The 111,379-nt window shown below is 68.4% G+C and carries 109 protein-coding genes and 2 tRNA genes (2 of these 111 running past the window's edge); 64 read left to right on the top strand and 47 right to left on the bottom strand.

Features of this window, described 5'->3' with window-relative positions; all coding sequences use genetic code 11:
- Positions 1 to 93, bottom strand: the start of a protein-coding gene (locus ACW178_RS01380) for a BA14K family protein (RefSeq protein ID WP_191559045.1). 450 nt of this gene lie to the left of the window's left edge; 93 of the gene's 543 nt are visible here — the first part of the coding sequence; the start codon lies at positions 91 to 93; its stop codon lies off the left edge, out of view.
- Positions 94 to 160: 67 nt separating this feature from the next.
- Positions 161 to 670, bottom strand: a complete 510-nt coding sequence (locus ACW178_RS01375) for a hypothetical protein (RefSeq protein ID WP_054764151.1) — start codon at positions 668 to 670, stop codon at positions 161 to 163.
- A gap of 188 nt (positions 671 to 858) precedes the next feature.
- Here ACW178_RS01375 and ACW178_RS01370 point away from each other — a divergent pair, with 188 nt between their 5' ends.
- Both ACW178_RS01370 and bamJ read left to right on the top strand, forming a co-directional pair.
- On the top strand, positions 859 to 2,061 hold the full coding sequence (locus ACW178_RS01370; RefSeq protein ID WP_287105809.1) for a threonine ammonia-lyase: 1,203 nt from the start codon (positions 859 to 861) through the stop codon (positions 2,059 to 2,061).
- Positions 2,042 to 2,557, top strand: a complete 516-nt coding sequence (gene bamJ, locus ACW178_RS01365; RefSeq protein WP_191554655.1) for a BamJ family beta-barrel-assembly machinery protein — start codon at positions 2,042 to 2,044, stop codon at positions 2,555 to 2,557. Before ACW178_RS01370 ends, bamJ begins: the two co-directional genes overlap by 20 nt.
- Positions 2,558 to 2,779: 222 nt before the next feature.
- Here the strand turns inward: bamJ and queG are convergent, their stop codons facing one another.
- Together queG and ACW178_RS01355 are read right to left on the bottom strand one after the other, a co-directional pair.
- Positions 2,780 to 3,907: a tRNA epoxyqueuosine(34) reductase QueG gene (gene queG / locus ACW178_RS01360; RefSeq protein WP_492024789.1), complete on the bottom strand. Its 1,128-nt coding sequence runs from the start codon at positions 3,905 to 3,907 to the stop codon at positions 2,780 to 2,782.
- Positions 3,908 to 4,100: 193 nt separating this feature from the next.
- The gene (locus ACW178_RS01355) at positions 4,101 to 4,640 is read right to left on the bottom strand and encodes a DUF2239 family protein (protein WP_191559050.1); all 540 of its coding nucleotides are present in this window, start codon (positions 4,638 to 4,640) and stop codon (positions 4,101 to 4,103) included.
- Between the two features lie 58 nt (positions 4,641 to 4,698).
- Here ACW178_RS01355 and ACW178_RS01350 point away from each other — a divergent pair, with 58 nt between their 5' ends.
- A complete protein-coding gene (locus ACW178_RS01350; RefSeq protein ID WP_152949115.1) occupies positions 4,699 to 5,034 on the top strand; it encodes a GIY-YIG nuclease family protein in 336 nt (111 codons plus the stop codon).
- On the opposite strand, the gene fzlA is transcribed toward ACW178_RS01350, so the two are convergent.
- Positions 5,031 to 5,717, bottom strand: a complete 687-nt coding sequence (gene fzlA / locus ACW178_RS01345; RefSeq protein WP_287105805.1) for an FtsZ-binding protein FzlA — start codon at positions 5,715 to 5,717, stop codon at positions 5,031 to 5,033. The genes ACW178_RS01350 and fzlA overlap by 4 nt on opposite strands.
- A 55-nt stretch (positions 5,718 to 5,772) precedes the next feature.
- Positions 5,773 to 6,783 (bottom strand): cation diffusion facilitator family transporter, encoded by a 1,011-nt coding sequence (locus ACW178_RS01340; protein WP_492024788.1) that lies wholly within the window; start codon positions 6,781 to 6,783, stop codon positions 5,773 to 5,775.
- Between the two features lie 157 nt (positions 6,784 to 6,940).
- Here ACW178_RS01340 and ACW178_RS01335 point away from each other — a divergent pair, with 157 nt between their 5' ends.
- The 12 genes from ACW178_RS01335 (at position 6,941) to ACW178_RS01280 (ending at position 16,731) form a co-directional block, all read left to right on the top strand.
- Positions 6,941 to 8,107, top strand: a complete 1,167-nt coding sequence (locus ACW178_RS01335; RefSeq protein WP_054764144.1) for a citrate/2-methylcitrate synthase — start codon at positions 6,941 to 6,943, stop codon at positions 8,105 to 8,107.
- A gap of 24 nt (positions 8,108 to 8,131) precedes the next feature.
- A complete protein-coding gene (locus ACW178_RS01330) occupies positions 8,132 to 8,932 on the top strand; it encodes an undecaprenyl-diphosphate phosphatase (protein WP_191558863.1) in 801 nt (266 codons plus the stop codon).
- 44 nt (positions 8,933 to 8,976) lie between these two features.
- A complete protein-coding gene (locus ACW178_RS01325; protein WP_287104346.1) occupies positions 8,977 to 9,888 on the top strand; it encodes a class I SAM-dependent methyltransferase in 912 nt (303 codons plus the stop codon).
- 34 nt (positions 9,889 to 9,922) lie between these two features.
- Positions 9,923 to 10,657: a pseudouridine synthase gene (locus ACW178_RS01320; RefSeq protein WP_287104344.1), complete on the top strand. Its 735-nt coding sequence runs from the start codon at positions 9,923 to 9,925 to the stop codon at positions 10,655 to 10,657.
- A gap of 19 nt (positions 10,658 to 10,676) precedes the next feature.
- Entirely contained in the window at positions 10,677 to 10,940 is a 264-nt protein-coding gene (locus ACW178_RS01315; RefSeq protein ID WP_182714770.1) for a type II toxin-antitoxin system Phd/YefM family antitoxin, read from the top strand.
- The gene (locus ACW178_RS01310) at positions 10,937 to 11,350 is read left to right on the top strand and encodes a type II toxin-antitoxin system VapC family toxin (protein ID WP_152949107.1); all 414 of its coding nucleotides are present in this window, start codon (positions 10,937 to 10,939) and stop codon (positions 11,348 to 11,350) included. Before ACW178_RS01315 ends, ACW178_RS01310 begins: the two co-directional genes overlap by 4 nt.
- On the top strand, positions 11,347 to 11,988 hold the full coding sequence (locus ACW178_RS01305; protein ID WP_444572975.1) for a phosphoribosylanthranilate isomerase: 642 nt from the start codon (positions 11,347 to 11,349) through the stop codon (positions 11,986 to 11,988). The genes ACW178_RS01310 and ACW178_RS01305 overlap by 4 nt, the downstream gene beginning before the upstream one ends.
- Positions 11,989 to 12,065: 77 nt before the next feature.
- Positions 12,066 to 13,268, top strand: coding sequence for a tryptophan synthase subunit beta (trpB, locus tag ACW178_RS01300; protein WP_492025038.1), 1,203 nt, complete (start codon positions 12,066 to 12,068; stop codon positions 13,266 to 13,268).
- The gene (locus ACW178_RS01295) at positions 13,265 to 13,714 is read left to right on the top strand and encodes a hypothetical protein (RefSeq protein ID WP_287104146.1); all 450 of its coding nucleotides are present in this window, start codon (positions 13,265 to 13,267) and stop codon (positions 13,712 to 13,714) included. Before trpB ends, ACW178_RS01295 begins: the two co-directional genes overlap by 4 nt.
- The gene (gene trpA, locus ACW178_RS01290) at positions 13,711 to 14,550 is read left to right on the top strand and encodes a tryptophan synthase subunit alpha (protein WP_287104144.1); all 840 of its coding nucleotides are present in this window, start codon (positions 13,711 to 13,713) and stop codon (positions 14,548 to 14,550) included. The genes ACW178_RS01295 and trpA overlap by 4 nt, the downstream gene beginning before the upstream one ends.
- A 10-nt stretch (positions 14,551 to 14,560) precedes the next feature.
- Positions 14,561 to 15,451, top strand: a complete 891-nt coding sequence (locus ACW178_RS01285; RefSeq protein WP_287104143.1) for an acetyl-CoA carboxylase carboxyltransferase subunit beta — start codon at positions 14,561 to 14,563, stop codon at positions 15,449 to 15,451.
- Positions 15,452 to 15,456: 5 nt separating this feature from the next.
- Positions 15,457 to 16,731, top strand: coding sequence for a bifunctional folylpolyglutamate synthase/dihydrofolate synthase (locus ACW178_RS01280; protein ID WP_191558859.1), 1,275 nt, complete (start codon positions 15,457 to 15,459; stop codon positions 16,729 to 16,731).
- Here ACW178_RS01280 and ACW178_RS01275 read toward each other — a convergent pair.
- The 10 genes from ACW178_RS01275 to ACW178_RS01230 form a co-directional block, all read right to left on the bottom strand.
- The gene (locus ACW178_RS01275; RefSeq protein ID WP_191558858.1) at positions 16,728 to 16,916 is read right to left on the bottom strand and encodes a hypothetical protein; all 189 of its coding nucleotides are present in this window, start codon (positions 16,914 to 16,916) and stop codon (positions 16,728 to 16,730) included. The two genes, ACW178_RS01280 and ACW178_RS01275, sit on opposite strands and share 4 nt — an antisense overlap.
- A gap of 71 nt (positions 16,917 to 16,987) precedes the next feature.
- Positions 16,988 to 17,326, bottom strand: a complete 339-nt coding sequence (gene trxA / locus ACW178_RS01270; RefSeq protein ID WP_191558857.1) for a thioredoxin — start codon at positions 17,324 to 17,326, stop codon at positions 16,988 to 16,990.
- A 263-nt stretch (positions 17,327 to 17,589) separates the two neighbouring features.
- Entirely contained in the window at positions 17,590 to 21,006 is a 3,417-nt protein-coding gene (addA, locus tag ACW178_RS01265; RefSeq protein WP_492024787.1) for a double-strand break repair helicase AddA, read from the bottom strand.
- A complete protein-coding gene (addB, locus tag ACW178_RS01260; RefSeq protein ID WP_492025037.1) occupies positions 21,003 to 24,053 on the bottom strand; it encodes a double-strand break repair protein AddB in 3,051 nt (1,016 codons plus the stop codon). The genes addA and addB overlap by 4 nt, the downstream gene beginning before the upstream one ends.
- 154 nt (positions 24,054 to 24,207) lie before the next feature.
- On the bottom strand, positions 24,208 to 24,903 hold the full coding sequence (gene murU, locus ACW178_RS01255) for an N-acetylmuramate alpha-1-phosphate uridylyltransferase MurU (protein WP_492025036.1): 696 nt from the start codon (positions 24,901 to 24,903) through the stop codon (positions 24,208 to 24,210).
- Between the two features lie 20 nt (positions 24,904 to 24,923).
- Positions 24,924 to 26,021 carry an N-acetylmuramate/N-acetylglucosamine kinase AmgK gene (gene amgK, locus ACW178_RS01250; RefSeq protein ID WP_287105010.1) on the bottom strand — a complete coding sequence of 366 codons (1,098 nt, stop codon included), beginning with the start codon at positions 26,019 to 26,021 and terminating at the stop codon, positions 24,924 to 24,926.
- Positions 26,008 to 26,466 (bottom strand): tRNA (adenosine(37)-N6)-threonylcarbamoyltransferase complex ATPase subunit type 1 TsaE, encoded by a 459-nt coding sequence (tsaE, locus tag ACW178_RS01245; RefSeq protein WP_054764128.1) that lies wholly within the window; start codon positions 26,464 to 26,466, stop codon positions 26,008 to 26,010. The genes amgK and tsaE overlap by 14 nt, the downstream gene beginning before the upstream one ends.
- Positions 26,463 to 27,320 (bottom strand): GNAT family N-acetyltransferase, encoded by an 858-nt coding sequence (locus tag ACW178_RS01240; protein ID WP_054764127.1) that lies wholly within the window; start codon positions 27,318 to 27,320, stop codon positions 26,463 to 26,465. The genes tsaE and ACW178_RS01240 overlap by 4 nt, the downstream gene beginning before the upstream one ends.
- A gap of 40 nt (positions 27,321 to 27,360) precedes the next feature.
- Positions 27,361 to 27,747 carry a type II toxin-antitoxin system VapC family toxin gene (locus ACW178_RS01235; protein WP_287105011.1) on the bottom strand — a complete coding sequence of 129 codons (387 nt, stop codon included), beginning with the start codon at positions 27,745 to 27,747 and terminating at the stop codon, positions 27,361 to 27,363.
- A complete protein-coding gene (locus ACW178_RS01230) occupies positions 27,744 to 27,995 on the bottom strand; it encodes a type II toxin-antitoxin system Phd/YefM family antitoxin (RefSeq protein WP_287105013.1) in 252 nt (83 codons plus the stop codon). The genes ACW178_RS01235 and ACW178_RS01230 overlap by 4 nt, the downstream gene beginning before the upstream one ends.
- 111 nt (positions 27,996 to 28,106) lie before the next feature.
- On the opposite strand from ACW178_RS01230, the gene ACW178_RS01225 reads away from it, so the two are divergent.
- Positions 28,107 to 30,230: a S9 family peptidase gene (locus ACW178_RS01225; RefSeq protein WP_492024786.1), complete on the top strand. Its 2,124-nt coding sequence runs from the start codon at positions 28,107 to 28,109 to the stop codon at positions 30,228 to 30,230.
- 81 nt (positions 30,231 to 30,311) lie between these two features.
- Here the strand turns inward: ACW178_RS01225 and ACW178_RS01220 are convergent, their stop codons facing one another.
- The gene (locus tag ACW178_RS01220; RefSeq protein WP_054764123.1) at positions 30,312 to 30,665 is read right to left on the bottom strand and encodes a hypothetical protein; all 354 of its coding nucleotides are present in this window, start codon (positions 30,663 to 30,665) and stop codon (positions 30,312 to 30,314) included.
- 200 nt (positions 30,666 to 30,865) lie between these two features.
- On the opposite strand from ACW178_RS01220, the gene ACW178_RS01215 reads away from it, so the two are divergent.
- From ACW178_RS01215 to ACW178_RS01200, 4 genes are all read left to right on the top strand, one after another.
- Positions 30,866 to 32,899, top strand: a complete 2,034-nt coding sequence (locus tag ACW178_RS01215) for an AsmA family protein (RefSeq protein WP_492025035.1) — start codon at positions 30,866 to 30,868, stop codon at positions 32,897 to 32,899.
- Positions 32,900 to 32,976: 77 nt separating this feature from the next.
- Positions 32,977 to 33,873, top strand: coding sequence for an alpha/beta hydrolase (locus ACW178_RS01210; RefSeq protein ID WP_191558853.1), 897 nt, complete (start codon positions 32,977 to 32,979; stop codon positions 33,871 to 33,873).
- 337 nt (positions 33,874 to 34,210) lie between these two features.
- Complete coding sequence (locus ACW178_RS01205) at positions 34,211 to 34,732, top strand: ferritin-like domain-containing protein (RefSeq protein WP_224762257.1); 522 nt, start codon at positions 34,211 to 34,213, stop codon at positions 34,730 to 34,732.
- A gap of 26 nt (positions 34,733 to 34,758) precedes the next feature.
- Entirely contained in the window at positions 34,759 to 35,658 is a 900-nt protein-coding gene (locus ACW178_RS01200; RefSeq protein WP_152949091.1) for a manganese catalase family protein, read from the top strand.
- Between the two features lie 58 nt (positions 35,659 to 35,716).
- On the opposite strand, the gene ACW178_RS01195 is transcribed toward ACW178_RS01200, so the two are convergent.
- From ACW178_RS01195 to ACW178_RS01170, 6 genes are all read right to left on the bottom strand, one after another.
- Positions 35,717 to 35,801: transfer RNA gene (locus ACW178_RS01195), tRNA-Leu, on the bottom strand.
- A gap of 69 nt (positions 35,802 to 35,870) precedes the next feature.
- The gene (locus tag ACW178_RS01190) at positions 35,871 to 36,419 is read right to left on the bottom strand and encodes a CcdC protein domain-containing protein (RefSeq protein WP_054764120.1); all 549 of its coding nucleotides are present in this window, start codon (positions 36,417 to 36,419) and stop codon (positions 35,871 to 35,873) included.
- 51 nt (positions 36,420 to 36,470) lie between these two features.
- Positions 36,471 to 37,490, bottom strand: a complete 1,020-nt coding sequence (locus ACW178_RS01185) for a fumarylacetoacetate hydrolase family protein (RefSeq protein ID WP_191558852.1) — start codon at positions 37,488 to 37,490, stop codon at positions 36,471 to 36,473.
- 47 nt (positions 37,491 to 37,537) lie between these two features.
- The gene (locus tag ACW178_RS01180) at positions 37,538 to 38,386 is read right to left on the bottom strand and encodes a hypothetical protein (RefSeq protein WP_492024785.1); all 849 of its coding nucleotides are present in this window, start codon (positions 38,384 to 38,386) and stop codon (positions 37,538 to 37,540) included.
- A gap of 84 nt (positions 38,387 to 38,470) precedes the next feature.
- Positions 38,471 to 38,737 (bottom strand): hypothetical protein, encoded by a 267-nt coding sequence (locus ACW178_RS01175; protein WP_191559178.1) that lies wholly within the window; start codon positions 38,735 to 38,737, stop codon positions 38,471 to 38,473.
- Between the two features lie 212 nt (positions 38,738 to 38,949).
- On the bottom strand, positions 38,950 to 40,029 hold the full coding sequence (locus ACW178_RS01170) for an isoaspartyl peptidase/L-asparaginase family protein (protein WP_492025034.1): 1,080 nt from the start codon (positions 40,027 to 40,029) through the stop codon (positions 38,950 to 38,952).
- Between the two features lie 238 nt (positions 40,030 to 40,267).
- Here ACW178_RS01170 and ACW178_RS01165 point away from each other — a divergent pair, with 238 nt between their 5' ends.
- Positions 40,268 to 40,702 carry a VOC family protein gene (locus ACW178_RS01165; RefSeq protein WP_191554639.1) on the top strand — a complete coding sequence of 145 codons (435 nt, stop codon included), beginning with the start codon at positions 40,268 to 40,270 and terminating at the stop codon, positions 40,700 to 40,702.
- Positions 40,703 to 40,819: 117 nt separating this feature from the next.
- Here the strand turns inward: ACW178_RS01165 and ACW178_RS01160 are convergent, their stop codons facing one another.
- Positions 40,820 to 41,005, bottom strand: coding sequence for a hypothetical protein (locus tag ACW178_RS01160; RefSeq protein WP_287105958.1), 186 nt, complete (start codon positions 41,003 to 41,005; stop codon positions 40,820 to 40,822).
- Positions 41,006 to 42,115 carry a 4-hydroxyphenylpyruvate dioxygenase gene (gene hppD, locus ACW178_RS01155; protein WP_287105960.1) on the bottom strand — a complete coding sequence of 370 codons (1,110 nt, stop codon included), beginning with the start codon at positions 42,113 to 42,115 and terminating at the stop codon, positions 41,006 to 41,008.
- A gap of 129 nt (positions 42,116 to 42,244) precedes the next feature.
- On the opposite strand from hppD, the gene ACW178_RS01150 reads away from it, so the two are divergent.
- Positions 42,245 to 42,583 carry a hypothetical protein gene (locus tag ACW178_RS01150; RefSeq protein WP_182715123.1) on the top strand — a complete coding sequence of 113 codons (339 nt, stop codon included), beginning with the start codon at positions 42,245 to 42,247 and terminating at the stop codon, positions 42,581 to 42,583.
- 8 nt (positions 42,584 to 42,591) lie between these two features.
- On the opposite strand, the gene ACW178_RS01145 is transcribed toward ACW178_RS01150, so the two are convergent.
- Positions 42,592 to 43,227 (bottom strand): exopolysaccharide biosynthesis protein, encoded by a 636-nt coding sequence (locus ACW178_RS01145; protein ID WP_182715122.1) that lies wholly within the window; start codon positions 43,225 to 43,227, stop codon positions 42,592 to 42,594.
- A 106-nt stretch (positions 43,228 to 43,333) separates the two neighbouring features.
- Between ACW178_RS01145 and ACW178_RS01140 the strand changes: the two genes are divergently transcribed.
- From ACW178_RS01140 to ACW178_RS01130, 3 genes are read left to right on the top strand one after another with little or no spacing between them, the layout of a single operon-like run.
- Positions 43,334 to 43,909, top strand: coding sequence for a YqaA family protein (locus ACW178_RS01140; RefSeq protein ID WP_152949082.1), 576 nt, complete (start codon positions 43,334 to 43,336; stop codon positions 43,907 to 43,909).
- A gap of 39 nt (positions 43,910 to 43,948) precedes the next feature.
- Positions 43,949 to 44,491 carry a disulfide bond formation protein B gene (locus ACW178_RS01135; RefSeq protein ID WP_492024784.1) on the top strand — a complete coding sequence of 181 codons (543 nt, stop codon included), beginning with the start codon at positions 43,949 to 43,951 and terminating at the stop codon, positions 44,489 to 44,491.
- 4 nt (positions 44,492 to 44,495) lie between these two features.
- Positions 44,496 to 45,068, top strand: coding sequence for a demethoxyubiquinone hydroxylase family protein (locus tag ACW178_RS01130; RefSeq protein WP_183218055.1), 573 nt, complete (start codon positions 44,496 to 44,498; stop codon positions 45,066 to 45,068).
- 142 nt (positions 45,069 to 45,210) lie between these two features.
- Here the strand turns inward: ACW178_RS01130 and ACW178_RS01125 are convergent, their stop codons facing one another.
- Positions 45,211 to 46,413: an acetyl-CoA C-acyltransferase gene (locus ACW178_RS01125; RefSeq protein WP_054764108.1), complete on the bottom strand. Its 1,203-nt coding sequence runs from the start codon at positions 46,411 to 46,413 to the stop codon at positions 45,211 to 45,213.
- A gap of 263 nt (positions 46,414 to 46,676) precedes the next feature.
- Here ACW178_RS01125 and ACW178_RS01120 point away from each other — a divergent pair, with 263 nt between their 5' ends.
- From ACW178_RS01120 to aguB, 5 genes are all read left to right on the top strand, one after another.
- Entirely contained in the window at positions 46,677 to 47,834 is a 1,158-nt protein-coding gene (locus ACW178_RS01120; protein WP_492024783.1) for an OmpA family protein, read from the top strand.
- 547 nt (positions 47,835 to 48,381) lie between these two features.
- On the top strand, positions 48,382 to 49,509 hold the full coding sequence (locus ACW178_RS01115) for a capsular biosynthesis protein (RefSeq protein WP_224761100.1): 1,128 nt from the start codon (positions 48,382 to 48,384) through the stop codon (positions 49,507 to 49,509).
- Between the two features lie 175 nt (positions 49,510 to 49,684).
- The gene (locus ACW178_RS01110; protein ID WP_492024782.1) at positions 49,685 to 53,035 is read left to right on the top strand and encodes a TonB-dependent receptor; all 3,351 of its coding nucleotides are present in this window, start codon (positions 49,685 to 49,687) and stop codon (positions 53,033 to 53,035) included.
- Between the two features lie 175 nt (positions 53,036 to 53,210).
- On the top strand, positions 53,211 to 54,218 hold the full coding sequence (locus ACW178_RS01105) for an agmatine deiminase family protein (RefSeq protein ID WP_492024781.1): 1,008 nt from the start codon (positions 53,211 to 53,213) through the stop codon (positions 54,216 to 54,218).
- Positions 54,215 to 55,078, top strand: a complete 864-nt coding sequence (gene aguB / locus ACW178_RS01100; protein ID WP_287105371.1) for an N-carbamoylputrescine amidase — start codon at positions 54,215 to 54,217, stop codon at positions 55,076 to 55,078. Before ACW178_RS01105 ends, aguB begins: the two co-directional genes overlap by 4 nt.
- A gap of 182 nt (positions 55,079 to 55,260) precedes the next feature.
- Here the strand turns inward: aguB and ACW178_RS01095 are convergent, their stop codons facing one another.
- Positions 55,261 to 56,001 (bottom strand): alpha/beta fold hydrolase, encoded by a 741-nt coding sequence (locus ACW178_RS01095; RefSeq protein WP_287105373.1) that lies wholly within the window; start codon positions 55,999 to 56,001, stop codon positions 55,261 to 55,263.
- Between the two features lie 177 nt (positions 56,002 to 56,178).
- Between ACW178_RS01095 and ACW178_RS01090 the strand changes: the two genes are divergently transcribed.
- The 6 genes from ACW178_RS01090 (at position 56,179) to rplT (ending at position 62,038) form a co-directional block, all read left to right on the top strand.
- Positions 56,179 to 57,141 (top strand): glycosyltransferase family 9 protein, encoded by a 963-nt coding sequence (locus ACW178_RS01090; RefSeq protein ID WP_287105375.1) that lies wholly within the window; start codon positions 56,179 to 56,181, stop codon positions 57,139 to 57,141.
- A gap of 125 nt (positions 57,142 to 57,266) precedes the next feature.
- Entirely contained in the window at positions 57,267 to 57,788 is a 522-nt protein-coding gene (gene infC, locus ACW178_RS01085; protein ID WP_039244129.1) for a translation initiation factor IF-3, read from the top strand.
- A 140-nt stretch (positions 57,789 to 57,928) separates the two neighbouring features.
- Positions 57,929 to 59,914 carry an alpha/beta hydrolase family protein gene (locus ACW178_RS01080; protein ID WP_287105378.1) on the top strand — a complete coding sequence of 662 codons (1,986 nt, stop codon included), beginning with the start codon at positions 57,929 to 57,931 and terminating at the stop codon, positions 59,912 to 59,914.
- Positions 59,915 to 59,978: 64 nt separating this feature from the next.
- Positions 59,979 to 61,268, top strand: a complete 1,290-nt coding sequence (locus tag ACW178_RS01075) for an MFS transporter (RefSeq protein WP_287105380.1) — start codon at positions 59,979 to 59,981, stop codon at positions 61,266 to 61,268.
- A 164-nt stretch (positions 61,269 to 61,432) separates the two neighbouring features.
- Complete coding sequence (gene rpmI, locus ACW178_RS01070; protein WP_054766748.1) at positions 61,433 to 61,630, top strand: 50S ribosomal protein L35; 198 nt, start codon at positions 61,433 to 61,435, stop codon at positions 61,628 to 61,630.
- Between the two features lie 54 nt (positions 61,631 to 61,684).
- Entirely contained in the window at positions 61,685 to 62,038 is a 354-nt protein-coding gene (gene rplT / locus ACW178_RS01065; RefSeq protein WP_054764100.1) for a 50S ribosomal protein L20, read from the top strand.
- 73 nt (positions 62,039 to 62,111) lie between these two features.
- Here the strand turns inward: rplT and ACW178_RS01060 are convergent, their stop codons facing one another.
- The gene (locus ACW178_RS01060; protein ID WP_492024780.1) at positions 62,112 to 63,716 is read right to left on the bottom strand and encodes a response regulator; all 1,605 of its coding nucleotides are present in this window, start codon (positions 63,714 to 63,716) and stop codon (positions 62,112 to 62,114) included.
- 246 nt (positions 63,717 to 63,962) lie between these two features.
- Between ACW178_RS01060 and ACW178_RS01055 the strand changes: the two genes are divergently transcribed.
- The 4 genes from ACW178_RS01055 to pheT all read left to right on the top strand — a co-directional run bounded on the left by ACW178_RS01055 (position 63,963) and on the right by pheT (position 68,970).
- The gene (locus tag ACW178_RS01055) at positions 63,963 to 64,871 is read left to right on the top strand and encodes a polysaccharide deacetylase family protein (protein ID WP_263596067.1); all 909 of its coding nucleotides are present in this window, start codon (positions 63,963 to 63,965) and stop codon (positions 64,869 to 64,871) included.
- Positions 64,872 to 65,047: 176 nt separating this feature from the next.
- A complete protein-coding gene (pheS, locus tag ACW178_RS01050) occupies positions 65,048 to 66,124 on the top strand; it encodes a phenylalanine--tRNA ligase subunit alpha (RefSeq protein WP_054764097.1) in 1,077 nt (358 codons plus the stop codon).
- Between the two features lie 3 nt (positions 66,125 to 66,127).
- Complete coding sequence (locus tag ACW178_RS01045; protein ID WP_224762139.1) at positions 66,128 to 66,520, top strand: hypothetical protein; 393 nt, start codon at positions 66,128 to 66,130, stop codon at positions 66,518 to 66,520.
- Positions 66,517 to 68,970 (top strand): phenylalanine--tRNA ligase subunit beta, encoded by a 2,454-nt coding sequence (gene pheT, locus ACW178_RS01040; protein ID WP_191558122.1) that lies wholly within the window; start codon positions 66,517 to 66,519, stop codon positions 68,968 to 68,970. The genes ACW178_RS01045 and pheT overlap by 4 nt, the downstream gene beginning before the upstream one ends.
- A gap of 13 nt (positions 68,971 to 68,983) precedes the next feature.
- Here pheT and ACW178_RS01035 read toward each other — a convergent pair whose 3' ends face one another.
- A complete protein-coding gene (locus tag ACW178_RS01035) occupies positions 68,984 to 69,973 on the bottom strand; it encodes an LLM class flavin-dependent oxidoreductase (RefSeq protein WP_191558121.1) in 990 nt (329 codons plus the stop codon).
- 121 nt (positions 69,974 to 70,094) lie between these two features.
- Here ACW178_RS01035 and ACW178_RS01030 point away from each other — a divergent pair, with 121 nt between their 5' ends.
- From ACW178_RS01030 to recA, 6 genes are all read left to right on the top strand, one after another.
- Complete coding sequence (locus ACW178_RS01030; RefSeq protein ID WP_224762138.1) at positions 70,095 to 70,466, top strand: ribonuclease; 372 nt, start codon at positions 70,095 to 70,097, stop codon at positions 70,464 to 70,466.
- A 70-nt stretch (positions 70,467 to 70,536) separates the two neighbouring features.
- Positions 70,537 to 71,055, top strand: coding sequence for a hypothetical protein (locus ACW178_RS01025; protein WP_492024779.1), 519 nt, complete (start codon positions 70,537 to 70,539; stop codon positions 71,053 to 71,055).
- Positions 71,052 to 71,873, top strand: coding sequence for a phosphatase PAP2 family protein (locus tag ACW178_RS01020; protein WP_191558119.1), 822 nt, complete (start codon positions 71,052 to 71,054; stop codon positions 71,871 to 71,873). The genes ACW178_RS01025 and ACW178_RS01020 overlap by 4 nt, the downstream gene beginning before the upstream one ends.
- Position 71,874: 1 nt before the next feature.
- Positions 71,875 to 72,831 (top strand): right-handed parallel beta-helix repeat-containing protein, encoded by a 957-nt coding sequence (locus ACW178_RS01015; RefSeq protein ID WP_191558118.1) that lies wholly within the window; start codon positions 71,875 to 71,877, stop codon positions 72,829 to 72,831.
- An 82-nt stretch (positions 72,832 to 72,913) separates the two neighbouring features.
- Positions 72,914 to 74,818: a M20/M25/M40 family metallo-hydrolase gene (locus ACW178_RS01010; RefSeq protein WP_287104520.1), complete on the top strand. Its 1,905-nt coding sequence runs from the start codon at positions 72,914 to 72,916 to the stop codon at positions 74,816 to 74,818.
- 168 nt (positions 74,819 to 74,986) lie between these two features.
- Positions 74,987 to 76,066, top strand: coding sequence for a recombinase RecA (recA, locus tag ACW178_RS01005; protein WP_054764091.1), 1,080 nt, complete (start codon positions 74,987 to 74,989; stop codon positions 76,064 to 76,066).
- A gap of 354 nt (positions 76,067 to 76,420) precedes the next feature.
- On the opposite strand, the gene ACW178_RS01000 is transcribed toward recA, so the two are convergent.
- The 4 genes from ACW178_RS01000 to ACW178_RS00985 form a co-directional block, all read right to left on the bottom strand.
- Positions 76,421 to 78,613, bottom strand: coding sequence for a 3-hydroxyacyl-CoA dehydrogenase NAD-binding domain-containing protein (locus ACW178_RS01000; protein ID WP_191558116.1), 2,193 nt, complete (start codon positions 78,611 to 78,613; stop codon positions 76,421 to 76,423).
- 138 nt (positions 78,614 to 78,751) lie between these two features.
- Positions 78,752 to 79,957 (bottom strand): acetyl-CoA C-acetyltransferase, encoded by a 1,206-nt coding sequence (locus tag ACW178_RS00995; RefSeq protein ID WP_054764089.1) that lies wholly within the window; start codon positions 79,955 to 79,957, stop codon positions 78,752 to 78,754.
- A 160-nt stretch (positions 79,958 to 80,117) separates the two neighbouring features.
- Positions 80,118 to 80,351 (bottom strand): hypothetical protein, encoded by a 234-nt coding sequence (locus ACW178_RS00990; protein ID WP_492024778.1) that lies wholly within the window; start codon positions 80,349 to 80,351, stop codon positions 80,118 to 80,120.
- A gap of 53 nt (positions 80,352 to 80,404) precedes the next feature.
- The gene (locus ACW178_RS00985; protein WP_492024777.1) at positions 80,405 to 81,640 is read right to left on the bottom strand and encodes a PQQ-dependent sugar dehydrogenase; all 1,236 of its coding nucleotides are present in this window, start codon (positions 81,638 to 81,640) and stop codon (positions 80,405 to 80,407) included.
- Between the two features lie 191 nt (positions 81,641 to 81,831).
- Here ACW178_RS00985 and ACW178_RS00980 point away from each other — a divergent pair.
- Together ACW178_RS00980 and ACW178_RS00975 are read left to right on the top strand one after the other, a co-directional pair.
- A tRNA-Met gene (locus tag ACW178_RS00980) sits at positions 81,832 to 81,908 on the top strand.
- Between the two features lie 98 nt (positions 81,909 to 82,006).
- Complete coding sequence (locus tag ACW178_RS00975) at positions 82,007 to 82,315, top strand: hypothetical protein (RefSeq protein ID WP_191558113.1); 309 nt, start codon at positions 82,007 to 82,009, stop codon at positions 82,313 to 82,315.
- Between the two features lie 13 nt (positions 82,316 to 82,328).
- On the opposite strand, the gene ACW178_RS00970 is transcribed toward ACW178_RS00975, so the two are convergent.
- Positions 82,329 to 82,976, bottom strand: a complete 648-nt coding sequence (locus ACW178_RS00970; RefSeq protein ID WP_152949008.1) for a TlpA family protein disulfide reductase — start codon at positions 82,974 to 82,976, stop codon at positions 82,329 to 82,331.
- Between ACW178_RS00970 and argH the strand changes: the two genes are divergently transcribed.
- From argH to ACW178_RS00945, 5 genes are all read left to right on the top strand, one after another.
- Positions 82,975 to 84,411, top strand: a complete 1,437-nt coding sequence (gene argH, locus ACW178_RS00965; RefSeq protein WP_191558112.1) for an argininosuccinate lyase — start codon at positions 82,975 to 82,977, stop codon at positions 84,409 to 84,411. The two genes, ACW178_RS00970 and argH, sit on opposite strands and share 2 nt — an antisense overlap.
- Positions 84,408 to 84,638, top strand: a complete 231-nt coding sequence (locus ACW178_RS00960; RefSeq protein WP_152949007.1) for a hypothetical protein — start codon at positions 84,408 to 84,410, stop codon at positions 84,636 to 84,638. Before argH ends, ACW178_RS00960 begins: the two co-directional genes overlap by 4 nt.
- Before the next feature lie 6 nt (positions 84,639 to 84,644).
- Entirely contained in the window at positions 84,645 to 85,919 is a 1,275-nt protein-coding gene (lysA, locus tag ACW178_RS00955) for a diaminopimelate decarboxylase (protein WP_287105837.1), read from the top strand.
- Between the two features lie 49 nt (positions 85,920 to 85,968).
- On the top strand, positions 85,969 to 86,625 hold the full coding sequence (locus tag ACW178_RS00950) for a hypothetical protein (RefSeq protein WP_152949005.1): 657 nt from the start codon (positions 85,969 to 85,971) through the stop codon (positions 86,623 to 86,625).
- 80 nt (positions 86,626 to 86,705) lie between these two features.
- A complete protein-coding gene (locus ACW178_RS00945; protein ID WP_287105839.1) occupies positions 86,706 to 87,704 on the top strand; it encodes a cation diffusion facilitator family transporter in 999 nt (332 codons plus the stop codon).
- Between the two features lie 10 nt (positions 87,705 to 87,714).
- Here the strand turns inward: ACW178_RS00945 and ACW178_RS00940 are convergent, their stop codons facing one another.
- On the bottom strand, positions 87,715 to 88,572 hold the full coding sequence (locus ACW178_RS00940) for a glutamate racemase (protein ID WP_287105841.1): 858 nt from the start codon (positions 88,570 to 88,572) through the stop codon (positions 87,715 to 87,717).
- Between the two features lie 128 nt (positions 88,573 to 88,700).
- Between ACW178_RS00940 and ACW178_RS00935 the strand changes: the two genes are divergently transcribed.
- Together ACW178_RS00935 and ACW178_RS00930 are read left to right on the top strand one after the other, a co-directional pair.
- Complete coding sequence (locus ACW178_RS00935; RefSeq protein ID WP_287105843.1) at positions 88,701 to 90,884, top strand: M3 family metallopeptidase; 2,184 nt, start codon at positions 88,701 to 88,703, stop codon at positions 90,882 to 90,884.
- Positions 90,885 to 91,012: 128 nt separating this feature from the next.
- Positions 91,013 to 91,978: a magnesium and cobalt transport protein CorA gene (locus ACW178_RS00930; protein WP_492024776.1), complete on the top strand. Its 966-nt coding sequence runs from the start codon at positions 91,013 to 91,015 to the stop codon at positions 91,976 to 91,978.
- 46 nt (positions 91,979 to 92,024) lie between these two features.
- Here ACW178_RS00930 and ACW178_RS00925 read toward each other — a convergent pair whose 3' ends face one another.
- Together ACW178_RS00925 and ppc are read right to left on the bottom strand one after the other, a co-directional pair.
- A complete protein-coding gene (locus ACW178_RS00925) occupies positions 92,025 to 92,357 on the bottom strand; it encodes a UrcA family protein (protein ID WP_287105847.1) in 333 nt (110 codons plus the stop codon).
- A gap of 138 nt (positions 92,358 to 92,495) precedes the next feature.
- The gene (gene ppc / locus ACW178_RS00920; protein ID WP_492024775.1) at positions 92,496 to 95,195 is read right to left on the bottom strand and encodes a phosphoenolpyruvate carboxylase; all 2,700 of its coding nucleotides are present in this window, start codon (positions 95,193 to 95,195) and stop codon (positions 92,496 to 92,498) included.
- A gap of 172 nt (positions 95,196 to 95,367) precedes the next feature.
- Here ppc and ACW178_RS00915 point away from each other — a divergent pair, with 172 nt between their 5' ends.
- The gene (locus ACW178_RS00915; protein ID WP_287105752.1) at positions 95,368 to 96,561 is read left to right on the top strand and encodes a divergent polysaccharide deacetylase family protein; all 1,194 of its coding nucleotides are present in this window, start codon (positions 95,368 to 95,370) and stop codon (positions 96,559 to 96,561) included.
- A 107-nt stretch (positions 96,562 to 96,668) separates the two neighbouring features.
- Positions 96,669 to 97,145: an RNA pyrophosphohydrolase gene (locus ACW178_RS00910; protein WP_183218132.1), complete on the top strand. Its 477-nt coding sequence runs from the start codon at positions 96,669 to 96,671 to the stop codon at positions 97,143 to 97,145.
- A 46-nt stretch (positions 97,146 to 97,191) separates the two neighbouring features.
- On the opposite strand, the gene ACW178_RS00905 is transcribed toward ACW178_RS00910, so the two are convergent.
- The gene (locus tag ACW178_RS00905; protein ID WP_054766743.1) at positions 97,192 to 97,665 is read right to left on the bottom strand and encodes an Hsp20 family protein; all 474 of its coding nucleotides are present in this window, start codon (positions 97,663 to 97,665) and stop codon (positions 97,192 to 97,194) included.
- Between the two features lie 259 nt (positions 97,666 to 97,924).
- On the opposite strand from ACW178_RS00905, the gene ACW178_RS00900 reads away from it, so the two are divergent.
- From ACW178_RS00900 to ACW178_RS00890, 3 genes are all read left to right on the top strand, one after another.
- Positions 97,925 to 98,725 (top strand): class I SAM-dependent methyltransferase, encoded by an 801-nt coding sequence (locus ACW178_RS00900; protein ID WP_287105721.1) that lies wholly within the window; start codon positions 97,925 to 97,927, stop codon positions 98,723 to 98,725.
- Between the two features lie 88 nt (positions 98,726 to 98,813).
- Positions 98,814 to 99,725, top strand: a complete 912-nt coding sequence (locus ACW178_RS00895; protein WP_287105722.1) for a class I SAM-dependent methyltransferase — start codon at positions 98,814 to 98,816, stop codon at positions 99,723 to 99,725.
- On the top strand, positions 99,722 to 100,771 hold the full coding sequence (locus ACW178_RS00890; RefSeq protein ID WP_287105724.1) for an alpha/beta fold hydrolase: 1,050 nt from the start codon (positions 99,722 to 99,724) through the stop codon (positions 100,769 to 100,771). Before ACW178_RS00895 ends, ACW178_RS00890 begins: the two co-directional genes overlap by 4 nt.
- Positions 100,772 to 100,985: 214 nt before the next feature.
- Here the strand turns inward: ACW178_RS00890 and ACW178_RS00885 are convergent, their stop codons facing one another.
- From ACW178_RS00885 to ACW178_RS00875, 3 genes are all read right to left on the bottom strand, one after another.
- Positions 100,986 to 101,402, bottom strand: a complete 417-nt coding sequence (locus ACW178_RS00885) for a DUF4279 domain-containing protein (protein ID WP_183218142.1) — start codon at positions 101,400 to 101,402, stop codon at positions 100,986 to 100,988.
- Between the two features lie 63 nt (positions 101,403 to 101,465).
- Positions 101,466 to 102,251 (bottom strand): histidinol-phosphatase, encoded by a 786-nt coding sequence (gene hisN, locus ACW178_RS00880; RefSeq protein ID WP_287105726.1) that lies wholly within the window; start codon positions 102,249 to 102,251, stop codon positions 101,466 to 101,468.
- Positions 102,252 to 102,314: 63 nt separating this feature from the next.
- Entirely contained in the window at positions 102,315 to 102,695 is a 381-nt protein-coding gene (locus ACW178_RS00875; protein ID WP_054764069.1) for a helix-turn-helix domain-containing protein, read from the bottom strand.
- Between the two features lie 191 nt (positions 102,696 to 102,886).
- Here ACW178_RS00875 and ACW178_RS00870 point away from each other — a divergent pair, with 191 nt between their 5' ends.
- Positions 102,887 to 103,129, top strand: a complete 243-nt coding sequence (locus ACW178_RS00870; RefSeq protein WP_007442559.1) for a GlsB/YeaQ/YmgE family stress response membrane protein — start codon at positions 102,887 to 102,889, stop codon at positions 103,127 to 103,129.
- Between the two features lie 143 nt (positions 103,130 to 103,272).
- Here the strand turns inward: ACW178_RS00870 and ACW178_RS00865 are convergent, their stop codons facing one another.
- Positions 103,273 to 103,827 (bottom strand): hypothetical protein, encoded by a 555-nt coding sequence (locus ACW178_RS00865; protein ID WP_287105727.1) that lies wholly within the window; start codon positions 103,825 to 103,827, stop codon positions 103,273 to 103,275.
- Positions 103,828 to 103,982: 155 nt separating this feature from the next.
- Between ACW178_RS00865 and ACW178_RS00860 the strand changes: the two genes are divergently transcribed.
- Positions 103,983 to 105,641: a GNAT family N-acetyltransferase gene (locus tag ACW178_RS00860; RefSeq protein ID WP_287105728.1), complete on the top strand. Its 1,659-nt coding sequence runs from the start codon at positions 103,983 to 103,985 to the stop codon at positions 105,639 to 105,641.
- A 37-nt stretch (positions 105,642 to 105,678) separates the two neighbouring features.
- A complete protein-coding gene (locus ACW178_RS00855; protein ID WP_287105729.1) occupies positions 105,679 to 106,839 on the top strand; it encodes a kynureninase/PvdN C-terminal domain-containing protein in 1,161 nt (386 codons plus the stop codon).
- A 27-nt stretch (positions 106,840 to 106,866) separates the two neighbouring features.
- Here the strand turns inward: ACW178_RS00855 and ACW178_RS00850 are convergent, their stop codons facing one another.
- The 3 genes from ACW178_RS00850 to ald form a co-directional block, all read right to left on the bottom strand.
- Complete coding sequence (locus ACW178_RS00850) at positions 106,867 to 107,784, bottom strand: hypothetical protein (protein WP_287105731.1); 918 nt, start codon at positions 107,782 to 107,784, stop codon at positions 106,867 to 106,869.
- A gap of 146 nt (positions 107,785 to 107,930) precedes the next feature.
- On the bottom strand, positions 107,931 to 108,977 hold the full coding sequence (gene obgE, locus ACW178_RS00845) for a GTPase ObgE (RefSeq protein WP_287105733.1): 1,047 nt from the start codon (positions 108,975 to 108,977) through the stop codon (positions 107,931 to 107,933).
- A 196-nt stretch (positions 108,978 to 109,173) separates the two neighbouring features.
- A complete protein-coding gene (gene ald, locus ACW178_RS00840; protein ID WP_287105735.1) occupies positions 109,174 to 110,292 on the bottom strand; it encodes an alanine dehydrogenase in 1,119 nt (372 codons plus the stop codon).
- 144 nt (positions 110,293 to 110,436) lie between these two features.
- Here ald and ACW178_RS00835 point away from each other — a divergent pair, with 144 nt between their 5' ends.
- On the top strand, positions 110,437 to 110,913 hold the full coding sequence (locus tag ACW178_RS00835; protein ID WP_152948989.1) for an Lrp/AsnC family transcriptional regulator: 477 nt from the start codon (positions 110,437 to 110,439) through the stop codon (positions 110,911 to 110,913).
- A gap of 3 nt (positions 110,914 to 110,916) precedes the next feature.
- Here ACW178_RS00835 and ACW178_RS00830 read toward each other — a convergent pair whose 3' ends face one another.
- Positions 110,917 to 111,379, bottom strand: partial view of an NAD-dependent succinate-semialdehyde dehydrogenase gene (locus ACW178_RS00830; RefSeq protein ID WP_263596066.1) — the 3' portion only. Its footprint extends 992 nt past the window's final position; only the last 463 of its 1,455 coding nucleotides appear in the window; its start codon lies beyond the right edge, outside the window; it ends in the stop codon at positions 110,917 to 110,919.

The raw sequence follows: 111,379 nt of genomic DNA, 5'->3' as shown, positions 1-111,379 counted from the left end.
GGAATAGGTCTGAGCCTGGGCCTGGGTCGGGGCGGCGACCGAAAGACCGGCCGACGACAGGAGGAGGACGGCGAGGATCGGGGCGGGTCTCATGTCAGTCTCCCTGAACGGGGCCCGGCGGTTCGCCGGGCGGAGGATCGTGGGGACGCTACGGATCAGCTTACAGGGTGACGTTGACGACGCGGCCGCCGCGCGTGTCAACGCGCCGCATCAGGACCAGGGGCGGCTCGTCGCCCGTCCGCACCGGCACGATCAGGAACCAGCCGCCGTCGGGCAGGTCGCTGAAACGGAACCGGCCGTCGCGGCAGGGCTCGGATCGGACAAAGCCGGTGTAGTCGGCGCTGGCGTCGGGCACGGTGCGGGCCCGCACCACGGCGGCGGGGACGGCGGCCCGGTCGGTGGAGCCGTAGAGGGTGCGGAAACGGGCGCGGGTATAGGGGGTCTCGGGCGTCAGGCCGGCCGAGGCGACGCAGGCGTAGGACTTTCCGTCTTGGGCGTAGGCGACGCGGCCCTCTATGGCGGCCTGGCCGGTGCGCTGGGACCAGGCGAAGTCGGCCGCGTTGAAGGCGGCGGGGCCGCCGGTCGGGGCGCCGGCGGGGAAGGTCGTGGGGGCGCAGGCCGAAAGGGCGGCGGCCGCGACGGCGGCCAGGGCGAGGGGGCGGATCGACATGGGGGCTTCCTTCCGAGAATCCGGCCCCAGGGGAAGGGCCGGGATGCGACGGTCCATTATCGCACGACCCACAACGCCCTCGCCACGGTCAAGGTTGCACCCTCTGGACCCGGAACCGACAAAGCGCGAAAGAGGCGGCGGAAATGCTCGGGCGCAGCGCCCGGCAGGCAGTACTGGAGCCCGCCTATATGACCGTCACCTTCGCCGATATCGAGGCGGCCCAGGGCCGGATCGCCGGTCAGGTGGACCGCACCCCGGCCCGCTACTCGCGCAAGCTGTCGCAGCTGACGGGGGCCGAGGTCTGGGTCAAGTTCGACAATCTGCACTTCACCGGCAGCTTCAAGGAGCGCGGGGCGCTGAACCGGCTGCTGATGCTGACCCCCGAGGAGCGCAAACGCGGTGTGGTGGCGGCCAGCGCCGGCAACCACGCCCAGGCCCTGGCCTATCACGGCGGACGGCTGGGGGTGCCGGTCACCATCGTGATGCCGGAGGGCACGCCCTTCGCCAAGATCAACGGCACCCGGTCGCACGGGGCGACCGTGGTGATCGAGGGGCTGGACTTCACCGGCTCGACCGAGGCGGCCAAACGGCTGGAGGTCGAGAAGGGTTATGTCTTCGTCTCGGCCTTCGACGACGAAGGCATCGTGGCGGGCCAGGGGGTCTGCGCCATCGAATTCCTGGAGGATGCGCCGGATCTGGAGGCCCTGGTCATTCCGATCGGCGGGGGCGGGCTGATCGCCGGCTGCGCCATTGCGGCCAAGGCGATGAAGCCGGACATCAAGGTGTTCGGGGTCGAGGCGGCGCGCTATCCGTCCTTCACCGCCAAACGGGCCGGAAAGCCCCCGGTCTGCACCGGCCAGACCATAGCCGAGGGGATCGCCATCAAGGCGGTGGGCGACATCCCCTTCGCCCTGGCCAATCCGCTGGTGGACGAGGTCTTCGTCTGCGAGGAGGCGGACTTCGAACGGGCTGTGGCCCATTACGTCACCTATGAGAAGACGGTCTCGGAGGGGGCGGGCGCGGGCGGTCTGGCGGCCCTGCTGGCCTACCCCGAACGGTTCAGGGGGATGAAGGTCGGGCTGGAGCTGTGCGGCGGCAATATCGACGCGCGGATGCTGGCGGTGGTGCTGAACCGCGAGATGGTCCGTGAGCGGAGACTGATCGTCTATCGCATCCTGGGCGACGACCGGCCGGGCATGTTGTCGGCCATGGCGGCGGTGATCGGCGGCCTGGGCGGCAATATCATCGACGTGGTCCACAACCGGCTGGCCCTGGACGTGCCGGCCAAGGGCGCCGAGTTCGACATCATGGTCGAAACGCGCGATAGCGCCCACGCCGACGAGATCGGCGAGGCCTTGAAGGAACGCGGCTATGAACTTCGGATGGGGTAAGGCGGCGCTGGTCGCCGTTCTGTTGCTGGCGGGCTGCGGCCGGTCCGAGCCGGTCGATCCGAACGCGGGCAAGGCCGAGGCCGTCGCCTTCCTGGAGAAGAACGCCAAGGCGGAGGGCGTCGTCACCCTGCCCAGCGGCCTGCAGTACAAGGTCGTCCAGTCGGGTCCGGCCGGCGGCGTCAGCCCGGACCGCAACGATCTGGTCAAGGTCGATTACGAGGGCAAGCTGATCGACGACACCGTCTTCGACAGCTCCTTCGCGCGCGGGGCGCCGGCCATCTTCACCCCCGAGGAGGTGGTCAAGGGCTGGACCGAGGCCTTGCAGAAGATGCATGTCGGCGACGAATGGATCCTCTATGTCCCGCCCGAGCTGGGCTATGGCGAACGCGCCAGCCCCAAGATCCCGGCCAATTCGGTGCTGATCTTCCGGCTGAAGCTGTTGGACGTGGCCAAGGCGCCGGGCGGCGGATCGGGCGTCGGGACCGCGATGGGGTGAGGCCCGCACGATCCGTCTCCTCCCCACGTCGTGGGGAGGAGACGAAAAAGCGCACTGCGATTTTTTTGAGTGCACTTTCGTGCAGATTTTTGCGATCGGCTCGCAGCGTCGCGGTGAATGTCAAAGATCAGGACGGCAGTATAACCGTCTCGGCGAGCGCGGTGGGTTGAAGAGCGCTGATTTCGAGCAAGCTTTTGAAATCGTGTCCGTCCATCGCGTGGGTCATGAGGACCAAGCCGTTTCGGACCGCCGCCATTCCTCCAGAACCTGGGGATCGGTTTCGGTCGTCGCCTGGGCCAAGGCCGCAAATTCGGCGGGCGGCGTCAGCTGCGACAGGGCCCAGACGGCGGCGCCGCGCACCAGGGGCGAGGGGTCAGCCAGCAAGGCTTTCGTCGGGGCGATCAGCGTCGCGTCACCCGAGTTTCCCACGGCGTAGAGCACGTTCCTGAGAAACCGATCCCGGCCGATCCGCTTGACCGGGCTCTTGGCGAAGAGGGCGCGAAAGGCGGGGTCGTCCAGCCCCAGCAGGTCGTCCAGGCGTGGGCTTTCAAGGGCCGGGCGGGGCTGAAGCCGGATCTCGCGGGCCTCTTGCGCGAACTTGTTCCACGGACAGACGGCTAAACAGTCGTCGCAGCCATAGATGCGCGATCCGGTCAGGGTGCGGAACTCGACCGGCCAGGGACCGCCGAATTCGATGGTCAGGTAGGAGAGGCAGCGTCGGGCGTCGAGCTGGAACGGGGCGGGGAAGGCCTTGGTGGGGCAGGCGTCGAGACAGGCGGTGCAGCGGCCGCAGTGTTCGGTCTCGGCCGCGTCCGGCTCGATCTCGGCGGTGGTCAGGATCACGCCCAGAAACAGCCAGTTGCCGTGGGTGCGGCTGAGCAGATTGGTGTGTTTGCCCTGCCAGCCCAGTCCGGCGCGCTGGGCCAGGGGCTTTTCCATCAGGGGGGCGGTGTCGACGAAGACCTTGATGTCGGCGCCGTTGCGGGCGGCGATCTGGCCCGCCAGCTGTTTCAGCCGGCCCTTGATGACCTCATGATAGTCGTCGCCGCGCGCATAGACCGAGATGTAGCCGGTCGAGCGGTCGGCCAGCTGATCCAGCGGGTTCTGGTCGGGGCCGTAGTTCATGCCCAGGACGATGGCGGTCCTGGCCTCGTCCCACATGGCGGTGGGGTGCCGGCGGCGGTCCAGGGTGGTCTGCATCCACGCCATGTCGCCATGCCGGCCCTCGTCCACGAAACGCCGCAGCCGCTCGCCCGCCGGCCAGGCGTCGGCCGCCGAGGCGAAGCGGCAGACGTCGAAGCCGAGCTCGGTCGCGCGCCGGCGGATGAAGGTTTTCAGGCGGTCGGACACGGGGCGGGGATAGCACGAAATCGGGCGAGGAAGACCTTCCCCCGCTTGCGGGGGAAGTGTCAGCGCGTCGAGCGGAGCGAGACGGCTGACGATGGGGGAAGTTCAGCCTTTGGCGACACTTCCCTCTCTGACCCTGGTCCGCTGCGCGGACGCCGGGCCACCTCTCCCGCAAGCGGAGAGGATTCCGGGGCGGTCATTCGGTCGATGCGGCGCCGTCGAACAGCTCAAGAATTTGGGCCTGGATGTCGGGCGACCACGGGGCGATCAGGGCGGCGAGCCGGTCGCGATCTGCGGCGAACAGGGCGCGGCTGGCCTCTTCGAAGGCAGGGGCGTCGCCGGCCATCTCGACCATGAAGCCATAGGCGGCCTCGGTGCGGCGGCGCCGCGCGTCGTCGTCTGCGCCGGTCTTGCGGGCCTGGTCCACCAGACGCCGCAGGGCGGCCGAGGCGCCCCCCGGCTGGCTGGCCAGCCAGTCCCAGTGGCGGGGCAGGAGCGTGACCTCGCGCGCGGCGACGCCCAGGCGCGGACGGCCGCGCCTGGCGGCCGGAGCGGCTTCTGTCTCGCGGAGGTCCAGGTCGACCGGCCGACCGGTCGCCAGATCGAACACGCGCAGCGCGGCTTGAGGCGCCGCCTCCAGGGCCTTGCGCAAGGCGGCCGCTACAGCGGCGTCCGAGCCTCTGGCGATGCGGCGGGGGCCGTCGAACAGAACCAGATTGCGATTTTCGTCGCCCATGTATTTACCCGGATGAAATTAGTCGTCATATTTATACCCGGATAAATAAGAGAGCGCCATGACCCAGACAGATCGCAAGACCCTGATCGCGGAATATAAGGAGCGGCCGACCATCGCCGGGGTCTATGCTGTGATCTGCAGCGCGACGGGCCAGGTCTGGGTCGGCAAGAGCCGCCACATCGACACCGAACAGAACGGCCTGTGGTTCGCGCTGCGTCACGGCGGCAGCCCCTATCGGTCGCTCCAGGCGGCCTGGAAGGCGCACGCACCCGAGGATTTCCGCTTCGAACAGCTGGACCGTCTGCCGGAGGACGTCTCGGACCTGCGCCGCAAGGATGAGCTGATCAGTCGAGCGAAGCTGTGGATCGCGCGATTGGGGGCCGAGGCGCTTTAGAAGTCCAGATCGGCATACCACCCCGACGGCGGCACGCCGACGAAGCGGTCGGCCAGCAGGGGGCGGAAGCAGGGGCGGGATTTGACCTTGGAGTACCAGAGCTTCAGCGCGGGCCAGTGGGTCCACTGGACCTCGCCGAAATAGTCCAAGACGGACAGGTGGGCGGCGGCGATCAGGTCGGCCTGGGACAGCCGGCGGCCGGCCAGCCAGTCGCGGGCGGCGACCAGGTCTTCCAGCATGGCGAGGTGGGATTTCAGGGCGTCGCGGCCGTGGCGCAAAGCGCGGGCCTCGGGCGGGCCCAGTTTGAGCAGGGGTTTCTCCATCCGCTCGTGCAGAAGGACGGCGTCGACTTCGTCGGTGAAGCGGCGCTCGAACCAGCCGGTCAGGCGGCGCGCTTCGGCCCGTTCGGCAGGGTCGGCGGGCAGGAGCAGGGGGGACTTCTGCTGGTCCTCGATCCAGCCCAGGACGGCGGGCAGTTCGCACAGGGTCAGGGGGCGACCGCGGTCGGTCGTCTGGACGACGGGCGGCAGGCCCGAGGGGTTCAGATCATTGACCGGGCAATCATCTTCCCACGGACGAACAGGCGTATCGGTCCATTCGATCCGCGCCTCGCCCAGGCCCAGGCGCGCCGCGCGCGAGGCGGGCTGGAAGGGGAAGTGGAACAGGACGCAGGAGCCGGACATAGGCCCTAGATGCGCCCGCACCCGTTAATGTCCGTTTACCGCATCGGCGGGGCTGTCAGGACCAGGGGCCTTTGGGCGGGGCCGGCGGCGTGTCCGCAGCAGGGGGCTGGGCCTCGGCGGCGGGCGCCGGTTCGGACGCGGCGGGGGCGACGGCGCGCCGGCGCGGGTCGGCGTGGATCAGGATGTCGGCCGTGGGATAGTGGCTGAGCACGCGGCGTTCGGCCTCGACGACGATGGCGTGGGCCGCCTCCAGACGCAGATCGGGGTCCAGATCGACATGCATCTGGATCATCATGACCGAACCGGCCATCCGGGTGCGCAGCTGGTGGACGCCTTGGATGCGGGGGTCGGCCAGCACGGCCTGGGCGATGGCGGCGCGGTCGCTTTCCGGGACGGCGCGGTCCAGCAGATGGTCGGCGGCGGCCCTCAACATGCCGATCGCGCCCCAGAACAGCCAGACGGCGACCACCAGTCCGGCGGCGGCGTCCAGCCCCGGCGCGCCGAGGAAGGCGCCCGAGATCACCCCGACCAGCACCACCAGATTGGAGGCCAGGTCGGCGGCGTAATGGGCGCGGTCGCCCGCGACCGCCAGGGAGCCGCTGGCCTTCAGGGCGCGGGTCTGCATCCAGACCAGCCAGGCGGTGACGGCGATGGAGGCGATGACCACCCCCACGGCCCAGCTTCCGGCGGTGACGGGACGCGGGTCGAAGATGCGCTGCAGCCCCTCCCAGCCGATGAACAGGGCCGAGGCGAAGACCAGACCCGCCTGGACCAGGGCCGCCAGGGCCTCGCCCTTGCCGTGGCCGTAGCGATGATCCTCGTCCGGGGGCGCGGCGGCCCAGCGCACGGCGAAGAAGGTGGCCAGGGAGGCCGCCAGGTCCAGAACCGAATCCGTCAGACTGGCCAGGATGGAGACCGAGCCGGAGGCGCCCAGGGCGAAGGCCTTCAGCGCGATCAGGGTCAAGGCCGCCCCGACTGACAGCCGCGTGATGCGGCGCGTGGCCAGATGCGGATCCTCCGAAGGGGGCGGGGCGGGCGGTCGGGCGGGGGCGGGCGTCGGCGTCATCGGCTGGTCTTGTCGCGCAATCGTGGCGGAAAGCCAACCGGGGCGCTCATTTGGACTGGTCCAACTGGATCGGGCGCGTCATTAGGATTAAGGAGACGAAACGGCGCTATGCCGGTCTCCGTTCATACGGGGCATCGGTCGTAGTCGTGGGGGCGGCATGGACGCTGACGAACGCTGGATCGCGAGACATGAGGCCCTGACCCGGCTGGGGGTCAAGGCCCAGACCCTGTACGCCTATGTCAGCCGGGGGCGGATCGCCGCCCGTCCCGACCCCGCCGACCCCCGCAGAAGCCTGTACGCCGCCGCCGACGTGGCCCGCCTGTGCGGCGACGGGGCCGAAGGCGAGACCGAGGTGCGGGCGCCGGTCGTGGGGGCGGCGGCGCGCGGCGAGGCCGACATTCAATCCTCCGTAGGCCTGATCGCCGAAGGCCGGCTGTTCTATCGCGGTCTGGACGCGGTGCAGCTGGCTGAGACGGCGACCGTCGAGGCGGCGGCCCGCCTGCTGTGGGACGTGCGGGACGGGGACCCCTTCGTCGGACTGAAGCCGCGTATCGATCCGATCGTCGGCGGTTCGACCCAGAGGCGGGTTCTGGCCGTACTGGGCCGTCGCGCGATCGAGGACCGCTCCCTGCGCAGCCACGACCCGGCGGGACTGAAACAGGAGGCGGCCTCGCTGCTGAACGAGGTGGTGGACAGCGTCTCCGGCCCCGGCCCGCGCCTGTATCTGCACCAGCGTCTGGCGCGCGGCTTCAAGGCGTTCGAACGCGACAGCCATCTGATCCGCCGCGCCCTGGTGCTGGGGGCCGACTGCGGTCTGGACGAGGCGGTGCTGGCGACGCGGGCGGCGGCCTTCGGCGGCGCGCCCCTGGCCGGGGCGGTCCTGGCCGGGATCACCACCCTGAGCGGCGCCCCCCTGGGCGAACTGGGCGAGGTCGTGGCCTATGTCGGGGAGGCGCGGCGCGACCCTTCGGGCGCGGCGCGACGCTGGCTGGCCCTGAAGGGCGGGGTGCCGGGCTTCGAGGAGACGGCGGCCTTCGGCCGGGTCGATCCGCGGACGCGACCCCTGCTGGAGGCGACGGGGCTGCCGGCGGACCTCCAGGCCCTGCTCGCCGAGGGCGAGGCGGCGGCGGGCCGGCCGGCCGGCTTCCATCTGGCCCTGGCCCTGATCGCGCGACGGCTGGACCTGGGGCCGACGGGAGCGGGCGACCTGCTGCTGCTGGGGCGGCTGGTCGGCCTTTTGGCCCATGCTGTGGATCAGGCGACGGACGGCTCGCCTATCCGGGCGCGATTGCGCTATGTGGGGCCCGAGCCGGGCGCGCACTGACCTCCGGCCTGTGACGGGGACTTCATGTCGGATTGGCTTGCGGCGATCATTCTCGGCCTGGTCGAAGGACTGACCGAGTTCATTCCGGTGTCCTCCACCGGGCACATGCTGCTGCTGGGCCATTTCATGGGCTTCCAGAGCGCGGGCAAGACGTTCGAGATCGTCATCCAGCTGGGGGCGCTGCTCGCCATTATCAGCGTCTATTTCAAACGGCTGTGGACCCTGGCGACGCGCTGGCCCTTCGATCCGGAGGCCCGGCGGTTCCTGATCGGCCTGCTGCTGGCCTTCGCCCCGGCGGTGGTGATCGGCTTCCTGGCCTACGACTTCATCAAGACCGTGCTGTTCGAGACGCCCCAGGTGATCTGTATCGCCCTGATCGTCGGCGGGGTGATCCTGTTGGCCCTGGACCGGATGGACAAGCGGCCCCAGTGGCTGGACGCCAGCCAGTATCCGATGCGGGTCTATTTTCTGATCGGCCTGTTCCAGTGCCTGGCCATGATTCCCGGCGTGTCGCGATCCGGCGCCACCATCGCCGGCGGCCTGTTGCTGAAGACCGACAAGCGGTCGGCGGCCGAGTTCAGCTTCTTTCTGGCCCTGCCCACCATGGGGGCGGCGGTGGCCTATGACCTGCTGAAGAACCACAAGACGCTGGACTTCAGCGACGTGGGCCTGATCGTGGTGGGCTTCGTGGTGGCCTTCCTGACCGCCCTGGTGGTGGTGCGCTTCCTGCTGGACTTCGTGTCCAGGCACGGCTTTGGCCCCTTCGCCTGGTGGCGGATCGTGGTCGGAGTGGTCGGGCTGGCCCTGTTGCAGGCGGGGTTCTGAGGCCCCGGCTGGCGATTTTCGCGTTCACCATCTAAGGGGCGGGCATGAGCACGCTTCTTTACGGCCGACCGCCGGTCGTCTTCGATCCGCCCAGCACCGGCGCCGGCGCCGCGATCCAAGTCTCGCCCCTGATCCCCGGCTCGACCGCCCTGGAGGCTGTGAGCGAAGGCTCGGTCGACGAGATCATGATCTACGCCCCGCCCGGCGTGCTGGAGCGGCGCTACACCCTGGCCCTGGCGCTGAGGGCGCTGAAGGTCGGGGGGCGGCTGGACGTCATGGCCTTGAAGGACAAGGGCGGGTCGCGGCTGAAGAAGGAGCTGACCGGCTTCGGCGTCGAGGTGGGCGAGACGGCCAAGGCGCACCATCGCCGCTGCGTCGTGATCAGGCCCGAGGCGATGACGGGTATCGACGCGGCCATAGCCGAGGGCGCGGCGCGGATCGTGCCGGGGCTGGAGGCCTGGTCCCAGCCGGGGATCTTCGCCTGGGACCGGATCGACGCGGGCTCGGCCCTGTTGGCGCAGCACCTGCCGGCGCTGAAGGGGGCGGGCGCCGACCTGGGCTGCGGCTATGGGGCTCTGGCGACGGTGGTCCTGCGGTCGCCGGGGGTGACGGGCCTGCGGCTGATCGACCTGGACCGCCGAGCCGTCGAGGCGGCGCGGAAGAATGTCGAAGACCCACGGGCGAGCTTTGAATGGGCCGATGTGCGGACCCTGCCCGCCGGAGGCGACCTGAATTTCGTCGTCAGCAATCCGCCCTTCCACGACGGCGGGGCCGAGGATCGACGGCTGGGCCAGGCCTTTATCCGCAAGGCGGCGGAACTGCTGAAGAAGGGCGGGACAGCCTGGATCGTGGCGAACCGGCACCTGCCCTATGAGGCCGAGCTGAACGCCGCCTTCGGCCGGGTGCGACTGGTCGCCGACGAGGGCGGGTACAAGCTGTTCGAGGCGGTGAAGTGAGCCCGCGCTCCCGCAGCCCGAAGGGCGTCAGCGCATGAAAAGGACCCCCACGTCGCGCGTCGATCGACTGCTCGGCTCGATGGGCTACGGGTCGCGGGCCGAGATGGCGCGGATGGCCAAGGCGGGCGGGATCCTGCTGGACGGCGCGGACCTTACCGACGTGTCGAGGCGGATCGCCGTGACGCCGGACCTGCCGAGCCGCATGGAGATCGACGGGGAGCCGCTGGATCCGGTGCAGGGTCTGGTGATCCTGCTGAACAAGCCGCTGGGCATGACCTGTTCCCATAAGGAAGAGGGCGCGCTGGTCTATGATATCCTGCCGGGCCGGTGGCGGCGGCGCGATCCGGCCATCTCGACCATCGGACGGCTGGACAAGCAGACCAGCGGCCTGTTGCTGCTGACCGACGACGGCGACCTGCTGCACCGGGTGATCAGTCCCAAACGCCATGTGGCCAAGGTCTATCGCGCCGGACTGGCGCGGCCGCTGACGGGGACGGAAGGGGCGCTGTTCGCCTCCGGCGAGCTGGTGCTGGAGGGCGAGGACAAGCCGCTGGCGCCCGCCGTGCTGGAGGTCGTGTCCCCGACCGAGGCTCTGCTGACGGTGACGGAGGGACGCTATCACCAGGTGCGCCGCATGTTCGCCGCCGTCGGCAACCATGTGGAGACCCTGCATCGCGAGCGGCTGGGCGGGCTGACGCTGCCGGCCGATCTGGCGCCGGGGCAGTGGCGGCTGCTGACGCCAGAGGAGATCGCGCTAATCTTCGACTGATTGGACATTGGACGGTCAGATGGCTATCTTGATGGCCATGTCCAGCTACTCCGTCGCCGAAGCCAAGAACAACCTGCCCAAGCTGCTGGATCGCATGCTGGCGGGCGAGGCCGTGACCATCACACGGCGCGGCGTGCCTGTGGCGCGACTGGAGCCGGCGCAGGAGGTCGAGCCGACGTCAGGGCCGATGGACATGGACTGGCTGAAACGTGTGCGGATCAAGTCTGAAGCCGAGATGGACTCCGTAACCCTCTTGCGCCGGATGCGGAACGAAGAGATTTGACCGTCTATCTGGACACCAGCGTCCTGATGTCCCTGTTTCAGACCGACAAGCACACTGAGCGGGCGTCGGTCTGGATCGCGGGTGTCGATGCCTTCGTCATGAGCAGTTGGGCTCTCACAGAGTTTTCCTCCGCCTTGGCGGTGAAGACTCGTATGCGCAATCTGCGCGACAGGGATCGGCGCGAGTTCGAACTGCAACTGGACCAATGGTTGAGAGGCAGGGTCGTCCTTTCTGTGGTTGACGGTGACATGGTGGAAGCGCGGCGCCTGGTGAAAAACGACGTGAGATTGCGCGCTCCCGATGCGCTTCATCTCGCGCTGGCGGCGAGGCATGGCTGCAGCCTGGCGACTCTTGACGAGGACATGGCCACGGTCGCCACCGACATAGGGCTGACGGTGATCGTCCCATGACGATCAAGATCAAGATCTGCGGCCTGACGACGCCCGACACCCTGGACGCCGCCCTGGACGGCGGGGCGGATTTCGTGGGGGCGGTGGTGTTTCCCAAGAGCCCGCGCCATCTGGCGCCGGAAGCCGCCGCCGACCTGTTCGAGCGGGCGCGGGGGCGGGCGAAGATCGTGGCGGTGACGGTCGATCCGGACGACGCCCTGCTGGAAGAGATCGCGCGGACGCTGAGGCCGGACTTCATCCAGCTGCACGGGGCGGAGAGCCCGGCGCGGGCGGAAGCCGTGCGGGCCCTGACCGGGGCGGGGGTGATCAAGGCCCTGCCGATCCGCCATGGCGACGACTTCGCCGCCGCCGACGAATGGGATTATCACGCCGATCATCTGATGTTCGACGCCAAGCCGCCGGAGGGGTCGGTCCTGCCGGGCGGGGTGGGGCATAGTTTCGACTGGACCCTGCTGGCGGATCGGGCCTTCCGTCATCCGTGGTTCCTGGCGGGGGGGCTAAATCCCGACAATGTGGCCGAGGCGCTGCGGATCGCCGGGGCGCCGATGCTGGACGTCTCCTCTGGCGTCGAAAGCGCGCCGGGTGTTAAGGACGCCGACCGGATCGCGGCCTTCATCCAAAACGCGCGCCGGTCGTAATTACGACGCCTCTCCGCGTGAAAGTCGAAACCGTGAACGCTCAAACGCCCATCCAAGCTCCTGATCCCGCCCAGCCGCTGTCCAACGCCTATGCCTGGCCGGACGCGCAGGGACGGTTCGGGCCTTACGGGGGGCAGTTCGTGGCCGAGACCCTGATGCCGCTGATCCATGAGCTGGATGCGGCCTATAAGGCGGCCAAGGCGGACCCCAGTTTCCAGGCCGAACTGGACGGCTATCTGACCCACTATGTGGGTCGCGAGAGCCCGCTGTATTTCGCCGAGCGGCTGACCGAACATTTCGGCGGGGCGAACATCTGGCTGAAGCGCGAGGATCTGAACCACACCGGCGCGCACAAGATCAACAACTGTATGGGCCAGATTCTGCTGGCCCGGCGCATGGGCAAGACCCGGATCATCGCCGAGACCGGCGCCGGCCAGCACGGCGTGGCCTCGGCCACCGTATCGGCGCGGTTCGGCCTGCCCTGCACCGTCTATATGGGGGCGGTGGACGTGGAGCGGCAGCAGCCGAACGTCTTCCGCATGCGTCTGTTGGGGGCCGAGGTCTTCCCCGTCACCGCCGGCGCCGCGACCCTCAAAGACGCGATGAACGAGGCGATGCGCGACTGGGTGACCAACGTCTCGGACACCTATTACATCATCGGCACGGCGGCGGGTCCGCACCCCTATCCGGCCATGGTGCGCGATTTCCAGTCGGTGATCGGCAAGGAGATCAAGACCCAGTCGATGGCCCGGATGGGCAAGCTGCCGGACGCCGTCGTGGCCTGTATCGGCGGCGGATCGAACGCCATCGGCGCCTTTCACCCCTTCATCGACGATGCGGCCGTGCGGCTGATCGGGGTCGAGGCGGCGGGCCACGGGCTGGACACGCCGGACCATGCGGCCTCGCTGAAGGGCGGGCGGTCGGGGGTGCTGCACGGCAACCGGACCTATCTGTTGCAGGACGAGGACGGCAACATCGTCGAGGGCCATTCGATCTCGGCCGGGCTGGACTATCCCGGCATCGGGCCGGAGCACGCCTGGCTGCACGACATCGGCCGGGCCGAATATCGCTCGGCGACGGACAATGAGGCGCTGGAGGCCTTCCAGCTGTGCTCGAAGCTGGAAGGCATCATCCCGGCCCTGGAACCGGCCCACGCCCTGGCGCGGACCGGCGAAGTGGCGCGCGAAGTCGGCAAGGGCGGCGATGTCGTCCTGCTGATGTCGGGCCGGGGCGACAAGGACATCTTCCAGGTCGCCCGTCATCTGGGAGTGGAATTGTGATCCGCAGCCTGTCGGCGATCGCCGCCGCCCTGAGCCTTTCGACGGCCGTTCAGGCCCAGACGCCGGTTGAGGTTAAACCCGCCGATGTCGCCCTGCTGCCGGGCGCGCAGCTTTCGCCCGATTGCGGCGGTCTGAACAATCTGGCCGGCCGGGCCTGGTGCGTCACCGCGCCCCTGGGTCAGGTCGGCGCCCTGGCCGAGGCCTATATCGCCGATCTGGAGACCAAAGGCTGGCTGGCGGCGGGCGGCGACGAGAACCGCGTCGTCCTGATCAAGCGTCGCGAGGGCGGCGGTTGCGACGGTATGCAGATGGTCGCCTTCTACGACACGTCCAAGGTCGCCGTCGCCGAACTGCCCGCCTATCTGGGCTTCGCCACCATTCCGGGCGACGTGTGCGCTCAGGCCGCCGCCGCCGAGAAGCCTGCTTCGGACACATCGACCCAATGACCACCGCCCGTATCGACGCCTGTTTCGCCGCACTGAAGGCCGAGGGCCGGGCGGCCTTTATCCCCTATGTGATGGGGGGCGATCCGTCGCGCGAAGAGGCGCTGGCGATCCTGAAGGGGCTGCCTGCCGCCGGGGCGGACATCATCGAACTGGGCTTTCCGTTCAGCGATCCGATGGCCGAGGGGCCGCCGATCCAGCGGGCGGCGATCCGAGGCATGGCGGCGGGTTTCGGCCTGCGCTCGACCATGGATCTGGCGCGGGAGTTCCGCAAGGACGACCAGACGACGCCGATCATACTGATGGGCTATCTGAACCCGATCGAGAGCCTGGGATACGACGCCTTCGCCGCCTATGCGGCCGAGTGCGGCGTCGACGGGCTGATCGTGGTGGACTGCCCGCCGGAAGAGGCCGGGCCGCTGATCGAGGCGCTGGACAAGGTTTCGATCTCGCTGATCCGCCTGGCGACGCCGACCTCGGACGACGACCGGCTGAAGATCGTGGTCCAGGGCACCTCGGGCTTCGTCTATTACGTCGCCGTCGCGGGCGTGACGGGCGTCAAGGAAGCGAACGCCGACGTCGTGGCGCCGGCGGTGGAGCGGGTGCGCAAGGCCTCGGGCCTGCCGGTCGCGGTCGGCTTCGGGGTCAAGACGCCGGAGCGGGCAGCCGAGATCGCCCGCGTCGCCGATGCGGTGGTGGTCGGCTCGGCCTTGGTGGACGAGGTGGCCGCCGCCCTTGAGGCCAATGCGCCCGCCGCGCCGCGCGTCCTGGCCCGGGTCAAGGCGCTGGGCGACGCGGTTCGATCGGTGACTAGTGCTTCCGTGACGGAAACCGTCTAAGAGCCCGCCCATGGTCGAGAAGAACAAACCCCAGGAAAAGCGCGGCGGCTGGCTGAGCCGTTTCGCGCCCGGCGTCCGCAAGATCGTTTCGCGCCGCGACACCCCCGACAATCTGTGGGTCAAGGACCCCGACACCGGCGAGATGCTGTACCGCTCGGACCTGGAGGCCGCCCTGTGGGTGACGCCGTCGGGCCGCCATATGCGGATCGATGCGCCGACGCGGCTGAAGGCCACCTTCGACGGCGGCGTCTATGAGACGATCGAAACGCCGGACGTGCCTGAGGATCCGCTGAAGTTCTCGGACGGCAAGTCCTACAAGGACCGGCTGAACGCCGCGCGCAAGGCGGCGGGGCGCAAGGACACCATGGCCATCGGCTATGGTTCGGTCGGCGGCCAGAAGGCGGTGGTGATCGTTCAGGACTTCACCTTCATGGGCGGGTCGCTGGGCATGGCCGCGGGCGAAGCCTTCATCAAGGCGGCGCGCGAGGCCGTGACGCGTGAGGTTCCGCTGGTCTGTTTCACCGCCGCCGGCGGGGCGCGGATGCAGGAGGGCGCCCTGTCGCTGATGCAGATGGCGCGCACCACCCTGGCCATCGAAGAGCTGAAGTCGGCGAAACTGCCCTATGTGGTGGTGCTGACCGACCCGACCACGGGCGGGGTGACCGCCTCCTACGCCATGCTGGGCGATGTCCATCTGGCCGAGCCGGGCGCCTTGATCGGCTTCGCCGGTCCGCGCGTGATCGAGGCCACCATCCGCGAAAAACTGCCGCCGGGCTTCCAGCGCGCCGAATATCTGCAGGAGAAGGGCATGGTCGACCGGGTCGTGACCCGCGCCGATCTGCCCCAAGTCCTGGGCCGGATCCTGTCCATGCTGATGGGCGGAAATCGCCAGGCGGCCTGACGGGCGTGGACCCCATCTCCGAACGGCTGCGCGCCCGACATCCGCAGCGGATTGATCTGTCGCTGGATCGGATGCGCGCCCTGTGCGCGGCCCTGGGCGATCCGCAGCATCGGTTGCCGCCGGTGGTCCATGTGGCGGGGACGAACGGCAAGGGATCGACCGTGGCCCTGATCCGGGCCATCGCCGAGGCGGCGGGGCTGAAGGTCCATGCCTATACTTCGCCCCATCTGGTGCGGTTCAACGAGCGGATCCGGCTGGCGGGGCGGTTGATCGAGGACGATCATCTGAACGCCATCCTCGACCGGATCGAGGGCGTGTCCGGCGAGGCCACGGTGTTCGAGAGCACCACCGCCGCCGCCTTCCTGGCCATGGCCGAGACCCCGGCCGACCTGGCGGTGATCGAGGTCGGCCTGGGCGGGGTGCTGGACGCCACCAATGTGATCGAACGGCCGCTGCTGAGCGTGATCACCCCGGTCGACTATGATCATGCCGAGTTTCTGGGCACGGACCTGGCCGGGATCGCCTCGGAAAAGGCCGGGGTGCTGAAGGCGGGGGCGCCGGCCGTCATCGGGCGCCAGCGCGAGGAGGCGTTCAAGGCCATCGAACGCCGGGCCGCCGACGTCCATACGCGGCTGACGGTTCTGGGTGTGGATTTCGACGCCTGGGCCGAGCGGGGCGGCATGGCCTTCCAGACGGCGGACCTGTTCATGGACCTGCCGGCGCCCGCCCTGGCGGGAGCGCACCAGATCGACAATGCGGCCGTGGCCATAGCCGCCGCCCTGGAGCTGGATCTGCCGGAAAGCGCGATCGTCGAAGGGCTGAAGGCCGTGCGGTGGCCGGCGCGGCTGCAGCGGATCTCGACCGGACCCTATGGGCAGGCGGCCAAGGCGGCGGAGGCGGAGCTGTGGCTGGACGGAGGGCACAATCCCCATGCCGGACGGGCGCTGGCGGCTTTTCTCGCCGAGCGTCAGGCGCGGGCGCCGCGCCCCCTGGCCCTGATCTGCGGCATGCTGGGCAATAAGGACGCCGGTGGTTTCTTTGCGGCCTTGAAGGACAGCCAGGCCACGGTCTTCACCGTCGGCTTCGACGGGGCGGCGGCCGAGCCTGCGGCCCTGGCGGCCGTGGCGCGCGGCCATGGTCTGGCGGCGACCCCGGCGGGCTCGGTGGGCGAGGCCCTGGACCTTGCCTTGCGGTTCGGTGCGGGCCGGGTGGCGATCTGCGGGTCGCTGTATCTGGCGGGCGAGGTGCTGGGCGCCAGCCCGGAGACCTGGCCCGTCTAGCGGGTCATCCAGGGTTTGGACTTGCCCGCCGCGATGCGGGCGGCCTGTTCGCGCTGGAAACGTCCGCCCCGCGGCGGCTTGGGCCGAGCCTCCAGCTTGGCGGTCTTCAGGCGCAGGGCCTTCTGAACCGGGGTTTCGCCGGGGATGTCGTCGGGGAGGTCGGCGGGCGGAGTTTCGTCGCTCATAGGCGGCCTTCTAGCAAAAACGCCCGTCGGTCGGTACCGGCGGGCGTCTGTCGTTCAGATTTCGTCCGAGATCAGGCGGCGTCGGCCTTGACGCCCGCCTCGGCCAGCCATTCGACGATCTTGCCCTTGGGCATGGCGCCGACCTTCATCGAGGCCATCTGGCCGTCCTTGAACAGCATCAGGGTGGGGATGCCCTTCACCCCCAGTTTGGACGGGGTCAGGGGGCTGTCGTCGATATTGATCTTGGCGACGGTGACCTGACCGCCCAGTTCGTCGGCGATCTGTTCCAGGGCCGGGCCGATCTGTTTGCAGGGGCCGCACCATTCGGCCCAGAAGTCCACCAGGACGGGGGTGGAGGATTTCAGGACGTCGGCGTCGAAGCTTTCGTCCGTGACTTTGACTGTCGCCATAAATGGCTCCTTGGGCCCTATCGCTCGGCGCACGGCGCCTCGCGACATCAGCGCGAATGGGGTTGGCCGGATCCGTCCGGGTTCGGCCGCAGATGTGGGAGCGAATCGCGGGCAATTCAACTGCCGCCGTCGCTCCCCCTCCCTCTCCGTCCGTCATCCTCGGGCTTGACCCGAGGATCGGATGATCCGCCGCTCGTGCGAAGACGGCGACGCACAGCCCGATCGACGCCCGTCCTCGGGTCAAGCCCGAGGATGACGGAGGGTCAGGGCGCGAGCGCCGCGTCCAACATCGCCTGCGGGATCGGCATCAGCTTGGGTCCGTCGGTCCAGACAAGGGCGGCCTCGACCGGGCGGTCGGGATAGAGGCGTTTCAGCACGGCGACATAGACGGCGGCCTGGAGCACATAGGCGGGATCGACCCGGTCCAGGGCGTCGGGGGCGGGGCGGTTGGTCTTGTAGTCGATGACCAGCACCCGGTCGGGCGTGACCACCAGCCGGTCGATGCGGCCGTTGATCGCCACGCTCGACGGGCCAGGCAGGGCGCCGGTCAGGGCCACCTCGGCGCGGGAGCCGGGGCCGAAGACGGGGGCGAAGCGGGCGTCGTCCAGCACGGAGAAGGCGGCGGCGATCATCTCGGCGCGCTGGGCCTCGTCCAGATCGGTCTCGCGCGCCAGAAGGCGGCGGGCGGCGTCGGGGCGGTCGGCGGGCGCGATCTCGGGCAGGCGCTCCAGCAGCCGGTGGATCAGGTCGCCGCGGCGGAACCGGCCCAAAGACGCGCCGCCGGCCGCGCTGCGGGCGAGCGGCGAGGGGGCGGGGATGCGGACCTGGCCTTCCATCCGCGACGGCGCGGCGAAGCGGGCGGCGGCGTCGGGCGGGGGCGGCACTGCGGCCCAGGCGGGCAGGGCGTCGGCGGAGGCGGTCGCGGCGGCCTGGGTCGGGCGATGTTCGGGATCGACGCCGAAGCGGCGGACGCCGTTCTCCACCTCGCGCACCTGATCCCCCAGCCGGTCGAAGGTCTCCTCGATCACCGACCACCAGCTGCCGGCCTCGGCGCCCCGGCTGGAGGCGCGGCCCATGACGATGACGCGGTCCCGCGCGCGGGTCAGGGCCACATAGAGCAGGCGCAGGGTCTCGTCGTCGGTGCGGGCCTGGCGCGCGGCACGAGCGTCCGCCGAGGCGGGGCAGTCGTCACGGGCCGAGCCGGGCGCCATCAGCCAGGCTTCGCCTTCGCCCTCGGGCGTGACGGCGGGCATCAGGGACGGCCCCTGGGCCTTCGCCTTCATGGTGGTGTCGGGCAGGATGACGATCGGCGCCTCCAGCCCCTTGGCGCCGTGGACGGTCATGACGCGGACCTCGCCGCGCGCCCCCTCAAGTTCGCGCTTCACCTCGACGTCGGCGGCCTCGAGCTGGGCCAGGCAGGTCTCCAGATCGATCGCGCCGCGGTTCTCGGCCGCCAGCACCTGGTTCAGGGTCTCGTCTATGGTTTCCTCGGCCTCGCGGCCCAGCCGGGCCAGGATGCGGGCGCGGCCGGAGAGCCCCAAGTCGTCCACGCGGTTCAGGGCCTGGGAGAAGAAGGCGAACGGGTCGCCGCCGCGCGCCGCTATGGCGGCCTGGAGCGTGTCGCGCGCGCGGGTCCATTCTGGCCGTTCGTGCGCCCGGTCGCGCAGGTCGCGCCACAGCTGGCCGCCCTTGCGGTTCTCGCGCCCGGCCAGCGCATAGAGGCCGTCCTCGTCCACGTCGCACAGGGGGCTGCGCAGCACCTCGGCCAGCGACAGGTCGTCGTCGGGGAAGAGGGCGAAGCGGGCCAGAGAGATCAGGTCGTCGAAGACGATATGGCTGGACAGCTTCAGCCGGTCGGCGCCGGCGACGGGGACTCCCTCGGTCTTCAGCGCGCGGATGATCTCTTCGAAGGTGGCGTCGCGGCGGCGGACCAGGACGATATAGTCGCCGTAGCCGGCGGGGCGCAGATCCCGCGTTCGGCTGTCGAAGACGGCCAGGCCGCTTTCGACCTGGCGACGGATCTCGCGGGCCAGGTCGCGGGCCAGGCGCTTCCTGGCGCTGCCGGCGCTCTCCTGATCGACCGGATCGTCCCAGGCGTCGGTCTCGGGCGCGGGCTCGTCGAGGAACAGGGGCCACAGGTCCACCGCCCCGTGCTGGCCGATGCGGGCGGGGATATGGCGGGCGATGTCGCCCTGGGGGCCGGTCAGGGCGCGGGTGCGGTCGGGATCGGCGAAGACGGCGTCGACGAAGGCCAGCACCTCTTCGGTCGAGCGGTAGGAGGTGTTCAGCTCCGGCCCCGCGAAGGGCTCGCCGGCGCCCTCGGCCAGGGCCAGGAAGTCGGCCCGCTCCTGGCGCAGCCGTTCCGGCCGGGCGCCCTGGAAGGAGTAGATCGACTGTTTCTCGTCGCCGACGGCGAAGACGGTGCGGCCCGACGTCTGGCCGGAGTAGAACTCCCCGGTGAGGGCGCGGACGATGGCCCACTGGTCGGGGGCGGTGTCCTGGGCCTCGTCGATCAGGACGTGGTCGACCCCGCCGTCCAGCTTGTACAGCACCCAGGCGGCGGCCCCGCTGCGAGTCAGAAGGGCGGCGGCGCGGGCGACCAGGTCGGGGAAGTCCAGCGCGCCGCGCTGGGCCTTGGCGGCCTCGTAGAAGGCGGCGTGGGCGCGGGCCAGGGTCAGGACCTTGATCGTGTCGTCGGCGACCTTGGCCTTCCTCAGGGCTTCGCGCGCGGCGAGGAATTTGGTCTGGAGGTCCAGCAGCCAGCCGACCGCCCCTTGCGGCGCCGACTTGGTGCCCATGCTTTTTCGCGGCTCGCCCGCCTGGGTGCAGAAGACGCCCGCCAGGGCGGCGAAGCCGGCGTAGGGCGGGGCCGCGACGCTCATGGCGTCGGCGATCTTGCGGTCGTTGGTCGAGCCGGTCGCCATGGCCTCGGCCATGCGGTTCCATTCGGCGGGGTCGATCCAGGCGACGAAGTCCCGCTCCAGATCTTCCAGGCTGCGGCCCGTTTCGGCCCCGGTCAGGGCGTAAGGGTCGGGCGCAGTCCCCGCCTCGACGCGGTCGATATAGTCCAGCAGGTCGGCGCGCCTGGCCTCGACCATCGACAGCAGGGCCTGGAACCGCTGCCAGTCCAGTTCGACGGCGAAATGGCTGTAGGCCTGGCCGATAGGGCCGTCCGGGTCGGCGACGGCGGCGCGGGCCAGGTCTTCGCGCGCAGCATGGCTGAGGGCGGCGGCGGCCTGGTCTTCCAGCACGGTGAAACGGGGCGAGACTCCGGCCTCCAGCGGGAAACGACGCAGCAGTTTTTCGCAGAAGGCGTGAAGAGTCTGAATTTTCAGCCCGCCCGGCGTCTCCAGCGCGCGGGCGAACAGTTTGCGGGCGCGGGAAAGCGCCGCGTGATCCATCGTCTGCGGGTCGCCGTCGTCCAGCCGGGCCAGTTCGCGCGACAGGGCCGCGTCGTCCAGCACGGCCCAGCCGCCCAGCTGGTCGAACAGCCGGGCCTGCATCTCGGCGGCGGCGGCCTTGGTGTAGGTGACGCACAGGATGGCGCCGGGATCGACCTGATCCAGCAACAGCCGCGCCACCCGGTTGACCAGGGTGGTGGTCTTGCCCGAGCCGGCGTTGGCGGTGACGAAGACGGTCAGGCGCGGATCGGCGGCGACGATCTGGGGGGACACGCTCATTCTTCGTCCCCGTCGCCGATCACCGACCATTCCCAGACGCGGGCCAGATGGTCGTAGTTGCCGCCCTGGGCGCCCATGAACTGGGGCGCGGCCCAGGAGACGTAAGGGGTGTTCGGGTCGTCGAAGCGAGCGACGCGGCGCTTCAGCCCCTCCAGCGCCGCCTGGGCCATGTCGGCGGCCTCGGCGCCCGAGGCGCGGGTGATGACCTCGCCCGCCGTCTTGCGCCCGACCACGCGGACATAGGTCAGTTCGTCGGGCGTGACGGGGCCTTTGGCGCTCTCGAACCCGCCGTCGGCCAGGATGGCGGCGGTCAAAGTCAACTGCGGGGCGAAGCCGGACTTGACCTGTTTGGCGGATGGGGCTGCGCCGGTCTTGAAGTCCATCACCGCCGCCCCGTCGGACGACAGTTCGATCCGGTCCGCGAAGGCCTTGACGGTGAAGGGGCCGGCGGGGGCGTCGAAGGTCATGGCGCCCTGTTGCTCGACCAGGATTTCGATCCCGCGTGCACGGCGGCGGCGCTCGAAATCGGTCAGCCAGCGGGCGCAGTTGCGGGCGAGCGGCGCCTCGCGCGCCATGGCCGCATCCTCGAAACCGCGCGCGCCCAGTTCACGCAACAGGTGGTCGTGCAGGACGGCCTCGCAGTCGTCGGGCAGGTCATGGGGCCAGTCCAGGGTCAGTCGTTCGACAGCGGCGTGGACGGCGTCGCCACGGGCGAGCGCTTCGGCGGACGCGCCGGGACGCTCCATCGCCTCCAGCCCCAGCACCCACAGGGCGTAGATGGCGTAGGGGTCGCGCACCCAGCGTTCGATGCGGGTGACATAGAGGCTGCGCGGGCGGCGATGCACCGGCGGGCGCGGCTCGGGCCGTTTGGCGAAGCGCGGCGGTCCGGGCGGCGGCGCGTCGAGCGCGCGGGCCCAGTCCAGGACGGTGCTGGGGCGGGGCAGGTCGACTCCCGCCCCCCGCGTCAGCATCTCCAGCCGCCACAGCCAGCGGGAGCGGACGGCAGGCTGACCGCCGCGTCGTTCACTGTGGACCAGAATCACCTCCTCGGCGCAGGCGGCCTGGACGAAGTCCTGTGCCGTCTGGCCCAGGCGGCGTTCGGGCGGGGGCAGGCCCAGGGCCTTGCGCATCGGGCGCGACAGGAAGGGGTCGGTGGGCGCGGCCTGGGGCCAGACGCCTTCCTCCAAGCCGGCCAGGATCATCCGGTCGGCGCGCACAAGCCGCGCCTCTATGGCCCCCAGGATCCGCAGGGACGGATGGGTGGCGCCCCCGGTGCGGACCACGGTCTCGCGCACCAGGGAGGAGGTCAGCTCGGCCAGGTCGGCCCGGTCGATACGGCCCAGGGCGGCGCCCCCCTCGATCAGGCCGGACAGAAGGGCGGCGGCGGCCTCGCCGTCGGGGCCGGCCCAGGCGTCCTGGCCGGCCAAGGTCTCGATCAGGCGCGTCAGGGCGGAGGCGGCGACGTTCAGGTCTGCGTCGGGGGTGAAGACGGCGGTAGCGGTCTCGACGGCGGTTTGCAGACGCTCGACCAGGCGGGTGGCGGCCGACAGGCGTTCCCGTTTCCACTCGGGCGGAGCCTTGCCGCGCCGGTCGGGCTGAACGGCTTCCAGCAGACGGCGGCGCACGGCGGCGAAGTCGCGGGGGCGCGGGCCGCGCAGGGCGTGTTCCTCAAGCCCGGCGACGGCGGCGGCTTGAGGCGCGTCGCCCAGGTCGAACCGGACCAGCGGATGTTTGATGACGGCCAGCAGCAGATGGGGCTGGACCGGATCGGCGATCCAGCGGGCGCACAGATCGACCAGGGCGCCGGCGGGCAAGCGCGACAGGGGGCTGCCTGCCGAGGAATCCGGGATGACGCCCCAGCGCTCCAGTCTTGCGGCGACGCGGCGGCCCAGGGCCTGGTCCGGCGTCACAAGCGCGCAAGTCTTGCCCGGCGTCTCCAGCGTCTCGCGCATCATCAGGGCGATGGCCGTTGCGGCCTCCTCCTCGGCGCGGGCGGTCAGCAGGGACAGGCCTTGCAGACCTTCGGCTATGGGGTCGCGGGCTTCGCCGCGCGCGGCGGCGGTCGAGCGGAGGTCGCGGATGGCGCGGCGCCAGTCGTCGGTGGCCTCGGCAGGCCGCAGGGCCTCGTTGACCAGGCGTTGGCGGGCCTGGCCGCGGGCGAGGGCGGCGGGCGGCTGGGGCGGGGCGAACCAGGGGCGGACGTCGGCGCGGGCGACCTCGACCCGGTCCAGCAGTCGTTTCATCGCGCTCTGCGGATGCTGTTCGTCCAGCCGGTCCCAGACCGCCGCGTCGAGATCCAGGTCGAGACCGGGCAGGACGACGCAGCCCAGGGGCGCTCTGGCCACGGCGCCCAGGACGTCGGCGGCGGCAGGGACGGTGCCGGTCGAACCGGCGGCGATGACGGCCTGGGTCGGGGGCGTGCGGTCCCACAGTTCGGCGAGGCGACGCAGAAGCGTGGCGCGGCGCCAGGCCGGATCGACCAGACCCAGTTCGGCGAGGCGTCTGGGCCAGGCCTCGACCGCCAGGTCCAGGAACTCGGCCGAGCGTTCCCAGTGTTCGGCCATTTCGCCGTCGACCAGGGTCGCGATCCGTTCGGGGTTCTGGACCTCTTCCAGTTGGCAGGAATCAAGGAAGCCGCCGAGCGCGTCGGCCAGATCCAGGGCGCGCATCGGCGTCAGATCGCTGTCGAACTGTTCGACGATCATCCGCGCCATCTCGAACCGGCGGGTCAGGGCGGGGATGGCGGGCGGCAGGTCCAGACCCAGGGCGCCGGGGGTGAAGGGGGGCTCGTCCTCCTCCAGGTCGCCCAGCGGCCGGACCTGGGGCAGCAGGATGGGGCGGCCCTGGGAGAGTTTAGACAGGGCGCCGGCGAAGGCGCGGGCGGCGCGGCGGTTGGGTAGAAGGAGGGTGGCGTCCGACAGGGTCTCGGGCGGCAGATCGCCCAGCCAGGCCAGGACGCCGGCGGCCAGGTCTTCGAGGAAGGGCCGGTGGGCGGGGACGGCGTACCAGCGGGGGCCGGCCGCCGTGAAAGGGTCGAAGGGAGGCATGGCGGCCATCGTCATACCCCTCGCTCACAATCCGTCATCCTTGGGCTTGTCCCGAGGATCCATAGACTCGGTCGCGGCCGGTGCGCACCCTTTGAAACCGGGCGTATGGATCCTCGGGACAAGCCCAAGGATGACGAGGAAAAAACAGGTGTCGTCATCCCACTCCCGCCAGTTTCACCTCGGCCTCATCCCGGGCCTGGGGATCGCCGACGTGCATCCAGTCGCCGTCCAGGACGCAGCCGTAGAGACGGCCTGCGGCGGCGGACTTGCGCCACAGGGGGCTTAAGGAAAAGGGGCCGTCGGGGCCGTGGTCGGCATAGCCGGGGCGGGTGATGTGGACGCCCATATAGGCGAAGGGGGCGGAGGGGGCGTCGCCGCGGAAGGTCAGTCTCCCGTCGTCGGCCAGGAAGAAATCGCCGTCGCCCTCGAAGCCGATGGAGCCTTCGAGGCGGGCCAGCAGCAGGGCGGCGTCCATCGTGTCGGGGTTCCACAGGCGGATCAGGTCTGACAGGGCGTCGCCCCGGTCGATCCAGACGCTGTCGATATTGGCGACGAAGACGGGGTCGTCGCCCAGCAGGGGGCGGGCCTTCTTCAGCCCGCCGCCGGTCTCCAGCAGTTCGGCCCGTTCGTCGGAGATGAGAATGCGGGGGCCGCGTGTGCGCGCGGCCAGATGGGCTTCCAGCCGGTCGGCGAACCAGTGCACATTGACGACCGCCGTCTCCACTCCGGCGTCGGCCAGACGGTCCAGCACATGGTCGATCAGGGCGCGGCCCGCCACCTCGACCAGGGCCTTGGGCCGGTCGTCGGTCAGGGGACGCATCCGGGTGCCCAGGCCGGCGGCCAGGACCATCGCAGTCTTGGGAGCGTGGGTCATGCGCGCGCCTCGGCAGGAACGTAACGGTCGAACCAGCGGGCGACGGGCGCCAGGGCCGGCTGGTCCAGATTGGCGTTCAGATGCCGCCACATGCGCGGCAGGAACTGACGATAACGGGGCTTGCCGTCGCGCGCGATCAGCCGGGCGAAGATGCCGATGATCCGCGCCTCGTTCAGGGCGGCGAGCCCCGCGTAGTCGGCCATGAAGGCGGCGCGGTCCACCTGGGGGCGCAGGGCGAAATAGCGGTCCAGGGCCTCGGCCTCCAGCGCCGGCGACACGTCGCGGCGGGCGTCCTGAAGCAGGGAGTGCAGATCCCAGGACGGGTGGGCGCGCACCGCGTCCTGGAAGTCGATCATGCCGACGCGGGCGGGGCCTTCACGCTCGGGCAGCCAGATCAGGTTCTCGGCGTGATAGTCGCGGTGGGCCATGACCGAGGCCCCGGCGGCGCCCGAGGCGACGATCGGCGCCCAGGCCTCTCGCCACTCCGCCACGGCGGCGGCGTCGAAGGCGACGCGCGCGTCCAGACGGGGCAACCAGTCGATGAACAGATCGGCCCCGCCCTGGAGCGCCGTCTCGTCATAGGTCAGGAGCGGCCAGTCGCCGCCGGGACCGGTCAGCACCTCAGGCGGGGTCTCGGCCTCGTGCAGGGCGGCCAGGGCCTCGATGGCGGTCAGATAGAGGGGCGTCTCCTCGGCGCCGTCCTCGATGACGCGGGCGAACAGGGCGTCGCCGAAATCCTCCAGCACCGCTAGGCCGTTGAGCGCGTCCAAGGCCGGGATTTCAGGCGCGGACAGACCCAGCGACTTCAGATGGGCGGCGACGGCGGCGAAGGCCTCGATCCGACCGGCCGACAGGCGGGCGACGGCGTTCCAGCCTGCGGCGTGACGCTGCTCGGGCGTCCAGGCCGGATCGGCGGGCGGGCTCTCGGCGGCGGGCGCCTGGTCCATCAGCATCAGGGTGGGGCCGCCCGGCGGGGTCAGCCGTTCGTAGCGCCGCGTCGAGGCGTCGCCCGGCAGAGGCGCGCGCGCAGCCTCGGCCAGGCCGGCGGCGGCCAGGAAGTCGAGGCGAAGCTGTTCGCGATCAGAGACGGACATGGTCGATCAGGTCTTCCCACCGGCCTACGCCGGAAACGGTCGCAACACGGCCGTCGCCGTGTTCGGAAATCTCAATGACAAGGCGGTCGGGCCCCAAGAACCGGCCCGGGTCTTCGCCCAGCCGTTCGGGCCATTCAATGAGGGCGCAGCCCTCGTCCAGGGCCTCGTCCAGGCCGATCTCGAACGCCTCTTCCGGCCGGGTCAGGCGATAGAGGTCGAAATGGGCGACGGGCAGGTCGGATTCATAGAACTGGACCAGGGTGAAGGTGGGGCTCGGCACCTCCTCGTCCGGCGTGGTCAGGGCGCGGATCAGGCCGCGCGCCAGGGTGGACTTGCCCATGCCCAGCGGCCCGTACAGCAGCAGGCTGTCGCCCGGCGCCAGAAGGGGGGCGATGACTTGGCCCAGACGGGTGGTGGCCTCGGCGTCAGGGAGTTCGACCTTCATGGGAAGACCGCGTCTGGATCGGCGGCCAGGGTGCGTTCGGTGAAATGTTTCAGCGCCACGGTGGCCTTTACGGCGTCCACGTCCAGCCGTTCGGGCGGGATGGGGCGGCCGACCAAGATATCGAAAGGCTTGCCCGCCTTGTTCAGCAGTTCGTGGAACAGGGTCACGTCGCGCAGCTCCTGCGAAACCTTGTCGAACAGGTGGAACAGCCGGCTGTAGGGGCCGGCGACGTGCATGGGCACGACCGGCGCGCCGTATTTCCGCGCCAGGGAGGCGGCGGTCGGCGCCCATTCGGGGTCGGTCAGCAGGCCGTCGGCGCCGACGCGGGCCAGACGGCCGGCGGGGAACATGACCACGCAGCGTTCGGCTTCGAAGGCCGCCTTGGCGGCGTTCAGCGTCGCGCGGGTCTTCTCGCGGGTGCGTTTGTCGTGAACCCATTCGACCGGGATCACCGTCTCGGCGAGCCGGGGCGAGACGCGCAGGGCGTCGGCGTTGGCGAAGAAGACCGCGTCGAGACGGCGCCGTTTTACGGCGTCATAGACCGCGACCCCGTCGGCTATGCCGGTCGGATGGTTGGCGACGACGACGCACCGGCCCGTCGCGGGCAGGCGGTCCAGAGGGGACGCCGTCACCTTCAGCCGAAGCAGGTCCGACACATAGTCCAGGCTCTCGGAGCCCGAGCGGTCACGCACAGCGTCGGCCATCCGCACGGCCGCCTTGTAGTTCAAGATCGAATAGAGCAGCGGGCGCACCGCCGGCCACAGCGGCGAGGCGGTCAGACGGGGCGCACGCTCGGCGATCAGCACATCGACGATGTGGGGCGAGCGGCGGACGGGAAGGGCGGCGGAATTCATGGACGACCGCTTGTCGCCGGTTCGGCGAAAGGGAGCAAGCCTACCAGAGCCGGGCCACGCCGAAGCCGTCGAACAGGGTTTCGTTCGAGACCAGGGTCAGGTCGTTGAGCAGGCCCTGGGCGATCAGCAGCCGGTCGAAAGGGTCGCGGTGATCGCCGGCCATCCGACCGGCCAACTCAGCCTCGGCGACGGAGATCGGCAGGCCGTGCAACCCAAGGCGGGTTATCGCGCCGCCAAAGTCCTTGGCGAGGGAACTTGCATGGGGAAGTTTGCCGATCCGGTGCTTGATCGTGACCTCGATGGCGGAAACAGCGCTGACGTAGATTTTGGTCGAACGATCCTCAAGTCTCGCTCGGACCCCTTTGGGCAGGCGCTCATCGCCAAAGGCCAGCCACAGAAAGGCGTGTGTGTCGAGCAGCAGGCTCAATCTTCACGGCCTTCCCACAGCCTCAGTTCCTCCTCCGGCAAAGGATCGAAGAAGCTTTCGTCGAAGCCGCCTTCTTCCCGCAGAGCGCCGAAACGCCGAGCCGGCGGCGCTGGAAGCGTCGGCTCCAAAGGCGTCAGCCGCACCGCCGGCTTGTCGCCGCGGGCGATCACCACCTCTTCGCCGCGTTCGGCGGCGGCGATCAGTTTGGACAGGTGGGTCTTGGCGTAGTGGACGGTGACGGTGGTCATCTGCCGCTCCTTGGTCCAACCATCTTAGCTAAGTCGTCCGCCCACAGCAACTTCCGCCCGGCGAACGAGGGTGCTACGCCTCGCCGCTGCAAGCTTTGCGAGGACTGCTTCATGCGCCACCGTTCCCTCCTGTTCGCCGCCTGCGCGGCCGTCGCCTTCTCGGGCGCCCTGATGAGCGCCGCTCCGGCCCTGGCCCAGGTTCCGCCCGCCCCGGTTCCGGCGCCGGCCGCGACGCCTGACGCCTTCACCTATCAGGACATGATCTCGGCCAACCGGCTGGGCGATCCGCAGGTGTCGCCGGACGGCCGTTACGTCGTCTATTCGGTGACGACGACGGATGTGGAGGCGAACCGCCGCAGCGGCAGCCTGTGGATATTGGACCTGGAAACGCCGGACGCCGCGCCGCGCCGGCTGGCCATTTCGGACCAGGCCGCCAACACCGCCCGCTGGGGCGCCGACGGCAATCTGTATTTCCTGTCGGGCAAGTCGGGGACCAGCCAGGTGTGGCGCATCGCCTCGCCGACGGCCGCGCCGGTGCAGGTGACCAATCTGCCGCTGGACGTGAACGCCTATCGGATCAGTCCCTCGGGCGACAAGGTGGCGGTGTCTCTGGCCGTCTATCCGGACGCCGCCGACCTGAACGCCTCGGTCGAGACAGGCGAGGCCGTGGCCGAGCGGAAATCGACCGGCCAGGTCTATGACCGGATGTTCGTGCGCCATTGGGACACGTGGAACGACCACACCCAGAACCACCTGTTCGTCCAGTCGATCGGCCGCAACGGCCAGGCGACCGGCAATCCGGTCTGGGTCACCAAGGGCTTCGACGGGGATACGCCCTCCAAGCCCTTCGGCGACGAGAGCGACTTCGTCTTCACCCCCGCCGGCGACTCCATCGTCTTTTCGGCGCGTCTGGCCGGCAAGAGCGAGCCGTGGAGCACCAATTTCGATCTGTGGAAGACCAACGGCCTGAGCGGGGACGGGACCTTCACCAACCTGACCCAGGACAATCCCGCCTGGGACGCGGGCCCGGTGTTTTCGCCGGACGGCCGCACCCTGGCCTATCGCGCCATGGCGCGTCCGGGTTTTGAGGCCGACCGCTATCAGATCGTGCTGATGGACGTGCAGTCGGGCCAGAAGCGCGAGATCGCCTCGAACTGGGATCGTTCGGCCGACACCTTGCAATGGTCGCGCGACGGCCAGACGCTTTATACGACCGCCGGCGACGTCGGCTCGACCAGGCTGTTCGCGGTGGATACGCGCAACGGGGTCGTCACCCCGGTCACCGGACCCGGCCATGTCTCGGCCTTCCAGCAGACGCCGTCGGGCTTCGTCTTCGCCCAGGACAGTCTGAAGTCGCCCAGCGATCTGTATTTCAAGACCTATCTGGGTCGTGAAACGCCGCGTCGCCTGACCCAGGCCAATCCGGCCCTGGAGGCCAAGGCCTTCGGGGACTACGAGCAGTTCAGCTTCCCCGGCTGGAACAATGAGACGGTCCACGGCTATGTCATCAAGCCGGTCGGCTATGTCGAGGGTCGCAAATATCCGGTCGCCTTCCTGATCCATGGCGGCCCCCAGGGCTCGTTCGGCGACAGCTGGTCCTATCGCTGGAATCCCGAAACCTACGCCGGCGCCGGCTATGCGGTGGTGATGATCGATTTCCACGGCTCGACCGGCTACGGCCAGGCCTTCACCGACGCCATCAGCCAGCACTGGGGCGACCGGCCGCTGGAGGACCTTCAGAAGGGCTGGGCGGCGGCTCAAGCGAAGTACGCCTTCCTGGACGGCGCCAACGCCTGCGCCCTGGGGGCCTCCTACGGCGGCTATATGATCAACTGGATCGCCGGCAACTGGTCGGACGCCTTCAGGTGCCTGGTCAATCACGACGGGGTCTTCGACACCTTCGGCATGGGCTATTCGACCGAGGAGCTGTGGTTCACCGAGTGGGAATATGGCGGCACGCCGTGGGACAGGCCGGAGGGCTATCAGAAGTTCAACCCGGCCAACCATGTCGAGAACTGGAAGACGCCGATGCTGGTGGTCCAGGGCGACCTGGACTTCCGCATTCCGACGGCTCAGGGCCTGTCCACCTTCACCGCCCTGCAACGCCGCGGAATCGACAGCCGCCTGATCGTCTTCCCGAACGAGAACCACTGGGTGCTGAAGCCGGCCAACAGCCTGCAATGGCACAATGAGGTGTTCGGCTGGCTGAACAAACACCTGGCCCCCGCCCAATAGGGGCGGTGCTCCGGAACGACGCCGGAACGACGAAGGGGCGCAGCCGCAAAGGCCGCGCCCCTTTTTTAATGCGCGACGGGGTTAGAGGCCGGCGCGGTCCTGGGTCGAGGAGACCAGCCGCTCGTACTGCCGCTCGGTCATGCAACGGGGCGCGGCCCAATGTTCACCCGCCCGGCGCGCGGCCATGGCGTCCTCCGCCGTGACGAAGACGGGCGCGGCGCCGAACTCGCGCTGGTAGGCGCGCCGGGTGGCGGCGTCGGTTTCACAGATCATCACCGGCTGGACGGCAGAGCTGCGCGTCTGAGCGCGGTCGAGTTCGGCGCGAACGGCCTGAAGACGGGGCTTATCCTGCGTTTCGGGCTGGGTTTGGGCGTGCGCCAGACCGGGCGCGATCAAGGCGGCGGCGATCAGGGCGGGGGTGATCAAACGGGTCATCGGGCATCCTCCTACGGCCTGAATTAAAGTCAGGACTCGGACCAAATATGCGCGCATTTTCTACAATGTAAAGCTATTGCGAAAAATATGCGGTAAACGGACCAATATCGAGGCGGATGAGGCGGGCCCGAAAGGGGCGGCGGCGCCAAAACCGCCTTGGGGCGTTGTCTCTGCTTCTGGAGCCCCGGCCCTTGCCCAAGATGTTGAACTGGAACGCCTTAAGGACGCGGATCGGCGCGGGCGCCGCCTCGGCCAAGGCGCGCGCCGTCCAGGGGCGCGACTGGATCAGGCGCAATGATCCCGTCTACGCCGCCGTGCGCCGCCCGGGACCTGCCGAATGGTGGGCCGGCGGCCTGACCCTGTTTCTGATCGCCGTCGTCCTGATCTTTCTGGCCTGGTTCGACTGGAACCGGCTGAGGGGACCGATCGGCCGTTGGGCCTCGGCGGAATATCACCGCGACATCGCCATCGACGGCGATCTGAATGTTCATCTCTTCAGCTGGACCCCCTCGGTCAGGGTCCAGGGACTGAAGATCGGCGGCCCGGACTGGGCGCGCGATCGCGATACGGCCCGGATCGACACGATCGAGGCCTCGGTGCGGTTACGGCGCCTGCTGGCGGGTCAGGTCGAAATGCCCCTGCTGCGCTTCACCCGGCCCCAGGTGGTGCTGATCGCCGCCGAAGACGGCCGCAAGAGCTGGGCTTTGAACGCCGACCGCGCCGACGACGGCCAAGGCATGAAACTGCCGGTGATCCAGAAGCTGGTCATCACCGACGGGCGTCTGGTGTTCGAAGAGCGGCGGCGCAAGATGACCCTGGACGCGGCCGTCGATGCGCACGAGGGCGCGGACGGCGACGCGGGCTTCCTCCTGCAAGGCGAAGGGACGGTCAACCGGTCGCCTCTGACGCTGCGCATCGAAGGCGGGCCCTTCATCAATATTCGCCGCGACCGGCCCTATCGCTTCAAGGCCCGGATGGCGGGAGCGGGCTCCAGCCTGACCGCCACGGGCGCCGTCACCCGGCCCTTCGACCTGGGTCGGTTCGACGCGACCCTGACGTTGGAGGGGCGCGATCTGGCGGACCTCTATCTGCTGACGGGCCTGACCCTGCCCAATACGCCCCCCTATCGGCTGAGCGGCGCCCTGAAGCGGAACGAGGCCGTCTGGACCTTCAACGACTTCGACGGCCGGGTGGGGGCGTCGGACCTGTCCGGCGACCTGCGGGTCCAGGGCGGCGGCCGGCTGCGGGTCGAGGCCGAACTGGCGTCGCGTCGACTGGACATCGACGACCTGGCGGCCGTCCTGGGGGCGCGGACCGTCACCAATGCGCGCGGAACCGAGACGGAGGCGCCCGTGGCGAAGGGCGGAAAACTGCTGCCGGACGCGCCCCTCCAGACCGAACGGCTGCGCCAGATGGACGGCAGCCTGACCTATCGCGCCGCTGCGGTGAAGGCCAATGAGCTGGACGTGCGGGCGGTGAACCTGGGCGCCGAGCTGAAGGACGGGATATTGAACCTCGACCCGATCAGCTTCGACTTCAATCGCGGGGCGCTGAACGGGACGGCGCGGATCGACGCCACCCAGGCGCGGCCCTACAGCCGGGTCGACCTGCGGCTGAGCGGCTATCCTCTTGAGTCCATCGTGCCCGCCCGGAACGGCGCGCCGCCGCTGACGGGTCATGCCCTGGGCCGCGCCCGACTGGAGGGACCGGGCGCCTCGGTCCACCAGTTCGCCGCCTCGTCCAAGGGCACGATCAGCCTGGTCGTGCCGGACGGGCGGATGCGGGCCGCCTTCGCCGAACTGTTGGGCATCAACGCCAGCGCGGGTCTGTTGAAGCTGCTGAGCGGAGATCAGTCGACCGCCCAGATCCGCTGCGCCGTCGCCGATTTCAACGTCAGCGGCGGGACGGCCGCCGCCAAGACCCTGGTCATCGACACCGATGTGGTGCTGGCTCAGGGCGGGGGGACGATCGACCTTGGGCAGGAGACGCTGAACCTGCGGATCGACGGCGAGTCCAAGAAGCCGCGTCTGCTGCGGGTCTGGGCGCCCATCACCGTCCAGGGGCCGCTGACGGCGCCCCGCGTCGGGGTGGACGTCGGCGCCGTGGCGAGCCAGGGTGGCTTGGCCGGCCTCCTGGCCACGGTGGCGGCGCCGGTGACGGCCCTGTTCGCCTTCGTCGATCCTGGTCTGGCGGAGGATGCCAACTGCGGCCAGCTGATCGCCGGCGCGCGATAGGGCCTTCCGGAAAAGAGTCTCGACGGTGTGAGCCGATCCGCCTCGTCGGGCGTATTGAGGTCCATGGATCGGATCAGATGACGCGCCGGGGCCTTTTCGCGCCCGCCCTGGGACTGGTGGCGGCGGCCTGTTCGCCCCTGAGCTCCCCGGCGCTTTCGCCGCTCGGCCTGTTGAACAGCCTGGGGCCGCGGGATGCCGGCGCGCGTCGCGTGGCGCGCGACCTGCCTTACGGCGACGACCCGCGCCAGCGCATGGACCTCTATGCGCCCAAGGCGCCGGGTCCCCATCCGGTCCTGGTCTTCTTCTATGGCGGGGGCTGGGATTCGGGGTCGCGCGACCTGTATGGCTGGGCGGCGCAGGCCCTGGCGGCCCAGGGGTTCGTCGTCGCCCTGCCGGACTATCGTCTGGTTCCGCAGGTGGTCTTTCCCGCCTTCGTTCAGGACGCCGCCGCCGCGACGGCTGCAGCGGCCGAGGCGGCGGCGGACCACGGCGGGGAGCCGCGCCGCCTGGGCGTGCTGGGCCATTCGGCGGGCGGCTATCTGGCGATGATGATCACCCTGGATCGACGCTATATGGCGGCGGTCGAGCGGCCGGACCTGATCCGGGCCGCGGCCGGTCTGGCGGGACCTTACGACTTTCTGCCCTTCGATGTGGCGGCGTCCCGCAACGCCTTCGGCCGGGCGCCCGATCCGACCCTGACCCAGCCGATCACCTTCGTCCGCCCCGACGCTCCGCCGATCTGGCTGGGCCACGGCACGGCGGACGTCGTGGTCCATGACGAGGACACCCGCCTGCTGCACGCGCGCCAGCGCGCCGTCGGCGGCCGGTCTGAGGCCAAGCTCTATCCCGGCCTGAATCACGCCGATCTGGTGGCGAGCTTCTCGCCCCTGTTTCGCGCCAAGGCCCCGGTTTTGAAGGATGTGACCGGATTCCTGCGACGCGCCTTGGACCGGGACGACGAAACACTTGCTTAAGCACAAAAGCATCTTTTCAACACTGCGACTTAGTGGCAAAAGCCTTCGCAGGTCGAACCTGTATCGTACCTCGATCTTCCACGGCCTGTTCCGAACCTGACTGGCTCCGACGCGGCGACGCGCCGAACCTGACTGGCTCCGGTACAGGCCGTGCAGTGTCGGCCCGGCGTAATCGCCGCCCCGATCGCGCCGCAGAGGCGACCCTTCCACATCACAGGTCCGGCCGTCCGGCACGCGCATTACGGCGGCGATCGTTCCGGCGCGTCCGCTATTCGACACCCGGAAACATCGGCCGGCAGGTCCGGTTACCTCCGCATCCCAATCAAGGAGCGGATGTATGGCTGTGATGACAGACGACGTCTGGCGCGAGGTGTTCGTGACCGGACTGAAGAACGCCCATGGGGTCGAACATCAGGCCCTGGCCCTGATGGAGCGGCAGATCGAACGCGCCAAGAACTTCACCGAGGTCGCCGATCAGCTGACGGCGCACCGGGCCGAGACCGAACAGCAGATCACCCGGCTGGAACACCTGCTGGGACAGTTTGACGAGACGCCTTCCGGCCTGAAGGACGCCGCCCTTTCGCTGGGCGGATCAATGGCGGCCATGGGCCATGTCTTCGCCGAGGACGAGATCCTGAAGAACGCCTTCGCCAACTTCGCCTTCGAGAACTATGAGGCGGCCGTCTACAAGGGGCTGATCCTCCTGGCCCGGCACGGCGACTATGCCGCAGCGCTCGATCCGCTCGCTGCGACCCTGGAGGAGGAGCAGCGGATGGCCCGCTGGGTCGACGAGAGCCTGCCGACCCTGACCGAGAAATATCTGCGTCTGAAACGCGACGGCGAAAACCCCAGCCGTTGATCGGCTACGCAATCAAGGATTGACCCATGTTCATGCACAACAAGAAGCTGATGTATACGGTGCGGGTGGCGGAGCCGAATCCCGGCCTGGCCACCCTGATGCTGGAGCAGTTCGGCGGGCCGCAGGGCGAGCTGGCGGCGGCCATGCGCTACTTCACCCAGGGCCTGGCCGACGAGGACGTCAATCGGCGCGACATGCTGATGGACATCGCGACCGAGGAACTGAGCCATCTGGAAGTCATCGGCTCCATCGTCGCCATGCTGAACCGCGGCGCCAAGGGCAAGCTGGCTGAGGCGGCCGAGGAAGAGGCGGATCTCTACGCCAGCATGACCTCCGGCGGAGACAGCCACACCATGTCGATCCTCTATGGCGGCGGCACGGCCCTGGTGAACTCGTCCGGCGTGCCGTGGACGGCCGCCTATATCGACTCCATCGGCGATCCGGCCTGCGACCTGCGCTCCAACATCGCCGCCGAGGCTCGCGCCAAGATCGTCTATGAACGACTGATCAATGTCACCGACGATCCGGGGATCAAGGACGCCCTGTCCTTCCTGATGACGCGCGAAGTGGCGCACCAGAAGTCGTTCGAAAAGGCGCTCTACGCCATCCCCGCCAACTTCCCTCCCGGCAAGATCCCCGGCCGGCCGGAGTTCGCCGACAAATATTACAACATGTCCCAAGGCGAGGGCGACGCCTCCGGTCCCTGGAACGAGGGCGAGCAGTGGGAGGTGGTGTCCGATCGCGAGATGCAGATGGCGGTGGACGGCGGCGACGGCCACGCCACGGTCGAGATGGACGCCAAGGCGGGCAAGGCGGTGGAAGCCTTCATGAGCCGGACCATGTCGGACCCCGAGTCGGACCCCGTGACCGGCGCGGACCTGGGCGCAGGGGCGGGCGCAGGTCGGACGACCCCGATCGAAGACTGAAGAGACGAGAAGAGAGACGGCGGGCGCGGCTGCGGCGGCGTCCGCCGGATCTGATCTTTGGTGCGGGTGGTCGGGCTCGAACCGACACTCCTCTCGGAACTGGATTTTGAGTCCAGCGCGTCTACCAATTCCACCACACCCGCACAGGCGCGAAGGCACCGCTCCTATACCGGCCTCGGCCGCAATTCAACCGCGTCGGCGTCGGCCCACCGTCAAGCGGCGGGCGGCGCCGCGACCTCCACATGGGCGTCGGTCCCGCCGGCGAGGATGCGTTTGGCGCGAATGTAGATTTCGACGCGCTGCATGACGATCAGCCCCATGGCGAAGACCAGGAAGGCGTCGGTCACGGCCATTGCGTTCAGATGCCACTGGGCCGCATGACCTTCGATCAGGTCGCGCAGGGCCGTGCGGCCCGCGAACAGGGCGACCAGCAGGATCAGCCCCAGGGGCGAGGCCTGAGCCATGAGGCTGCCGTCCGGCTCCTTTTCGATGGCCACGGTCTTGCCGCGATACCAGCCGGCCAAGCCCCCCAACAGTCCGCCCAAGGCCAGGATCGCCCAGCCGGCGGGGCCGAACGGCGCGTGGACCGCGCCGGGCGCCTGGGTCGAACCCCAAAGGCCAAGCGCGATCAGCGGCAGGACCACCGCAGGCGTCACCCAGATGAACTTCAGCTTCAGCGGCCGCCGCCGCCGGTTCCGCAGCAGGACAAGCGCCAGGACGGCCGGGAAGACCAGAAGCGGGATCAGTTTTTCAGGCGGCATGTCGTTCTCCGGGCCTCCCCCCGGAAGCCGACGCGGCCCAGCCTACACCCGTCAGGACCCGGCCGGAAGCGGGGCCACCGTCTGTTCGATCGCGCCGAAGATGGACCGGTGGTGATCGTCCAGCATCTCGATCCGCACCGTGTCGCCGTGGGTCAGGAAGGGGGTTTCGGGCGCGCCGCGCAGGATCGTCTCGACCGTGCGGACCTCGGCGATGCAGGAATAGCCCAGGCCGCCTTCCGTGACCGGCTTGCCGGGTCCGCCGTCGGCGTCGCGGTTGGACACCGTGCCCGAGCCGATGATCGTTCCGGCCGACAGGGACCGGGTCTTGGCCAGATGGGCGATCAGGGTTCCGAAGTCGAAGGTCATGTCGACCCCGGCGTCGGCCTTGCCGAAGTCCTTGCCGTTCAGCTGGACCGTCAGTTCGCCGTGCAGCCTGCCGTCCTGCCAGCGGTCGCCCAGGGCGTCGGGGGTGACGAAGACGGGCGACAGGGCGCTGGCGGGTTTTGACTGGACGAAGCCGAAGCCCTTGGCCAGTTCGGCCGGGATCAGATTGCGCAGGGAGACGTCATTGACCAGGCCGACCAGGCGGACGGCGGCCAGGGCCTCGTCTCGCGTCGCGCCCTGGGGCACGTCGCCGGTCACGACCACGATCTCGGCCTCCAGGTCGCAGCCCCAGGCCGGATCGGCCAGCGGGATGGGATCGCGGGGAGCCAGGAAGCCGTCGGAGCCGCCCTGGTACATCAGGGGGTCGGTCCAGAAGCTTTCGGGCATTTCGGCGCCGCGGGCGCGGCGCACCAGTTCGACATGGTTCACATAGGCCGAGCCGTCGGCCCACTGATAGGCGCGGGGCAGGGGAGAGGCGGCGTCCCTTTCGTGGAAGCGGCCGCGCGGCACGGCCTCATGCTCCAGGCTCTCGGCCAGGGCCGCCAGCTGGGGGCCGCAGCGGGCCCAGTCGTCCAGAGCCGCCTGGAGCGTGGGGGCGATCAGAAAGGCGTCGGTGAACCAGTGCAGGTCCTGCGAGACGACCACGAGGCGGCCGTCGCGGCCGTGCTTGAGCGAGGCGAGTTTCATGCCCAACGCCTAGACCGAAATCGCGCCGGGGGGAACAGAGGGAGGGATCAGTGGACGCTGCGGCCGTGGCCGGGGGTCTGGCCGCCGGGGCGCGGCGTGGACAGCTGGCGGTGGGCGGCGCGCAGTTCCTCGATCCGCTCCTTGCGGCGGCACCAGTGGTCGTTGAACTGGGCCACGGCCTCGCGCAGGGCGGCCAGCTGTTCGGCCTTTGTCATCTCTCGCTCGATCTCCTTCTCGACCGGCTTGGCGGGAGCGGGCGGCGGGACGGGCTGGGGCGGGAGCGGGGCGTAGGGGGGCTTGTCCAGCACGGCGACGCCGGGGGCTTGGGCGGGGCCGGATTCATCGGCGGGGGCGTGCTCCACGCGGTCACCCTTGATGACCACATGGCTGTTGGAGACCACGGTCACATTGGCCGGGACGGCGGGGTGAGGGGGGGACGGACGGTGGGCTTCTTGGTCGGGCTTGGCCGTCGGCTCTTGCGGCGGCGTCTCTTCCTTGGGTTTGACCGTCTCCTTGATCCGGCCCTTCAGGGCGTGATCGACGGCTTTCAGCGGCTTGGACGGCCCCTCGGCCAGGACGACGACGGCGCCCAGACAGTCGTCATAGGTGGCGCGCAGGGCCTTGGCGGCGCCGACCAGGGCGTCGCTGTTGGCGGTCATGGCTGCGTGGCAGGCGCGGTCGACGGCGCGCCAGATTGATTCGGCGGCGTCGGCCTGGGTGGTCGAGGCGCCCTTGCCGGCCCGCCAGGCCAGGACCGTCAGACCCAGGATCAGGGCCGCCAGCAGCAGGAGCAGCAGCGGGTGGACGCCAAGGAGTAGAGTGGAGTCAACGGGTTCTAACGCCGCCGGATCGGGTGTCTGGAAATCCTGCGGATAGTTGGAGACGCTCGCCGACATGCCGCACCCTGTCTGACCCCTTGTTCGCCGAACCATGATGCCGCAGCGGCGAAGCCGGGCCAAGAAAAAGGTTAACGACAGCCCTCAGGCCGCAGGGGTCAGCAGGGCCCGGGCCTCGGCGCCGGTCCGGGCGGCGCGGTCGCGCACCTCGACCTCGACGATGACGCCGCCCTCGGGCTCGACCGCCCACAGATAGCGACGCTCGACCTCGACCGTGCGGCCGGAGGGGGCGAAGCCCTCGAACGTATCGCCCCAGGGGGTGATCTTCTTCAACTCGACGAAGGGCATGGCGCAGGCGGCGTCCAGCTCCTCCTCGGCCATCTTGGTCAGTTCGTCGTCGGTGGGTGTCATGGGGTCAGTCTTACAGGAGGAAACGGCTTTTTGCTTTCGTCATCCTCCGGGCCGCGCAGCGGAACCGGGGGACCCAGCGGCGCCGAAGGCGAAATCCATCCGCCGCAAGAACGCTAAGGGGCGAGTCCGCGACAGGTTCGCGCTCGCGCGCGCCGCTGGGTCCCCCGATCTGCGCCGCTGCGCGGCTTGTCGGAGGATGACGAAAGAGGAGGTCAGTCTTCGTCGGCGTATATGGCGACGCGGGTCGGGGTATTCGAAGACACCGCCCCCCGATACATGCCCGAGGTGTTCATGGCGAAGGCGGGGGTTCCGGTCAGGCCCATGACGATGACGCCGCCGTCGCCGCCGATCGAGCCGACGTCGGCGATTTCGCCCTCCGCCGCCGCCTGGACGGTCGCGCCGTCGGCGGTGCGGCGGCAGATGTCGCGGGCGACGGTGGAGCGGATGAAATATTCGCCCGAGCCGGTGGCCGAGACGGCGCAGCCGTCGGCGTTGGAGGCGTAGGTGCCCGCGCCGATGATCGGCGCGTCGCCGACCCGGCCCCAGCGTTTGGCGGTCATGCCGCCGGTCGAGGTGGCGGCGGCGAGGCGACCCTGGCTGTCCAGGGCCACGGCGCCGACCGTGCCGAACTTCTTCTCGTTCAGGGGCGGGGCGACGCTGGCGTGGGGGGCGGCCGATCGGTCGACGGGCGCGGGGGCGCCGGCGGGACGGTCGGGGATGGGCAAGCCGGCCTCGGTCAGGGCCTTGACCAGACCCTGCCAGCGGCGCTCGGTGAAGAAGAAGGACGGGTCGACCTGCTCCAGCCCGACCGAGGCGGCGAAGGCGTCGGCGCCGGGGCCGATCAGCATGACGTGGGGCGACCGCTCCATCACCGCCCGGGCGGCGGCGACCGGGTGGCGGGTCGCAGTCAGGCCGGCGACCGCGCCGGCGGTCAGGTCCGATCCGTTCATGACGGCGGCGTCCAGCTCGTTACGACCCGCTGCGGTGAAGACCGCCCCGCGCCCGGCGTTGAACAGGGGATCGTCCTCCATGACCTCGACGGCGGCCTGGACCGCATCCAGCGCCGAGCCGCCGCCTTTCAGCACGGCCGAACCGGCGTCCAGGGCGGCTTGCAGCGCGGCGCGATAGGCCGCGTCCTGCGCAGGCGTCAGGCTGGACCGCTCGATCACGCCCGCCCCGCCATGGATGGCGAGGGACCATTGCGGCGCGGCGTCCTGGGTCTCGACCTGGGCATGGGCCGAGGAAAAACACAGTGCAAAGAGTGCAATCAGTCCAGAACAGGCGATGCGCATGGTGAAGTCCCCGTCCGGCGACAAAACCGGGTGCAATTGGTGCACTTTACTTCAGAGGCGCCGGTCTGTCGCAGTGTAACGCCGTGCGCGGGCGTGTCAGCCCGTCAACGTGAGAGGGCGCCGCCGAGGAGTGGAGGAGCGCTTTGCGGCGGATAGGCTGGGGCGCAAATCGACCCGTGGCGGACATTGCCGAGACCGGGACGGGCGCGTAATGTAAAGCACCATCTTGGGGTGAGATATGGCCGTTCCCCTCGCCAATAACCTCATTCGTGCGGTCCCGTTTTTCAACGTGCGCGACATGGATGCGTCCTTGCGCTTCTACTGCGATGGACTCGGCTTCGAAGTAAAAATCAAATGGTGTCCAGACTCGCCCGATAAGATTCGTTGGTGTCAGCTTGAGGCGGGCGCCGCCGCCCTGATGTTGCAAGAGTATGTTTTAGGTCACCAGCCAGAAGGCGAACGCGGATTGGGCGTATCCGTCTGCTTCATGTGTAAAGATGCGCTCCGCATTTACCGCGATGCGGTGGACAAGGGCCTGTCGCCACAAAAACCATTTGTGGGAAATGGCTTGTGGGTGGTGGGTTTCCGGGATCCTGACGATTATGACATTGTGTTTGAAAGTCCGACTGACGTTGAAGAAGAAGTGGAATACGACCCCAACGTCCACGGTTGACCGACCGTAAACGGCTAAAGGGGCGTCATCTTCCCCGATGGCAGGCAAGTGTCTGCCTCCCACCCGTAGCCAACACCCATCCGGACCGCTCTTCGTCAAAGACCGATCTCGCCCGCCTCACCCCCGGTGGTGCAGGCGCTTCCACACTTGATAGCCGACGATGGGGGCGAAGCCGCAGATCAGGGCGGCGATCAGGACCGTCCAGAAGCCGCCCTCCAGCCAGAAACGCCCGGCCAGGGCGCCGGCGCCGGCCGCAAGGGCCGGGCCGAGCCAGGGCAGCCAGGTCGGCGGCCGCATCTTCATTCAGGCGTCGACCTTGATGACGCCGCGACGGATCTGGTCCAGCTCGATCGAGTCGAACAGGGCCTGGAAATTGCCGTTGCCGAAGCCTTCGTTGCCCTTGCGCTGGATGATCTCGAAGAAGATCGGGCCGAAGGTGTCCTGGGTGAAGATCTGCAGCAGCAGGCCTTCCTCGTCCGAACCGTCGATCAGGATGCGGTTCTTGCGCATCCGCTCCACGTCCTCGCCGTGGTTGGGCAGGCGTTTGTCGATCAGTTCGAAATAGGTCTCGATCGTGTCCTGGAAGTCCACGCCGCGGGCGCGCATGGCCTCGACCGTCTCGAAGATGTTCTCGGTGGTCAGGGCGATGTGCTGGATGCCTTCGCCGTTGTAGCGGCGGATGAACTCCTCGATCTGGGAGTTTTCGTCCTGGCTCTCGTTCAGCGGGATGCGGATGGCGCGGTCCGGCGCGATCATGGCCTGGGAGAAGAGGCCGGTCGCCTTGCCCTTGATGTCGAAATACTTCTGTTCCTCGAAGTTGAAGACCGAATTGTAGAAGCCCGACCAGGTGCGCATCTGACCGCGACGGACGTTGTGGGTCAGGTGGTCCAGGACCTCCAGGCCGACGTTGTTCTTGCGCTCGGCCTCTTCCCAGCCCTCGATCTCGTCCCAGGCGTCATACAGGGAGCCGGCGTCGCCGTACTGGTCGATGACGTACAGCAGCGAGCCGCCGATGCCTTGCAGGATGTAGGGATAGTCGCCCAGGGCGCCGCCGTCGGCATCCGTCGCGGCCACGGCGCCGCGCTGGAGCGCCCCCTCATAGGCGGCCTTGGCGTCATTGGTGCGGAAGGCCATGCCGTTGGCCGAGGGGCCGTGATCCCTGGCGAAGTCCGCCGCCTGGCCCTTTGGCGAGCGGTGGACGAGGAAGGAGATGTCGCCCTGTTTCAGGCGCACCACGTCGGTCTTGGGGTTCACATGGGTCTTGGTGAAGCCCATCATCTCCAGCCGCGCGATCATCGCCTGGGGCTCAGGGCCGGTGAATTCGACGAATTCGAAACCGTCGACGCCCAGGGGGTTCTCCCGGTCGATCTGTTCCGCCGTCGGTTGATGGGGGTTGGGGGTCATGTCGTTCATGGCGCGTCTCCCGCGTAGCGTTCTGAGGCGGGCTTAACCGAAAGGGGCCGCCGATTGGCGCGGAACCTAGTCGCGGATGACGACAGAGCCAAGGCGGTGCCACGGGGTCGTGATGCGGAGGGCGTTCTGATGGACATCCGCAATCCTGGCGTGCCAGATGGATGGCCATTGGGGGAGGCAGACATGGACTATCTAAAACGCGCGCCGTTTGGCGGACTGTTCCTGGTCACATTCACGGTGGCGGCGACGTTTCAGGTGTTGATGGCCCTGTTGGGACTACTTCTCGCATTTCTGTCGCCCGGCCTGTTCTTCATGAACGGCGCTCCGGCCACTTCGCCTGTACAGGCGGTCGGCGTTCTCCTGTTTCTTCTGGTCGTCGGACTGGTCGTCAACGCCGGAATATCGGCCATAGGCGCCCTGCTGTGGATGGGCGTCCGGATCGCACTGCCAAAACCCGCCTCCGTTTAAGACGGGGTTCAGCCCGGCAGCAGCCGCGTCGCCCACTCGGCGCCCAACAGCAGCCCTGTCGCAACCGCGCCCAAAATCGTCAGCCAGGCCGTCGTCACCGCCGCCCCGGCGATCACGAACAGGCCGTCGCGCTGGATCAGGCCGACCGACAGCAGGGCCAGGGCCACGGAGGGGACGGTGTTGGTCAGGGGCAGGACGATGGTGGCCGTAGCCAAGATCATGAAGATCGCCGCCAGCTTCTCGCCCGGTCCGTCGGCGAAACGCCGCAAGCGGGGGCGCGACAGCCGGTCGATCCAGCCCAGTTTCGACTCGGCGAAATCGGCCATGGCCTTCAGCCAGGAGCCCTTGGCGCGCAGCTTCAGGAACCAGCGCGGCAGCCAGGGCTCTTCGCGCCCGACCAGCATCTGTGCGGCCAATAGAATGACGATGACGCCCACGACCTGGGGCACGCCGTACAGGCCCGGCACCAGGCAGGGGATGGACAGCAGCAGGATCAAAAGGCCGTAGGCCCGCTCGTCCAGCCGGTCGCGGACCTCGTCCAGGGTCAGGCCGGCGTCGCCGCCCTCGTCGGACAGGCGACGCAGCAGACGGGTGATGTCGTGGCTGACGTCGTCAGCCTGGGGGGATGGGCGGGGCGCGGTCATCTGAGGGGCTTAAACCGCAACCGCTTCAGTCGCGAGCGTTGCGGTGTCGCAGCGGGTGACGGCGAGACCGGGTCTTGCTAGGGCGGGGCGGTTCGAGGAAATCTCCATGCTTCGCAGACTTTATGACGGCGTGTTCGACCTGGCGCGCCATCGCCACGCCACGCCGGCCCTGGCGGCGGTCTCCTTCGCCGAGAGTTCCTTCTTTCCCATTCCGCCCGACGTCATGCTGGCGCCGATGATCCTGGCCCGGCCGGAGCGGGCCTATGTCTACGCCGGGGTCTGCACGATCGCCTCGGTTCTGGGGGGCGTGCTGGGCTATGCGATCGGCTATTTTCTGACCGACGTCGGCCTGGCGATCCTGAGGTTCCTGGGCCATGCCGACGGGCTGGATCATTTCCGCCAGTGGTTCGCCCAGTGGGGCCTGTGGGTCATATTGATCAAGGGGCTGACCCCCATTCCCTACAAGCTGGTGACCATCGCCTCGGGCCTGGCGGCCTTCAGCTTTCCGGTCTTCATGGCGGCGTCGGTCGTGACACGGGGCGGGCGGTTCTTCCTGGAGGCCTGGATTCTGAAACGCTGGGGCCAGGCCATGCTGGCCCAGGTGGAAAAGCGCCTGGCTCTGTGGTCGGGGACCGGCCTGGTTCTGCTGGTCGGCCTGATAATCGCGGTGAAGCTTCTGTAAGTCGACGCGGAGACCGGACCGGAGTAAGACCGTTTCGCAATGAGAAGCCTCTATCGCCTGTTGACCCGTTGGTGGACCGCCTTCGCCCTGGCCGCGTCGCTGGCCATGCTGGGCGCGGCCCATGGGTTCGAACGGTTCGCGGGCCTGGCGCCGTGCAACCTTTGTCTGAAGCAACGCGAGGTCTATTGGTGCGCCGTGGCCGTAGCGGCCGTGGCGACGGCCTGGACGGTGCTGAGCGGCGGGCGACGCGGCACGCCCCGGATCGCCGCCTTCCTGCTGGCGGCCGTGTTTGCGACGGGCGCGATCACCGCCGTCTTCCATATGGGCGGCGAATACAAGTGGTGGAGCCTGCCGGCGACCTGCGTCAGCAGCGGGTCGGTCGATCTGGAGAGCCTGACCGCCCTGGCCCTGGGCACGGGGCCGGCCCAGAGGGTGGCCATGTGCGATTCCGTGGCCTGGAGCTGGCTGGGCCTGTCGATGGCCGGTTGGAACGCCCTGATCTCCCTGGCGTTGGCCGGGTTCAGCATGCTGGCGACCAAACGCCCCAAGGACGCCCGCGCCCCCCGCTTCGAAAGGGCCTGATCCCATGACCGACGCCGCCCCGCACACTCCTCTGCCCCGCCCGGGCCTGGGCGCGGACAGGGCGCGGATGGACGAAATCCTTCGCGTCGATCACGCCGGCGAATATGCGGCGGTCCTGATCTATCGCGCACAGAAGGCCGTGTTCGAGGGGCGCAAGGCGCGCGGCGACATCGTGCGCGACCTCGGCGAAATGCAGGATCAGGAGGCGGTTCACCTGGCCCGGTTCGAGCGACTGCTGAACGAACGCCGCGTGCGGCCGACGGCCATGACGCCGCTGTGGCGCATCGCCGCCTCGGCCCTGGGCGCCGGCACGGCCCTGATCGGCGAAAAGGCGGCCCACGCCTGCACCGAGGCGGTCGAGAGCGTGATCGAGAAACACTACGCCGACCAGATCGCCGAGATCGGCGACCGCGACCCGGCCCTGGCGGCCGAGCTGAAACAGTTCCGGGACGAGGAGCTGGCCCACCACGATCACGCCGTCGAGCACGGCAGCCGCGAGGCGCCGGCCTATCGGCTGCTGAGCGGGGTGATCAAGGCGGGATGCCGCGCGGCGATCAAGATCAGCGAGAAGGTTTGATCCCGCGCCACCGTTACCCTCGGGCTTGACCCGAGGGCCGGGTGGTCCGCCGCATTGCGCTAAAGGCGATGCACAGCCCGATCCACGCCCGGTCCTCGGGTCAAGCCCGAGGATGACGGATTTGGAATGGGGCGTGGCCGCCTCAATAAATCTCGAACAGCCCCGCCGCGCCCATGCCGCCGCCGACGCACATGGTGACGACGCCGTATTTGGCCCCGCGCCGCTTGCCCTCGATCAGGACGTGGCCGGTCATCCGGGCGCCCGACATGCCATAGGGGTGGCCGATGGAGATGGCGCCGCCCGAGACGTTCAGCAGCTCGTCGGGGATGCCCAGGGTGTCGCGACAATAGAGAACCTGGACGGCGAAGGCCTCGTTCAGCTCCCAGATGCCGATGTCGTCCACCGTCAGCCCGTGGCGCTTCAGCAGCTTGGGCACGGCGTAGACGGGGCCGATGCCCATCTCGTCCGGCTCCACCCCCGCCACCGCCATGCCGCGATAGGCGCCGAGCGGCTGAAGATTGCGTTTCACCGCCTCGCCGGCCTCCATGATCACACAGGCCGAGGCGCCGTCGGACAACTGGGACGCATTGCCGGCGGTGATGTATTCGCCCTGCTGGATCGCCTCGCCGCTGCCGAAGACGGGTTTCAGCGCCTTCAACCCTTCCAGAGTGGTTTCGGGCCGGTTGCCCTCGTCCTTGGACAGGGTCACCTCTTTCGAAGCGGTCTCGCCGGTGGCCTTGTCCGTGACCAGCATGGTGGTCGTCATGGGCACGATCTCGGCGTCCAGTCGCCCTTCCGCCTGGGCCGCCGCCGTGCGCTGCTGGGACTGAAGGGCGTATTCGTCCTGGCGGTCGCGGCTGATGTTGTAGCGGCGGGCCACGACCTCGGCCGTCTCCAGCATCGACATATATATATGGGGCGCCAGCTTCAGCAGGGCCTCGTCCTTGCCGCGGTACAGGTTTATATACTGGTTCTGGACCAGGGAGATGCTCTCCAGCCCGCCGCCGACCGCCATCTTCTGCTGGTCGAAGATCACCTGTTTGGCCGCCGTGGCGATGGCCATCAGGCCCGAGGCGCATTGACGATCCAGGCTCATGCCCGGAACCGAAGACGGCAGACCGGCCGCCAGGGCGACCTGGCGGGCGACATTGGTTCCGGTCGAGCCCTGCTGCAGGGCCGCGCCCATGATCACGTCCTCGATCTCGGCCGGCTCGACGCCGGCGCGCTGGACCGCGTGTCTGACGGCATGGGCGCCCAGCTGTTGGGCCTGGGTGTCGTTGAAGGCCCCGCGATAGGCCCGGCCTATCGGGGTGCGGGCGGTGGAGACGATGACGGCTTCGCGCATGGAGAGTCCTTCCCGGTTTCGTTCGCCGCTTTGGAGGCGCGGCCGTGTTTCCTCATGGGCGGAACTTAGGCACCTCCCCCTGCGGTAAGGCAAGCGGAGAGGCTCGAGGGGCCGTCGGCGCACAGGTCTTTTGTGTTGAAACGGCGCCACAGTCGCCACATTGTTCGCAGATGCGAGGGAACCGCAGCCGCAGCCTGCCGTTCGGCTCCTGAACGTCGGGCGGACAGCTCGGCTTCGGGCATTTTTTACAGAACGAGGAAGCTATGAAGCTCAAACTTCTCGCATCCGTCGCTGTCGCCGGGCTGTTCTCAGCTGGCGCGGCCTCGGCAGATCCCAACGGTTGGTATGGCGCGATCGACGCCGGCTACCACATGATCGACGACATCAACGCCGAGTCGTCGACCACCGGCGCGAACTGGAACTATGAGGTGAACAACGGCTGGGCGGCCTTTGCTCGCCTGGGTTATCGCTTCAACCCCAACTGGCGCGTCGAGCTCGAAGGCGGCTACCGCTCGGGCGATATCGGCAAGGTGCGCGCCGTTTCGGGCACCCAGGGCCTGTGCAACCTGACCCCGGCGACGGGCGGCTGCTTCTCTCCGGAAGGCGACATCGAGTCCGCCACCCTGATGGCCAACGTCATCTATGACTTCGGCTATGAAGCCTGGGGCGTGCGTCCCTTCGTCGGCCTGGGCGCCGGCGTGAACCGCGTCAACGTCGACACCATCGGCAATCTGCGCGCTAACCGCGGCGCCGCGTTCGCCATTGACGACAGCTCGACCAAGTTCGCCGCTCAGGCGATCGCCGGTCTGGCCTGGGCCATTGGCGACCGCGCCAACATCGACCTGACCTACCGCTATCTGACGGGCGACGCCTCGTGGGAATCGACCACGGCCGGCACGGGCGCCGGCGCCACCGCCTTCGGCGAATGGGACGGCGACTACGATCAGTCGCACACCGTGACCCTGGGCCTGCGCTACAGCTTCGGCGCCGAAGAAGCGGCCCCGCCGCCTCCGCCGCCTCCGCCGCCCCCGCCGCCCCCGCCGCCTCCGCCCCCGCCGCCCCCGCCGCCGGTTCCGCAGACCCCGGCCGCGCGTCAGTTCGTGGTCTATTTCGACTGGGATCGCTCGGACCTGACGGCTGAAGCCCGTTCGGTGGTCGCTCAGGCCGCCAACTACGCCAAGACGGGCCGTCCGACCCGCGTCCTGATCGTCGGCTACACCGACACCTCGGGCTCGGCCGCCTATAACGTCGGCCTGTCGAACCGTCGTTCGCGCACCGTCGCGGACGCCCTGGTCGCCCAAGGCGTCAACGGCGGCGTCATCGCCCTCGACGGCAAGGGTGAAACCGCCCTGGCCAAGCCCACCGCCGACGGCGTGCGCGAACCGCTCAACCGTCGCGCCACCATCGACATCAACTTCTAAGACAGGCAAGACTCGGTCTGACATCGTCAGATCGGGTCTCGTTCTTGGAAGTCTGTCAGCGTAAAGTTGGAGAGCCGGCGCCCTTGCATTCCGGGCGTCGGCTTCTTCGTGCGCCTGCCTCAGCCGCCCCCGCAATTTCCCCATCGCTCAGCTTTAGTGGGTTGATCCCCATGCGGCTAAGCGCGACAAAGCCCTCGAACAATCTCTCTTGCGCCAGACGACTTGATCGGAGAGGTGAGGCGACCCGGCGTTGTATGATCGCCAGGCCAGACGGCGTGGAACCCCTTAGATGGTCGATTTAAGACACTCCAATCGAACCTTCTTGGGCCGGCGGCGCAGGCGCTACCGGCTTCGCGGAGAGGTCATGAGCGCGCCTCGACCTCAGCTTCGCCTTCGCACCCCCACGCCGCAGCGGGCGGCCGAAATCTCCGTCTTCCCCACGCCTCAAAGAACCAGCGCGGAGGCCGGGCCAGGTCGTGCGATCCAAAGCTTGGATGGCCGGAGATTCCTTATCGTCTCGGCGCCGTTCGGGCCGTTCGGCGTCGCCTTGGCGCAGACTCTCGAAGCCCGCGGCGCGACCGTCCAGCGAATGATCTTCAATGCGGGCGACGCCTTGAACTGGCCGCGAGCGGGGGGAAGGGTGTTCAAACACTCCGCCCAGGTCTGGGCTTCGCGACTGGCGGAACTGACGGCCGATTTCACCGATCTTCTGCTGTTCGGCGAGGGCGGCCCTTACAATCGCGCGGTTCTGTCCGCGGCGGAAGGACTTGGGCCACGCGTTTGGGTGTTGGAGAACGGCTATTTCCGCCCGGACTGGATCACCGTCGAACAGAACGGCGTGAACGCCTCAAGCGGCCTGCCGCGTTTTAAGGACGGCTATCCGGAGCCGGCGCCGCTTTTGCCTGATCCGAAACCCGTGGGGCGAATCCTGCCGCACCATGTGGTCAACATCACCGCCTATCATCTGGCTCAGGCCGTGGGGGGCTTTCTCTTTCCGCGCCACGCCAACCACTACACCGCCTCTCCGCTCAGCCAGTGCCTGGGTCACGTCCGGCGATATTTCGGCCTGGCCCTTCAGTCGCCGTCGCGCAACGATGTGGAGGCCATTGCGGCGCGGGGCCCCTTCTTCATCGCCTGTCTTCAGCGGGAGGGCGACGCCCAGCTGCTGCGCTACTCTCGCTATGCCGACAATACGGCCTTCCTCGCCGAGGTGATGACCAGTTTCGCCGTCCATGCGCCCAAGGCGGCGCGGCTGGTGATCAAGAACCACCCTCTGGACCCGGGCCTGATCGATCTGGAAGCCGTCACGCGACGCCTGGTCATCGAGCGGGAGCTGCAAGGCCGGGTCGATTTCATCGACGGCGGAAACCTGGCCCAGCTGTGCCGCGCCTCTCAGGGCATGGTGGTCAACAACTCTTCGGCCGCGCTTTCGGCCCTGGGATTTCAGACGCCGGTCAAGGTGTTGGGCGACGCCTTCTTCGACTTCGACGGTCTGACGGATCAGCAGGGGCTGAACGCCTTCTGGTCCAAACCCCAGGCCCCGGACCCCGCCCTTTTCGCCCGGTTCCGCGCCCATGTGATCGCCCAGAGTCAAGTCAACGGCAATTTCCACGAGCCGCGCGCCATTCGGCGCACCGCCGAGGGCGTAGCGGACGTGTTCGAGCGGGTTTCCTGAACAAAATTTGCGCTTAAGGGCGTCAAGGGTGTGCTCTCTGAGCCACCCAAGGGCGCTGTCACGACTCTGACACATATGTGTCACCTAGCGTTACAAGATGGATCGTACACGGGGCCGGATTTAGACGTGACGACCACGTTTCCGACTTTTTTGGTCCACCAGCTGGGGATAGCGAATGACCTTCCGTAAATTGGCGTACGGCGTTTCGGCCGCCGCCATCATGATGTCGGCCTCGACGGCCGTCTTTGCTCAAGAGACGACCGGCGCCATCCGCGGCCGCATCCTGGACGGCTCCGGCGCGGCCGTGGTCGGCTCGGTGACCATCGTTCACGAGCCCACCGGCACGACCGTCACCACCATGTCGGACTCGTCGGGCTTCTACAGCGCGCGGGGTCTGCGCGCCGGCGGACCGTACACGGTGACGGTTTCAAGCGCGGCCGGTGAAGGCGGCATTCAGCTGGACAGCATCGGTGTGGGCGACGCCGTCAACGGCGACGTGATCGTCAATCAGGCCGCCGCCGAGCTGGAAGCCATTACGGTGACCGGCCAGCGCTTCTCCAACGACTTCGGCTACGGCACCGGCTCGAACTACGGCGCGGGCGACATCGCCGCCGCCGCCTCGATCAGCCGTGATCCGAAGGACATCGCGCGCCTCGATCCGTTTGTGACGCTTGACCCCTCGAACGATGACGCCCTGTCGTTCGCCGGCACCAATACGCGCCAGAACCAGTTCACCGTCGACGGCATTCGCCAGAACGACGAGTTCGGCTTGAACGGCAACGGCTATCCCACCCAACGGTCGCCGATCTCCATCGACGCCATTCAGGCTTTGAACGTTTCGGTGGCGCCCTTCAGCGTCATCAACAACGGCTTTGTCGGCGGTTCGATCAACGCCGTCACCAAGTCCGGCACCAACACCTTCTCGGGCTCGGCCTTCTATGAGAAGTCGGACGACAGCCTGCTGGGCGACCGGTACTGGGGTTACGGCCCGCGCGGCAACGGTTTCCGCGCCCGCCAAGACTATAACCGCGTCTTCGACGAAAAGACCTGGGGCGCCACCCTGGGCGGTCCGATCATCCGCGACACCCTGTTCTTCTTCGCGTCTTACGAAAAGTTTGAGTCGCAGTTCTCGCTGAACGAAGGTCCGGTCGACGCCGGCTTCGCAAATCCGATTCCGCGCATCACCACTTCGGCCGTCGAAACCTTCCGGCAAGGCGCCAAGACGCGCTACGGCTATGAAACCGGTTCTTTCGTCAATGTGGCGCCTCCCGTCCAGGACGAGAAGTACCTTGCGAAAATCGACTGGAACATCAACGCCAACCACCGGTTGGCCGTGACCTTCCAAGAGACGACCGGCACCTCGTTCAACGGTTCGACCACGTCGGCCTTCATTAACGGCGGCTCGACCACGCAGCCGCGGTTGGCGCTGGAATCCAGCCAGTATGTCAAGGATGAGCGCCTCACGACCTGGAACGCTCAGTTGAACTCGCAGTGGACGGACGCCTTCTCGACCGAACTGCGGGTCGGCTACAAGGAAACTGAAACCACCCAGCTGCCTGTCGGCAGACTGACTGTCGGCCAAGTCACGGTCAACGTTTCCGATCTGGCGGGTGTTCAAGCCGGCTCGGGCACGCCGCAAATCCAGTTCGGCGCCGACAACTTCCGTCACGACAACTATCTGTACAGTGAAGTGAAGAACGCCGAACTGATCGGCCGCTATAGCTGGGGTTCGCACGACTTCATGGCCGGCGCGCGGATTGAAACGCGCGACTTCACCAACGTCTTCGTGTCGCAGTCGCTGGGTCAGTGGACGTTCAACAGCTATGCCGACTTCCTGGCCGGTAACGCTTCTGGCCTGATCATTCGCGGCGCGGTCAACCCGACCGGCGGCACCGTTCCCGCTCGGTTCGGCACTGCGCGCGACGGGGCTGTCGAATTCGGTTACGACGTGAACTCGCTGTACGCCGAAGACACTTGGCAGATCAGCGACACGCTTCGCCTGAATTACGGCCTGCGCTACGACTGGTTCGCCATGGACGACCGTCCGGTGCTGAACACCAACTTCCGCACCCGCAACGGTTTCGACAACACCGCCAATCTGGACGGTCGTGACCTGCTGATGCCGCGCCTGGGCTTCAACTGGACGCCCAGCGACTGGTCGATCTCGGGCGGCGTCGGTCGCTTCTCGGCCATCGGCACCAACGTCCAGATCGGCAACCCCTTCGGCAACGACGGCGCGCGGATCACCAATGCGGTCTGCACCGGCGCCATTCGGGGCGTGACGGATCTCTCCGTCGTTCCCACCGGCGCGAACTGCACCTTCACGCCCGGCAACGGCAGCGTGGTGGCGCTGGATCCGAACTTCGAAATCCCCAGCGCCTGGAAGTACAACCTGACGGTCGCCCGCGATTTCCGCCTGCCGCTGATCGAAGACTTCCGTCTGCAGGCGGACGTCATCCGTACGGATTTCGAGAACGCCCTCTATTACCGAGATCTGCTCGCAACCCGCTCGGGTTCAGCGCCGGACGGTCGTCCGGTCTATACCCACCCGACCGGCCCGGTGGTCTTCGATCTGCTGCTGGATAATCTGAAGGACGGCGGATCCTCCACCTCGGTCGCTCTGACGGGTCAGAAGACGTGGCGCGACGGTGTGTTCGAAGGTCTGGACGTCCGCAGCACCTACACCTACACGGAATCGGAAGACGGCAATCCGATGACCAGCTCGCAGCCGGACTCGTCCTATGTCCGCTTCGCTTCGGCTGATCACAACAACCCGGTGCTGGCGACGTCGGACTACGAAATCCGTCACAAGTTCACGGTCAACGCGAACTACACCCGCGCCTTCTTCGGCGACAACGAAACGTCCATCAACGTCTTCGCCCAACGCCGCTCGGGCCTGCCCTTCTCCTACGTTTATCATAGCAGCCGCACGGGCAACTACGACAACGATTTCGGCAACGCCGTTCCGCAGTCGTACTCCGGCGCCCTGGGTACGTCGAACCAGCTCTTCTACGTGCCCCAGACCGACGGCAACGGCGTCGTCACCGCCACGAGCGATCCCCGCATCACCTATGCGTCGGGCTTTAATCTGACGGACTTCAACGCCTTCCTGAACAACACGGGTCTGATCAAGTACGCCGGCTCGATTGCGCCGCGGAACGCCTTCCGCACCGGCGCCGTCACCACGGTGGACCTGCGCCTGTCGCAGGAAATCCCGGTTCCGGTTCTGCCGACCGGTAAGCTGAAGCTGTACATGGACATCGAGAACTTCGGGAACCTGCTCAACGAGAAGTGGGGCGTTCTGGAGCAGTATCCGTTCTATCGCGGCGTCGGTACGGTTGTGCTGAACTGCCAGACGGCCGGCGTCGCCTCCTCCTGCGCCGCCCCCAATGCAGTGTACCAGTACTCCTCGCTGCAAAGCGCAGGCGCTGCCGGAACGCCGCTCGGTGGTGAGGCTAAGCGCCCGAACGCCCAACTGCCGGCCTCGACCTGGCAGATTAAGTTCGGCGCCCGCATCTCGTTCTAAGTGAAGCGAGCAATGTGCTGACGAAGGGCGGTCCGTTCGCGGGCCGCCCTTTTTCTTTGGCCGCAGCCCCTTGGCGTCCGGCGCCGTTGAAGTCGGGGGCGGTTGGGGCCATATGGCGCGGCTCGCGGATCGCCCGCCCGTCGCCTTCGAACCCTGACAGGACTCTCGCCCGCCCATGACCGCTCCTCTCCCCGCCGAATGGGCTCCGCACCGCGCCATCTGGGTGGGCTGGCCCAGCCATGCCGAATACTGGTTCGAACCCTTCGAACAGGCCCAGGACGAGGTCGAGGCTCTGGTGCGGGCCCTGGCCGGGCCGGGGCGCGAACGGGTGAAGCTGATGGTCGGGGCGCCGGAGCTGGCGGAGGGCGTGGGGGCGCGTTTCGCCGACGGCGCGAACGTCGAGGTGGTGGCGGGCGTGTTCGGCGACGTCTGGCTGCGCGACACCGGTCCTCTGTTCTGGGCGGGATCGAAGACGGCCGCCGCCTTCCGCTTCAACGGCTGGGGCGAGAAATATGTGATGCCCGGCGACGAGACGGTGGCCGAACAGATCGGCGTTCATTCCGGCGCGACCCTGAGCTGGAACGACTTCGTCATGGAGGGCGGATCGCTGGATCATGACGGGGAGGGCACGGTCCTGACCACGCGCCAGTGTCTGCTGAACCCGAACCGCAACCCGGGCTGGAACCAGGACGAGGCGGTCGCGACCGCCGCCCTGGCAGCCGCCGTCGGGGCGAAAAAGGTGCTCTGGCTGGGCGACGGCCTGCTGAACGACCACACCGACGGCCATGTCGACAATCTGGCGCGTTTCGTCGCACCGGGTGTCGTGGCCTGCCCGATCGCCTGGGGTCGCAACGATCCGAACGCCGAAGTCTATGACGCCGTGGCCCGCGACCTGTCGGGCATGACCGACGCAGCGGGACGCAAGATCCGTGTGCTGAGGATCCCGTCGCCGGGCCTCGTCCTGGACGAGGACGAGCGCCCGATCCCGGCCAGCCACATGAACTTCCTGATCGCCAACGGGGCGGTGATCGTGCCGACCTATGGCGACGACGAGGCGGCGCGTTTCGCCTGCGAGGCGCTGAAGACCGCTTTTCCCGATCGCGAGATCATCCCGCTTCCGTCCAAGGCTATCCTGACCGGCGGCGGCTCGTTCCACTGTATCTCCCAGCAGGAGCCCGCATGACCCGCACCATCACCGTAGCCGGCATCCAGACCTCTTACGGCGAGGACATGCAGGCCAATATCGCCAAGACCGTCGGCTTCATCCGCGAAGCGGCGGCGAAGGGCGCGCAGGTGATCCTGCCGTCGGAACTGTTCCAGGGGCCGTATTTCTGCGTGTCGCAGGAGGAGCACTGGTTCAGCCAAGCCTATGAGTGGCGCGAGCATCCCTGTGTCACGGCGTTGGCGCCGGTGGCCAAGGAGCTGGGCGTGGCCATTCCGGTCTCGATCTTCGAGAAGGACGGGCCCCAGTACTACAACTCGCTGGTCATGCTGGACGCGGACGGCGAGGCCCTGGGGGTCTATCGCAAGAGCCATATCCCTGACGGCCCCGGCTATCAGGAGAAGTATTATTTCCGGCCGGGCGATACGGGCTTCAAGGTCTGGAAGACCCGGTTCGGCAAGGTCGGGGTCGGCATCTGCTGGGACCAGTGGTTCCCCGAGGCCGCGCGGGCCATGATGCTGATGGGCGCCGACGTGCTGATGTATCCGACCGCCATCGGCACCGAGCCGCACGACGCCAGCCTGCACACGGCCGAGCCGTGGCGTCGGGCCATGCAGGGCCACGCCGTGTCCAACGCCGTGCCGGTGGTCGGGGCCAATCGCATCGGCCATGAGACGGTGACCGAGGTCGGCCAGACCTTCTACGGCCATTCCTTCATCGCCGATCAGCAGGGAACGCTGGTCGAGAGCCTGGGCGCCGAGGAGGAGGGGGTGCTGGTGCACCGCTTCGACCTGGACGAACTGGACCAGTACCGCGCGGCCTGGGGCTTCTTCCGCGATCGGCGGACGGATCTGTATGGCGCGCTGACGGGCGGGGCGTAGGTTCCTTTCGTCATTCTCCGGCGAGCGTAGCGAGATCGGGGAACCCAGCGGCGCGCGATAGCGCGAACCTGCCGCGGACGAGGTTTTTGCAGTGGTGCGGTGGACGCATCGCCTTCGGCGCCGCTGGGTCCCGGTCTGCGCCGCGAAGATGCGGCTTGCCGGAGGATGACGACAAGTTGGGGTTAGTCCCGCATCCCCTCAACCGCAGCCACAAGTCGCGCAAGGTCCGCCGACGACGACAGCCGGTGGTCGCCGCCGTCGATCAGGTCCAGGCGGACGTCGCCGCCCGTCAGCCGCTCGATCAGTTCGACCTGATGGCGCCAGGGCACCACGTCGTCGGCCCGCCCCTGGAGGATATGGACCGGGGCGGCGATGTCGATGACGCCGTCCAGCAGCAGCCAGTTCCGCGCCTCCTCGAACATGCGACGGGTCAGGACGTATTCGCCCAGGCCCTCCTCGACGATCAGGGTCTCGCCCTCGCGCACTATGGCCTGGCGCTCGTGGTCGGCCAGGCCCGGCCACATCAGCCGTTCGGTAAAGTCCTGGGCCGGATTGATCAGAACCAGACCCTTGATCCGCTGTGGCCGCGCCAAGGCCGCCAGCAGCGAGACCCAGCCGCCCATCGACGAGCCAACCGGGATGACCGGGCCCGACAGGCTGTCGATCAGGGCGATCGCATCCTCGCGCCAGCGGCCGATCGTGGCGCGGCGCCAGTCGCCCGACGACTGGCCGTGGGCGAAATGGTCATAGCGGATGAAGCTCCAGCCGCGGTCGCGCGCGGCGGCGTCCAGGGCAAGGGCTTTGGTTCCCTCCATGTCCGATCGGAAGCCGCCGATCCAGACGACGGTGGGGCCGGAGCCGTTGACGCGCCGATAGGCCAGAGTTTCGCCGTCGGGGCGGGGCAGGGATTGGAGGTCGGTCATGGTCGGTCTTTTGCCTCGACTTTTCTCTTCCGTCATCCTCGGGCTTGACCCGAGGATCGGCGGTGACGCACACGGACGGCTGAAGGCGGCGACAGTCGCCACTCCATCCGCAGTCTTGTCGCGGCGCCCCCGATCCTCGGGTCAAGCCCGAGCATGACGGTGTGAAAGGTCAGTCGTTTGTCCGCACCCCAGGTCCTGTTCGTCACCTCCAACCGCATCGGCGACTGCGTCATTTCCTCGGGCGTGATCCGCGAGATCGCGCGCCAGGTTCCGGGGGCGCAGATCACCGTCGCCTGCGGTCGGCCGCCCGCGCCCTTCTTCCGCAATGCGCCGGGCGTGGTCCGGACCCTCGTGCTCGACAAGAAGAAGATGGCCGGTCACTGGGTCGATCTTTGGAAACAGGTCGTCGGTACGCGCTGGGACCTGGTGATCGACATTCGCGGTTCGGCCCTGGCCTATCTGATCCCGGCGAAACGGCGCATCGTCTACAACCGATCCTGGGAGACCGGCCTGCGCAAGGTCGAGATGGTGTCGCGCCTGATGGGCGCGGACCGGCCGCTGGACCCCGAAATCTTCCTGGACGACCAGGCGCGGGCCGAGGCCGCCGCCGTCATCGATCCGCAGCTGGCCGGCGGCGCCGGTCCCGGACCGATCATTGCGCTCGCCCCCATCGCCCACCAGCCGGGCAAGAGCTGGCCCGCCGACCGCTGGGGCGCCCTGGTCGAGAAGCTGAAGGCCGAGCCCCGTTTCGACGGCTGGCGCTTCATGCCCGTGGGCGGACCGGGCGACCGGCCGCCGGCGACCCCGGCCCTGGAGGCGGCGGGGCTGCGGGGGATCGACTTCGTCGGCAAGGGCGACATACTGGCCTCAGCCGCCGCCATCGACCGGGCCGATCTGTTCGTCGGCAATGACTCGGGCCTGATGCACGTCTCGGCCGCCCTGGGCCGCCCGACCCTGGGCCTGTTCGGGCCCACGGAATGGTGGCTGTACGGGCCCTGGGGGGCCAAGACGCGCACCGCCGCCTCGAACGAAACGCGCGGCCAGTTCGCCCCGATCGAGGACCTGACGGTCGATCACGTCTTCGAGGCCGTGCTGGCCCTGCACGACGCCTATATCGCCGGAGCGCCCGCCGAGCCTTGAAAAATAGGGCTTCCTGACGCATATTGCCGGGCGAGAGGGGACCGTGGCCACAGCCGCGCCCGTTCGCTCATCACGACACACGCCTTCTTTGACCACATAAGGAAACGACGCCCATTCGCCGTCCCATGCAAGCGCCACCCGTGAAAGACGGGCCGCGTATGAACCAGGATATCCGCGCCCCTCGCGTTCTTCTCATTGACCAGAACGGGGAAAAGCAGGGCGTCATGCCCACCTCCGCCGCTCTGGAAGCCGCCGAGGAAGCCGGGCTGGATCTGGTCGAGATCGTCTCCACCTCCGAGCCGCCGGTGGCCAAGATCCTCGACTACGGCAAGCACCGTTTCCAGGAACAGAAGAAGAAGGCCGAGCAGCGCAAGCGCCAGAAGGTCGTCGAACTGAAGGAGATCAAGCTCCGTCCCAACATCGACACCCACGATTATGAGGTGAAGGCCAAGGCCATGCACCGCTTCTTCGACGAGGGCGACAAGGTGAAGGTCACCCTGCGCTTCCGCGGTCGTGAAATGGCCCACCCCGAACTGGGCATGAAGCTGCTGAACAAGGTCCAGGCCGATTTCGACGAAATCGCCAAGGTCGAGTTCGCGCCCAAGATGGAAGGCCGCCAGATGATCATGATCCTGGCCCCGCGCTGATCGACCGATTCATCGCCGAGTTCTGAAAGCCCCGGTCGGAAACGGCCGGGGCGTTTTCTTTTTTGCGTCCTGAGCGAAGAGGTCTTGCAACCTGGGCTTTGAGGGTCTGAAAAGGAGCCGGGACTCGGGGGAGGACGGGCGTGGTGTTCGGATTGAGGATTTGGGCGGCCGCCGTGGCGGTCGCGGCGGCCGTGTGCGGGGGCGGTGCGATTCCGGCTCAGGCTTCGGCTCAGAACGCGCCGCCGCTGGAGGCCTACGGCGCCTTGCCGGCGATCGAATATCTGGAGCTGTCGCCGAGCGGCGATCGCCTGGCCCGCATCACCGTCGCCGGCGAAATCCGCGCCCTGGTCGTTACGGATATGAGCGGCGGGCTCCTGTTCGTCGCCGACGTCGGGGATGTGAAGGTCCGCGACCTGCGCTGGCTCGGCGAGGACAAGGTGCTGGTCGTCACCTCTCGCACCGAGAGCATCGCCTCTCTGGGGGTGCCCAGGTCCGAACTGTATTTCGGTCAGATCCTCGACCTTCAGACCCAACGAATGGTCCAGGTTCTGAACCGGACGCCGGACGTGCTGGCCGTTCTGTACGGCCCGGCTACGATCCGTCGCTCGGATGAGGGCGCGACGCTTTATGCGCGCGGCGTCAATCTGGTGACCAATCAGATCGATCTTCACGCCATCAGCCTGACCTCCGGGCGCGGCCGTCCCATCAAGGGCATGGACCGGGAGATCGAAGACTTCGTGCAGGACCCGTCCGGCGACGTGATCGCCATGGGCCGCTATGTCGAGCGCAGCAAACAATGGACGCTGCGCCTCAAGCAGGGGAATTTCTTCCGCGACGGCTGGTCGACGGAGGCGCCGATCGACACCCCGGCCTTCTATGGTCTGGGGCGCAAGGCGCGCTCTATCATCATCGGGGCCGATCGGCCCGATCTGGCGCCGGCGGACCCGGAGGCGGAAACCTTGGACGTTCTGTTCGAGGTGGATGTGGACACCGGCGAATGGAGCCCGCTGCCGTTCGAGCACCATCCTGACTTTCTGGTGCATCATCCCGTCACCCAGCTGCTGATCGGCGCGGGCCGGACGGAGGAGGACGGGGTCCACTATGAGTTCATCGACGCGGATGCGGCGCGTCGCTGGGCCGCCATCGAGCGGGCCTTTGCGGGCAAACGGCCCAAGCTGGTGTCGTGGAACGACGCGCAAGACCAGATTGTGGTCTTCACGGATCAGGGCGAGGCGGGTGTCTATCAGCTGATCGACTTCCGCCGCGGCGTGGCGGAGATTCTGGCCGAACCCTATCCGACGGTCCTGCCCGAACAGGTCGGCGCGACACGACTGGTGACCTATAAGGCCGCCGACGGATTGGAGATCCCCGCCTATCTCACCCTGCCGCCGGGCGTAGAGACGCCCAAGGCCCTGCCTCTGATCGTCCTGGCCCACGGGGGGCCGGCCGCTCGCGACGAGGCGGGCTTCGACTGGTGGGCCCAGGCCCTGGCGTCGCGCGGCTATGCGGTGCTCCAGGCCAACTTCCGCGGCTCCACCGGCTACGGCCGCAGCTTCATGGAGGCCGGCTACGGCGAATGGGGCCGCAAGATGCAGACCGATCTGTCGGACGGCGTCCGCTGGCTGGCCTCCGAAGGGATCATCGACCCAGAGCGTGTCTGCATCGTCGGCGCCAGCTACGGCGGCTATGCGGCCATGGCGGGCATGACCCTTGATGCGGGCGTCTATCGCTGCGGCGTGGCGGTTTCGGGGGTGTCGGACCTGCGCCGGATGGTCAATTGGGAGGCCCGGCAGGAGGGGCGCAACGACAGCCAGACGGTACGCTACTGGAACCGGTTCATGGGGGCGGCGCGGCTGAACGACCGGGCGCTGGACGCCCTGTCACCGGCCTATCTGGCCCAGGCGAGCGCCGGCCCGCTGCTGCTGCTCCATGGCCGTGACGACACGGTCGTTCCGATCGACCAGAGCCGGATCATGGCCGAGGCTCTGCGTCGGGCGGACAAGCCGGTCGAGTTCATCGAACTGCAGGGCGAGGATCACTGGCTGTCGCGCACGGAGACGCGCCACAAGATGCTGAGCGAGACGGTTCGTTTTCTCGAGAGGCATAATCCGCCTGTCGCGAACTGAAGCCGCAAGGCGGGGGCGCATGCTGGCGCTTCTCGCGGGCCAAGCGCCGCGCTAAGGCTTGACCATGAGCCAGACGCCGTCTTCGCCTCCCGCCGTCCGCGCGCCCGCCCTGGCGGTGCTGTTCGCGGTGGTCTTCATCAATCTGGTCGGGTTCGGCCTGGTGGTGCCGCTGCTGCCCTTCTTCGCCCAGAGCCTGAAGGCCGAGGCCTGGCAGATCACCCTGATGTTCTCGGCCTATTCCCTGGGCCAGTTCTTCGCCGAACCCTTCTGGGGGCGGCTGTCGGATCGGGTGGGGAGAAAACCTGTGCTGCTGGTGACGCTTGTGGCCAATGCGCTGGGCTATCTGATGCTGGCCTTCGTGCCCAATATCTGGCTGGCCGTCGCGGTCAGGCTGTTCACCGGCCTGGGGGCGGGCAATATTTCGACGGTCCAGGGCTATGTGGCCGATGTGACCCCGCCGGAACAGCGGGCGGGGCGGATGGGGCTGATCGGCGCCGCCTTCGGCCTGGGCTTCATCGTCGGGCCGGGGCTGGGCGGACTGCTGACCCAGCCGCAGCTGGGGCGGCTGGGCTATCAGTTGCCGATTTTCCTGGCCGCAGCCCTGGCGGCCCTGGCGGCCATCGGAGTGATGGTCTTTCTGCGCGAAAGCCGGGCCAAGGCCGATCCGGCGGCGGCGCGTCCGGCCTTCCTGGCGGGGTTGAAGGACGCGCGGACCAATCCGGTGGTGTCGCGGGTTCTGGTCGTCACCCTGATCTATATGGCCGGCTTCTCGGCCATGGAGAGCGTCTTCGGCCTGTGGTCCGAAAGCCGCTACGCCTGGGGTGCGCGCGAGGTGGGGCTCAGCTTCATGATCGTGGGCGTGATTTCGGTCCTGAATCAGGGCTTCCTGGCAGGGCGGCTGGCGCGCCGGTTTGGGGAGGCGCGGGTGCTGGCGGCCGGCATGCTGCTGTTCGGAAGTTCGCTGGTGCTGCAGGTCCTGGCGCCCGTCGCCTGGTTCCCGGCGACGCGGCTGGAGCTGGGCGGCCTGTCCCTGCCGGTGGTCCAGGGCTGGGTCATTCCCCTCGTCATGGCCGTGGGCGCCTGCGGCATGTCCCTGGCCATGCCCAATATCTCGGCCATGATCAGCCGGGCCTCGCCGCCGGATCGGCAGGGGGCCATGCTGGGGCTCAACATGGCCTCCAGCTCGGTGGCGCGCATCTTCGGCCCCATGGTCGCTGGGGGCCTGTTCTCCGGCCTGGGGCATGACTGGCCCTTCCTGATCGGCGCGCTCTTGACCGTTCCGGCGGCGGTGATGGCGCTGAATGCGGGGAGGGTTATTCGCAAGGTCGATGACGGCGTGAAAGCCCCGGCCTGACTCATCTTGCGCTGGCCTCGGTCTTCGCGTAGAAGCCGCGCCTTCGCGTACCGAACCGCCGGGCGAACAGGCATGCCTGGGCGGTTCATAACTCTGGAGAGACACCTCACCCGACGGGCTCAAGCAGTCCGAAGGACGGTAGCCCCTCCAACAAGGAGACTGAAATGCCGAAACTGAAGACGAAGTCGGGCGCCAAGAAGCGCTTCAAATTCACGGCCACTGGCAAGGTGAAGGCCGGGGTTGCGGGCAAGCGTCACCGCTTGATCAGCCACAACTCGAAATACATCCGTCAGAACCGCGGCACCGAGACCATGTCCGACGCCGACGCCAAGAAGATCAAGTCCTACATGCCGTACGCCTGATCGGCGCGCGCTGTACGAACTGATCCAACCCAAAGAATTTGAAGGAATAGCGACATGGCTCGCGTGAAACGTGGCGTAACTTCGCACGCCAAGCACAAGAAGGTTCTGGAGCAGGCCAAGGGCTTCTCCGGCCGCCGCAAGAATACGATCCGCACGGCCAAGGCCGCCGTCGACCGCGCCGGGCAATACGCCTATCGCGACCGCCGCGCCAAGAAGCGCAACTTCCGCGCCCTGTGGATCCAGCGCATCAACGCCGCCGCCCGTATCGAAGGCTTCACCTACAGCCAGTTCATCAACGGCCTGAACAAGGCCGGCGTCGAGCTGGACCGCAAGGTTCTGGCCGCCATCGCCGCCGATCCGACCGGCTTCAAGGCGATCGCCGACAAGGTCCGCGCCGCCCTGGCCTAAGCCGGGTCTTCGCGACAAGGATCAACGCCCGCTCCGGTTCGCCGGGGCGGGCGTTCTTCGTTTCAGGAAACGCTCAGGCCGCCGCCGCCTCGTCCTTGGCGTCGGCCAGGACCAGGCGAATGGCGTTCAGCAGGGCGTCGGGCTGGATCGGCTTTTGCGCCACCCCGTTCATGCCGGCGGCGACATAGTCCAGCTCGTCGCGCTCGTCGGCGTTGGCCGTCAGGGCCAGGATGGGCAGGCGGGCGGCCGGTCCGGGCAGGGCGCGGATGGCGCGGGTCGCCGCGATCCCATCCATGACCGGCATCTTGATGTCCATCAAAGCCAGGTCGAAGGGGCGGTTGCTGACGGCGTCCAGCGCCTCCTGTCCGTTCTCGGCCAGTTCGACCGTGCAGTTGAACATCTCCAGCAGCTTGGCGGCGACGAAACGGTTGGCGGCGTTGTCGTCGACCACGAGGACATGCAGGGTCTCGTGCGGGGTGGGCTCTGCCATCGGAGCGGCGGCGGCGGCCTCTTCGGCCGCGCAGGCGGTCAGGGGCAGGACGACATGGAAGCGCGCCCCGCCCTGGGGCGAGACGCTGAGGCCGATGCTGCCGTCCATCCGCTCGGCGATCTGGCGGCAGATGGCCAGGCCCAGACCGGCGCCCGCGCCTTCGCGCCCCGCCTTGCCGATGTTGAAGGGCTCGAAGATGGTCGCGGCCGCCGTTTCGGGCACGCCGGGGCCGCTGTCGTCCACCGTCAGTTCGACCCTGACGCCGTCGCGGGTCGTATGGCTGGACAAGGTGACGATGACCCCGCCGCTCTGGGTGAATTTCAGGGCGTTGCCGACCAGATTGTTCAGCAGTTGCTTGATCCGCATGCCGTCCGCCCGGACCCAGGGGCTGGCCTCGAATTCGGTGCGGACGGTCAGGCTCAGCGCCTTCTCCTCGGCGCGGGCGCGCCAAAGGGCGTCGATGTCGAAGGCCACGGCCGACAGGTTCAGCGGCTCTTCCTCCAGGGTCAGCATTCCGGCCGAGGCGCGCGACATGTCCAGCGCGTCGGTCAGCAGCCGCAGCAGGCTCTGGCCGGAATCGATGACGGTGCGGACATAGGGGCGCAGCTCTTCCTGTTCGAGCTTCTTCTCCATCAGGGCCGCGACGCCCAGGACGCCGTTCAGGGGGGTGCGGATCTCATGGCTCATGACCGCCAGGAACTCGGACTTGGCGCGGCTGGAGGCGACGGCCTCGGCCTCGGCGGCGGCCAGATCGCGGGCCAGGGCGCCCATCTCCTCGGCGCGCTGGCGGTGCAGGGCGGCGCCGGCCTGGACGATCTGCAAGCCTGTGCCGACCCCCAGGTAGCGGCCGTCGGCGACGACGATGAAGCCGCCCAGGAGGGCCCCCAGTTCGGCCGCGCCATAGGCTTGAAAGAAGGTTTCGGCGCTGGTCGAGGCCTCGGCGATCGGCGCATTGCGGTCCATCAGGCTTTCGGCCGGCTTGCGCGCATAGAGGGCGCGGCCGAATTCGGCCGCCATCCGAAGGGTGAAGGCGTTGCGCTCGATCAGCCCCAGGGGACGGCCGTCGTCACCCACCACCGCCAGGGCCAGGGTGTTGGGCTCGGTCTGGAAACGCTCGAACACCTCCGCCCCCAGGGTGGACGGAGCGACCGGCGCAATCAATTCGACGAAATCACCAATCAGCGGCATTCGGCCCCCCTTATGTCCACGCAGGCGGGCTTAACCGTCGAACTTTAACATCGGCTTTGCCGTTCATGAAGCTTTCGAGGCGGGTTTCCGACAAACATTCAGTAATCGGACAATATTCGGCTCGGTGTAGGCGAGACCGCCGATCTGGGCTAATTCACGCCGATGAAATCCCGTTTCTCTCTTTTCGGTCTGGTCCTCGTCCTGCTTTGTGGGATCGGCAGCCCGGCCCTCGCCCAGGATCGAAAGGTGGCCGTGACCTTCGACGACCTGCCCTATCAGGGGCCGGCGGCGGCCCTGTGCGACCCGGCGCAGCTGATGCGGTTGACGACGGATTTCCTGGCCATGCTCAAGCCGCTGGATACCCATGGGACGGCCTTCGTCAACGACGGGCGGGTGTGCGAAGCGACGCGGGCCTCGACCCTGCCGACGGTTCTGAACCTGTGGCTGGACGCCGGGCTCGACCTGGGCAATCACAGCTTCAGCCATATCAACATCCACCAGACGACGGCGGAAGCCTATCTGGCCGATGTGGACGCCGGTGCTGCGACGACACGGGCCGCGCTTCAGGCGCACGGGCGGACCCTGCGCTGGTTCCGCCACCCCTATCTGTTCACCGGCGAGACCCAGGAAAAGCATGACGCCATCGCCGCCGGCCTGGCCGAGCGCGGCTATACGGTCGCGCCGGTCACGATCGACAACAACGACTGGATGTTCGCCGACGTCTATCGCAAGGCCGAGCAGCTGGGCGACGCGGCGCTGAAGCGGCGGATCGGCGAGGCCTATGTGGCCCATATGACCCGGGTGCTCGACTTCTACGAACCCTACAGCGCCGAACTGACCGGCGGGCGCGAGCCGGCCCAGGTCCTGCTGCTGCACGCCAACAGCCTGAACCAGGCCTATTATCCGCAGATCCACGCCCTCTATCTGGCGCGCGGCTATCGGTTCGTGACGCTGGAGGAGGCCCTGGCGGACCCGATCTATCAGCACGCCGACACCTATGTCCGCGCCAATGGAATCTCGTGGCTGCACCGCTGGACCAGCACCGAGGGCAAGCCCATCCGCTGGGAGCCGGAGCCACCGGCCTGGATCGTCGCGGCGAACAAGGCGCCGGCCGCCGAGCTTGAGGCCATCGCCGGGGCGCAAACCGCGCCTTGAAGGGTGACGAAACGGCTGCGGCCCGCTAGAGCCTGATCGGCTGAGGAGGGATCGCTTCGCGATCCCGCTGAAGCCGTGAATCAGGCTCCAGATCAAACCGAGAGCATGATTTACGCTTCAGCCGGAACCGCGAAGCGGTTCCGTCCGAAACGATCATGCTCTAAGGCACGGGCCAAATGACCGATCTCGCCACACTCGAACTCGACCTGATCAACGCCATCGGCGGCGCAGAGAGCGTCGCCGCCCTCGAAGAGGTGCGCGTCGCCGCCCTGGGCAAGTCCGGCTCCGTCTCCGGCCTGCTGAAGGGAATGGGGGCCCTGAGCCCCGATGAACGCCGCGAACAGGGGCCGATGATCAACGGCCTGCGCGACCGCGTCGCCGCCGCCATCACGGCCAAGAAGACCGAGCTGGAGGCGGCCGAACTGGACGCCCGGCTTCAGGCCGAGCGGGTCGACCTGACCCTGCCGGCCCGTCCGCGTCGCAAGGGCGGGGTGCACCCCACCATGCAGGTGATGGACGAGATGATCGCCCTGTTCGCCGAGATGGGCTTCGCCGTGGCGGAAGGCCCGGACATCGAGGACGACTTCCACAACTTCACCGCCCTGAACTTCCCGCCGAAACATCCGGCGCGGGAGATGCACGACACCTTCTTCCTGAAGCCCGATCCCGAGACAGGCGAGCGCAAGGTGCTGCGGACCCACACCAGCCCGGTGCAGGTCCGCACCATGATGTCGCAAAAGCCGCCGATCCGCATCGTCGCGCCGGGCCGCACCTTCCGCAAGGATTCGGACGCCACCCACACGCCGATGTTCCACCAGATCGAAGGTCTGGTGATCGACCGGGACATCCATATGGGCCATCTGAAGACCACGCTTCAGACCTTCATCGCCCGCTTCTTCGAGCTGGACGCGGTTCAGGCGCGCTTCCGTCCGCACCACTTCCCCTTCACCGAACCCTCGGCGGAGATGGACATCCGCTGCGACCGCTCGGGCGGGAAGCTGGTGTTCAACACCGGCGACGACTGGCTGGAGATCCTGGGCTGCGGCATGGTGCATCCCAATGTGCTGAAGAACTGCGGCATCGACCCGGACGAATATCAGGGCTTCGCCTTCGGCATGGGGGTGGATCGGCTGGCCATGCTGAAATACGGCGTGCCCGACCTGCGCCCCATGTTCGAGGCCGATACGCGCTGGCTGGCGCACTACGGCTTCTCGGCCTTTGCGGCCCCCAATCCGGCTTCGGGCCTGAGCTGAATCATGAAGATCGAAGACGACACGCTGAAACTGCCCCTGATCGGGGCCGGTCCCGCCTATCAGGGCGTCCACATCTGGCTGCCGCAGCTGGTCATTGAGGCCGCGCAGCGCGGCGAGGCGATGATCGCGGGCAAGACCTTCCGCGACTGTTTTCTGGAAGGGCCGGCTGTGCTGCTGGCCGTCGGCGGGTGCAGCTTCGACGGCTGCAACATGGGCGACGCCATGGGCGACCCGCGTAATCTGCTGCTTCAGCCGGTCGGTCCTGAAAAGGTCACCGGCACGGTCGCCTTCCAGGACTGCAGCTTCGTCAACTGCCGCTTCCTGCGCGTGGGCTTCACCGGGACGCCGGAGTTTCTGACCAATATTCAGCAGGTTCTGGGCGGGGTTCCGGCATGAAGTTCACCCTTTCCTGGCTCAAGGATCACCTCGAGACCGAGGCCGACGTCCATCAGATCGCCGAGGCCATGACCATGGCCGGGCTGGAGGTCGAAGAGGTTCTCGACCCCGCCGCCAAGCTGGCGCCCTTCACCGTGGCCAAGATCCTGTCGGCCGAACGCCACCCCAACGCCGACCGGCTGCAGGTCTGTCAGGTCGAGACGGTGGACGGGATCAAGGAGATCGTCTGCGGCGCCCCGAACGCGCGGGCGGGCCTGACCACCATCTACGCCCCCATCGGCGCCTATGTGCCGGGTCTTGGCGTCACCCTGGTCGAGAAGCCGGTGCGCGGCGTGGTGTCCAACGGCATGCTGTGCTCGGCCTCCGAGCTTGAGCTGGCCGACGAAAGCGACGGCATTCAGGAACTGCCGCCGGAGATCCCGGTGGGAACCCCGGTCGCCGGCCTGTTCGGCGCCGAGCCCGTCATCGACTTCGAGGTCACGCCGAACCGGCCCGACTGGCTGGGCGTGGCGGGGATCGCGCGCGATCTGGCCGCCGCCGGCGTCGGCAAGCTGAAGCATTTCGACATCGCCGTGGTGCGCGGGGGCTTTCCGTCGCCGATCAGCGTGCGGCTGGACGCGCCCGAGATGTGCCCGGTCTTCGCCGGTCGGGTGATCCGGGGCGTCAAGAACGGCCCGTCGCCAGCTTGGCTGCAGAAACGCCTGACCGCCATCGGCCTGCGCTCGATCAACCGTCTGGTCGATGTGACCAATCTGATCGCCTATGACCGCGCCCGGCCGCTGCACGTCTATGACCTGGCCAAGCTGTCTGGGACCGAGATCGTGGTGCGGGGCGGACAGGTTTCGGCCGGGACAGCCCATATCGAGGGCGGCGAGCCCGAGCATCTGATCGCCCTGGACGGCAAGACCTATGCGGTCTCCGCCGCCGACTGCGTCATCGCCGACGCCGGGGGCGAGCGCCCCATCGGCCTGGGCGGGGTCATGGGCGGCGAAAGCACCGGCTGCGACGACGACACCACCGACGTCTTCCTGGAAAGCGCCTGGTTCGACCCCCTGGTCATCGCCCAGACGGGCCGTGCGCTCGGCATCCATTCCGACGCCCAGTATCGGTTCGCGCGCGGCGTCGATCCGGTCTCGGTCACGCCGGGGCTGGAGCTGGCCACCCGCCTGATCCTGGACCTGTGCGGCGGCGAACCGTCCGAGATCGTCTTCGTCGGCGAGCCCCCGGCTGGGCCGGCGCCCTTCGCCTTCGACCCCGCCTATGTGAAGCGGCTCAGCGGCATGGACCTGCCGACGGATCGGATCGGGACCATTCTGGGCCAGCTCGGCTTCCTGGTGCAGGCCGCCCCGGCCGGTCAGGCCGAGCCCTGGATCGTCACCCCGCCGTCGTGGCGGCGCGACGTCGAGGGCCGGGCGGATCTGGTGGAAGAGGTGGCGCGGATCGAGGGCTTCGACAGCCTGCCCGACACGCCCCTGCCCGAGGTCGCCCCTCCCGCCGGCGGGGTGCTGAACCCCCGCCAGGCCCGCGTCCGGACGGCGCGCCGCGCCTTGGCGGCCCTGGGATACGCCGAGGCCGTCACCTGGTCCTTCACCAAACAATCGACCGCCGCCCTGTTCGGCGGCGGGGATGATCGGCTGGTGCTGGAGAACCCGATCGCGGCCGATCTGGACTGCATGCGGCCCTCGGCCCTGCCGAACCTGATCCAGGCGGCGGCGAGGAACGCCGCGCGCGGCTTCGCCGACGCCGCCCTGTTCGAGATCGGCCCAATCTATCTGGGCGACGGACCGGCGGATCAGCGCACGGTCATCGCCGGCCTGGTCGCGCCCCACGCCGCCCGCCACTGGGCCGGCGTCGGAGAGGACGCCCTGTTCGCCCTGAAGGCCGATCTGACCGCCGTGCTGGAGGAGATCGGCGCCCCGGTCGCCTCGCTGCAACTGGTCCAGGGCCAGAACCGCGACTGGTGGCACCCCGGCCGTTCGGCCCGCCTGCAACTGGGCCCGAAGAATGTGATGGTCGAGTTCGGCGAGCTGCATCCGCGCGTGCTGAAGGCGCTGGACGCCGACGGTCCGATGCTGGCGTTCGAAATCGTGCTGGACGCCGTGCCCGAGCCGCGCGGCCAGAAAGGCAAGAATGGGTCGGGCAAGGCGCGGGGAACCGCCGACCTGTCGGCCTTCATGCCCCTGACCCGCGACTTCGCCTTCGTGGTCGAGGAAGCCAAGCCGGTCGGCGATCTGGTCCGGGCCGCAGCCGGCGCCGACAAGGCGCTGATCGCCGACGTCCGGGTGTTCGACGTCTATCGCGGCAAGGGGGTGGACGAGGGCTTCAAGTCCGTCGCCCTGGAAGTCGTGATCCAGCCGCGCGACGCCACCCTGGCCGAGGCCGAGATCGAGGCCCTGACCGCCAAGGTGGTGGCGGCGGTCGAGAAACAGGGCGGCAAGCTGCGCGCCTGATTTATCGGGCGGATCAGCCCAGGCGTTCGCGCGCCTGGGCCGTGATCTCCAGGCTGCGGATGCGCGCCGCCTTGTCGAACATCATGCCGGTGATCATCAGCTCGTCCACCTGGGTCAGGGCGATGAAGTCCGACAGCTGCTTTTTGACGGTCTCTGGCCCGCCGACGGCGGAATAGGTCAGACGGCTGCGCGCGCTCTCGATCTGCTGCGGGGTCAGAACGGCGGCGATGTCATCGACCGGCGGCGGCAGGCGTCCGGGCTTGCCGGTCGAGAGCCGGGCGAAACTCTGCTGCATCGAGGTGGCCAGGCGGACCCCCTCGTCGTCCGTCTCGGCGGCGAAGACGTTCAGCACGGCCATGGCGTGAGGGGCCGCCAGCCGGTCGGACGGGGTGAAGTTGCGGCGATAGAGGGCCAGGGCCTCCAGCAGAAGTTCCGGCGCAAAATGGCTGGCGAAGGCGTAGGGCAGGCCAAGCTGCCCCGCCAACTGGGCGCTGAACAGGCTGGAGCCCAGGAGCCAGATCGGCACGCGAAGCCCCGCGCCCGGCACGGCCCGGACCGGCTGGTTCTCGGCGGCCGGCTCGAACCACTGGATCAGTTCGACCACGTCGCGCGGAAAATGGTCCGCCCCCTCGAAATAGCGGCGCAGGGCGCGCGCCGTGGCCCCGTCGGTTCCGGGCGCCCGGCCCAGGCCCAGGTCGATGCGGCCGGGATAGAGGGTCTCCAGGGTGCCGAACTGTTCGGCGACCACCAGGGGCGCGTGATTGGGCAACATGACCCCGCCCGAACCGACCCGGATTCGGTCCGTCCCCGCCGCGACATGACCGATGACGATCGCGGTCGCGGCGGAGGCGATGCCCGGCATGTTGTGATGCTCGGCCAGCCAGTACCGCTGATAGCCCAATCGGTCGGCCGCCTGGGCCAGGGCCAGGGTCTCGTCGAAGGCGCGACGGGCGTCGCCCCCTTCGACGATGGGGGAGAGGTCGAGAACGGAAAAGGGGATCATGACGCTTAGATCGGAAGCGGCGTCGGGGGTTCAAGGGGCGCGGGGCGGAAGGCGCGGCGGACGGGAACCTGAAGACGGTCACAGACCTTTGACGCAGTGAGACAGAACAGGAGACGGCGCCATGACCGACATCGACAAGGACGCGGAAGACAAGGGCGCAGAATCGGAACTCGAAGGCCGGGACTCCCGTGAAGCTCAGGACATGGGCGAGAAGCCCGACCTGGGGCGCAGGGGCGACGCCCTGATCGAGGCGCTGGACGGTTCGGACTCCGGTTCGGACCTGAGGGCGGGCTCGCTACGCGGCGGCTCGGCGAGCGGGTCGGACGACGATCCCGACTCGGCGGTCATCAATGAGGCCCTGGCGGCCGAAGGGCGGGCGGAGGCCGACCCCCAGTCGCCGTCGAACGCGGAGCCGAACGCCGTCGCGGAGTCCGGCCGCCGTTTCACCGGCGAGGCGGGCGATCCGGTCGAGGGCGGGCGCGGCGGCGACTGAACGCCTTGCTGGCGCCGCATCCTTAGGCCACGGTGCCGCCTCGACTAAGGGTCCAAGGGACGATTCCCCGATGATACGCCTTTCGGCGGCCTCGGCCGCCTTCTTCATACTGATGCTCGCCGCTTGCAGCCGAGAGGATGAAGCCCACCCGGTTCAAGGGCGCGCCGCTGCTGCGCCGGCTGAGGCGGGACCGGCTGAGGCGCGCGACGCGGCGATTCCGCCCCCGGCCGAAGCCGCCGCCCCCGCCTCAAGCGGCGGCGTTGAGCCCGCCGCGCCGGGGGCGCCCGACTACGCCGCCCTCTATCCCGGCGCGGTCATGGATCAGCCGGGGACGACGGCGACCGGACCGCACGGAGACGGCGGCCTGGTCACCTTCCGAACCTCCGCCAGCCCCGATGAGGTGGTGGCCTTTTATCGTGAACGGGCCGAACAGGCCGGCCTTTCGTCCGTCATGGGGATGAACCAGGGCGACGCCCGCGCCTATGGCGCCGCCGGCGGCCCGGCGGGTGCGACCAATATCCACGTCGTCGCCGCACCCGGCGAAGGCGGAGAGACCTCCGTGCAGCTGAGCTGGAGCGAAGGGCGGTGAAGCCGTTCGCCGCCTCATTCGCGGCGGTTCTGACGACAGCCTTCGTCCTGTCGGCCTGTGCGGGCGCGGGGCGGCCGTCCCCCGCGCCGGTCTTCGTCCTGGCCGACAGCGGCTATCTGTCGCCCGAGGCCTTGGCGCGATTGGCTGAGGCCGCGCCGTCCGCTCCCGATGCGAACTCGGCCGCCGACCGCCAAGACCGCGACCAGTCGGACCGGTTCCGGGCCTTGGAACAGTCGGATCGGTGGCTGCTGGCCACCGCCCACGCCGAGCTTCGTCCGCCCCTGGCCCTGCAACATTTCGACTGCGCCCTGGGGCTTCGGCTGGGAGGCGATGCAGAGACGCCGACGCTGGATCGGATGGCGGCCAAGGCGTTTCACGATGTGCGGACCGTGTCCGAACAGGTCGCGGCCCGCGCGCGTCGCGCCCGGCCTGTGTCGAACGATCCCGACCGCCCGGCCTGCGAACGGCTGACGCCGGCGATGCGCGACAGCGCCGCCTATCCGTCCCTGGGCGCGGCGGCGGGCGCGGCCTATGCCGAGGTCTTGGCCGCGCTGGAGCCGGATCGTGCGGGCGCGGTGCGCCGCATCGGCCGTCAGATCGGCGTAAGCCGAATGGTTTGCGCGATGAACTCTCCCAGCGACGTCGCGGTCGGCGCGGCCCTCGGGCGGGCCGTCGCCTTACAGATCATCGCCGCGCCGGCCTTCCAGGCCGAGGCGGAGGCGGCGCGGCGAGAGCTGGAGGCGCGCCGCGCCGCCGGCCTGACCAATCCGGGATGCGCCGCCGAACGGGCCGCCCTGGCGGCGACGGCCGCTGACTGAAATGGTCGGCCTCCTGCTGCTGTCCTTGCTGGCGCCGATCGACGACCGTCCCGCCGCCAGACCGTGCACGCCGCAGGAGGTGCGCGACCTGACCACCCCCTCCGACCGCCCCTATCGGCTGCTGTGTCGCGCCGTCCTGGCGGGGGCGAACGTGTCCCGTCCGGTCCTGATCGAGGGGGCGGAAGCCTCAGGCGCCGGTCTGGACTGCGGCGGCGGGACGATCCGCCAGCCGGGTCAGGCGACCGCCCAATCCCCCACCGTCGCCGTCTGGTCGCGCCAGACGCCGCAGGGGTGGAGCCGGCCGATCGGCGCGGTGGTGCGCCACTGCACCGTCGTCGGCAACATCCGCATCTGGGGCATGGGGGCGGGCGGGTCGATGCGGGATCTTCTGGCCTCGTCCCGCCGCCCGGACCACACGACCGCAGCCCAGGCGGCGGCTCCGTCCGAGACCGTGCTGGAGCAGGTGCGGTTTCAGGCGACAGGGACCATTCCCCTCTATGTCGGACCAGGGGTGACGCGGACGACCGTCCGGGAATCGCGCTTCACCGGCCGTTCGGTCTCCACCGCCGTCTATCTGGACGCCGAAAGCGCGGGCGCCCTGATCCAGGACAACGACTTCGTGCTGCGCACCGGACGCGAAATGATCGCCGTGGACGGGTCAGGCGCCAATCGCATCATCGGCAACCGGTTCGCCCTGGGCGGTCGGGGCGGGATCTTTCTGTACCGCAACTGCGGCGAGGACGGGGTGATCCGACACCAGACGCCGTCCTATAATCAGATCACGGACAATAGCTTCTCGGACGCGGGCTGGCTGCGGCCTCGCACGGTGGTGGTCGGCGCGCGTGAGGGAAACCGGCGCTATTGCGCCGATGACGCGGGCTATCCCTTCGGTTCCAGCGCCGACGACCGCGACGGGGCGGTCGGCAACCGGGTCGAGCGGAACCGGACGAGACGCTGAAGGGGGCGCCGACGGCTCGCTCTTGCGAAACGGAACCGCCTCGGTCCTTAGTGGCGAGCGAGAGACTTCGGGGATGGATCGCATGCGGCTGGTCTTGTTTTTGGCGGCTCTGACGGCGGCCCTGGGTCTGGCCGTGCTCACCACCCAGACCCCTCGACCCCAGCCGGCGAGCGCGCCGGCCGCCGCTTTTTCCGCCGAAAGGGCGATGCAGGACGTGCGGCTGATGGCGCGGGCGCCCCGGCCGGTCGGCTCGACCGACCACGCCCTGGTCCAGGCCTATCTCTATGGCCGGATGGCTGAGCTGGGTCTGTCGCCGACGTTCCAGGCCGGCGCCCTGTCTCCGGCGGCCGTGCGGCGGCTGGAGCGGAACGGCCTTTCCACGGAAGGGGTCTCAGCCGTCAATCTGGTCGGCGTCCTGCCCGGCCGGAACCCGCGCCTGCCTCTGGTGGTGCTGATGGCCCATTACGACAGCGTGCCGGGGTCGCCGGGCGCGGCCGACGACGCCGGCGGCGTGGCCGCCGTTCTGGAGGCGGTGCGGGCGATCAAGGCGCGGGGCCCGGCCGAGCGGGGCCTGATCGTCCTCCTGACCGACGCCGAGGAGCTGAACCTGGACGGGGCGCGGACCTTCTTCAGCGAACATCCGCTGCGCCACCGGGTGGGGGCGGTGGTCAATCTGGAGGCGCGGGGCGGCGGCGGTCGGGCCCTGATGTTCGAGACCGGACCCGGCAACGCCCAGACCGTCGATCTGTACGCCCGGGCGGCGCGGCGAGCCGAGGGCGGGCCGTCCAGCAATGCGCTCGCCGTCTTCGTCTATCGGCTGATGCCCAACGGCACCGACTTCACCATCGCCGCCGACCGGGGATTGGCGGGGGTCAATCTGGCCTTCCTCGGCCGCCCGGCTCAGTATCATTCGCCCAGTTCGACGCCGGAGGCTCTGGACCAGGGCAGCGTCCAGCATATCGGCGCCCAGGCGCTGGAGACGGCCGACGCCCTGTTGCGCGCGCCGACCCTGCCCCAGGCGACGCGCAACCTCGTCTATTCCGACGTCTTCGGCCTGGGGCTTCTGCGCCATGGGCCTGAGACGGGCTGGGGCCTGCTGGGTCTGGCCCTTGGGCTCACGGCCTTCGCCGCCTGGGGCGCGCGCCATGCGACCGGCCTGACCTGGAGACAGGGGGTGAAGGGCTTCACCGGCGGCCTGTGGCTGTTGAGCGTCGGCATGGTGGCGGCCCAGGCGGCGCGGGTTCTGGCGGGGCCGATCGGCGAGCGGATCGACTCCGCCGAGACCTACTACATGATGCTGCGCCGCCTGCCGTGGATGGAGGCCGGCGCGGGTCTGGCCGTCCTGGCGGTCCTGCTGGCCCTGACGGCCGGGCGGGCCCTGATCGGGCGGCGGTTGCTGGCCGGGGTGGTCGCGGCGGCCGCCGTTCTGGCGACGGTCCTGGGCGGGGTCGATTATCTGGTGCTCGGCGCCGCCGTGGTCGGCGTCGCCCTAAGCCTCTGGCCGGACGGCGAGGACGAGACGGTCTGGGGCGGCTGGCTGGGCGCGATCGTCCTGGTGCTGGTTCTGGGCGGCCTGGTTCAGGCGATCGCCCCCGAGGCGGCCCTGCTGTTCGTCTGGACCGGCCTGGCGGCGGCCTTCGCGGCGGCTCTGGCCGCCCTGATCGGCGCCCGGCTGGAGCGGTGGGCGGCCCTGGCGCCGGCGGCCGTGGTCACGGTCCTGGTCGGCGGCTGGCTGTTCGGCCTGGGCCATTTCATCTTCCTGGGCGTGGGCATGAGCCAGGCCTGGGCCCTGGCCCTGATCGCCCTGCTGATCCTCGTCCTGGTCCGGCCCCTGGCGCCGATGCGGGGGGAGCCGTCGGGAACGCACAGCCCTCGGAGTCACACCCTCGCGGGCCTGTCGACGGCCGTGCTGATCCTGGGCTGCGGCCTGTCCCTCGCTGCGCGCCATGCCGAACCGGCTTCGGCTGTGGACGTCGTCGCCGAGTGATGCGTCAGAAACGGACGTAGACCCGAAGAGATTTGTCGGTCTCTGATGAGAACATCTTGTGAACCGGAACAAACCGTGCACATAGTCGGCCTCACCAAAACGGGGGCGGGTCCATGGCGGGTCTCTCCCAAGCTTCTGACGGGAATCATGGCAAGGGAGACGAAGGCAATGGCACAGGCGGCTTTGAAACTGGTGGGTAAGGAAGACGGCGAAAAACAACGGGCTCTGGAGGCGGCGATCGCCCAGATCGATCGCGCCTTCGGCAAGGGCTCGGTGATGAAACTGGGCAAGGCCGGGGTTGTGGCCGAGATCGAAAGCGTCTCGACCGGCTCGCTGGGTCTGGATATGGCGCTCGGCATCGGCGGCCTGCCGGTCGGGCGGGTGATCGAGGTGTTCGGCCCGGAATCCTCGGGCAAGACCACCCTGGCCCTGCATACGGTGGCCGAGGTGCAGAAGAAGGGCGGCGTCGCCGCCTTCGTCGACGCCGAACACGCCCTTGATCCAGTCTACGCCCAGAAGCTGGGCGTGAACCTGGACGATCTCTTGGTGTCCCAGCCCGACGCCGGGGAACAGGCGCTGGAGATCGTGGACACCCTGGTGCGCTCCGGCGCGGTGGACATCGTGGTGGTCGACTCGGTCGCGGCCCTGACGCCGCGCGCCGAAATCGAGGGCGAGATGGGCGACAGCCTGCCCGGCCTTCAGGCCCGCCTGATGAGCCAGGCGCTTCGCAAGCTGACGGCCTCGATCTCCAAGTCCAAATGCATCGTCCTGTTCATCAACCAGATCCGCCACAAGATCGGGGTCATGTACGGCAGCCCCGAGACGACGACGGGCGGCAATGCGCTGAAATTCTACGCCTCGGTGCGCCTGGACATCCGCCGCACCGGCGCGATCAAGAACCGCGACGAGGTGGTCGGCAACACCACCCGGGTCAAGGTGGTCAAGAACAAGGTCGCCCCGCCGTTCCGCGAGGTCATTTTCGACATCATGTACGGCGAGGGCATCTCCAAACTGGGCGAGGTCATCGACCTGGGCGTCAAGGCCGGGGTGATCGAGAAGTCGGGCAGCTGGTTCAGCTATGACTCGACCCGGATCGGCCAGGGCCGCGAAAACGTCCGCGAATTCCTCAAACAGAACCCCGACATCGCCGCCTCGATCGAAAAGGCGGTGCGGGCCTCGACCAACAAGATCGCCGACGAACTGCTGGGCACGCCCGAGCCGGACGAAGGCCAGGATCTGGAAGGCTGAGCCTCTCCGGACCTTAAGGATACTCCGTCGCCCCAAGCGACCCGCCACCGACCCCGCGAGGGGCGGCGGAGCGACCCGTCCGACCTCGTGTCGGGCGGGTCTTTTTTGGCCTGCCGCGCACTCGCGTGATCTGAGGCCAGGAATTCACCTTTCCGCTCATCCCGGCGAAAGCCGGTACCCAGTTCTGTCGCTCCGCAATGCGTTGGACCAAAAGCGGTGACTTGCAGACACGCTGGATCACCCAAAGCACTGGGTCCCGGCTTTCGCCGGGATGAGCGGAGAAGGGGCAGCACCAAGCCAAAACGGGCGACCCGAAGGCCGCCCGTTCCGTCTTCTGTTGATGTTCGCAGCCGATCAGGCGGCGGCCTTCTCCGGGGCGAACCTGCCGTAGAAGGTCTCGTTCTTGGCGGCCATGTCGCGCAGCAGGTCCGGGACCTTGAACCGGTCGCCATAGGTCGCGGCCAGGCGATCCGCCGTTTCGACGAACTTGGCCAGGCCGATGCCGTCGATCATGCTGATCGGGCCGCCGGTCCAGGGCGCGAAGCCCCAGCCCAGGATGGCGCCCAGGTCGGCCTCGCGCGGGTCGTCGATGACGCCCTCGGCCCAGCAGCGGGCGACCTCGACGGCTTGGCGATACAGCAGGCGGGTCTTCAGCTCGTCGATCTGGGCGAAGGCGCCGGGCTCCTCGGGCGCATCGATGCCCTTGGTGGTCGGCGCCAGGTCGCTCAGCCCCTTCCAGATCGTCTTGGGCTTGGTGTCATAGTCGTAGAAGCCCTTGCCGTTCTTGCGGCCGTAGCGTCCGCCCTCGACCATCTTGGCGACAATGTCGGCGCCTTCGGTCGGGACGTATTTGTCGCCCAGGTCCAGCGCCGTCTGTTTGGCGATCTTGTAGGACAGGTCCAGGGCGACGTCGTCGTGCATCTCCAGCGGGCCGCGCGGCATGCCGGTCATCCGGCCGACATTGTCGATCAGGGCCGGGCCGTAACCCTCCTCCAGCATGGCCATGCCTTCCATCAGGAAGGTGGAGAAGCAGCGCGAGGTGTAGAAGCCGCGCGAATCGTTGACCACGATCGGCGTCTTCTTGATCTTCAGGACGTAATCCAGCGCCTTGGCGATGGCGGCCTGACCCGTCTTCTCGCCCAGGATGATCTCGACCAGCATCATCTTGTCGACCGGCGAGAAGAAGTGGATGCCGATGAAGTCCTCGGGCCGCACGCTGGCCTCGGCCAGGCCGGTGATCGGCAGGGTCGAGGTGTTGGAGCCGAAGACGGCGCCTTCGACCAGCTGGGCCTCGGCCCGCTTGGTCACATCGGCCTTGATCTCGCGGTTTTCGAACACCGCCTCGATCACAAGGTCCGACCCCTTGATGTGGTCATAGTCGGTCGTCGCCGTGACCAGGGCCAGGGTGGCGTCATACTTCTCCTGGGTCATCTGACCGCGCGACAGACGCTTCTTCAGCAGCTCCTCGACATGGGCCTTGCCCTTGTTGGCGGCTTCCTGGGTCTGGTCGATCAGCACGGTCTCGATGCCGGCCATGACCTGCACATAGGCGATGCCGGCGCCCATCATGCCCGCGCCCAGGACCGAGACCTTCTTGGGATCGGATTTCGGCACGCCGGCGGGCCGCACGGCGCCCTTGTCCAGCTCCTGCTTGGACAGGAACAGCGAACGGATCATGGCCTGGGCCTGGGGCGTCATCAGGGTCTTGATGAAATAGCGGGTCTCGATCCGCAGGGCCGCGTCCATCGGCACCTGGGTCCCTTCGTAGACGGCCTTCATCAGGTTCACCACGGCCGGATAGTTGCCGTAGGACTGTTTGCGCAGCATGGCGTTGCCGACCATGAAGTTCTGGATGCCGGCCGGGTGATAGGGGCCGCCGCCGGGCAGTTTGAAGGACTTGTCGTCCCAGGGCTGGACGGCCTTGCCGCCGTTCTTGATCCAGGCCTTGGCCGCCTCGACCGCTTGGCCCTTTTCGACCACCTCATGGACGATGCCGGCGCCCTTGGCGTCGTTCGGGCGGAAGGACTTGCCCTCGCTCATCGCCATCATGGCGTTCTGGACCCCGACCAGACGGGTCAGACGCTGGGTGCCGCCGCCGCCGGGGAAGAGGCCGACCTTGATCTCGGGCAGGCCCAGCTGGATCTTGTTGTCGTTCTCGACCACGCGGTAGTGGCAGGCGAGGGTGAACTCCAGCCCGCCGCCCAGGGCCAGGCCGTTGATCGCCGCCGCCACCGGCTTGCCGCAGGTCTCGAGCGCGCGGAAGGCGCCGTTCAGCGCCCAGCCGGCGTCGAAGGCCTTCTGCAGGTCGCCGCCGCCGGAAAGCACGCCGCCCGCCATGTCGCCCAGGTCCGCGCCGGCGCAGAAGCCCGAGGCCTTGCCCGAGGTGATGACGGCGCCCTTGATGGTTTCGTCGGTCTTGATCCGTTCGACCAGTTCCGGGATCTCCTTCATCACCGCGCTGGTCAGGGTGTTCATCGAACGGCCCGGCACGTCGAAGGCGATGACGGCGATGCCGTCGGCGTCGATGTCGATCTTGAAGTTTTCCATAATCTCTCTTCCTCAGATCCTCCCCCAGCGGGGGAGGGGGACCGCGAAGCGGTGGAGGGGGCCGCCGCCGACGCCGGCGATGGGTTCGCCCCCCTCAGTCAGCTTCGCTGACAGCTCCCCCGACGGGGGAGCAATGGATCAGACGCGTTCGATGACGGTGGCGGTGCCCATGCCCCCGCCGATGCACAGGGTGATCAGGGCCGTCGATTTGTTCGAGCGCTCCAGCTCGTCCAGCACCGTGCCCGTGATGATGGCGCCGGTGGCCCCCAGGGGGTGGCCCATGGCGATGGCGCCGCCGCAGACGTTCATCTTGTCGTGCGGGATGTTCATGGCCTGCATGTAGCGCAGCACCACGGCGGCGAAGGCCTCGTTCAACTCCCACAGGTCGATGTCGTCGGTCGTCATGCCAAGCTTGCCGAGCAGCTTCTTGGACACATATTCGGGTCCGGTCAGCATGATCGACGGTTCCGAGCCGATCGAGGCGCCGCCTAGGATCTTGGCGCGCGGCTTCAGCCCCAGGGCCCGGCCGGCCTCAAGCGAACCGATCAGCACGCCCGCCGAACCATCGACGATGCCGGAGGAGTTGCCGGGGGTGTGGACGTGGTTGACCCGCTCGACCTCGGGATAGCGCTGGTTGATCACGCTATCGAAGGCCATTTCGCCCATCATGGTGAAGGAGGGGTTCAGTCCGCCCAGGGTCTGCATGTCCGTGTTCGGACGAATGGTCTCGTCGCGGTCCAGAATGGTCAGGCCCAGCTGATCCTTCACGGCGATGACCGACTTGTTGAACCGGCCCTCGGCCCAGGAGCGGGCGGCGCGCTTGTGGCTTTCGACCGAATAGGCGTCCACGTCGTCGCGGCTGAAGCCGTACTTGGTCGCGATCATGTCAGCCGAGACGCCCTGGGGCACGAAATAGGTCGGGAAGGCCGACGAAGGATCGGTCGGCCAGGCGCCCATGTCCGAACCCATGGGCACGCGGCTCATGACCTCGACCCCGCCGCCGACGGCGAAGTCGGACTCGCCCGACTTCACCTTGGCAGCGGCCATGTTCACGGCTTCCAGGCCCGAGGCGCAGAAGCGGTTCACTTGAACCCCGGCCGTATATTGCGACCAGCCGGCGGACAGAACGGCGGTGCGGGCGATGTCGGCGCCCAGTTCGCCCACGGGCGTGACGCAGCCCAGGATGACGTCATCGACCTTGGAGGTGTCCAGGTCGTTGCGGTCGCGCAGGGCCTCCAGGACCTGGGTCGCCAGGCTGAGGCCGGTGATCTCGTGCAACGAGCCGTCCTTCTTGCCCTTGCCGCGGGGTGTGCGGACGGCGTCGTAGATATAGGCGTCAGCCATGACAGGGAGTCTCCATCTTTGGGCCGGAGCGACGTCGCCCGGAAAGGGCGGCGCGGCTTACGGCCGGGTCGGATCAAAGCTTGGTCGCCAAGAACCCTACGTTTACGTCAACGTCAAGTAACAAGGCGCGTGAGGCGGTCGAGGCGCGGCGCCCCAGCCGTCAGTCGCCGGGGATTCGGCTGGCGACGCCGCTGATCCGGCAGGCGTAGTCGGTCTCTGGACGGCCGGTCTGCAGACCCGTGGTGACCAATATCCCCTGCCGCGCCGTACAGCGCGCCTCCAGGGCGTCCAACTCGGTCTGGTAGCGGTTTTCGACGCCGGTCGAGGCGCAGGCGGCGATCAAAGGCAGGGCGACCAGGGTCGCCACCCAGATGCAGGATGTGGCGTGGCGCATGGCATTCTCCTATGGGCGAGGCCCGCAGGGGCGGGCCCGCGCTTCGCTAAAGACTACTCGGCCGCAGCCAGTCGGACCAATTTTCCGTCGCTCTCGTCGGTGATCGCCCAGACGGCGCCGTCTGGGCCGATCGCCACGTCGCGCACACGCTCGCCCAGGTCGGTCAGCAGCCGCTCTTCCCCGACGACGCGGTCATTTTCGATCACCAGCCGGGCGATATGCTTCTCCTTCAGCGCGGTGACCAGCAGATCGCCGTCCCAGGCCGGGAACATGGCGCCCTGGTAGAAGACCGCCCCACCCGGCGCGATGACCGGATCCCAATAATAGACGGGCTGTTCCGTGCCGGCCTTCTGGGTCGCGCCGCTGTTGATCGCGCCGCCCGCATATTCGACGCCGTAAGCCGCGTCGGGCCAGCCGTAGTTCAGGCCCGCCCTGTCCAGATTGACCTCGTCGCCGCCGCGCGTCCCGTGCTCGATGGTCCAGATCGCGCCCGTGCCGGGCTGGACGGCGATCCCCTGGACGTTGCGGTGGCCCAGGCTCCAGATCTCGGGCAGGGCGCCGGCGCGGCCGACGAAGGGATTGTCCTGGGGAGCCGTGCCGTCGGCGTTGATGCGGATGGTCTTGCCCATGTGCGAGCCCAGATCCTGGGCCTGGGGCCGCATCGGCCGGTCGGAGCGTTCACCCAGGGTGATGAACAGCTTGCCGTCCGGCGCAAAGGCCAGGGACGAGCCGAAATGTTTGTCGCCGTCATAGGCGGGCAGGGCGCGGAAGACGACCTGGACATTGTCCACCCGCGCGCCGTCGTCGGACAGCCGCCCCCGTGCGACCGAGGTGGCGTTGCCGCCGTCCCGAGGCTCCGCATAGCTCCAGTAGATCAGACGGTCCTGGGCGAAGCCGGGGCTGACGACGACGTCCAGCAGGCCGCCCTGGCCGCGCGCATCGACGCGGGGCAGGCCCTGGACCGGTTCGCCGACTTGGCCCTGGGCCGTGATTATCCGCAGCCGGCCGGGCTTTTCCGTCACCAGCCAGCGCCCGTCGGGCATCAGGGCCAGGCCCCAGGGATGCGACAAGCCCGAGGCGACCACGCTGTGGCGCATCGCCTGTTCGGTCTTCACCCCCGGCGCCCGGGTCTGGCCGGGGAAGGCGGGCTGCTGGTCGGGATTGTTGGCGGGCCGGGTCTCCAGCGGGGCGCCCGACTGGCCGGATGCGGAGGCGGTCTCTCCGTTCGCGCCGCAGGCGGCGGCGAGGACGAGCAGGGCGGTCGAGGCGGCGAGGGCGATGGGGCGCATGGGCGGCTCCGGGCGGGTTGGGGGCGTCGGTAACGAAGAAACCCCAGCGTTATCTGTCCGCTCCTGCCCCGTCTTGCGCCCTATCGCCGCACGATCTGCATCGACACGACTTGAACCGCGCGCGCGACGGCGATATAGGCACGCCTCTTTCGCGCTGGCCCAGGCCTCGCGAAGGCCCGGATGCGGGATACGACTGGGTAGCTCAGATGGTTAGAGCGGTGGATTCATAACCCACAGGTCGGCGGTTCGATCCCGCCTCCAGTCACCACCTTCCCCTTGTTCTCCGACATCGACGGTTCGGCCACAGGCGCAACCGGTACGCCCCTGCGGCGTTCACCGGCGGACAACCTTGACCGGAGAATTCGCATGACCATCCGCAAGTCGATGCTGCTGACCGTCGCCGCCGCATTCGCCCTGGGGGCCGCCGCCTGCACCCAGGCGGAGCAGGAAAAGACCGAGGCCCATGCCGAGGCGGCCGCCGACAACACCGCCGAGGCGGCGTCCCAGGCCGGCGAAGTGATCGAGTCCGGCGCCATGAAGGCGGCTCAGGCGATCGAGAGCGGGGCCGGCAAGGTCGCCGACAAGCTGGAGGAAAACCAGGCCGAGGCCGCCGCCGAAGGTCGGCCGGGCGCCGTGGACCCCGCGACCGACCGGCGCGTGCCCGACGAAAACTGAGGCTCCCCCCGGATCAGGCGGCGGGCGCGCCTTCCGCCAGCAGGGCGTCGATCAGGGCGTGGGCCTCGGGGCTGTTCCAGTCGGCCTCGCCTGCAAAGATCGCGCGGATGCGGCCTTCGCGATCCAGGAAGACGGTCTGGGGCATCTTGCCCTTGCCCGGAAACTCGAACGGCAGCTGGAAGCGGATGTCGCTGTACAGCGGCAGAGGCTCGTGCACGTCGATGAAGCTCCTGGCGTCGGCCAGGGCGTCGGCGGTGGCGTCGACATTGATCGGCAGGACGATCAGGTCCTCGTTGGTCTGATAGGACCGGGCCAGGGCCGCTAGGGTGGGCATTTCGGTGCGGCAGGGGGCGCACCACATGGCCCATAGATTGACGACCACCACCTTGCCCTTGAAGGCCGAAAACCGCACGGCCGTGCCGTTGCGGTCGCGGAACATATATTCGGGCGCGGGCTTGAGTTCGGACGGCGTCTGGAGCGCCGCCAGCGGTCCGACGGCGAACCGGGCCAGATCGCTTTTTGCGACGGGCGTCGTCTGGGGTTGCGCCTTCTGCCTATGATTGGCGTATAGCGACATCGCCAAGCCGCCGGCGCCGGCGAGCGTGCTGATCAGCACCAGAGCGCCGACGACCGCCCAGATCGCCTTTCTCGAGCCACTCATGACCGACGCCGCCTCCGATACCGCCCAAGTCGATGCTTCTAAGGCCCCGGCGAAGCCCGCAGGTCAAGACATGTGGGGCGGCCGCTTTTCGTCGCGCCCCGCCGAGATCATGCAGGCGATCAACGTCTCCATCGGGGTGGACCGGCGTCTGTGGCGTCAGGATCTGGCCGGATCGCGCGCCCATTGTCGGATGCTGGCCAAACAGGGCGTGATCCAGTCGGCGGACGCCGAGGCCATTCTGAAGGGGCTGGACGCCGTCGAGGCTGAGATTCTGAACGGAACCTTCCCCTTCCGCGACCAGTTCGAGGACATCCACATGAATGTGGAGGCCCGACTGTCCGAGCTGATCGGCGAGCCGTCGGGGCGGCTGCACACCGCCCGCAGCCGCAACGACCAGGTGGCCCTGGACTTCCGCCTGTGGGTCCGCGACGCCTGCGACCGCTCGACCGCCCAGCTGAAGGCCTTGCAGGCCGCGCTTCTGGACCGGGCCGAACAGCATGCGGCCGACCTGATGCCCGGCTTCACCCATCTGCAGACCGCCCAGCCTGTGACCCTGGGCCATCATCTGATGGCCTATGTTGAGATGTTCGGCCGCGACGCGGGCCGGTTCGCCGACGCCCGGACGCGGATGAACGAAAGCCCCCTGGGCGCAGCGGCGCTCGCCGGTTCGCCCTTCCCGATCGACCGCCATATGACGGCGGCGGAACTGGGTTTCGACCGGCCGATGGCCAATTCGCTGGACGCCGTCTCGGACCGCGACTTCGCCCTGGAAAGCCTGGCCGCCGCCTCGATCACGGCGGGCCACCTGTCGCGGTTAGCCGAAGAGATCGTGGTCTGGATGACGCCGATGTTCGGCTTCGCCACCCTGCCCGACGACCTGACCACCGGTTCGTCCATCATGCCGCAGAAGCGCAATCCCGACGCCGCCGAACTGGTGCGCGCCAAGACCGGTCGGATCATGGGGTCGCTGGTCGCCCTGTCCACCGTAATGAAGGGCCTGCCGCTGGCCTATTCCAAGGATATGCAGGAGGACAAGCCGCCGGTGTTCGAGGCGTTCGACGCCCTGGACCTGGCCCTGGTCGCCATGACCGCCATGGTCTCGGCCTTGCGGCCCAATACCGAACGGATGGCGGCCGCAGCCGGCGCCGGCTTTTCGACCGCGACGGACCTCGCCGACTGGCTGGTGCGCGAACTGAACCTGCCCTTCCGCAAGGCGCACCACGTCACGGGCGCGGCGGTGAAACAGGCGGAAGCCCTGGGCGTGGACCTGTCGCAACTGCCGCTGGAAGAAATGCAGAAACTCGAGCCGGGGATCACGGAAGCGGTTTACAAGGTGCTGACCGCCGAGGCTTCGTGCCGGAGCCGTCAGAGCTATGGCGGCACCGCGCCGGAACAGGTCCGCGCGCGTATCGCCGACTGGAGAGCCCGCCTATGAAGAAGACCATGATCCTCGCGGGCCTGCTCGCCCTGTCGGTCGCCGGCTGCGGTCGTATGGCCGATCTGGAATCGCCCAGGCGCGAGACCGAGCGGGCGCCCCGCAGCAGCCGCGCCCCCAGCCTGCCCGAGCCGGCGACCATCAACCGGCCGTCCAGCAGCGTGCCGATCGACGGCGGCCCCTCCAATCCCTTCGGCGCCAATCCCGCCGCCAACGACCCCCGCTAGGCCGCCTTGCACCATTTCGATCTCAAGAACGGCGCCTTGCACGCCGAGGGCGCGCCGCTGGAGCTGATCGCCGACGAGGTGGGCACGCCCGTCTATGTCTATTCGACCGCGACGCTGAAGCGGCACTACGGCCTGCTGCGCGCCGCCGCCGACGCCCACCGCGACGCCCTGGGCGAGGCCCTGATCGCCTTTGCGGTCAAGGCCAACTCCAACCTTTCGGTCCTGGCGACCCTGGCCCGGCTGGGTTCGGGCGCCGATACGGTTTCGGAAGGGGAGATCCGCCGGGCCCTGGCTGCGGGGGTGCCGGCCGACAAGATCATCTTCTCCGGCGTCGGCAAGACCGACATGGAGATCGCCTTCGCCATCAGCGTCGGCGTGCGCCAGATCAATATCGAATCCGGGGCCGAGTTGGACCGGCTGATCGCCGTCGCCGCCTTGATGCAGGCCGCCCCGGCCGTCGCCGTGCGGGTCAATCCGAATGTCGGGGCCGGCGGCCACGCCAAGATCACGACGGGCGGCAAGGGCGACAAGTTCGGCGTTCCGGTCGAGGAGGCGATGGCGCTCTACGCCCGCGCCTCGGCCTCGCTCCACGCCACGCCCGTGGGCCTGGCCTGTCATATCGGCAGCCAGATCACCGACCTGGCGCCGCTGGAGGCGGCCTTCACGATCCTGGCCGACATGACGCGCGAGCTGAGACGCCAGGGCCACGCCGTGACCCGGCTCGACCTGGGCGGCGGTCTGGGCGTGCCCTACGCCGGCGGGACGGAGCCGCCGTCGCCGGCCGACTATGTCGCCATGGCGGCCCGCGTCCTGGCGGGACTGGAGGTCGAGGCGGCTTTCGAGCCCGGCCGTCTTCTGGCGGCCAACGCCGGGGTGCTGCTGAGCCAGGTGATCCAGGTGAATGAACGCTCGGACGGCCGCCGGTTCCTGGTGCTGGACGCGGCGATGAACGATCTGATGCGTCCGGCCCTCTATGACGCCTATCACGACATCCGGCCGGTCAATCCCCGGCCCGGCGCGGCCCGACCCTATGATGTGGTCGGCCCCGTGTGCGAGACCGGCGACACCTTCGCCCGCGACCGGCTCCTGCCGCCGCTGGAGCCCGAGGATCTGGTGGTCTTCACCGGCGCCGGCGCCTATGGGGCCGTCATGGCCAGCGAATACAACAGCCGGCCCCTGGTCCCCGAGGTTCTGGTGGACGGCGAACAGTGGGCCGTGATCCGCCCCCGCCCCACCTATGAGGAGATGCTGGACCGCGAGCCTTTCGCCGACTGGCTGTAGGGGCGATTTGGGCTCGACTGTTATAAAGTAACAAGCTATAGGGCCGGTCATGTCCCCGCCGTCCGACCCGCCTGTCCTGCTGTCTCTCCTGGGAGGCGGCTTCGTCGCGGCCTTCCTGCATGCGGCCCTTCCGACCCACTGGCTGCCCTTCACCCTGGTGGGGCGGGCGCAGGGCTGGCGCGCGTCGCGGGTGCTGGCGGTGGTGGCCGTCGCCGGCCTGGCCCATATCGCCACCACCGCCCTGGTCGGCGGGCTGATCGTGGCGGCGGGCCTGGCGCTCGAGCGCTGGGTGGAGGGTCTGCTGCCGCATCTTGCCGCCGTCCTGCTGTTCCTGTTCGGCGCCTTCTATCTGGCGCGGGCCACGCTGAAACGCCCGGCCGTGGCGGGCGGCCCCGCGTTGGAGATCGCCGCCCCCGCCGTGTCGGACAAGGCGGCCTTCCTGGGGCTGGTGGCGATGATGGCCGTGTCCCCGGGCGAGGTTCTGCTGCCCATCTATCTGTCTTCGGCCTCGGAGGGGATGGCGGCCCTGGCCCTGTTGACCCTGATCTTCGCCCTGGGCACCATCGCCGGCATGGCCGTCTTCACGGCCCTGGCCAGCGCGGGCGCCTCGATCCTGCGGCTGGAGCGATGGGCGCGCTATGAAGGCGCGGTGCTGGGCCTGGCCCTGATCGGCCTGGGGCTGCTGGTCGCGCTGCACCAGCATTGATGGGATATTACATGATAACATTCAAAGCGTTATCATGTAGCAGCTTCGCTGTTTGCGGAATTGGCGTATAGGCGAGAGCCATGACAGCCCAGCCCGAAAACCCCTCCGCCCACCACGACCATGATCACGACCATGATCATGCGCACGACGGTCATCACCACGCGCACGGGGGGCGTCATCATCACCATCACGGCCATGGGCACGCCCATGGCCCCGTGGACACAGGAGACTGGCGCTACGCCGTCGGCCTGGCGGTCAATCTGGCCTTTGTGGTCTGCGAATTCGCGGCCGGGCTGATCGCGGATTCCACGGCGCTTCTGGCCGACGCCGGCCATAATCTGTCGGATGTCCTGGGCCTGGCCATGGCCGGCGGGGCGGCCTGGCTGGCGCGGCGCGGGGCGCACGGGGCGGCGGGCGGACGGAGCACCTACGGTTTCGGCAAGGCGACGGTCCTGGCGGCCCTGGCCAACGCCGTGCTGCTGATCTTCGCCTGCGGCGCCATCGCCTTCGAGGCCGTGCGGCGGTTTGCGGAACCGGCGCCGGTCGGCTCGGGCGTCATCATGACGGTGGCCGCCGTCGGCTTCATCATCAATCTGGGCACGGCCCTGCTGTTCATGAAGTCCCAGCACGATCTGAACGCGCGCGGCGCCTATCTGCACATGATGGCCGACGCGGGGGTATCCTTGGGCGTCGTCCTGGCGGGGGGCATGATTCTGCTGACCGGCTGGTCCGTGGTCGATCCGATCGTCAGCCTGGTCATCGTCGCCGTCATCCTGTGGTCGACCTGGGGCCTGCTGAAGGATTCGGTCCATCTGGCGATGGACGGGGCGCCGGACGACGTCGACATGACGGCGCTGGAACAGGGACTGTGCGCCCTGCCGGGCGTGCGCGCCGTGCACGACCTGCACGTCTGGGCCCTGTCCACGACCGAGACCGCCCTGACGGCCCACCTGGTCCACGACCGGACGGACGGCGACACGCTTCTGCGAGAGGCTCAGGCGGTGGCGCGACGCCATGCGATCCGCCACACCACGCTCCAGCTGGAGAACGAACCCCTGCCGGACTGTCCGGGGTGTTGAGCCGCTGCGCTTAAGCCTGATCGAAGGTCAGCGGGGCGCCCCAGAAGCGGGCGATCAGGTCCGACTGAGGCCCGGCCTGGCCGGTGGTCAGGAAGTCGCGGCGGCCGCCGTCGCCCAGGGCGTATTCGGGATGGCGGGCGAAGTAGCGGTCCAGGGCGTCGGCGACCGCCGTCGGCTGTTCGATCAGCGCCGTACCCGCCGGCAGGGCCTCAGCGAACAGTTCGGCGATAATCTCATAGTGGGTGCAGCCCAATATGGCCTTGTCCGGGTGGCGGCCGATGCGGCGGCGCAGGGCGTCGACATGATCCTTCACCACCACCGTCAGTTCTTCGACCGGGGCGCCCAGTTCGATCAGGCCGGCCAGGCCGGGGCAGGGTTCGCAGAAGACGGCGATGTCCTCGCGCCGTTTGTCGATCTCGATCTCGAACACGCGGCTGATGGCGGTGGCGGCGGTGCAGAAGACGCCGGTGATGTCCACCGCCTGGATCTTTTCGCCCTCCTGGGGGCGTTCGGCCTCGAAACTCCAGGGCAGGCCCGTCGCGGCCTCGATGGTGGGCACGATGATGCCCAGCACGTTCACAGGTCGGCCCAGCCGTTCGCGCAGGCCGGGGATCCAGGTCTGTTGCAGGCGGCGCAGGGCGATGGCGCTGGCGGTGTTGCAGGCCAGGACCACGACCGAGGCGCCGGCCTCGAACAGCCGCTCGCACCCGGCCTTGGTCAGATCGACGATCTCCTCGCCGCCGCGCCCGCCGTAGGGGGCGTGGGCTTGGTCCGCCAGATAGACGAAGTCGCGCTGCGGGAACCGCCGCGTCAGTTCACGATGGACGGTCAGGCCGCCCACGCCGGAGTCGAAAACGCCAATAGCCATAGGCGCGCTTTAGAACAGTGCGACGATCCTTCCAACAAGATTACGGGGCTTTAACGGGTCGGACAGGTGACGATCCGCCCCGGCGCGCCTAAGTGTGACCGCGACATGACCTTTTCACGGAGCATTCCATGCACAGACGCCAGCTTCTCATCGCGGGCGGCAGCCTGATGGCCCTCTCGGCCTGCGCCTCCACCGGCTCCGGCGCCGCCCCGGCCGGCTCGGCGCCCGCCGCCATGGACCTCGCCGAAGAGGCCCGGATCGCCCGCGCCGTCCTGCCCAAGGCGACGCCGAAGGCCGAACTGCTCCAGCCCTGGACCGGCCCCTATGACGGCGTGCCGCCTTTCGACAAGGTGACCCCGGCCAAGCTGCGCGAGGCCATGCTGGAAGGCATCGAACTGCAGCGCGCCGACATCGCCGCCATCGCGAACAATCCGGAAGCCCCCACCTTCGCCAACACCATGACGGCGCTGGAGCTGGCCGGCGAGCCGCTGGACCGCGCATCCAACCTCTATGGGGTCATGACCTCCAACATCGGCGGCGAGGCCTATGACGCCGTCGACACCGAACTGTCGCCGATCCTGTCGGCGGCCTCGGACGAGATCACCTTCAACGAAAAACTGTTCCAGCGCATCAAGACGGTCGCCGACAACGCCGACGCCATGGGCCTCAGCCCCCAGCAGAAGCGTCTGGCCGAACGCCGCCGCGACGCCTTCATCCGCTCCGGCGCCAATCTGGACGCGGCCGGCAAGGCCGAGCTGGGCCGGATCAACACCGCCCTGTCCAACGCCTTCACTCGCTTCGGCCAGAAGGTCGTCGCCGATGAGAACAGCTGGACCCTGATCCCCAACGAAGCCGGCGTCGCCGGCCTGCCGGCCTCGAACAAGGCCGCCGCCGCCGCGGCCGCGCGCAGCCGCAATCTGCAGGGCTGGGCCATTCTGAACACCCGTTCGGCCGTGGACCCCTTCCTGACCTTCGCCGACGACCGGGCCCTGCGCGAGCAGGTCTGGAAGAAGTTCGTCAACCGCGGCGACAACGGCGACGCCAACGACACCAACTCGACCATCGCCGAGATCGTGAAGCTGCGCGACCAGCGGGCCAAGCTGTTGGGCTATCGCAACCATGCGGAACTGCGGATGCAGGACACCATGGCCAAGACCCCGGCCAATGCGCAAAATCTGATGGACCGCGTCTGGGCCCCAGCCAAGGCCCGCGTCGCCGAAGAGGTCGCCGACATGAAGGCGATCGCCGGTTTCGACATCGAACCCTGGGACTATCTCTACTTCGCCGAGAAGGTGCGTAAGGCCAAGTACGACCTGGATCAGAACCAGCTGAAGCCCTATTTCGAGCTGAACGCGGTCCGCGCCGGCTCCTTCGCCATGGCCGAGCGTCTGTACGGCTTCAAATTCACCAAACTGCCCAAGGGTTCGGTCCCGACCTTCGAGCCGGACGTCGAGGTCTATGAGCTGCACGACAAGGCCACCGGCAAGCTGATCGGCCTGTATTACACTGACGACTACGCCCGTCCGGGCAAGCGTTCGGGCGCCTGGATGACCACCTATCGGTCCTTCTCGACCCTGGACGGATCCAAGGTGATCCTGGGCTCCAACAACAACAACTTCACCAAGCCCGAGCCGGGCGAGCCGGTGCTGATCTCGCTGGACGACGCCGAGACCCTGTTCCACGAGTTCGGCCACACCCTGCACTATTTCTCGTCGAACGTGACCTATCCGTCCTTCGGCAACACCCCGCGCGACTTCGTCGAATATCCGTCGCAGGTGCACGAGCACTGGGTGCTGAGCCGGCCGATTCTGGACGGCTATCTGAAACACTATCAGACCGGCGAAGCCATGCCCCAGGCCCTGGTGGACAAGATCCAGGCCTCGTCCACCTTCAACCAGGGCTATGCGACCGTCAGCTACCTGTCTTCGGCCATCGTCGACATGGATCTGCACACCCAGGCGACGCCTCCGACCGATATCGACGCCTTCGAAAAGGCCAGCCTGACGCGGATCGGCATGCCCAAGGAGATCGTGATGCGGCACCGCCTGCCGCAGTTCAATCACCTGTTCACGTCCGACGCCTATTCGGCCGGCTACTACAGCTATCTGTGGTCCGAGACGATGGACGCTGACACCTGGGCCTATTTCGAGGAGTCGGGCGACGTCTTCAATCCGGACATCGCCGGCCGCTTCAAGTCGATCATGCTGGCGCCGGGCAACACCACCGACCGGGCCGAGGCCTACCGCGCCTTCCGCGGCCGCGACCCCGACGTGGCGGCTCTGCTGAAGGTCAGGGGCTTCCCGGTTTCCTGATCCGGGGCCTGTTTGAGACCCCAACGGGCTGAATGACGTTTGCGGCCGGCGGAGCGATCCGCCGGCCGTTTCGTTTGCGCGCGGTCTGGCCTAAGTCGGGAGGACTGCCGAAGAAAGAAGAAGCGCCCATGCCCGTCGTCGCCTCCTACGTCTATCGCGACGGTCAAAGGGAGCGCGCCGCGCCTCTGACCCCCGAAGGACTGGCCCTGCAGCCCGGCGAGTTCGTCTGGATCGGCCTGCACGACCCGACCGACGCCGAGTTCGAGGTTCTGGTCCGGCGCTTCAACCTGCACCCCCTGGCGGTCGAGGACGCTCTGTCGGCCCATCAGATGCCCAAGGTCGAGGTCTATGGGCGCGAACTGTTCGTGGTCGCTCGGACGGCGGAAAAGATCGAGGACCATATCCAGTACGGCGAAACCCACGTCTTTGTGGGGGATGACCACGTCATCAGCATCCGTCACGGCTCGAACCGCGCCCACACGGCCCTGCGGACCCAGCTGGAGGCCTCGCCGGCCCAGCTGCGGGCCGGGCCGGACTTTGTGCTGCACGGCGTTCTCGACTTCATCGTCGACGCCTATGTGCCCATCGTCGATCATTCCGAGGACGCCGTGCTGGAGATCGAGCAGAGGGCGTTGGAGGCGTTTCTGTCGCGCAACGAAATCCGCCGCCTGTTCACCCTGCGCCGCGAACTGCTGAAGTTTCGCCGCATCCTGGGGCCGATGGAGGAGGTGGCGGGCAAGCTCCAGTCTCTGGACCTGCCCTGTATCGACCCCGACGTCCGACCCTATTTCCGCGACGTCGGCGATCATGTCCGACGGGTCAACAGCCGCCTGAACGGCCTGACCGAAATCCTGTCGTCCGTCTTTGAAGTCGCCAATCTGCTGGAACAGCAGAGGCAGGGGGTCATCACCCGCAAGCTCGCCTCCTGGGCGGCGCTGCTGGCCGTGCCCACCGCCATCGCCGGCATCTACGGCATGAATTTCGAACACATGCCGGAACTGCACTGGCGCTACGGCTATCCGGCCGTCATGGCGGTGATCGCCGCAGTCTGCCTCGGCCTCTACGTCGCCTTCAAGCGGACCCGATGGCTGTGAAGCGGAGAACCGGCGAGGGACGCAGCGCCCCTCGCCGGTTCGCCGTTCAGCCTTCGTCGGACGCCGTAGCGGCGCGCACGACGGGACGGGCGTCGCGCGAGGCGCGGACATATTCGACGCGGCGGACGCGCGGCAGCCGGCTCAGAGCCTCGGCCCGCACAGCCGCGCGGCAAGAGCGGCGATTGGTGATCTGGCCGGCGGTGAAGGCGACGTCGCGGCACAGACGCTCGGCCGCCTGATCGACGCGGGCGTCGAAGGCGGCGGCGCCGGCGGTCGAGGTCAGGTCCAGATCGCCGAAGGGGATCCGGGCTTCCTGAGCCAGGGCGGAGGAGGCGGACAGGACGGCGACGGCGAAGAGAACGGGGGAAAGAACCTTCATCGTTTTAGCTCCTAGGGAACGATAATCGCCCAAAGTGGCGATGAAGGCGCAATACCTTTCTTCTGTAACGCCGTAATGAGACTTGCGGCTCCGATCTGTGACGGTTGAATTAAATTGGATTTAGGGTGGCGGCGGAAATCAGCCGCTGTTCCTCAGCCCCGCCGCCACCCCGTTGATCGCCAGCAGGATTCCCTCGCGCACCCGCGGATCTTCGTCGCCGGCGCGGCGGCGGCGGATCAGCTCGATCTGCACATGGTTCAGCGGCTCGACATAGGGCATCCGCAGTCGGATCAGACGGTCCAGTTCCGGCTGGCCGCCCAGCAGCTTGTCATGGCCGGTGATGGCCAGGATGGCGTCGTGCGTCCTCTGCCATTCGTCGCGGATTTCGCCGAAGATGGCGGCGGCCAGACCCGCGTCGCTCACCAGGGTGGCGTATCGACGGGCGATGGTCATGTCCGACTTGGCCATGACCATTTCCATGTTCTGAACAAGAGTCTTGAAGAAGGGCCAGGCCTCGGCCATCGCCTTCAACTCGCCCATGTCGCAGCCCTGGACCGCCGAGCCGAAGCCGAACCAGCCCGGCAGCATGACCCGGCTCTGGGACCAGCTGAACACCCACGGAATGGCGCGCAGATCCTCGATCCGGGTCGAGGCGGTCCGCGACGACGGGCGCGAACCGATCTTCAGGTCGGCGATTTCGGCGATGGGGGTGGCGGCGCGGTAATAGTCGACGAAGCCGTCGGTCTCATAGACCAGCTTGCGATAGGCGGCCATCGACCGGGCCGACAGGTCCGACAGGGTGGCGCCGTGTTCGGCGGTGAAGGCCTGGTCCCGTCCCTGGCCCAGGGAGGCCAGCACGGCGCCGCAGGTCAGGGCGTCCAGATTGCGCAGGGCGATCTCGGGCTCGCCGTATTTGTTGGCGATGACCTCGCCCTGTTCGGTGGTGCGTATGCGTCCCTGGACCGTGCCTTCCGGCTGGGCCAGGACCCCGGCGAAGGCCGAGCCGCCGCCGCGTCCGACCGTGCCGCCGCGCCCGTGGAACAGCTGCAGCTTCAGACCGGCGGCCCGCGTCACCTCGACAAGGGCGCGCGAGGCCTCGTGCAGTTCCCAGCCCGAGGTCAGATAGGAGCCGTCCTTGTTGGAGTCCGAATAGCCGATCATCACCTCCTGCACGCCGCGCGCCTTGGCGACGGCGAGGGCCGAGGGCTCCTTCAGCAGCCGCTCCAGGGTCGGGCGCGAGGCCCGAAGGTCTTCGATGGTTTCGAACAGAGGCGCGGCCTGGATCGGACAGGCGGCGGGGTCTTCGGGCCGGTAGAGGCCCACCTCCTTCAGCAGCAGATAGACCTCCAGCAGGTCCGAGGCGGCGTCGGTCTTGGAGACGATATGGGTGCGGATCGCCTGGGGCCCGAAGGCCTCCAGGGCGGCGGCGGCGGCCTGGAGGATGGCCCGCTCCTTCAGGGTCTCGGCGGCGTAGTCGGCATAGGGGCTGAACAGCAGGCGGGGCGAGGTCAGTTCGGCCGCCAGGACGGCGAGCCGCCCCTCTTCGTCCAGGGCGGAATAGTCGTCGCAGACCCCGGCCGTCTTCAGCAGGTCGGCGACGACCCGCTCATGGACGTCCGAGTTCTGGCGCAGGTCCAGGGTCGCCATGTGGAAGCCGAAGATTTCCACCGCCGTGATCAGATCGTTCAGCCGGTCGTCGGCGAACACCTCGCCGTGGTGCGAGACCAGGCTGTCGCGCAGGATTCGCAGATCGGCCTCGAAGGCGTCTGGGCCGGGATAGGCTTCGGCTGCAACGGCCGCGCGGCGGGGGGGCTGTGCGCCGCCCCGCGCCTCATAGGTGGCGGCCAGACGCGCATAGACCCCGGTCAGGGCGCGGCGATAGGGCTCGTCCGCCCGGTGCGGCGACGGGTCCTGGGCGGCGTCGGCCAGGGCCGCCAGCTCGGGCGAAACCTCGGCCAGCTCGGCCGCCAGGCTGAGTTCGGCGCCCAGGGCGTGGACCTCCTCCAGATAGAAGCCCAGCACCGCCCGCGCCTGGGTGCGGAAGGCGGCGCTCAGCACCGCACCGTCAACGTTCGGATTGCCGTCCCGGTCGCCCCCGACCCAGGTGCCAACCCGCAGGAAGGGCTGAAGCTGGGGCGCCTCCAGCAGACGACGCCAGGCCGACAACTGTTTGGGCGCCACCCGCAGGAAGATGCGGTCCAGGAAGGAGACGACCGTGTCGATCTCGTCCTGCACCACCAGCCCCTGGGTGCGCACCAGCCGCGTGGCCCACAGGATGACGATCTGGCGGCGCAGGGGTTCGTTGATCTGGGCCGGCGAACAGGCGTCTCCGGCCTTGTCGCAGGAATCCAGCAGATCGGAGATGGCGGTGATCCGGTCGATGACGCTCTTGCGCCGCACCTCCGACGGGTGGGCGGTCAGGACCGGCGAGATCAGGGCCTCGTCCAACAGGGCGCGCACCGCCGCCTTGTCGATCTTCTGATCGGCCAGTCGCAGCAGGGCGCCCTCGGGGGTGTCGGGACGGGCGCCGGCCTCGGCCTGGTGCTGGGCGCGTCGGCGGGTGGCCCGGTCCTCGGCGATGTTGGCGAGCAGCGAAAAGAGGGCGAAACCGTGCGCCAGACCCGCCGCCTGATCCACGCTCATGGCGGTCAGCAGCTTCTCCAGCCGCTTGGCCGGATGGGAGGCGGGATCGCGGTGATAGGCGACGGACGCCTGGCGGACCGCCTCGACATGTTCGAACAGGGCCTCTCCGCCTTCGGCGCGAATGACCTCGCCCAGAATTCCGCCCAGCAGTCGGACTTCTTCGCGCAGGGCGTCGTCGGCGGCGGGGCTCATCATCGGCGAATATCCTCGGTCGGCGTGGGGAGAAGCCCATCTGAGGGGCCGCAAACACGCCCGTCAACGCACGATCCGTGACAGCCGCTCCCAGCTACAATCGTGGTGAACGCCCGTTAGGATTTCTTAACCGGGCGCATGGCAGCATGGGGGTGAAGGATTCCGCCCCGTGTCCATGTTCGCCAAACGCCAGTCCGCCCTCGCCGCCGCCGCCGGCGCCCCGCCGGCGCCCCGCGCCAAGCCGAGCCTGAAGCCCCTCGTCGCCGTGCTGAAGAAGCCGCCGGTGGTCGCGGCCCTGGCCGGCGTCTTCCTGCTGACCTCCACCGCCCTCTTCTTGACCGTCCTGGGCGACCCGCGCGCGGGCGCGCCTTCGGCCCGCATCGCCCTGCACCGGGCGCCGGCCGCGCCGGACGCTCCCGCCCCGACCGGATTCGAGGCCTTCTCCATGGGGGCCATGGGTCTTTATCAGGATTTGACGGGAGGCGGAGATACGTCCGGCGCGGCGGGCGGCGAGGCCTTGATCACCTTGCCGGACGGCGCTTCCGTCGCGGGCGGCGCCAGCTACAGCGCCCCGGTCCAGCCGGCCTCGCCCCTGCCCAAGGCGCCGATCGCCGGCCTGTCCCAGCCCGGCCCCAGCGGTCCCCTGCCGATGATCGCGCCCGACGGCCGCGTCCCGGCCCAGGCCTACGCCCGGCCCTTCCGCTCGAACGGCAAGCCGCGCGTGGCCCTGATCGTCGGCGGCCTGGGGCTGAACGCCGTCACCACCCGCGCCGCCATCGAACGCCTGCCGGCCGAGGTGACCCTCAGCTTCGTGCCCTATGCCGACAATCTCCAGTCCTGGATCGACCAGGCAAGGGCCCAGGGCCATGAGGTCATGCTGGAAATGCCGATGGAGCCGACCGGCTATCCCGACAACGACCCCGGCCCCTATACGCTTTTGGCCAACGGCACGCCCGACGACGTCGAGGCCAAGCTGGACTGGCTGCTGGGTCGCGCCACAGGCTATTTCGGCGTGACCAACTATCTGGGCGACCGGTTCGCCGGTTCGGACGCGGGCATGGGCGCCTTCCTGACGATTCTGCGCCAGAAGGGTCTCGCCTTCCTGGACGACGGCTCCTTCCAGCGCCGCCCCGGCGCCTGGGCCAGGGCCAGCGCCGACAAGGTGATCGACCAGACCCAGTCGCCCGCCGCCATCATCGGCGCCCTGAACAGTCTGGAGGCCCAGGCCAAGCTGCGCGGCTCGGCCATGGGGACCGGCTTCGCCTATCCGGTCACGGTCGAGGCCGCCGCCCGCTGGACCGCCGGCCTGGAGCAGCGCGGCCTGCAACTGGCGCCGGCGTCTGCGATGACGCTTCGGCCGGGGCGCTAGGAAGTGGCGAGTGGCGAGTGGCGAGTGGCGAGTAAGGACGCTCGCCGTCCGAGCGCACAGGTGCGTTCGTTCTTCCTCGCCAATCGCCACCCGCCACTCGCCACTCGATGACCGACCTCACCCTCTACCGCCCCAATGTCGGTGTCGTGCTGTTCAACGCCGACGGCCAGGTCTGGTACGGCCGGCGACACGCGACGCCGGGACCGCATAACTGGCAGTTTCCGCAGGGCGGGGTGGATGACGGCGAGGATCTGACGGCGGCCGCACTGCGCGAGTTGAAGGAAGAGACCGGCGTGACCTCGGTGGAGTTCCTCGCCCGGACCGACGACTGGATCCTGTACGACTTCCCGCCCGAGGCGATGGACAATCCCAAGGCCTGGCGCGGCTTCAAGGGGCAGCGCCAGCAGTGGTTCGCCTTCCGCTTCACCGGCCAGGACAGCGAGATCGACCTGCAGGCCGACGAGGAGGTCGAGTTCGACGCCTGGCGCTGGGGCGATCTGTCCGAGGCCTGCGACCTGATCGTGCCGTTCAAACGCCCGGCCTATGAACAGGTGGTCGCCGCCTTCGCGCACCTGGCGACATAAAAAAGGGCGGCGCGAACGCCGCCCTTCTCCAGTTCTGTGGGACCGATCAGGCCGCCTTGGGCTTCTCGGTCTTGCCCTCGATCAGGGGCTGGGCGCCGCCGATCTCGATCCGGCGGGGCTTCAGCGCCTCGGGCAGCTCGCGCTTCAGCGAGATCGACAGCAGGCCGTTGACCAGATTGGCCTCGGTCACGACCACATAGTCGGCCAGCTGGAAGCGGCGTTCGAAGTCGCGCTCGGCCAGGCCGCGGTGCAGATAGGTCTTCTGCGCGGCGGCGTCGTCATTGGCGGTCTTGCGCCCGGTCACGGTCAGCAGATTCTCCTTCACCTCGATGTTCAGCTCGTCGGGAGAAAATCCGGCGACGGCGATCTCGATGCGATAGGCGTTCTCGCCCGTGGTCTCGATATTGTACGGGGGATAGCCGCTGTCCTGGCTGGTCCGCGCGGCGGTTTCCAGCAGATTGGCCAGGCGGTCGAAACCGACGGCCGAACGGTACAGCGGGGTGAAATCATAGGTACGCATCAGCATCCTCCTGAGGATCAGCAAGGTTGAGCCGCCCGGCGATTTGCCCGGACGGTGGGAGTTCAGACCGACGACCCGAAACCGGCCTCGTCCGTCCGGAGAGCCCGACATCGGCGCTCTCGGAAACAAAGATGGGAGGCGCAGATCGGCCGTCAAGGGGCGCCCAGGCTGCGACCGAATGTCGGTGTCTCGGGATCGTCATTTGCGCCTGTCCTCAGGTCTCTTAAGGAAGGTGACCCGCACCAGGAGCCCGTCCCCCATGCGCCTTCATCTGCTCGGCCTCGCCGCCGTCCTCGTCGCCCTTCCCGCCGCCGCCCAAACCGTCCCAGCCCAGACGGAAGGCGCCTGGACCCCGCCGCGCTCGGCCCTGTCCAGCACCCTGCCGATCCTGGAGGAAGATAAGGCGCTTCAGGCCGCCGTCGCCGCCCCGACTCGCCCGGCCGAGGACCGCGCCCGCGACGCCGCCCGTCATCCTTACGAATCCCTGACCTTCTGGGGGCTGCAGCCCGGCATGACGGTGGTGGAGATCGAACCCGGCCGCGCCAGCTGGTGGCGGCATATTCTCGAACCCTACGCCGCCGCGACCGGGGGCCGTTATGTCGCCGTCAACCGCCCGCTGGAGTCCATGGAGGTCGCGCCCGGTTCGGCCGACTTCATCCTGGTGGCCCGCGCCTTCCACAACTGGTCGCGCGACGGCCGCACCGAGCCCTATCTGAAGGCGTTTTACGCCGCCCTGAAGCCGGGCGGCGTATTGGCGGTCGAGCAGCACCGCAGCGCCGAGGGGCTGAACGTCGCCGAGGTCGCCTCCACCGGCTATGTCCCCGAAAGCTATGTGATCCATGAGGCCCAGGACGCCGGCTTCGTGCTGGAGGCGCGCAGCGAGCTGAACGCCAACCCCAGGGATGATCACGACCATCCGTTCGGCGTCTGGACCCTGCCGCCGGTGCGCCAGTCCCAGGCCCGCGACGGCTCGGGCGCCCTGACCCCGGACCAGCGCGCGGCCTTCGACGCGATCGGCGAAAGCGACCGTATGACCCTGCGTTTCCGCAAACCCGAATAGTCCCTTTTGACCCGCGTCGCGAACGTGGGTAAGCCCGTTCGACCAAGGTTAGCCGGACGCGGGGGCCGGCTTCCGAGGGGGTGTTTTGATGGTTGATCTTTCTGCGACGTCCCACGGCCTGTCCCGCCGCTTCCTGCTGACCGGCGCGACCGGTCTGGCCCTGACCGGCCTGGCCGCCTGCGGCCGCAAGAAAGAGGCCGCTCCCGAGGCGCCGCCGGCCCCCTCCGGTCCGCCGGAAGGTTCGCTGGAATGGGCCGTCGCCGGCCCCTGGCGCGCCCAGGACCGGCCGCGCGACGCCTTTCGCCACCCGATGGAGACCCTGCGCTTCTTCGGCCTTCAGCCCCGTATGACGGTGGTCGAATTCTGGCCGGGCAGCGGCTGGTACACCGAAATCCTGGCCCCCTATCTGGCGCGCGGCAAGGGCAGCTATATCGCCGCCCTCTTTCCCGAGGGCCCCGCCGCCGACCCGGCCCAGACCGCGCTGAACGCCGCCTTCCAGACCCGGTTCAGTGCGGACAAGAAGCTGTACGGCGAGCCCCAGTTCACCACCTTCGGCGCGGCCTCCGGCCCCGTGGCGCCGGCCGGGACGGTGGACCTGTGCCTGTTCATGCGCACCCTGCACGGCTGGATGGCGGCGGGCATCGCCGAAAAGGCCTTCGCCGACGCCTTTGCGGCGCTCAAGCCCGGCGGGATTGTGGGGGTCGAGCAGCATCGCCTGGCGCCGGAAGAGGACCAGGATCCGGTGGCCGCCAACGGCTATGTCCAGGAAGCCTTCGTCAAACAGCTGGCGGCCGAGGCCGGCTTCGTCTTCGTCGCGGCCTCCGAGATCAACGCCAATGAGAAGGACACCAAGGACCATCCGTTCGGTGTCGACACCCTGCCGCCGATGCGTCTGACCGCTCCCCAGGGCCAGCCCGCCGACCCGACCTTCGACCGATCCAAGTTTGAAGCGATCGGCGAAAGCGACCGTATGACCTTGAAGTTCAGGAAGCCCGAGTGAACCGCGCCCAAGCCTTCGCCGCCAACGCACCTCTTATGGGGGTTCCCGGCGCGTCCTCGCCGCCCGGCGGCAAGGGCGAATGGTATCGGGGCGCCGGTGGCATGCGGTTGCGCGCGGCCATTTGGAAGCCGTCGCACCTGACTGCGGAACAGCCGCGCGGCACCGTGGTGCTCAGCCCCGGCCGCACCGAGCCGATCGAGAAATATTTCGAGGTTATCGGCAACTTCCTGGCCCGCGGCTGGTGCGTCCTGACCCATGACTGGCGCGGCCAGGGCCTGTCGGCCCGGCTGCTGCCCGACCGGCTGAAGGGTCATGCCCGGGCGGTGGAGGAGTTTCTGGACGACTACGGCCGGCTGCTGGACGCCTTCGAGGACCAGTGCCCCAAGCCCTGGATCATGGTCGGCCATTCGATGGGCGCCTGTCTGAACCTGCTGACCCTGCAAGCCGGGGAGACCCGCTTCTCGGGCGCCGTCCTGTCCAGCCCCATGCTGCGGATCAAGACCGGCAAACGGTCGATGTGGTCGGTCAAGCTGGCGGTGCGCTGGAGCATCCGCCACGGCCACGCCGGCGACTATCTGCTGGGCGACCCGGACGATCCGTTCGACCACACCTTCGCCGAGGACGCCCTGACCTCGGACGAGACCCGTTATGAGATGTGGCGCCAACAGCTCTACGCCTGCCCACACCTGGCCATCGGCGGCCCCACCTACGGCTGGCTGGCCTTCGCGCTGGACGCCGGCGAACGCGCGCTCAAGCCCAAGGCCCTCAAGACGGTCAAGATCCCGGTCGCCATCGTCCAGGCCGACGCCGACGACGTGGTCTGGAAACAGACCGCCCGCTGGGCCGCCAAACGCCTGGGCCGCGGCCGCTATGTCGAGGTCCCCGGCGCCAAGCACGAAGTCATTATGGAAGCCGACCCCATGCGCGCCGTCTTCCTCGACGAGTTCGACGCCATGGCGGAATATGTCTCCCCGCCCAAGGGGATTGCGGCCGATCCGTCGGCGCGGGTCGAGGACGTGACGGAAGAGACGCCGTCGGTGGCGTGAGGGGCGCGACGCCCCCCTGTCGTCATCCTCGGGCTTGACCCGAGGATCGAACGATCCGCCGCTTGTGCGAAGGGGCAAGCGCAGAGCCCGATCCGCGCCCGGTCCTCGGGTCAAGCCCGAGGATGACGACAGTAGAGATTTTTGCCGCTGAGGTTAGGGCAAGGTCGGACTTCGGCGCCTAGGTCCATTTCGCAAATCGACCCGTTGCGGACATTCAGTCGGGATCAGTCTGCTCGTAGATGTCGAGGTCCAACATGAGGCCGCGCTGGCCGATCATGAGCTGGGTTTCCGGCCTCAACGTCAGGCCATCGTTACCGGACGCGAGGAACACGCCGCAGAAGACGCGGCCCCGAAAGCGACCCGCGAGCGTTTGCCACGCCTCCAAGTCATCGTTCATCTTGGACAACAGAATCCCGATCTGAGCATCGAGATCGGCAGCCGGGCATCTTTCAGCCACGAGCCGCCATGATCCGGTTCTGGCGAACTTCTCAACCCCCTTCTCAGTGGTCCACGTTCCGCCTTTGGCAACGCCGACAGTCGGTTCACAGCCGAGCGCACGGGATATCTCGGACGGATCGAGATCGTCCCCGTAGAAACCTATAGATGCTACGGTGGAGTCTGGCGTTCCCATATAGGTAGCCTATCAGATCGACGTCCGCTTCCCACCCCTCGCAGACATCCCGACTTCCGTTGCTCAGGCCGCCGCCCGCTTCAACGTCACTAGCGCCTGCTCGATCAGCCGTTCATCCCCGACGGCCAAAATCTGCCCGCTCCCGTCCGGCGCCTCCCCGCGCCAGTTGACCACCCGGCCGCCGGCGGCCTCGATCACCGGGACCAGGGCGGACCAGTCCCAGGGTTTCAGGCTGGTTTCGGCCACCAGGTCCATCCTGCCCGCCGCCACCATGGCGTAGGCGTAGGCGTCGCAGCCCAGGCGGGCCAGGCGGGCGGCGGCGCGGACCTGGGTCCAGGCGCCCAGTTCGGCGCCGTTGAAGATGTTCGGATCGGTGGTCGAGATGACGGCCTCGGTCAGATGCTCGCACGCCCGCACGGCCAAAGGCGTCTCGGTTTCGCCGCGCAGCAGCCGGGCGCCGGACGGGCCGCCGATGAAGATTTCGTCCAGATAGGGCTGGGCGATCAAGCCCACGGTCGGCTTGCCGCCGACGCGCAGGGCGATCAGCGTGGTCCACAGCGGCAGGCCCGAGATGAAGGCCCGCGTCCCGTCTATGGGGTCCAGAATCCACACATGTTCGGCGTCGGGGCGGTCCTCGCCGTATTCCTCGCCGATCACCCCGTGGTCGGGATAGCGTTCGGCGATCAGGCGGCGAATGGCCGCCTCGGCCTGTTTGTCGGCCTCGGTCACGGGGTCGAACCCCTTGGCCCCGCCCTTGTCCTCATGACCGAGGTCGGAGCGGAAGAAGGGCAGGGTGACGCGCGCGGCTGCGTGCGCCAGTTCCACGGCGAAGGATTCGAACTCGGTCATGCGCGGCTCTTAGAGCATGATCGGTCGGGACGGAACCGAAAGGGGCCCGGCTGAGGCGTCAGATCAGGCGGCGACGTCCTTTGAGTCGTGCAGCGACTTGGCCAGGTCCAGCAGGCGGCGGCGCGGCCGCTCCTCCAGCTGATAATAGGCCTGGATCAGGTCCAGGGTCTCCTTGCGCGAGAAGACCTCCTGGGCCGTGGGCAGGCCGCCCTTGTTCTCCAGCGCCTCGGCGACGCCGTCATAGAAATAGCTGACCGGCGTCTCCAGCGCCTGGGCCAGCTGCCAGAGGCGGGCGGCCGAGATGCGGTTGGCGCCGCATTCGTATTTTTGAATCTGCTGGAAGCGGATTCCCACCTGCACGGCCAACTGCTGTTGCGTCAGCCCCAGCAGGCGACGGCGACGCCGCAGACGGCGGCCCAGGTGGAGATCGATGTCGGTGGCCATGGCCCCCAATTCCTCATCTGCAACCCGTCCCGAATTGGCACGGCTCGCCCGAAACCTCGCAATCGCCATGCCGGATCGGGCTTCGCAAGGGCTGGCGGCCCCTGTCCGGGAATCGGGACGGGGTTGCGCAACCCGATCGGGGCGGACGCATTTAGTCGGCAGCTTGGCTTTTGAAGGAAGGGACCAAACTTATGGGCATTATCGCCTGGATCATCATCGGCATCGTCGCGGGCTGGCTCGCGGAACAGATCATGGGTCGTAACCACGGCCTGATCACCAATCTGATCGTCGGCGTCATCGGCGCCCTGATCGGCGGCTTCATCGCCGGCGCCCTGGGCATCAGCTGGGGCGGCTGGATCGGTTCGACCATCGTCGCCACCATCGGCGCCGTGATCCTTCTGTTCCTGTTGGGCCTGGTCAAGCGTCGCGCCTGACCCCCGACTTAAGGCAATATAAGACGAAGGGGCGGTTCGCAGGAACCGCCCCTTCTTTTGTCCGGCTCGGATCACCGACACAGGAAAGGCGGCCGGCTGAGCCGACCGCCTTCCAGGATCAAGCCGTCAGAGGCTTGCCGCGATCAGCCCTGGGGGCTAGCCGGCGGGGTCGTCGGATCGCTCGAGGTCGCGGGGTCCGTCGGTTCAGTCGGCGCCGGCTCGGCGGGCAGGGTCGGCGGCGTCGGGTCCGCCGCGTCGGGCGCAGTCGTCGGCTCGGGCGCGGTCGGGGACGTCATGGCGTCGTCAGCGGGCGGCGTCGTCGCGTCGGGGGTGGCGGAAGCCTCGCCCTCGATGGCGGCTGCGGCGTCGAACTCAGCCTTGGTGTAATCCACCTTAACGGCTTCGCCTTCCTGGCGAATGCCGTTCAGCGGCACGGCGCGAACCTGGCCGTCCGCGCCGCGGACAGTCAGCTCCTGAGCGCCCGAGGCGTTGGTCTGAACGCCTTCCAGCTTGCCCAGCTCGCCGTCAGGGCCTTGCACCGAGACGCCCGGCGTCAGTTGCAGGCTCTGTTGGCTCGAAGCTGAGGCCGCGGCGTCTTGAGAGGCCGGCGGGGTCGAGGCGGCGTCTTGGGCCAGGGCCGGCGCGGCGATCAGAAAGGCGGCGGCGGCGCTAGTCAGAAAAGCGGTCTTGATGTTCATGGGACTATACCCTCGTACAAGCGGGCCCGGCGCCCGCATCGACCAAACCCGCCGTGTTACGGATTGTTTCACGCGCCTCTAAATGACCTTGGACCCGCCCCGGTTGGACGAGTCTTGGTCTATGATGGGGCGGAAAAGGCGAATCGGGGGGCTCTGTGAGCCAGAAGAACATCTATGGGCCTCGGCTCGTGCGGCGGCTGCTCGGGCTGGCCTATGAGCTGACGCCCCAGGTTTTCGCCGTCCTCGCCTTCGGCGCGGGGGCGCTGATGCTGATCTCGGCGGTGACGCCCGAGTTCGACGAGCGGTTGCGCCTGCTGACGGGCGTCGTCTCGCCCATACTGATCGACCTGTCGCATTTCATGGCCAGCATCGCCGGCTTTATCCTGCTGTTGCTGTCGGCGGGCCTGTGGCGGCGCAGGCGCGGCGCCTATTGGGCGGCGATGGCGGCCCTGGCGGCGGGGGCGGTCTTTTCTCTGCTGAAGGGGCTGGACTGGCGGGAATCGATCGATCTGATCCTCGTGGCTGTCCTGCTGGCGCCGTGCCGTTCGGCCTTCAACCGGCGTTCGCGTCTCAGCGAGCCTCTGCGGCCCGGCTGGCTGCTGCTGTTGATCGCCGTGGTGATCTCCATGCTGTGGCTGGGCTTTTTCGCCTATCGGGACGTGGCCTATTCGGACGAACTGTGGTGGCGCTTCCTGGTCGATCGCCAGGCTTCGGGCTTCCTGCGGGCCGGTCTGGTTCTGTCCCTGCTGACTCTGCTGGTCGCAGGCCGGTCTCTGCTCAGTTCGCCCGGCGCCGACAGCCACGGCCCGGCGTCGCGCGAGGAGATCGAACGCGCGCGTCAGGCGCTGGAGACGGCCGACGCCGCCGCCCCCGAAGCCTGGCTGGCCATGCTGGGCGACAAGGCCCTGCTGTTCAGTCCGTCGGGCCGCAGCTTCCTGGCCTATCGCGTGCGCGGGCGGCGCTGGATCGCCATGGGCGAACCCGCCGGCCTGACGACGGAGCGGCAGGAGCTGCTCTGGGCCTTCGCCGAAATGGCCGACAGCTACGGCGGCTCGGCGGTCTTCTATTCCGTCGGCGACGACATTTTGGGTGAACTGGCGACCATGGGCCTGGCCCTGCGCAAGGTCGGCGAGACGGCGGTGATCCGCACGGAAGCCTTCACCACCGAAGGCAAGGGCAAGCAGAACCTGCGAACGGCCCTGAACCGGGCCGAGCGGGAAGGGGCGCGGTTCGAAGTCCTGCCGCCCGGTTCGGCCCGGCCGCTGGAGGGCGAACTGCGGGCGATTTCTGACGCCTGGCTGGCCATGCACAATGGGGCCGAAAAGTCCTTCTCCCTGGGCCGTTTCGACATCGACTATCTGGACCTGACGCCGCTGGCGGTGATGCGCGAGGGCGACCGGATCGTGGCCTTCGCCAATCTTCTGGTCACGCCGGGCGAGGCGGCGGTGGATCTGATGCGCTATACGCCCGACGCCCCGCACGGGGTCATGGACTATCTGTTCACCCGCTGCGTCCAATGGGCCAAGGCGGAGGGGATCGCCGAGTTCGACCTGGGCATGGCGCCGCTGGCGGGGCTGGAGGATCGCCGCATCGCCCCCGTCTTCGCCCGTGTGGGCGCCCTGGTGTTCGAAGAGGGCGGCGCCCTTTACGGCTTCCAGGGCCTGCGCAGCTACAAGGGCAAGTTCGGCCCGGAATGGAAGGCCCGCTTCATCGCGGCGCCGGTCTCGACTCCTCTGCCGCTGGCTCTGCTGGACGTGGCCCTGCTGACCAGCGGCGGCTGGCTGGGCATGCTGGGCCTGCGCAAGGGGCGTTGACGTCGACGGCCGCCGCCGAAGCGGTCATGATGGCGCCATGTCATTTAAGCCCCTGTTCTCCCGCGCCCTGTCCCTGGCGCCCGGCCGTCTGCATTTCGCCGCCCACAGCCACCACCTGTGGCCTGACGCCTCGTTCGAGGCCCAGCAGCAGGCCTGGCTCGACGCCAATCTGCACGCGGACCGCAAATGGGACCTGATCTTCGGCGAGGTCATCCCCAGGGCCCAGGCCGAGGTCGCGGGCGAGCTGGGGCTGCCGTCGCCGGACAGTCTGGTCTTCGCCCCCAACACCCATGACCTGCTGCTGCGGGTCTTTTCGGCGATCGAGCGCCGGCCCGTGCGGATTCTGTCGACAGACGGAGAGTTCCACTCGTTCCGTCGCCAGGCCGAGCGGTGGGAGGAGGCGGGCCAGGCGGTCGTCACGCGCCTGCCCCTGGACCCGTTCGACACCTTCGCAGACCGGTTCGTCGCGGCGGCCGAGGGCGGGGGCTACGACTGGGTCGTCGTCAGCCACGTCTTCTTCCGCACCGGGGGACTGTTCGACCGGATCGAGGCTCTGGCGGCGCTGGCCCGGCCGGAAGGGCCCTGGGTGCTGATCGACGGCTATCACGGCTTCATGGCCACGCCGACCGACCTGTCGGGCGTCGCGGACCGGGTCTTCTATGTCGCCGGCGGCTATAAGTACGCCATGGCGGGCGAGGGCGCCTGTTTCCTGCACGCGCCCGACGGTTTCGGCGCCAGGCCCGTGATCACCGGCTGGTTCGCCGAGTTCGGGGATCTGTCGGGGCCGCGCGGCGGGGTTCAGTATCGCTCGGACGGCGGCCGTTTCTGGGGGGCCACCTTCGACAGTTCGGCCCTGTACCGGTTCAACGCCGCCCGCGGGATGCTGAGCCAGGCGGGGCTGACGACGGAGGACGTCGCCGAACACGGCCGGGCGCTGGCGTTGCAGTTCCAGGCGGCGGTCGGTGCGGGCGAGGCGGGTGTTTTCGGCGAGGCCGAGATTTTGAACCCCGTCGTCGGCGACGGGACGCGCGCCAGGTTCCTGGCCCTGCGTCATCCCAACGCCCAGGCGTGGCGCGCGACCCTGCTGGCGGCGGGGGTGGTGACGGACGTCCGCGACGACGTGATCCGCTTCGGCTTCGGCCTTTATCAGGACGCCGCGGACGTGGATCGGCTGATCGCGGCCTGCCGGGCGGTGTGAAGGCGGCGTGAAGGGGCGGGAGCCCGATCAGAAAAAGGTGCTGTCGTCCTGGGTCTTGGGCGTCGGCGCGGCGCGTGGCGTCGGCGTTCGGTTTGTGGCCTGCCCATTGGGGGCCGAACCCTGGGCGCCCGGCGTCGGCGCGCCTGGAGCCTGTGGAGCGGCTCCAGGCGGTGTGGCGGCCGGCGGAATGGCCGGCAGGTTTGGATAGGGCAGGGCGGAGGGATCGGAGCCCGGAGCGGGCGTTTCACCGCCGTAAGGCGCCGAGGCGGCGTCCGCATCGGGCGTGGCCGTCCCGACCCGATCCGGCGCGTTCAGGTCGTCGCGGATGAACGGCCAGGCGCGGTTGTCGGCGCAGCCGCAGGCCTTCAGGAATCCGTCCCGATCCCGCCACAGCACCAGCGGATAGGTGATCTGCACGCCTGCGTCCTTCAGCAGTTCGGTCAGGCGGGCGTCGAACTGACGACTGGCCTCGACCACGGCGGCGCGGGCCAGATTGCCGTCGGCCGCCGGAATGCCGGCCGCCGTCCATTCTCGCGCGGGTGTCTGGATCCAGCGCTGGTACAGCGACCAGTCGCGGGTCAGCCACAGTTCGGCGACGGTGGCCCGTTCGGCCGCCGTGGACTGGGCTGCGCCTTCCCGGTCGGCCCGGGCGAACAGGATGATGCGGGGCTCCACCCCGGCCGCCTTCAGCTTGTCGATCTCTTCGCGGACGTAACGCTGGGTCGAGGCGCTGTCGCGATAGCCGATGACATAGAGGGGTTCGCCCCCACCGCCGCCCGAGACCCAGGAAGCCTCGTCCAGCAGCTGCTGAATCTGGGCCTGATTGCGCGTGATGGTGACGGGCTGGAAGCGCGAATAGAAGTTCCAGTAGGCCCAATAGCCCGTCCCGGCCAAAACCAGACCGACCAGGGTGGCCAGAACCGACCATATCAAGAAACGACGCATCAGGCGGGGTGCTCCAGCTTCACCGTTGGCACGGTTAACGCATAGCATCGAAAACCGTTGTCCGCTTCATTCACGCAGACCCAGATCGCCGAAATCTCAGGGTGACGTGCGCGCGCCACATCTGTCGGGCGCGCGGCCGCCGTCAATCAGGGCTGCCAGCCCGAGACCTGATCCGCTTCGCTGTCGCCGGCCAGGGCGCCCCGGGTCTTCTTCACCTCGGCCCAGGCGGCGCGCAGCAGGGCGGGCACGCCCTCGCCGGACACGCCCGACACCAGCATGGGCCGGCGGCCCGCGACCGCCTCCAGGGCCTTCGCCTTCTCTTCGCGCTCCTCAGGCGACAGGGCGTCGATCTTGTTCAGCGCCAGGATTTCGGCCTTGTCGGCCAGGCCCTCGCCATAGGCTTCCAGCTCGTGACGGATGATCCGGTAGGCCTCGGCGACGTCCTCCTGGGTCCCGTCGATCAGATGGATCAGGCTGGCCGACCGTTCGACATGCCCCAGGAAGCGGGTGCCCAGGCCCGCGCCCTCGCTGGCCCCCTCGATCAGGCCGGGAATGTCGGCGATGACGAACCGTTCGGTCGGCGACAGGTCCACCATGCCCAGATTGGGCGCCAGGGTGGTGAAGGGATAGTCGGCGATCTTGGGCTTGGCCGCGCTGGCCGCCGACAGGAAGGTGGACTTGCCCGCGTTCGGCAGGCCCGCCAGGCCGATGTCGGCGATCAGTTTCAGCCTCAGCCAGACCCAACGCTCCTGGCCCTCCTGGCCGGGGTTGGCGTAGGCGGGCGCCTGGTTGGTCGGTCCCTTGAAGCGGACATTGCCCCAGCCGCCGTTGCCGCCCTTCAGCAGCAGCTCGACCTTGCCGGGCGTATCCATGTCCAGCAGCACCGTCTCCTTGTCCTCGTCCAGCACCTGGGTGCCGACCGGAACCTTCAGCACCACGTCCTCGCCCTTGCCGCCGTGCATCTGGCGACCTTGGCCGTGGTGGCCGGTCTGGGCCTTGAAATGCTGCTGGTAGCGATAGTCGATCAGGGTGTTCAGCCCCTCGACCGCCTCGATCCAGACGTCGCCGCCCTTGCCGCCGTCGCCGCCGTCCGGGCCGCCGTTGGGAATGAATTTCTCGCGTCGGAACGACACGGAGCCCGCGCCGCCGTTGCCGGAGCGGATATAGATCTTGGCCTGGTCGAGGAACTTCATCGCGGGCTTATGCCAAAAGACGACGGCGAATCACAGGCGCCATCAGTCCCTCTCCCGCTTGCGGGAGAGGTGGCCCGTCGATCGCGCAGCGATCAAGGGTCGGAGAGGGGAGTATCGCGACACTCCCCCCATCGTCAGGCGTGTCGCTGCGCGCCACGACCTGACACTTCCCCCGCAAGCGGGGGAAGGTCTCGGATCAACCCTTGGCCCAGACGCCGAACGGATCGCTCCAGTCCATGCCCAGCGCCTGGGCCACGGCCGGGTAGGTGATCTCGCCCTTCAGCACGTTCAGGCCGCGCGCCAGGTGCGGGTCCTTCTTCAGCGCCTCCAGACCGTGATCCGACAGGGCCAGGCCGAAGGGCAGGGTGGCGTTGTTCAGGGCTTCGGAGCTGGTGCGGGGCGCGGCGCCCGGCATGTTGGCGACGCAATAGTGGACCACGCCGTCGATCACATAGGTCGGGTCTTCGTGGGTGGTCGCGTGCGAGGTCTCGAAACAGCCGCCCTGGTCGATGGCCACGTCGATCAGGACCGAGCCGGGCTTCATCGTCTTCAGGTGCTCGCGTTTGACCAGCTTGGGCGCCGAGGCGCCGGGCACCAGAACGGCGCCGATCACCACATCGGCCTTGACCAGCTCTTCCTCGATCGCGCCGATCGAGGAATAGCGGGTGATGACGCGGCCGTTGGTGACCTCGTCGATATAGGCCATGCGCGGGATCGAGCGCTCCAGCACCACCACCTCGGCGCCCAGGCCCATGGCCATCCGCGCCGCGTTCAGGCCCACGACGCCGCCGCCCAGCACCAGCACCCGGGCCGGGGCCACGCCCGGCACGCCGCAGAACAGCAGACCCATGCCGCCGTTGTGCTTCAACAGGGTCTCTGCCGCCGAGAAGACGGCGATCCGACCGGCGACTTCGGACATGGGCGCCAGCAGGGGCAGGCCGCCGCGCGCATCGGTCACGGTCTCATAGGCGACGGCCGCGCATTTCGACGCCAGGAGGCCCTTGGTCTGCTCCGGGTCCGGCGCCAGGTGCAGATAGGTGTAGAGGATCTGGTCCTCGCGCAGCATCTCCCACTCGACCTTCTGCGGCTCCTTGACCTTCACGATCATGTCGTTGTTGGCAAAGACGGTCGCCGCGTCGGGGACCAGGGTCGCGCCCGCCTTCTCGTAATCCGCATCGGTGAAGCCGGCGCCCAGGCCGGCGCCGGTCTGGACCGACACCGAATGGCCGTGGGCCACATATTCGCGCACCGCCGTCGGCGTCAGGCCGACCCGGTGTTCGTTCTTCTTGATCTCGCTGGGAACGCCGACTCGCATGGGGCCTCTCCGTGAATGGGTCAAACCTCCGCCTCTCCTGGGCGGATCGCAGACGGCAGATATAGCGCCGAGCCGGACGCAGAATCCTGTTCATTTCAAGGCCTGAACGCCGTACATGCGAATTTTCTGCGAAGAGGTTGGCCCATGAAGACCGTTTCCGCCGTCGAACTGGACGGAACCGACAGGAAGATGCTTCGTCTGCTTCAGCAGGACGGCCGCATGACCAACGCCGACCTGGCCCGTCAGGTGGCCCTGTCCGAAAGCGCCTGCCTGCGCCGGCTGCGAGCGCTGGAAGCGGCCGGCGTGGTCGATCATTATGCGGCCGTGATCAGCGAACGGGCCGTGGGCCTGCCGATCAGCGTCTTCGTCACCGTCACCCTGTCGTCCCAGTCGGAGGCGGCGCTCAGCGCCTTCGAACAGGCGGTCGCCGCCGCGCCCGAGGTGATGGAATGCTATCTGATGACCGGGGGCGCCGACTATCTGCTGCGTCTGGTGGTGCGCGACGTCGATGATCTGGAACGGGTCCACGCCAAGACCCTGACGCGCCTGCCCGGCGTCCACCGGGTCTCGTCCAGCGTGGCCATGCGATCGGTGGTCAAGCGCGGGGTCCTGCCGGTCTGAGCCTCATCTCAACGCCAGGGTCACGGTCTTCACATCCACATATTCGTCTATGCCGTGGATCGAGCCCTCGCGGCCGTAGCCGGACTGTTTGACCCCGCCGAACGGGGCGACGGCGGTGGAGATCAGGCCGGTGTTGACCCCGCACATGCCCGCCTCGATGCGGCGGCTGAACCGCATGGCCCGATCCAGGTCGCGGGTGAACAGATAGGAGGCCAGGCCGAATTCGCTGGCGTTGGCCTTGTCCAGCGCCTCGGTCTCGGTGTCGAAGGCGAAGACCGGGATCATCGGACCGAACGTCTCTTCCTCGCGGAACAGGGCGTCGTCGCCGCCCAGGGTCACGGTCGGCTCGAAGAAGCGGCCGCCCAGCGCATGGCGCGATCCGCCTGTCAGAACCCGCCCGCCGTCGGCCCTCACCGCCGTCACATGTTTCTCGACCTTCTCGATCGCCTTGTCCTCGATCAGGGGA

This window comes from Brevundimonas sp. AVps4, assembly GCF_058681525.1.
This window is presented reverse-complemented; position numbering and strand designations above follow the sequence as displayed.

Coding starts and splice junctions, on each gene's coding strand:
- ACW178_RS01375 (WP_054764151.1), bottom strand. CDS start 670: ATGTCGATCCGCCCCCTCGCCCTGGCCGCCGTCGCGGCCGCCGCCCTT.
- ACW178_RS01370 (WP_287105809.1), top strand. CDS start 859: ATGACCGTCACCTTCGCCGATATCGAGGCGGCCCAGGGCCGGATCGCC.
- bamJ (WP_191554655.1), top strand. CDS start 2,042: ATGAACTTCGGATGGGGTAAGGCGGCGCTGGTCGCCGTTCTGTTGCTG.
- ACW178_RS01355 (WP_191559050.1), bottom strand. CDS start 4,640: ATGGGCGACGAAAATCGCAATCTGGTTCTGTTCGACGGCCCCCGCCGC.
- ACW178_RS01350 (WP_152949115.1), top strand. CDS start 4,699: ATGACCCAGACAGATCGCAAGACCCTGATCGCGGAATATAAGGAGCGG.
- fzlA (WP_287105805.1), bottom strand. CDS start 5,717: ATGTCCGGCTCCTGCGTCCTGTTCCACTTCCCCTTCCAGCCCGCCTCG.
- ACW178_RS01340 (WP_492024788.1), bottom strand. CDS start 6,783: ATGACGCCGACGCCCGCCCCCGCCCGACCGCCCGCCCCGCCCCCTTCG.
- ACW178_RS01335 (WP_054764144.1), top strand. CDS start 6,941: ATGGACGCTGACGAACGCTGGATCGCGAGACATGAGGCCCTGACCCGG.
- ACW178_RS01330 (WP_191558863.1), top strand. CDS start 8,132: ATGTCGGATTGGCTTGCGGCGATCATTCTCGGCCTGGTCGAAGGACTG.
- ACW178_RS01325 (WP_287104346.1), top strand. CDS start 8,977: ATGAGCACGCTTCTTTACGGCCGACCGCCGGTCGTCTTCGATCCGCCC.
- ACW178_RS01320 (WP_287104344.1), top strand. CDS start 9,923: ATGAAAAGGACCCCCACGTCGCGCGTCGATCGACTGCTCGGCTCGATG.
- ACW178_RS01315 (WP_182714770.1), top strand. CDS start 10,677: ATGGCTATCTTGATGGCCATGTCCAGCTACTCCGTCGCCGAAGCCAAG.
- ACW178_RS01305 (WP_444572975.1), top strand. CDS start 11,347: ATGACGATCAAGATCAAGATCTGCGGCCTGACGACGCCCGACACCCTG.
- trpA (WP_287104144.1), top strand. CDS start 13,711: ATGACCACCGCCCGTATCGACGCCTGTTTCGCCGCACTGAAGGCCGAG.
- ACW178_RS01285 (WP_287104143.1), top strand. CDS start 14,561: ATGGTCGAGAAGAACAAACCCCAGGAAAAGCGCGGCGGCTGGCTGAGC.
- ACW178_RS01275 (WP_191558858.1), bottom strand. CDS start 16,916: ATGAGCGACGAAACTCCGCCCGCCGACCTCCCCGACGACATCCCCGGC.
- trxA (WP_191558857.1), bottom strand. CDS start 17,326: ATGGCGACAGTCAAAGTCACGGACGAAAGCTTCGACGCCGACGTCCTG.
- addA (WP_492024787.1), bottom strand. CDS start 21,006: ATGAGCGTGTCCCCCCAGATCGTCGCCGCCGATCCGCGCCTGACCGTC.
- addB (WP_492025037.1), bottom strand. CDS start 24,053: ATGCCTCCCTTCGACCCTTTCACGGCGGCCGGCCCCCGCTGGTACGCC.
- murU (WP_492025036.1), bottom strand. CDS start 24,903: ATGGTCCTGGCCGCCGGCCTGGGCACCCGGATGCGTCCCCTGACCGAC.
- amgK (WP_287105010.1), bottom strand. CDS start 26,021: ATGTCCGTCTCTGATCGCGAACAGCTTCGCCTCGACTTCCTGGCCGCC.
- tsaE (WP_054764128.1), bottom strand. CDS start 26,466: ATGAAGGTCGAACTCCCTGACGCCGAGGCCACCACCCGTCTGGGCCAA.
- ACW178_RS01240 (WP_054764127.1), bottom strand. CDS start 27,320: ATGAATTCCGCCGCCCTTCCCGTCCGCCGCTCGCCCCACATCGTCGAT.
- ACW178_RS01230 (WP_287105013.1), bottom strand. CDS start 27,995: ATGACCACCGTCACCGTCCACTACGCCAAGACCCACCTGTCCAAACTG.
- ACW178_RS01225 (WP_492024786.1), top strand. CDS start 28,107: ATGCGCCACCGTTCCCTCCTGTTCGCCGCCTGCGCGGCCGTCGCCTTC.
- ACW178_RS01220 (WP_054764123.1), bottom strand. CDS start 30,665: ATGACCCGTTTGATCACCCCCGCCCTGATCGCCGCCGCCTTGATCGCG.
- ACW178_RS01215 (WP_492025035.1), top strand. CDS start 30,866: ATGTTGAACTGGAACGCCTTAAGGACGCGGATCGGCGCGGGCGCCGCC.
- ACW178_RS01210 (WP_191558853.1), top strand. CDS start 32,977: ATGACGCGCCGGGGCCTTTTCGCGCCCGCCCTGGGACTGGTGGCGGCG.
- ACW178_RS01205 (WP_224762257.1), top strand. CDS start 34,211: ATGGCTGTGATGACAGACGACGTCTGGCGCGAGGTGTTCGTGACCGGA.
- ACW178_RS01200 (WP_152949091.1), top strand. CDS start 34,759: ATGTTCATGCACAACAAGAAGCTGATGTATACGGTGCGGGTGGCGGAG.
- ACW178_RS01190 (WP_054764120.1), bottom strand. CDS start 36,419: ATGCCGCCTGAAAAACTGATCCCGCTTCTGGTCTTCCCGGCCGTCCTG.
- ACW178_RS01185 (WP_191558852.1), bottom strand. CDS start 37,490: ATGAAACTCGCCTCGCTCAAGCACGGCCGCGACGGCCGCCTCGTGGTC.
- ACW178_RS01180 (WP_492024785.1), bottom strand. CDS start 38,386: ATGTCGGCGAGCGTCTCCAACTATCCGCAGGATTTCCAGACACCCGAT.
- ACW178_RS01175 (WP_191559178.1), bottom strand. CDS start 38,737: ATGACACCCACCGACGACGAACTGACCAAGATGGCCGAGGAGGAGCTG.
- ACW178_RS01170 (WP_492025034.1), bottom strand. CDS start 40,029: ATGCGCATCGCCTGTTCTGGACTGATTGCACTCTTTGCACTGTGTTTT.
- ACW178_RS01165 (WP_191554639.1), top strand. CDS start 40,268: ATGGCCGTTCCCCTCGCCAATAACCTCATTCGTGCGGTCCCGTTTTTC.
- ACW178_RS01160 (WP_287105958.1), bottom strand. CDS start 41,005: ATGAAGATGCGGCCGCCGACCTGGCTGCCCTGGCTCGGCCCGGCCCTT.
- hppD (WP_287105960.1), bottom strand. CDS start 42,115: ATGAACGACATGACCCCCAACCCCCATCAACCGACGGCGGAACAGATC.
- ACW178_RS01150 (WP_182715123.1), top strand. CDS start 42,245: ATGGACATCCGCAATCCTGGCGTGCCAGATGGATGGCCATTGGGGGAG.
- ACW178_RS01145 (WP_182715122.1), bottom strand. CDS start 43,227: ATGACCGCGCCCCGCCCATCCCCCCAGGCTGACGACGTCAGCCACGAC.
- ACW178_RS01140 (WP_152949082.1), top strand. CDS start 43,334: ATGCTTCGCAGACTTTATGACGGCGTGTTCGACCTGGCGCGCCATCGC.
- ACW178_RS01135 (WP_492024784.1), top strand. CDS start 43,949: ATGAGAAGCCTCTATCGCCTGTTGACCCGTTGGTGGACCGCCTTCGCC.
- ACW178_RS01130 (WP_183218055.1), top strand. CDS start 44,496: ATGACCGACGCCGCCCCGCACACTCCTCTGCCCCGCCCGGGCCTGGGC.
- ACW178_RS01125 (WP_054764108.1), bottom strand. CDS start 46,413: ATGCGCGAAGCCGTCATCGTCTCCACCGCCCGCACCCCGATAGGCCGG.
- ACW178_RS01120 (WP_492024783.1), top strand. CDS start 46,677: ATGAAGCTCAAACTTCTCGCATCCGTCGCTGTCGCCGGGCTGTTCTCA.
- ACW178_RS01110 (WP_492024782.1), top strand. CDS start 49,685: ATGACCTTCCGTAAATTGGCGTACGGCGTTTCGGCCGCCGCCATCATG.
- ACW178_RS01105 (WP_492024781.1), top strand. CDS start 53,211: ATGACCGCTCCTCTCCCCGCCGAATGGGCTCCGCACCGCGCCATCTGG.
- aguB (WP_287105371.1), top strand. CDS start 54,215: ATGACCCGCACCATCACCGTAGCCGGCATCCAGACCTCTTACGGCGAG.
- ACW178_RS01095 (WP_287105373.1), bottom strand. CDS start 56,001: ATGACCGACCTCCAATCCCTGCCCCGCCCCGACGGCGAAACTCTGGCC.
- infC (WP_039244129.1), top strand. CDS start 57,267: ATGCAAGCGCCACCCGTGAAAGACGGGCCGCGTATGAACCAGGATATC.
- ACW178_RS01075 (WP_287105380.1), top strand. CDS start 59,979: ATGAGCCAGACGCCGTCTTCGCCTCCCGCCGTCCGCGCGCCCGCCCTG.
- rpmI (WP_054766748.1), top strand. CDS start 61,433: ATGCCGAAACTGAAGACGAAGTCGGGCGCCAAGAAGCGCTTCAAATTC.
- rplT (WP_054764100.1), top strand. CDS start 61,685: ATGGCTCGCGTGAAACGTGGCGTAACTTCGCACGCCAAGCACAAGAAG.
- ACW178_RS01060 (WP_492024780.1), bottom strand. CDS start 63,716: ATGCCGCTGATTGGTGATTTCGTCGAATTGATTGCGCCGGTCGCTCCG.
- pheS (WP_054764097.1), top strand. CDS start 65,048: ATGACCGATCTCGCCACACTCGAACTCGACCTGATCAACGCCATCGGC.
- ACW178_RS01045 (WP_224762139.1), top strand. CDS start 66,128: ATGAAGATCGAAGACGACACGCTGAAACTGCCCCTGATCGGGGCCGGT.
- pheT (WP_191558122.1), top strand. CDS start 66,517: ATGAAGTTCACCCTTTCCTGGCTCAAGGATCACCTCGAGACCGAGGCC.
- ACW178_RS01035 (WP_191558121.1), bottom strand. CDS start 69,973: ATGATCCCCTTTTCCGTTCTCGACCTCTCCCCCATCGTCGAAGGGGGC.
- ACW178_RS01030 (WP_224762138.1), top strand. CDS start 70,095: ATGACCGACATCGACAAGGACGCGGAAGACAAGGGCGCAGAATCGGAA.
- ACW178_RS01025 (WP_492024779.1), top strand. CDS start 70,537: ATGATACGCCTTTCGGCGGCCTCGGCCGCCTTCTTCATACTGATGCTC.
- ACW178_RS01015 (WP_191558118.1), top strand. CDS start 71,875: ATGGTCGGCCTCCTGCTGCTGTCCTTGCTGGCGCCGATCGACGACCGT.
- ACW178_RS01010 (WP_287104520.1), top strand. CDS start 72,914: ATGCGGCTGGTCTTGTTTTTGGCGGCTCTGACGGCGGCCCTGGGTCTG.
- recA (WP_054764091.1), top strand. CDS start 74,987: ATGGCACAGGCGGCTTTGAAACTGGTGGGTAAGGAAGACGGCGAAAAA.
- ACW178_RS01000 (WP_191558116.1), bottom strand. CDS start 78,613: ATGGAAAACTTCAAGATCGACATCGACGCCGACGGCATCGCCGTCATC.
- ACW178_RS00995 (WP_054764089.1), bottom strand. CDS start 79,957: ATGGCTGACGCCTATATCTACGACGCCGTCCGCACACCCCGCGGCAAG.
- ACW178_RS00990 (WP_492024778.1), bottom strand. CDS start 80,351: ATGCGCCACGCCACATCCTGCATCTGGGTGGCGACCCTGGTCGCCCTG.
- ACW178_RS00985 (WP_492024777.1), bottom strand. CDS start 81,640: ATGCGCCCCATCGCCCTCGCCGCCTCGACCGCCCTGCTCGTCCTCGCC.
- ACW178_RS00975 (WP_191558113.1), top strand. CDS start 82,007: ATGACCATCCGCAAGTCGATGCTGCTGACCGTCGCCGCCGCATTCGCC.
- argH (WP_191558112.1), top strand. CDS start 82,975: ATGACCGACGCCGCCTCCGATACCGCCCAAGTCGATGCTTCTAAGGCC.
- ACW178_RS00970 (WP_152949008.1), bottom strand. CDS start 82,976: ATGAGTGGCTCGAGAAAGGCGATCTGGGCGGTCGTCGGCGCTCTGGTG.
- ACW178_RS00960 (WP_152949007.1), top strand. CDS start 84,408: ATGAAGAAGACCATGATCCTCGCGGGCCTGCTCGCCCTGTCGGTCGCC.
- ACW178_RS00950 (WP_152949005.1), top strand. CDS start 85,969: ATGTCCCCGCCGTCCGACCCGCCTGTCCTGCTGTCTCTCCTGGGAGGC.
- ACW178_RS00945 (WP_287105839.1), top strand. CDS start 86,706: ATGACAGCCCAGCCCGAAAACCCCTCCGCCCACCACGACCATGATCAC.
- ACW178_RS00940 (WP_287105841.1), bottom strand. CDS start 88,572: ATGGCTATTGGCGTTTTCGACTCCGGCGTGGGCGGCCTGACCGTCCAT.
- ACW178_RS00935 (WP_287105843.1), top strand. CDS start 88,701: ATGCACAGACGCCAGCTTCTCATCGCGGGCGGCAGCCTGATGGCCCTC.
- ACW178_RS00930 (WP_492024776.1), top strand. CDS start 91,013: ATGCCCGTCGTCGCCTCCTACGTCTATCGCGACGGTCAAAGGGAGCGC.
- ACW178_RS00925 (WP_287105847.1), bottom strand. CDS start 92,357: ATGAAGGTTCTTTCCCCCGTTCTCTTCGCCGTCGCCGTCCTGTCCGCC.
- ppc (WP_492024775.1), bottom strand. CDS start 95,195: ATGATGAGCCCCGCCGCCGACGACGCCCTGCGCGAAGAAGTCCGACTG.
- ACW178_RS00915 (WP_287105752.1), top strand. CDS start 95,368: ATGTTCGCCAAACGCCAGTCCGCCCTCGCCGCCGCCGCCGGCGCCCCG.
- ACW178_RS00910 (WP_183218132.1), top strand. CDS start 96,669: ATGACCGACCTCACCCTCTACCGCCCCAATGTCGGTGTCGTGCTGTTC.
- ACW178_RS00905 (WP_054766743.1), bottom strand. CDS start 97,665: ATGCGTACCTATGATTTCACCCCGCTGTACCGTTCGGCCGTCGGTTTC.
- ACW178_RS00900 (WP_287105721.1), top strand. CDS start 97,925: ATGCGCCTTCATCTGCTCGGCCTCGCCGCCGTCCTCGTCGCCCTTCCC.
- ACW178_RS00895 (WP_287105722.1), top strand. CDS start 98,814: ATGGTTGATCTTTCTGCGACGTCCCACGGCCTGTCCCGCCGCTTCCTG.
- ACW178_RS00885 (WP_183218142.1), bottom strand. CDS start 101,402: ATGGGAACGCCAGACTCCACCGTAGCATCTATAGGTTTCTACGGGGAC.
- hisN (WP_287105726.1), bottom strand. CDS start 102,251: ATGACCGAGTTCGAATCCTTCGCCGTGGAACTGGCGCACGCAGCCGCG.
- ACW178_RS00875 (WP_054764069.1), bottom strand. CDS start 102,695: ATGGCCACCGACATCGATCTCCACCTGGGCCGCCGTCTGCGGCGTCGC.
- ACW178_RS00870 (WP_007442559.1), top strand. CDS start 102,887: ATGGGCATTATCGCCTGGATCATCATCGGCATCGTCGCGGGCTGGCTC.
- ACW178_RS00865 (WP_287105727.1), bottom strand. CDS start 103,827: ATGAACATCAAGACCGCTTTTCTGACTAGCGCCGCCGCCGCCTTTCTG.
- ACW178_RS00855 (WP_287105729.1), top strand. CDS start 105,679: ATGTCATTTAAGCCCCTGTTCTCCCGCGCCCTGTCCCTGGCGCCCGGC.
- ACW178_RS00850 (WP_287105731.1), bottom strand. CDS start 107,784: ATGCGTCGTTTCTTGATATGGTCGGTTCTGGCCACCCTGGTCGGTCTG.
- obgE (WP_287105733.1), bottom strand. CDS start 108,977: ATGAAGTTCCTCGACCAGGCCAAGATCTATATCCGCTCCGGCAACGGC.
- ald (WP_287105735.1), bottom strand. CDS start 110,292: ATGCGAGTCGGCGTTCCCAGCGAGATCAAGAAGAACGAACACCGGGTC.
- ACW178_RS00835 (WP_152948989.1), top strand. CDS start 110,437: ATGAAGACCGTTTCCGCCGTCGAACTGGACGGAACCGACAGGAAGATG.